The sequence below is a fragment of the Campylobacter sp. IFREMER_LSEM_CL2256 genome (genome assembly GCF_025771645.1).
GTDB lineage: Bacteria > Campylobacterota > Campylobacteria > Campylobacterales > Campylobacteraceae > Campylobacter_D.
In genome coordinates this window covers 57672-164864 of sequence record NZ_JAKMQQ010000002.1, presented here as the reverse complement: position 1 = coordinate 164864, position 107193 = coordinate 57672, and the positions used below count along the sequence as shown (strand labels likewise).

The following is a 107193-nucleotide window of genomic DNA, read 5'->3' as shown; positions in this document are numbered from 1 at the left end:
GATTTGAAGTTTATGAATTGTTCCAACAACACTTTTTTTAACATAAAAATAAATCACACTAATAATAATAAAAAGCACAATTGCAGAAATTGCAAATATAATAAATGCTAAAGAATCAGCAGGCTTTTCCACTGATTTTTTTGGTGCTATAGTTACAACACTCCAATGATCATTAGAGCCCTCCCAAAGATCAAAATTTACAAGCTGGGCTAAATTTTCTTCATTTGTAGAAGCAGGTATAAAAGTAAATAAACCATTAGTTTTGGTGCTTTGCATGTCTAGTATTGTTTTTGCACTAGGATGAGGATTAATTTCTGTGATGATTTTTCCAACATATTCTGCTTTTGGACTAGATATGATTAAACCATCACTTGAAATCAATAAACGTTGGTCATTTGCAAATAAACTCTTATTTGGATCATTTAATTCTTCTCTCAATAAATCAATGCGCACAAGCATGCCTATTGCACCAATTGTTTCGTTATTCTTTCCAAAAATTGGTAAAACAATGTTTACTAAGTATAATTTTTCTCCATTTATAGAATAATCTCTAGGTCTTCCAACGGCAGGTTGCTTGGTTTGTAAAGCTTTTATGAGAGAATTTTGTTGTAAGATTACTTCTTCAGCTTGGATGAATTTAATTGATCCTTTTTGTTGTGGATTTTCATCTTTTGCTAGTAATAAAAACTTTCCTGATGGAGTAAGATTTAAAGGATTATTGCCGTGGTATTGATTAAGATGAATATATGCAAAATAAGTCCAAGAATTTGAATCTAGCATACTGCTTATTAAAATTTTAAGATCTTCTATATCTAAGTTATTATCTTTATTTGCAAAATTTTTAATAACGCCTTGTGCTGTTTCTAGTGTTGAATATGCGTTTTGGGTAATTGCTTGAATCCCATTTGAGTATCTATTGGCGCTACTTAATAAAAGTTTATGAGCTTCATCATTAAGCATTTCTTGGCTTTTTGAGATTATCGTTACAGATAAAATTCCTATGCCAATAAATATTACAGAAGATAAAATTAAAATCATTTTTGTAGTTAAATTAAAATTTTTAAACATTAGTTACCTCTTTCATCTGATGTATTTGACAAAATGGTAACTTTTGTTTTTTAATATTTTTTTATTAGTTTGTTAATTTTTTCCCACAATCTTACCCCTAATTCTTTTGCATTATTTTTATCTAAACTTTTATATTTATGACTAGCAAGTTTTTCAAGCTCGCTTAGCTCTTTGGCTAGAATGTTAAGTTTATTTTGTGCTAGCTTGCTAAAGTCGTCAATTTTTGGATTTTGTTTAATTTCATTTATTTTAATAAGGATTTGTTCTCTATTTTCTTGTATGAGACGTTTAAATTTAGCAAATAAAGTGTCAAATTTATTTTCTAATAAATCTTTGAGTATGTCTTTTACGGGATTGTCAAGTTCTGATGATATTTTTTTAAGCATTTGAATAAATTCTTGTTCTATATCTATGAGTTCTTTTTCTTTGTTTTTTAAATCATATTCTAAAGCACTATATGCAAAGCTTGATTTAAATTTTTCAATCGCTAAAGAAATTCCTTCTTGTGTTCCATAAATACTTCCAATACATAAATCATAAGCAAAGGCTTGTGATTCATTAGCAAGTTCAAAAGCTGCATTTAAAACTACTTGGGAGATTTTTAAAATTCTTTCTTTTTCAAAACTTCCTTCACAAATTGCATTAAAGACTAAATTTTTAGCAATCTCACAAGAAGTAAGTTCTATATTTTCTCCTTTTTCTAAGGTTGTGATAAAAGCACTTTCAGCAGTTTCTTTTAAAAGACCTAGTATTTCTATATCATAAAGCATAGCATCATTAATGCTTATATTAAATTCATTTAAATTCAAATCCTTTAAGGTTTTTTCTAAGTCAAAAAAATTATCACAAATTTTATGCTTAATGGTGTTTTTTTGTTCTTCGATTTTTACTTTCAATTTGCCATATTCATTAATATAAGCAAAAAATGCTTTTTTATCCTCTTCCACTCTAGCTTTGATGATACCTTGGATTATTTTAGAAATATTTTCTTCATTTATAAGTTCAAGTTTTTCTAATACCTTAGAAAAGATGGTAAAAAGTTCTTCATTGCTAGTATTTTCAAAACTAATTTTTTTATAACTTAGACTAAAAACAAGCTCACTAATTAAGTTTGGAATTTCGTTTTTTTCACAAGCTAAGAGAGAATTTTCAAAAATAATGGCTAAATTTTTCATAGTTTTTCCTTTTTATAGTACAAATTTGGCTTTACTTTTTAATTGATTAAAAATATTTAAACGGTCACTTTTGCTATCTACATAAACACTTAAAAGATAGCTTTTGTATGTTCCTTGTTTGCTAGTATTTGAGACTTTGTATTTAAATTCTCTTTCGTTAAGTATTTGAGTAAAAATTTCTAAAGCATCAACCCCAGCTTCAAAAACAACTTTATAATCCCAAAAAGTAGGGTAATTTATAATAGGTTCTTTTTTAAGATCGCAGATATTTACCACTTTTTCCTCCTTCTTTACTTTCTAAAACTATATTAGTAATTTGCATACTCTTATCAATAGCCTTAACCATATCATAAATAGTTAAAAGCCCAATGCTAACAGCAGTTAAGCTTTCCATTTCAACTCCGGTTTTTCCTTCGCATTTTACGGTCACAAAAAGTTTAAAAGAATATTCTTCTTTGTTTTCTTCTATATGGGTTTGTACTTTTGAAATCATTAAAGGATGACACATTGGAATGAGATTTGAAGTTTGCTTAGCTCCCATGATGGCTGCTGTGATGGCAGTTTGCAAAACAGGTCCTTTTTTAGCTTTGTTTTCAATGATAGCTTCAAATGCTTCTTTACTCATATATATTTTACCGCTTGCGCAAGCTTCTCTTTGGGTGATATCTTTTTGACCTACATCTACCATTTTGGGATGATTTTTTTCATCTAAATGTGTTAAATTCATATTTTTCCTTAAGTAAAGTTTGAAAAATTATACCAAAATGTATATTTTTATATTAAAATACTACTAAAAAATTTTAAAGGATTTATAATGGCTTATGATGATGAAGAATTTGAAAATTACGATGATGAAATGTATGATGAAACAGATGATGATACTTATGTAAATAATCAAAGATCGTATAATTACGATGATGATGATTATGAATACGATGATGATTATAGTGATGATGATACTTATGAGATGGATTAAGAGTGAGTAAAAATCTTAGTAAAAAAGATATAAAAGTTTTAGGTCTTTCTTCTTTGGGAGGGACTTTAGAATTTTATGATTTTATCATTTTTGTATTTTTTGCAAGTTATATTTCTAAAAATTTCTTTCCTGAAAATTTAAGTCCATTTTGGCAAATGTTTAATACTTATGGAATTTTTGCTGCAGGATATTTAGCTAGACCGCTTGGCGGTATAGTTATGGCTCATTTTGGCGATAAATTTGGCCGTAAGAAAATGTTTATGCTTAGTATTTTGCTGATGGTTGTGCCAACTTTTATGCTTGCTTTTATACCTGCTTATGAAAGTATAGGGTATTTATGTATAGTATTTTTAGTGTTTGTAAGGATTTGTCAAGGTATAGCTATAGGTGGGGAATTACCTGGTGCTTGGGTTTTTGTATTTGAGCATGCTCCAAAGGGTCAAAAACGCACTTATCTTGGAATTTTAACAGCTTCTGTAGTAGGTGGAATTTTACTTGGTAGTTTTGTGTTTTTGGTGATGAATAAATTTTTTACACAAGAAGAGCTTTATGAGTGGGCATGGAGAATTCCATTTTTCTTGGGAGGAATTTTTGGGATCATTTCTGCTTATTTGCGTAAATTTTTAAGAGAAACTCCTGTTTTTGAGCAAATGAAAAAAGATAAAGCCTTAGAAAAATTCCCTTTAAAAGAAGTGTTTAAAAAGGCTAAGCTAGGCATAGCACTTTCTATGTTAATAACTTGGGTTTTAACTGCTTGCATTGTTGTGATGATTTTGATTATACCTTCTTTTATGGCAAAAATGTTAAATATTGATGCAAGCGTTCAAACTTATATGCAAATGCTTGGTATAGTTGTGCTTGTAACTGGCTGTATGTTAAGTGGAATTTTGGCTGATAAAATAGGTATAGTAAAAGCTTGCGCGATTTTTTCATCAGGATTTTTCTTAACTTGCTTGTTTTATTTTAATGCTCTTTATACTAAAACACCTGATTTTAATACAGTGAGTGTGTATTATTTGTCTGCTTGTTTTTTTGCTGGAGTGATGAATTTTTGCCCTTTAATGATGAGTGAAGTATTTGATGCTAAGATTAAATTTTCAGGACTTAGTTTTTCATATAATATAGCTTATGCATTAGCCGGTGGGTTTACCCCACAACTTGCTTTATTTTTACACACCATTGCTTTAGGAAATTTAGAAAATATTGCTCGTTTTTCTTTGGGATTTTATATGTTAGCTATGGCTATAATCTCACTTATTTGTGCTTTGATGTTTAAATATCTTAGTAATACCCAACGCACATACTCTCAGTGATTTTAATACGCTTTTCCAAAGGAGTGGGACTAAAAAAATGGCATTTTTCGATGTAAATATTATAATTATAATCTAGCTTTAAAAGATCGTAAAATGCCTTTAAATTTACGAATTTAACCCCACATACTTCTTTTATATCTAAGATTTTATAAATTTGAGAATTATTTTTTTCTACTAAATGAGATGGGGCTAAAGTGGTAAATGAGCAAAAAGCACTTGCTAACACATAGCCACTTAAATTTTCACATTTTTGTATAAGGTGTTGGTGTTTTTTTAAAATACTTTTTTTGTTTAAAAATACCACTCTTGTACCTTGATAGCGTGCTACTTGAACGTTTTTCCAAAATTTATAAGCGTTTTTAGAGATATTTGCTAATTGATGTAATTGTACATTTAAGACATAATCATCTAAGAATTGATTGGGTGGTAAAATAGTATAAGTCATAGTTTTTCTTTAGTTTTGTTTTTAAAATTATACTAAAAATTGACTTTTGTTTATATTTTTAATTTCTAAATTTAATACAATAAGTAAAAATTATTTTTAAGGAAAAGCATGAAATTTGAAACTATTAATCATGAGGGTATAAAAAAACTTATGGAAGTTTTTTATGCAAAAATTAGAGCGGATAAGGATTTAGGACCTATTTTTAATGAAAAAATCGGCACAGATGATGAGAGTTGGAAAAAACATAAAGAAAAAATAGCAAGTTTTTGGGCAGGGATGTTTTTAGCTGATCCAAGTTATAGTGGTTCACCTTTGAGAGCTCATCATGAATTACCTCCATTTCCAAGAGAATTTTTTGATATTTGGCTTAATTTATTTGACGAGAGTTTGCAAGAAGTTTTTGAAGATGAACCAAGAAATATCATTATAGAAAGAGCCAGAATGATAGCCCAAAGATTTCAAATGATTATTTATGATCATAGATTTGCTTAAGAGTTTAAAAACTCTTAGCGATAGTTAAATGTATGTAAGTTTTCACTATGTGAATATTTATAACTATATTTTCCATCAAGATATATTACCAAACGATAATACCCTTTATGTGAACCAAATACAACTTTTCTAACTTGTGCTGTATTAACTTGCAGTGTTTTGGTGTTAAAATTTTGTTTTTTAGCAAAATCTATAATAATTTTAGTAGGATCTCCTATAGAAAGATGTCTTAGTATTTTATCTTGGGTTTTGATATTGATTTTGTTATTATAAAAACCAAGAGAAATAAAATTATAAATATTTCCGCTAAAAAGTGGTGTTTCTATGTTTAAAGTAGTGTTGTTTTCTTCTGTTTTTGAGTTTTTATTTCCTTGTTTTTGTGGCACGGTTACAGATACATCAAGTATAGGCGTGGCATTTGGACTTTTAGTTTTTATAAATGAATAGGTATCATGCCAGTTAATACTTTTGTATATATCTAAGGTAGTTTGTTCTTCAGAACCATCAAGGTTGATATAAGTAATGGTAATATTTTTTAAAATTCTCGCATCAGAATTAAAGTTAAAATCTTGCCTTTGGAAAGGACTAAGTTTTGCAAATTCGGTATTTTTTTGTTCTATATTATTATCAAAAGGATTGTCTTTTGCATTTAAAAATACACAAGAAAGTAAAAACAATATAAAAAATTTAATTCTCATGCGAATTTTCTCCCTTAAGTCTTAAAAGTTGCAAATATTCTTTTTGAGCTTGAGCATTCTTAGCTTTTAAAGTCATTATATTTTTTTCTAAAATTTTTTGCTCTTCTTTAAGTGTTAGTAGTACATCTAGAGAAGATTTACCAAAAAACATATTACCAAAATACATAGCAACAATAATAGCTACAAATGATAATGCAATGGTTTTGATGAGTTGATGACGAGCTTCCTTTTTTTTAGAATGCTCATCATACTCTTTTAATAAATCGCTCAGAGTTTATCTCCTAAGTACTCATCATTATCAAGTTCAATTTCTAATAAGCGATTGTATTTAGCAGTTCTTTCGCCTCTTGCTAGAGCTCCTGTTTTGATTTGTCCTGTATTAAGCGCTACTGCAAAATCAGCTATAAAAGCATCTTCGCTTTCGCCACTTCTGTGACTCATAATACATCTGTAATTATTTCTATGAGCTAATCTTACTGTTTTCATAGTTTGAGTGATTGTTCCAATTTGATTAGGCTTAATCAATACAGCATTTGCCATATTTTTCATGATACCTTCTCTTAAAATATCTTCATTGGTTACAAATAAATCATCACCCACAAGTTGAATTTTATTACCAAGCTTTTGAGTAAGTTTAATCCAACCTTCATAATCATCTTCAGCTAAACCATCTTCAATACTAAAAATTGGATATTTTGCACATAATTCTTCATAACGCGCGATTAAGTCTTCACTTGAGAAAACTTTACCCTCTAAATGGTATTTACCATCTTTATAAAGTTCACTACTTGCTACATCTAGCGCTAGTTTGATTTTATTTTCATAGCCTGCCTTTTTAATACAAGTCATTAAAAGATCAAGAGGCTCTGTATTATTTGCTAAATTTGGTGCAAAACCGCCCTCATCGCCTAAGGCAGTAGAGTGACCTAAGTTGGCTAATTCTTTTTTCAATACTGCATAAATTTCACAAACTGATCTTAATCCTTCTTTAAAGCTTGAAAAACCAAAAGGCATAATCATAAATTCTTGAAAATCTACGCTATTGTTTGCATGTGCACCACCGTTGATGATATTACACATTGGCACGGGTAGTACGCTTGCATTTACTCCACCTAAATAGCGATATAAAGGTACACCTAGTGCATTAGCGGCAGCACGTGCTGTTGCCATAGAAATTCCTAAGGTTGCATTTGCTCCTAGGTTAGAGTAGTTTTTTGTCCCATCAAGCTCTAAAAGGGTGTTATCTAGTTGGGTTTGATTAAATGCATCAAGCCCTATAATGTTTTCTGCTATAATACCATTGATGTTTTCAATCGCTTTTAAAACACCTTTACCACCAAATCTTTCATCATTATCTCTTAGTTCTAAAGCTTCTTTTTTTCCCGTGCTTGCACCACTTGGAACGATAGCACTTCCCACACTGCCATCGCTTAGCATGATTTCGGCTTTAATGGTAGGGTTGCCTCTACTATCTAAAACTTCAAAAGCTCTTAAATCTTCAATAATCAACATTATTCCTCTCCTTCTTCATCGTCTTCTTTTGCACCCAAAATCATACTATCTATACCGATTGAGTTTTGTACAGCTTGAGTGATTTCATCTGCAATAGCTGGGTTTTCTTTTAAAAATGCTTTGGCATTTTCTCTACCTTGGCCAAGTTTAGAAGCCTTGTAAGAAAACCACGCACCGCTTTTATCAATAATATCAAGTTTTACACCATAGTCTATTAGCTCGCCCTCACGGCTTACACCCTCGCCAAACATCACATCAAATTCAGCCTGTTTAAATGGAGGAGCTACTTTATTTTTAGCCACTTTTACTTTAACACGGTTTCCAATAGGCTCATCATTTTGTTTTAAAGTAGCTGTTTTTCGTACATCTAAACGAACCGAAGCATAAAATTTTAAAGCATTTCCTCCGGTAGTTGTTTCAGGAGTGCCATAGCCCATCATGCCTATTTTCATACGAATTTGGTTGATGAAAATTACAGTAGTATTCATTTTATGAACGATACCGGTTAATTTTCTTAAAGCTTGGCTCATTAATCTTGCTTGAAGACCTACATGCTGATCTCCCATATCACCTTCGATTTCTGCTTTTGGAGTAAGTGCAGCAACGCTATCTACTACTATTAGATCAATAGCCCCGCTTCTTGCTATGGTTTCAACGATTTCTAAGGCTTGTTCTCCAAAATCTGGTTGAGAGATGTAAAGATTTTCTGTATCAACACCTAAATTTTTTGCATATCTTACATCAAGAGCATGCTCTGCATCGATAAACGCACAAACTCCACCTTTTTTTTGACATTCTGCTATGATGTGTAAGGTAAGTGTAGTTTTACCTGAACTTTCAGGTCCATAAATTTCTATAATTCTTCCTTTTGGAACCCCGCCAATTCCTAAAGCCAAATCAAGTCCAACCGAACCTGTAGGAATAGAATCAATTTTTTCAACTTCTTTATCGCCAAGTCTTAAAATAGTACCTTTTCCAAAGGTTTTATCAAGACTTTTTAAAGCTGCATCAAGTGATTTTCTTTTATTATCATCCATACTTGTTAATCCTTTTATAATATGTTTAAAATTGTATCAAAAAGAAATTTAATATAAGTTTTTATTTTGAATTTTGCTAAAATACTTTTTTAAATTTTTCAAGGAAAAAAATGAATAAAAAAATTAGCGTAGCACACTCTCCTGATGCTGATGATATTTTTATGTATATGGCGATTAAATTTGGTTGGGTTGGGAATGCTTATGAGTATGAAAATACAGCTTTAGATATACAAACTTTAAATGAACTTGCATTAGAAAATATATACGATGTTAGTGCGATATCTTTTGCGCTTTATCCTTTAATAGCTAGCGAATATGCTTTGTTAAAAACTGCTGTGAGTTTTGGTGAGGGTTATGGGCCAAAGCTTATTAAGAAAAAAGATAAAAAATTAAAGCCAAATTTTAAAGTTGCTTTAAGTGGAGCACACACTACTAATGCTTTAATCTTTCGCATAAAATACCCACAAGCTAGGATAGTTTATAAGAATTTTTTAGAGATTGAAAAGGCTGTTTTAGAAGATGAGGTTGATGCGGGAGTGCTTATACATGAGAGTATTTTAGAATTTGATTCTAGTTTGTGTGTTGAGGCTGAACTTTGGGATATTTGGCAAGAATTAGCCAAAGATGATTTGCCTTTACCTTTAGGTGGCATGGCACTTAGAAGATCTTTACCACTTAATGATGCAATAGCGGTTGAAAAAGATTTGATTAAAGCAGTAGAAGTAGCTGATCATAATAGAAAAATCTTAGCTTCTATGCTTTTAGAGCGTAATTTAATACGCGTAGATGCTCAAAAACTTGATGTGTATTTAAATTTATACGCAAATAAAAACTCTATAAATATGAATGATAAACAATACAATGCCATAGATAAGCTTTTTGAGCTTGGATTTAATCATGGATTTTATGAGAAATTAATAAAAAGCAAAGATTATCTTATCCCTAGTGAGTATGAAGAATTTAGAAATTCTTGATAGAATTTAAATTTTTAAGGAGAAAATATGGAAAGTACTTTAGTAGCCTTGGGTGTACAAACTTTTAAAATCACACTTATGCTTTCTTTACCTATGCTTTTAGCAGGGCTTATTGCAGGGCTTATTATAAGTATTTTTCAAGCTGTAACGCAAATTAATGAAGCTACGCTTTCTTTTGTGCCAAAAATTTTACTTGTTGTTGTGGTAATAGTATTTTTAATGCCTTGGATGATAAGTTCTATGATTGATTTTACAACGAATATTTTAAATCAAATTCCAAGCTTTATTAGATGATTATTGATTTTTCTAAGTATTCTTCTGTGCGTATAGGTGAGAGCTTTGAAGTGCAAATACTTGAAGAGCCTTGCGAATTTGATGGTTTTTTAGTAGGTGGGGCAAATAATCTTTTAATCTCTCCAAAACCTAAAAAACTAGGAATTTTAGGGAAAAGTTTTGATTATATTAAAATTTTAGAGCAAAATGAAAAAGGTATGTTTTTAGAGATAGGCTCTAGTGTGAAATCTTTCAAAATGTATCATTTTGCTAAAGAAAATAACCTAAAAGGCTTTGAGTTTTTAAGAAATATCCCAGGGACTTTAGGTGGTATTTTAAAAATGAATGCAGGATTAAAAGATGAGGATATTAGTAAAAACTTAATTAGTATTTGCACTTTTAATCAAGAAATTTTAAAACAAAACATCGCTTTTGCTTATAGGTTTAATCCTATTAAAGAAGTGATGTTTAGCGCGAAGTTTTTTTTAGAATATGGATTTGACCCAGTTAAAGATGAACTTTTAAAAAATGCAAGAAAAAATCAACCCAAAGGTGCTAGTTTTGGTTCTGTTTTTAAAAATCCCAAAAACGATCATGCAGGAAGATTGATAGAAGCAGTTAATCTTAAAGGTTTTAGTAAGAATGATGCGATGTTTAGTAATGAACATGCAAATTTTTTAATCAATAAAAAACATGCTAGTTTTGATGATGCTATGTTTTTGATAGAGCTTGCTAAGAAAAGAGTTTTTGAAGAATTTGGGATTGTTTTAGAAGAAGAAGTGGTGATTATATAGTATTTTTAATATCTTCATAAACAATTGTAGCTATTTCTTGGACTAATTCTTGATAAGATTTATTTTTATCATTTGTGCTAAATTGAGTATTGATAGTAAGGATTTTATGATCTTTTAGTTTTTTTGTTTTAGCATTAAAAAGTTTGTATTCTATGTCGGCTTTGACTTCAAAATTGGAAAAAAGCAAGAAATTTTGTTGGCTTGCTTGAATACTTTTTAAATCTAGCAAAATAATAAAATCAGCCTTTTTGAAACGATTAAATTCTAAAAACTCACTTGCACTGATGAAATTTTTATTTGTTTGCAAGATATTTTGGCTATTGATGTAAGTTTGATTTTCTTTTTGACTAAGTAAGGCAAAATTATTTTGCTCATTTAAAATAGCACTTAATGCTTTTAGTGTGTCTTTTGCCATGCTTTTAGCATCGATTTTTAAATTTGAAAAATAAAAATTATATTCTTTTTCATAGCTTGGCACTAAAGCTAAGGTGTTAATGTGTGAGAGTTTATCATAATTTATATTTTGTTCAAGATTGATGATACTAAAATCATCGTTATTTTGTAATTTGATGATTTTTTTATTTGCAAAAGAGTTAGCATAAATAGCACTTAAAAAACACAAAAACATTAAAAAAAATCTCACTAAAAACCTTTTAATTTAAATTCATTCTTAGCAAAAGCTATAAAACTTGGAAGTTTAAAATCAGGACTATTGTAATTTAGAGCTTTTTTATCAAAATCGTATAAAATTCCACCATTTTGTTTGACTAAAAAATCTCCCGCAGCTATATCCCAAGCTTTTGGACCACCAAAACGTGGGTAAATTCCAGCTTTTGCTTCAAGTAAATATACAAATTTCAAAGCAGATGAAACCTTAATGCCTTCAAGATGATTTTGAATGAAAAAATCTTCATTGTTATCATGGTTTTTAGAGTAAAGGGCTATATTTTTAACCTTTTCGTATTGCTCTAAGCTAAGATTTAAAATTTCATTATTTTTATAAACCTTAGTATGAGTATGTGCATAATAAAATGCATTATTTTCCACATCGCCTATGAGTGAAAGTATAGGGGTGTTTTTGTGGATTAATGCGATTAAAACACAATATTCTTTATCTTTTTTAGCATAAGATTTAGTGCCATCAAGAGGATCTATAAGCCAAAAATACTCTAAATTTTTTCTTTCTTCATAAGAAAGTATATTTTCTTCAGAGCATATAGCTATATCGCTTGAAGCCAAAATCTCACTAATAGCTTCATTAGACTTTATATCAGCTAAACCTACCGGAGAATCATCATCTTTAAGCCACAAGGTATTTTTGTCTTTATATTCAAGCAATACTTTTGAGGCTTCCTTGCTTGCTTTTAAGGCTAATTCTAAAAGTGTGTCTAAATTTTTCATAAAAAAAGTATAGCAATTTTATATAAATACTTAGTAGAATTATTTTCTACTAAGATTATTGATAAATTTAATTAAGCTAATGGCTAAAATTGCTTCAAGTAAAGCAGTAAGCACTAATCCTGAGTATATATCTTGAGTGATGATATTAGTTTGATAAGAAAGCGTAGCTACTGCAATGAGTAAGGTTAGTGGCATAGAATGGCTTAGGCCAAATAAAAAGGTGTTTTTTAAACCAAGTATTTTTACAAAAGTCATAGCACAAAGTATTCTTAGTCCTATCATAAAGGCAGTTAGCGAAAAAGCTATGAGCAAAACTTGAGGGTTTAAAAGCATTTGAAGCTTAAAGCTTGAGCCTATATAGATGAAAAATATAGGGATTAAAAAGCCATAACCAAAACTAGAGAGTTTATGCTCTAAGTCTTTTTTATGATCAAAAAAAGTAGCTATAAATGAACCTGCTATAAAAGCTCCAAGTGCAACTTCAAGTTTAAAATAAATCATAATCGCAACTATGGCTATGAAAATTGCCATGCAAAATCTTATATCTTTTTCGTTTTGATCTTGCCAAGGCATGAGTATGGTTTTAAGCTGTGGATACCACCAAAAAAGCACTTCTAAAAATTTAAATCCAAAAATACAAAGTGCTAAAAATCCCACTAAATATAATAAATTTTGAGTGAGTGAGAAAAGATCGGCTCCTTTTCCCAAAAATGCTGCAGCTATGGTAAGCAAAACTATGCTTACAACTTCAGCCAAAGTGGCTACCACCATAGATACATTAAGCCACTCACAGTTTTTGCCAAAGTCTCTATAAAGCGTTGAGAGCAAACCCACACTCATAACAGGTATAATAATGACAAAAATATAAGAAATATCTATACTTTCAACTGCTAAAACACTAAAAGCATATAAAAGTATAATGTAAATAAAAGCTTTATTAAGTAAGCTTCTTTCAGTGTTTAAAAAGGTTTTAAGATTAATCTCCATGCCCGCAATAAACATAAGATAATAAAACCCTGCATTAGCTAAAAGCTTAAAATTCTCACTTTCTCCTATAAAACCCAAAAATCCTATAAAAGAACCAAGCATGATTTCAGTGGCTGAAAGTGGGAGTTTTAAAAATTTAGCAATATAAGGTGAAGTTAGCAAACACCCTGCTACGACTAATAAAATTTTTAAATCCGTAGCAGCTTGAGCATCAATGGCATGAGCTAGCAAAGCTAAATCCCATTTGTTTTAGTTTTTGTATGTCTTTGCTAGGTTCTTCGCCTTTAGTTGTAAGATAATCACCCACTACTATAGCACTAGCTCCTGCGTCAAAAATTTCATATTGTCTTTCTTTTAGCACTACTTCTCTGCCACCTGCTACCATGATATGTGCATTTGGTAAGTCTTTTTTAGTGTCTTTGATGATATTTAACGCCTCATCAGGATCAAGTAAAGCTTGTTTGAGTTTTAAATTTTCATTTGGTATGAAAAAATTAATAGGCGAAGAAAAAGGATCAAGCTCTTTTAAACTTGCTCTAAAACTTTTTCTATCAGCTTCGCTTTCTCCAAGACCATAAATTCCACCACAGCAAAGCATTAAACCTGCTTCTTTAGCATAAAGATTAGTTTGAAATCTTTGCTCCCAAGTATGCGTAGAGCAAATGTTTGGGAAAAATTCTTTGGAAGTTTCTAGATTATGATTATAAGAAAAAATTCCTGCTTTTTTTAATTCTTTGAGTTGTTCTAAATTTGCTATGCCATTGCAAGCTATGAGTAAAAGTCCTTCTACTTCTTTTTGCACCGCATGAGCTACCTTGCACACATACTCAAGTTTTTCATCATCAAGCCCAGCTCCTGCTGTAACTAAACAAAAACCCAAAGCCTCATTTTTCTTAGCCATTTTAGCTTCTAAAACAATTTGATCTATATCTTTTCTTTTGTATTTGTTGATATTAGTTTTCACATGAGCACTTTGTGTGCAGTATTTGCAGTCCTCCCCGCACCCTCCACTTGCTATATTAGATATAGCACAAAGCATGATTTGCATTATATTTCCTTTTTGATTTTGCATTTTAAGCACTCTAAAAATGTGCCTTTTTTAAGCTCTTTGATGATCAAAGTTTCGCCACATTCGCTACATTTTTCTTCACTTGGTTTGTATTTGCTTATATAGTTGCATTTTGGATAAGCACTACAACCATAAAATTTACCACGCTTAGAAAAACGCTCCACAATCTCACCTTCTTGGCAACTTGGACATTTTATGCCTATGGTATTGAGCTTTTTCTCACTTTTTTCTTCATTTTGTGTTTCTTGTTTTAAATTTCTTGAGTATTTACATTTTGGAAAATTTAAACAAGCTATAAATTCTCCATATCTTCCTTTTCTTATAGCAAGCTCTCCACCACAATCAGGGCAGGTTTCATCTAATTTTGTAAAAGTTTTTTGACTTTTTATATTTTTTTTACCCTCATCGATTTTTCTCATAAAAGGAAAATAAAACTCTCTTAAAACTTCTTGCCAGTCCATTTTGCCCTCTGCTATGATGTCAAGTTTATCTTCCATTTTAGAAGTAAAATCACTATCTACTATATCGCTAAAGTTTTGCTCTAAAACTTCTGTTACAACAAAGGCTATTTCATTAGGTATGATTTGTTTTTTATCTATATGCACATATTCTCTTGCACTAAGTAAAGAGATGGTTGGAGCATAAGTTGAAGGGCGTCCTATACCAAGATTTTCTAACTTTTTAACAAGTCCAGCTTCAGAGTATCTTGAAGGTGGCTCGGTAAAGTGTGAGTTTAATTCTATATTTTGGATGTTTAATGTATCTTCTAGCTTTAAATTAGGTAAAATTTTATCTTTATCCATATCTCCATATACTTTATAATGCCCATCAAATAAAATTTTTCTACCACTTATTTTAAAACTTGCTTCATTTGATTTTGCATAGACATTTTGAGTTTGAGATATAGCAGGATTCATTTGTGAAGCTAGGAAACGATTGTATATTAAAGTATATAATCTTGCTTCATCTTTTTCTAAAAACTCACTTGCAAGTTTTGGAGTAAAACTAAGATTAGTCGGTCTTATAGCCTCATGTGCTTCTTGGGCACCTTTGCTTTTAGTGGTGTAAATATTTGCTTTGCTTGGCAAGTACTCTTTGCCAAAATCACTTTTAATGAGTTTTCTTACTTCTTCTAAGGCTTCTTTTGCGATGTTTAGGCTATCAGTTCTCATATAAGTGATCACACCCATAATGCCTTGATGAGTTTTTACGCCCTCATAAAGTTTTTGAGCTATCATCATGGTTTTTTTAGGGTTAAAACCTAGGCGATTGCTCGCACTTTGTTGCAAAGTTGAGGTCATAAAAGGTGCTTGTGGGGCTATTTTTCTATCTTTACTTTCTATATCTTTTATTTTAAAGTTAGCATTTTTACAAGCTTCCAAGATAAGCTTAGCTCTATCTTCATTAGTTAGACTTAGTTTTTCTATCTTTTGATTTTGAAACTCAACTAGTTCAGCTTGTAAGTCTTTTTCAAAAATCATATCTACACTAAAATATTTCAAAGGAACAAAAGCTTTGATTTCTCTTTCTCTATCGACGATGATTTTTAAAGCCGCACTTTGCACACGCCCTGCACTTAAGCCTTTTTGAATTTTTTGATTGAGTAAAGGACTTAGTTTATAACCTACTATGCGATCAAGTAAGCGTCTAGTTTGTTGAGCGTTGACGCTATTTATATTTAAAGATCTTGGGTTTTTTAAAGCATTTTCTATAGCGCTTTTAGTAATCTCATGAAAAACTATGCGTGGCAGAGAATTTTCATCTTTATTGATAGCCTTAGCTATATGATAAGCTATGGCTTCACCCTCGCGATCCTCATCGGTTGCAAGGTAGATGGTTTTTGCTTTTTTAGCCTTTTCTTTGAGTTCTTTTACTAAGCTTGAATGATCATTTGAAATTCTATATTCAGGTTTAAAATTTTCATCTTCTATTTTTATACCAAAGCTGGTTTTAGGTAGATCTCTAATGTGACCTTTAGAGGCTATTACTTCATAGTCTTTACCTAGAAAATTACCTATAGTTTTAGCTTTAGCAGGCGATTCTACTATGATTAAATTTTTCATTATTTTCCTTGTGAGGATTAAAATTAGTAAAAGTGTATAAAAAAAAGTTAAATTTTTTGCTTAGATGGGTTTTTAAATAAAATGCAATTAATGTTATAATTTTCTGTAATTTAATTTCATAGGATAGATAATGTTTTTGCAAAAAAATTTACAAGCTTTAGAATTTACTAACAAACCCTTGCAAGAAAAAATTTTATCTTTAAAAGAAGACTTTATTGACATCTTTCCAAGTCAAACACCCTTTGTGCCTTCAAAAGATGACTTAATAAAACCTAATATATTTTTTTGTGGTATAGGAGATGGGCTTTTTTTAAAAAAACTTATTAATAAACATATTTTTATTTTCGATAAAGCAGAATTTTTTGCTAATGTTTTAAGCAAGATGGATTTAAGCCAAGAACTTTCAAGCGGGAAAATATATCTTTGTGATATAGAAGAAAAACGCTTGGAAGAGCAACTTTGCATACTTTTTTCACAAAATGAATGCTATGAATATTTAGGGCTTTTTAAACTCTTGCCTTATAGTGAATTTTACGATCAAAGCCCCATGTATGAATTTGTTTATAAAATGTGCATAGATGTTGTTGCTAGAATTTCTAATGATATAGATAAAACTTTTTCTAAAAGTTTTAGAATGCAAAAACAATTTTTATTGAATTTACCAACAACATTGAAAAACCCACCTTTTGCTAGATTTATATATGAAAATAAAACAAAAAATAAAAGTGTTATAGTGGTTTGCGCTGGGCCCTCTTTGAATAAACAGTTAGGGCTTTTAAAAGCTTATCAAGATGATTATGTAATATTTGCTTTAGATGCTACATATAAGACTTTGCTTAGAAATGAAATATATCCTGATTTTGTATTTTCCTTAGACGAATCTGATAAATGTTTTTATTTCTATAAGGGATTGTCTTGTAAAAAAAATAATACTATTTTTATACTTGGGTCAAGCTTGCATAAAAAATTAGTAAATAATATGAACAAAGAGAAAAATAAAATTTTCATATTGTCCAATTTGGATTACAAGAAACAATTTGGTTTAAATGATTTTGGATATTTGGATTTTGGAACCAATGTCGCACATTTTACTTATAGTTTTGCTATTGCTTTGGGGTTTACCAATATAATTATCATAGGACAAGATTTAGCATTTGGAGATGATGGAAATTCGCATGCTGATATGAGTGTTTTTACTTTTAGAGATGAGAAAAAAATTCAACATAGCTTAAAAAAATTTTCGGTTTTAGCATATGGTAAAAAGGGTTTTATTGAAACAAATATAGGCTGGAATGATTTTAGAAAAAGATTAGAAGCATTGTTTGTTGCAAATCCTCAAATAAATTTTTATAATGCTACAGAAGGTGGAGCCTTTATTGATTACACTATAGAAATTTCCTTTAAAGAAATTTTAGAAAAATTAAAAACCGAAAAAAAATCATATGCTCTCCCAAAGTCATTAAGTATAAATAAACAAAAAAAATTATTAGTAAAAGTTTTGAATCAAATTCAAAAAGAATATGATGAACTTTCATTTTTATATGAAAAAGCACAAAATTTTATGCAAAATTTAAAAGAAGAAAATTTTACTCAAATAGATGAAAATATTTTATATTTTAATGAGTTGATAAGCAATTCTTATATTCTTAAAAGCATTATATATAAACCTTTATTTTATTATAAAGGATTTTTTAATGTGAAATTTTATCAAGAACCACAAAATGTTATTTTATATTTTAAAGATTTTCTAGAAATTTTTTTGACAATTTGTTCGAAGTCTTTAAAAAATTTAGATTTAGTTATAAATCAATATAAAAATATCTTAAAGCTATAAATTTTTTTTCTATATTTTCGATATAGTCTAAACAACGGCATGGAAGCGGTTGAATTTATTTAAAAGGATTTAAAATGGGATTTCGTATAAATACTAACGTAGCATCTTTAAATGCTCAAAACAATGCAAATTTAAACTCAAGAGCATTGGATAGCTCTTTGTCTAGACTTAGTTCAGGTCTTAGAATCAACTCTGCAGCAGATGATGCTTCTGGTATGGCTATTGCAGATAGTTTAAGATCTCAAGCTAATACTTTAGGTCAGGCTATTAACAATGGTAATGATGCTTTAGGTATTTTGCAAACAGCTGATAAAGCTATGGATGAGCAACTTAAAATCTTAGATACTATCAAAGTAAAAGCAACTCAAGCTGCTCAAGATGGACAAAGCACTAAAACAAGAAACATGCTTCAAGCTGATATTAACCGTTTGATGGAAGAGCTTGATAATATCGCAAATACTACAGCATTCAATGGTAAGCAACTTTTAAGTGGTGGTTTTACTAATCAAAGTTTCCAAATAGGTGCTCAATCAAATCAAACCATACAGGCTAGCATAGGTGCAACCCAATCAAGTAAAATAGGTGTTACTAGATTTGAAACAGGTTCTATGTCTCATACTAGTGGTGTAGCTCAACTTACTATTAAAAACTACAATGGTATAGATGATTTTAAATTCCAACCTGTAGTGATTTCATCTTCAGTAGGTACTGGTATGGGTGCTTTGGCTGAAGAGATTAACAGAGTATCTGATATAACTGGTGTTAGAGCAAATTTCTTAGTTCAAACTACTGGAGCTACTACTATAAAAGCAGATACCACAAGTGATGATTTTGCTATTAATGGTGTTAAGATAGGTAAAGTTGAGTATAAAGATGGTGATGAAAATGGAGCCTTAATTTCAGCTATTAACTCAGTAAAAGATACTACAGGTGTGGAAGCTTCTAAAGATGCTAATGGTAGATTGGTGCTTAACTCAAGAGATGGTAGAGGTATAGAAATCACTGGTAGCATGGGACCTGGAGCAGGTGTTTTAAGAGATGATTATACAAATTATGGTCGTTTATCATTAGTTAAAAATGATGGTAAAGATATCTTAATATCAGGAACTAATCTTTCTACTATAGGTATGGGGGCAACTGATATGATTTCTCAAGCTTCTATATCATTAAGAGAATCAAAAGGTAATATCGATACTCATATTGCCGATGCTATGGGCTTTAATGCTTACAAAGGTGGCGGAAAAATGGTAGTTACTTTTGGAGGTATGGAATCTTATATGAATGCTGCTGGTAGCGGTATGAGTGCTGGTTCAGGATATTCTGTGGGTAGTGGAAAAGATATGTCTGTATTATATGAAAGTAATTTGGCATTTGTTACTGCTTTCTCAGTTGCATTTGGTTTTAGTGCTAAAGGTGATGGATCTTCTCAATTTGCTGCATTCGATCCAGCAGCTGCAGCTGGTCAAATAGCTGCTAAAGATCAACAAGCAGGTGTTACTACACTTAAAGGTGCAATGGCTGTAATGGATATAGCTGAAACTGCTATTACCAATCTTGATCAAATCAGAGCTGACATCGGTGCGGTGCAAAATCAAATCACAGCTACACTTAATAACATCAGTGTAACTCAAGTAAATATTAAATCAGCTGAATCAAACATCAGAGATGTAGATTTTGCAGCAGAAAGTGCAAATTTTGCCAAGTATAACATCCTAGCTCAAAGTGGATCTTATGCTATGAGTCAGGCTAATGCTGTACAGCAAAATGTAATGAGATTATTACAATAGTTAAGAAACCCAAAACACCTTGAATATTCAAGGTGTTTTTCTCTCACTTTTTATTTTATTTCCCATTTGCTTTCTTATATTTGGAACACTTATTGCTTTATAAAAATCAAGCAATATTTTGAAAGGATTTAAAATGGGTTTTAGAATAAACACCAATATAGGCGCAATGAATGCACATGCAAATTCAACTATAACAGCAAGAGAATTAGACAAGTCTTTATCTAGACTTAGTTCAGGTTTAAGAATCAACTCTGCAGCAGATGATGCTTCTGGTATGGCTATTGCAGATAGTTTAAGATCTCAAGCTGCAACTTTAGGTCAAGCTATTAACAATGGTAATGATGCCATAGGTATTTTACAAACAGCTGATAAGGCTATGGATGAGCAACTTAAAATCTTAGATACTATCAAAGTAAAAGCAACTCAAGCTGCTCAAGATGGACAAAGCACTAAAACAAGAAACATGCTTCAAGCTGATATTAACCGTTTGATGGAAGAACTTGATAATATCGCAAATACTACAGCATTCAATGGTAAGCAACTTTTAAGTGGAAATTTTACTAATCAAGAATTTCAAATTGGTGCTCAATCAAATCAAACTGTAAAAGCTAGTATAGGACCAACCCAGTCAAGTAAAATAGGTGTTACTAGATTTGAAACAGGCTCTATGTCTCATAGTAGTGGTGTAACTCAACTTACTATTAAGAACTATAATGGTGTAGATGATTTTAAATTCCAACCTGTAGTAATTTCATCTTCAGTAGGTACTGGTATGGGTGCTTTAGCTGAGGAGATTAACAGAGTAGCTGATATAACTGGTGTTAGAGCAAATTTCTTAGTTCAAACTACTGGTGCAGGAGCTATTAAAGGTGGAGTTACTAGTGATGATTTTGCCATTAATGGGGTAAAAATAGGTAGGATAGAATATCAAGATAGTGATCAAAATGGAGCTTTGATTTCAGCTATTAACTCGGTAAAAGATAGCACAGGCGTGGAAGCTTCAAGAGATGCTAATGGTAGATTGGTGCTTAACTCAAGAGATGGTAGAGGTATAGAAATCACTGGTAGCATGGGACCTGGTTCTGGTGTTTTAAAAGATGATTATACAAATTATGGTCGTTTATCATTAGTTAAAAATGATGGTAAAGATATTTTAATATCAGGATCTAATCTTTCTGCTATAGGTATGGGATCAGCAGATATGATATCTCAAGCTTCTGTATCACTAAGAGAATCAAAAGGTAGAATAGATTCACAAGTAGCCGATGCTATGGGCTTTAATGCTTACAAAGGTGGCGGAAAAATGGTAGTTACTTTTGGAAGTATGGAATCTTATATGAATGCTGATGGTAGCGGTATGAGTGCTGGTTCAGGATATTCTGTGGGTAGTGGAAAAGATATGTCTGTATTATATGAAAGTAATTTGGCATTTGTTACTGCTTTCTCAGTTGCATTTGGTTTTAGTGCAGTAGGTGATGGTTCAAGTCAGTTTGCTGCGTTTGCAACTAATGCTAATATAGCAGCAAACGATCAAGCCCCAGGTGTTACTACACTTAAAGGTGCAATGGCTATGATGGATATAGTTGAAACTGCCACAGCAAATCTTGATGCTATTAGAGCTGACATTGGTGCAGTGCAAAATCAAATCACAGCTACACTTAATAACATCAGTGTAACTCAAGTAAATATTAAATCAGCTGAATCAAACATCAGAGATGTAGATTTTGCAGCAGAAAGTGCGAACTTTTCTAAGTATAACATCTTAGCTCAAAGTGGATCTTATGCTATGAGTCAGGCTAATGCTGTGCAGCAAAATGTTCTAAAACTTTTACAATAAATCCAAAGTGGGTTTTTTACCCACTTTATATTAAGTTTCTTTTTTCTAAGACATCTTGTAAAGGTATGATGGCTATTTTTAATGCTTTTTCTTGAATATTTACAAGTTCGCTTATGTCTTCTATCCAAGCTTTATGAGCTTCTATCCAAGCAACTAATTTGTTTTGTTTGTCACTTTCGTTATGTATAACATGAACATAAATTTTAGAAAATGTGCTTTCAAGATGAAATAATGAAGGAGTTATTGCTTCTTGCATAAATATAAATTTCTTGCTTTCTATTTGTCGTTTTAAGTCATCAATTTGAGCATTTAATTCATTAAGAGTATAGCGAATTTTACTTTTTTGATTCAAAGCCCTATGTAGTTTTTTACATTCTTTTAAAAATTTTTGACTATTTTTGATATGTTCTTTTATGCGTTTATAAGCTTGTAACATTAATTCTTCACGTTGTTCTCTTTTTAAAGGATGTAGTTTTGCAAAAGGTTTTTTTATATTTTTGGTGAGTAAATTTTCGCAAAGTTCTTTGAAAGGTTTTTCTATGGTTCCTTCTATCCTAGCCCCACCTTCTGTTGCATTATAAAACTTAACATTTTTTTCTTTGCTTATTAAATTTTCAAATATCTGCTTAAATAAAACCCAAATTTTAGAACTTTGAACTAGTCCTTTACCTCCATAAGCCAATACTTCGTTTTTGCCTTTATCTTTTTCGTATTCATTAAACTGATCTCCATAAACAAAACCTTCACTATGTGATTTTCCATCATCACTATATGCCAAGTCTTGTCCTATCATAATAATATTTTCATGACCTAATAAAATTGCTAATTCTGCATTCATATGTGCAACACTCATCCCGCATTGCATATAGCCAAATTCATGAAGTCCTAAAGAATAAGCAAAGGGATATGCTCTTGAAACTAAGATGTATTTTCTTTTATTTTTTTCTAAAAATTTAATAGCATCTTTATAAACTAATGATGCAAGAACAAAAGTAATATCTTTATCAAAATCCTTAAAGTCATTATCGAAACATTTTGTAACTGTATCGGTTCTTTCAAGCATGCAAACATAATCAGGCTTGATACCTTCTTTGGCAAGTACAGCATAAGCGCTATCTACACAAAATATAGTTGCTTTACTAGCATATTTTTTAAGCAAAGGAAGTTGTTTTTTTAAAGATGGTCCAGTGGCAACCAAAATAGCAGTTTTGCTTTTGTTTGATCTTTTTTTCTTTAATTCATTGAAGCTTGGATGATTTATCATTTTTGGCAGATTTAATACAAATTGTTCAATTCCTTGTAAAGCATCTATAGGATCGTTACCTTTTCTTAGGGCTATACTTCTAATAGCTTGGATGTTGAGTGTATTTATGTAGTTTATTTCTTTTTTTTGTTCTTCATAAAATTTTGAGTGAATGTGTAAACTGTATGTTTTTAAAAATAAATTTAAATACGAACATAAAAAATCTGCTTGTGTGTAATTCATTTCTTCGTTGTGAATTATAATAAACCTTCCGTTGTTAAGCTCATTGTAAAAATCTATCATATTTAAAGCCAAAAATATAAGCTCAATATCTCTTTCATAAACTATGATTTTTTTATGTTCTTTATTTGTTAATAGACTTTTATATAAAATTCCATTTCCAAGCCCATAAAAAAATAAAACTGGATATCTTGAATAGTTATTTTGGAAAAACTTTAAACTTTCTTGTAATTCTTGCAAGGGGTTTTCATATATTTTCTTTGAGCTTTGAAAAACTACATTGCAATTTAGTGGATCTTTATCAATAATATAAGTATAGCTTTTTAGTTCTTTTATTTTTTGAAGTTTTTTTCTTAAGCTCTCATATTGTTTGCCTTGTAAGGCTTTAAGATTTTTTTTAAAAATTTCAGTTTTCATCTATCACCTTTAGCTCTTATTTAAATTTTCACTAATAGTTTCATTGTATTTTTCTAAATACAAAATAATTTCTTTTAAAAAATCAATTTGACTTTGCAAAAAATAATTTTCATCTTTTTCTTTTTGAACTTTGTATTTTAAAACATCACATTCATTTTGAAAATATCTTGCTTGTAATATATCGGAAAAAAAATCACTTTTTGGAATTTTTATTCTAAGTTTTTCTAGTTTTTCTAAATTTTTTTCTTTAATAGCTTTCTTACATTCATTGATGAATATTTCACATTGCTTTATTTGTTTGATAAGTTTTTCTTTGCATTGTTTGATTTTTTTTTGAGGATTTTTTGGCTTTACTAAGGCGATGTTTTTGCTAATTTTTTCTTTTAGCATTTCTTCACAAACTTCTTTAAAAGGCTTTTCTATGGTTCCTTCTATCCTAGCCCCGCCCTCTGTGGCATTGTATGTTTTAATATTTAGGATATTTTTTGCAAGAGCAATATCTTTTTCAAAGCTTTTTAAAAACAAATACCAAGTAAGTTGCGTTTTTACTTTTCCATTGTCACCATAAGCAGTTATTTCTTTATAGACTATTTCCTTATCTCCTTGATCACCATATAGATGCTCTTTTGGGTGTGATTTGCCATCATCATTATAGGCTAAATCTTGTCCTATTAAAATAATATTTTCAAACCTTAAAGCTCCAGCTAATTCATAAGCCATATTAGCAACACTCATCCCACTTCCTAAAAAACCATATTCATTTAAACCAAGCTTGCTTTCAAAAAACAATGGTCTTAAAACAAGCATGTAATTTCTATTATTTTTTTCTATATATTGTATGGTATTTGGATGAGTTAAAGAAGCAATGATAAATAATATATCTTTATCAAAATCCCCAAAATCATTATTAAAAAATTCACTAGTCATTTCTTCTCTTTCCAATGAAAAAACATAATCAGGCTTAATTCCTTCTTTTGCTAAAATAGCATAAGAGCTATCAGCACTAAAAATCACAGCATTTTCTTGGTATTTTTTTAAAAGTGGTAGCTGTTTGATTAAAGATGGACCAGTTGAAACTATTATTGCATTTTTTGCCTTTGCTTTTCTGTCTTTTATTAGGTTTTTAAAAGGAATATGAGTGATGATTTTTTCTAGATTTATAACATTATGTTTTATTCCTATTAAAGCATCTTTTGGATCATTTCCTCGAGCGAGCATGAGTGTTTTGATTATGTTTAGTAAAGTTTGCATTATATTTTGGGCATTAGATGAGTAAAAATTGGTATAAAATTCATTGTAAAAGTGAAAGTTGAAAATTTTTAATGTATGTTTGATATTTGGATAATTAAATAAAATTTTCAATTGGGCGGTGTTGATATTAGGTGTAAAAAACAAAATAAGTTTTTCTTTTCTAAGAAGTGTGGTAAAATCAATCATATGAAAAGCTAGATATAAAATTTCTAATTCATCTTCAAAGATTATGATATGCTTTAAGTGTTGATTTTTTAAAAGTTCTATAAAAAATTTCCCATCACCAAAGCCATAAAAAAACAATACTGGATATAATTCAAATTTATTATAATCAAAAGAGTGATTTTCGTCTAAAAACATCTGATTGTGTGTATCAAAAATTTTATTTTCTATAAGTTGAAACTGTTGAGTGTTAGTTAATTTTCTTAGTTCATAAGCTAATATTTGATCAACTTCAAAAAGAGCTTGAGTGTTTTTTAAAAATAATTCTTTATTCATATTTATCCTGTGAAATTTTAATTTTATGGGATTTTGAAATTTGAATTTTTTGTATATATTTTTGCATATTCTTTTTTATTAGAATATTTTCAAATCTTGAAAAATTATTTTCTATGGTTTCTTTTAAAATTTTTATATGATTTTCAATAAGGATCAGCCACTCTAAATGTTCCTTTATCCATAATAATTTTTTATTATAAACATCTTCTTGGGTTTTTGGATGTAAGACATAAATTTTTGCCAAATTTAATTCAAATTGCATAAATAGAGGCCAAATAATTTCTTGTATGACTAAAATTTTACTTATGTGATCTTTGAAAGCATCAAATTGTTCTATGATTTTAGAAAAGTTATTCTCGTTGTCAATAAGTAAATGCACCTTATTGGCTAAAGATGAGCATTTGATGATTAACTCTTCGCAAATTTTTCTAGCTTGATGTAGCTTGTAAAAAGATTTTAATAGTAATTCTATTTTTTTATTTTCTTTGTTAATCCCGTTTATTTTTGCAAAATTTTTAACTGATTCTTTTTTCAACAATTCTTCGCAAAGTTCTTTAAAAGGTTTTTCTATGGTTCCTTCTATCCTAGCCCCACCTTCTGTGGCATTGTATGTTGTAATTTGAAAGGTGTTTTTTACAAAATTTATTTTTTTTTCTAATTCAACTCTAAACATATTCCATACTTCATGGGTTTTAATTTGTTCTTTTCCTCCATATGCTAGAGTATTTATATGAACTCTGCGATATGTATCGCAAGTGCTAGAATAATGGTAGTCTTTAGGATGAGAACTTCCATCTTTAGCATAGGCAAGATCTTGCCCTATAAAAATTATATTTTTGTATTCAAGAAGCACTGCTACAAAGTATGCCATATTTGCCACACTTGGACTATTTGAGAGTTTTCCAAAGTCTTTTAAGTTAAAATAATTATTAAAAGATAAATCCCTTTGCATAAGCATAAAATTTCTATGATTTTGTTTTAGATATTTTATGGTATTTGGATGAATAACACTAGATAGTATAAATAAAATATTTTTATCAAATTCTTTAAAATTATTATTGAAAAATTCGCTTGTTTTTTCTATTCTTTCTAATGAAAAAACATAATCAGGTTTAATGCCTTCTTTAGCTAGTATAGGGTATGAACCATCAGCACAAAATATACCAGCGTAATTTGCGTATTGTTTTAAAAGTGGAAGTTGCTTGGTTAAAGAAGGGCCAGTTGAGACTATAATGGCATTTTTGCACGCTTTTCTCCTTTTTAAAATCAACTCGTTAAAGCTTAAATTTGAAATTAAATCGGGTAAATTGTGAAGATAATTTTTTATACCTATTAAAGCATCTTTTGAGTTATTGCCACAACCTAGTATAGTTTGTTTTATATGTTTTTGTATATTTTCATTGGTGTGTAAAATTTCACTATGATATTTTTCATAATAACCACAATGGATATCTAAGAAATATACTCTTAAAAAATGAAAAAAAGGATCCTTATTGCATAAAATTTGAAAATCAAACATATTTAATTCATTGATGTCTAGTATAATCAAAGTATCTTTATCCAACTCTTTGCTAAAATCAACAAAATGAAAACTTAAATAGATAAATTCAAGCTCACATTCAAAAACAACAATTTTCTGATGATTTTGATTTTGCAAAAGAGCTTTGTATAAAATTCCATTGCCAAATCCAAAAAAATAAAGCACAGGATATAAAAAATATTTATCATTATATAAATTTAATTTTTCATTTAAATGCACTAAAGAATTTTCATAAAGTTTGCTTTTTGTGATTTTGCCATTACTTATAAAATTGATATCTAAAGGGTCAGTTCCTATGTTTACTTTAAATTTATTTGGTTTTAAATTTTTTAGTTTATTTTTTAAAATTTCATTCTTCAGGGAGTTAAGGTTTTTTTTGAATAATTTTTTATCCATAGTTTACTCCAAAAAATCTTCTTTTTTTAACGCTTGTCCAAATTCTATATCACAACTTGCTTTTTTACCAAGTATGATAGGTAAAAATTTAGGATGTAAGCCTAGGTTTGGTCTTATGCTTTTTATATTTTCTTGTGTAAAAATTTCACCTTTTTTTATATTTTTACTCGCATATAAGCTTCTTGCAAAATGACGATTTTTTAAAGTTTTTTCATCCATGCTAAATTCTTTGTTTCCTAAAGCTTGCTCGCTTAAACGCACCATAGAACACATTTTCTTAAACTCTTCATAATCAAGACTAAATTTAGCATCGGCACTATTTAAGCTTTTATCTAATATAAAATGTTTTTCTATGACTCTTGCTCCAAGAGCTACTGCTAAAGTAGGTGCTAAAAAACCCTCACTATGATCGCTTAAGCCTACTATGGTTTTAAATTTTTCTTGTAAAGTTTTGATGGCGTTTAAATTTAAATCACAAATTTGTGAAGGATAAGCCGAAGTGCATTTAAGCAAAATTAGATTTGGGTTGTTTTCTTCTTGGAAAATTTTAACAACCATTTCAAGCTCTTCTTCATAAGCTATACCCGTAGAAACCAAAGTAGGTTTGTTTTCTTTTGCCACATAACGCACAAAATCATAATCATTTACTTCAAAAGAAGCGATTTTATAAGCTGGGGGATTAAATTGTTTTAAAAAATTCACATCCTCTTTAGAGAAAGGACTAGAAAAGCAGATTAGCCCTTCATTTTTAGCACATTCAAAAAGTTTTTCATGCCACTCATAAGGCGTTTTAGCCTCTTCGTATAATTCGTATAGTTTACGTCCATGCCACAAACCACCTTCGATAATAAAATCTTTTTTGTTTGAATTTAGTGTTAGACTATCTGGGGTGTAGGTTTGAATTTTTATAGCATCAGCCCCTGCTTTTTTAGCTGCTTGTATGGTTTTTAAAGCCATTTCAAGACTGTTTGCATGGTTGGCTGAAAGCTCGGCAATGATAAAAACTTTTTCATCTAAATTAAAATTTTCTATAAACATTAAAAGCCTTTTAGCAAATCAAAATTATAGTATTTTATATTTTAATTATTAATTATGATTAAAGGTTTATTTAGTAAAATAAATTTATTATAAGTTTATTAAGGAAAAGCTATGACTAAAACACTTGAGTATTCAATTTATCATTTTTTTGAGCATATTTTAAAATTAAAAATTTCACAAAAAAGCGTGATTAGAGGCGAGCTTTATGGGGCTTCTATACCTTTGTATTTTAAAGATGAGGAATATAGTTTTTATTTGTTTTTTCAAAAACAAGCTTTAAATGAAATTGCACAATTTTTATTACATGAAGAATTAAAAGAAGATGGATTGGCAGATTTAGTTAAAGAAGTGGCTAATCAAATCATAGGCTATGCTAAAAAGCTACTTAATGATACTAATGGAAAAGATGAGTATCGTTTAGGTGTTCCTGAGTATTTAGGGCGTATTGATGGATTTTCAAAAATTAAACTCAAAGAAAAATTTACTTATGAAGTAAAAAATGCTTCCTTTAGAATAGGTTATAAAAAAATATGATAGAAGATCATTTAGGATTATTACAATCTTATGAAGATATTTTAGATATTAGTGTTGATTTTGTTAGTGAGCTTGGCACGACTAATATGAGTGTGAGAGAACTCTTAAAGCTAGAAGTTGGTTCTGTGATAGATCTTGAAAAGCCAGCAGGAGAAAGTGTGGAGCTTTACTTGAATAAAAGAATTTTTGGTAAAGGTGAGGTGATGGTGTATGAAAAAAACCTTGCCATAAGAATTAATGAGATTTTAGATTCTAAATCAGTATTGCAGTATTTTAAAAAAGAATTGCAATGAGATTTATTTGGATTTTACTACTTGCTTTGCCTCTTTTTGGGGCAAAAATTCTTGATTATAATATCTATCCTAGAGAAGATAGGGTGGATATTACTTTTTCATTTGATATTCCTTATAAAGAAGGCATTAGTCAAAAGAGAAAAGGCGATATTATTATCTTTACACTAAATGCTCAAAGTGTTAAAGAAGAAGATAAGACGTTAAATTCTAGCATAATTAAAAAAATAAAAATTTTTTCAGAAGGTAAAAAAACTTTTATAGCCTTAAGTGTTGGTGATAAGATACAAATTAATGCAGATACGATTGGTGAATATGGATTAAGACTACGCGCTCAAAAAGAAGGTATGAATTTAGCAACTAAAAATAGCTTAGAAGAAAAAAATGAGGAGATAAAAATGCAAGAGTATGATTTTACAAATTATATTTTAGTTGTAAGTGTTTTGATACTTTTGCTTGTTGGACTTTGGTTTTTAAAAATGTATTTAAGGCAAAAACATCCTTTAGATAGAAATTTTACTTTGATTTTTCAAAGACCACTTGATAGACATAACCAACTTGTGGTCTTTGAGTATGGCTTAAAACGCTATACTATGATCATAGGAAATTCTAATGTGGTATTAGAAACAAGTGAAGCTATGATGAAAAATGAGGAACAAAACAAAACATCCCAAAAACCAAAAGAAAAAGACTTTGATTCTTATTTTGAAGAAAATAAACAAAGATTGCAAAATTTACTTTTAAAACAAAATGCTTAATTAGATTGATTAAAGGCTAAAACAATAAGTTTTGGCTTTGAAATTTTTTTGATTTCTTCTCTTGAAAAATAAATTTGTTTTTTTGTTGAATAAATATATAAGGTATGATTTTTTAATGTAAAATCAAGATTTTCATCACTATCTTTAGCAAGTTTTTTTGCTAGTGCTAGAATAAAATTAAGCCAAGCTAATATATGGTTATTTGGTAATAATTCTTTAACATGTTCTATAGCAAGGGGATTTATTTTTTTACCATTGGCTTTTAAAAGAGTTGCAATAAGCAAAATTTCTTTGTGTGAAAAGCCAAAGTTTAAGCCACTCATTGCCATATAGGCGCTATGTTCATTAGCAAAATAAAAATTAATTTTTTCACCTATATGGGCTAATTTAGCAGCGCTTAAAAGATCTTTTTTAAAATCTGAACTTATTTTGTGAATAGGTGAAAGCACATCAAATAATTTACTTGCAAAATAAGCACTTTTATCTTTATAATCAACACCAAAGCGATCTTGTAAGGATTTTAAACTTGGGTTGAAATTTGGCGGAAATTTGGCATTAAATTGCGAAAAGTCATTAGTGTCGTTTTTTATTTTGGCGTATTTTTGAAAAAGATTAGATAAAAACACGCCTTCTCTGACACCTACTGCTGAAGTGATGATATTTTTAGCTTTGAGTTTTTTAGCTAAGGCTAAAAATATGACACAACCTTCTTTTATAGTATCAAAACGATCTTTTTTGATATCAAAATCTATTAAATTTTTTGCATTTTGAATTTTTTCTATATAATTTTTTTCTTTTTCAAAGCTGTAGCTGAAATTATGGATTATTTTTAAAGGATAGGAATTTTTTTTCATTATAGAATTTGATAATGCTCTTAAGCTTCCACCTATGGCAATAATATTTTCGCTTTGAAAATGTTTTGGAACTTGTATTAGAGCTTCTTGTATGAATTGATCTAGAGCGTTTAATCTTTTAGTATCATAAAAAATCTCTTTTAATCTTACAGTTCCTAGATCAAGTGAAATACAATCTATAATTTTACCTTCTTTAATCAAGCAAAGCTCGGTTGATCCTCCACCTATGTCTATGGTGGTGGCATTTTGAATATTTGATAGTAAATTTAACGCAGCAAGACCACCTAAAAATGATTCTGTTTTACCATTAATGCATTTTATATTTAAACCCACATTTTTTGATATTCTAGTAATAAATTCTTTTGCATTTGGTGCATCTCTTAGCGCAGAAGTTCCAACAGCAATAATTTTCCTGCATTTTTCTTTTACAGCTTTTTCTTTAAAATAAGCTAGTGCCTTCTCGGCCTTAAACATGGCTTCTTCTTGAAGGATTTTGTTGTTATTATAAGCATTTTCTCCAAGTCTTACTTTCTTTTTGTGTTCACTGCAAATAAAAAAACCATATCTTGAGGTTCTTTCAAAAACAACCATACGAACGGAGTTAGAGCCAAGATCAATTACTGCTGTTTTTTTAGCCATTAAATATCTTTATTTTTATGTTTTAAGCGAAGCTCATCAATACTTTCTACATTATCAGGATCAGGTATGATACAATCTACTGGACAGGCCACTATACAGGCTGGTTCTGAAAATTCATTCACACATTCAGTACATAAATCAGGATCTATGACATAGATTGGATCATTATCATAAATTGCTTCATCTGGGCATTCTTCTCTGCATGCATCACAGGATATACATTCTCTAGTGATTAAAAGTGACATACTTTTCCTTTTATTGATAATAAAGCAAACTTATACTATATAAAAACTTATAGCTAATTTAAAAAGAGATAAAAATATTTAATTTTTAGAATGATCAAATCATTCTAAAAATTTTTTAGTTAGTTTTTTTAGGAAAACAAAAGCGATATCCTCTGCGGCGCACAGTTTCTATAGTGGAAATATTAAGAGGTTTATCCATTTTTTGTCTTATTTGATTGATTGCAACTTCTATAACATTTGGAGTTACAAGTTCAGGTTCTTCCCAAATAGCATCTAAAAGTTGTTCTTTTGATACGATTTGATCAGAGTGTCTAGCAAGGTGAGTTAAAACTTCAAAAGGCTTTCCTTTTAACTCTATGTCTTTTCCTTGATAAGTGATTTTTTCTTCATCAGGATCAATCACTAAATCATCAATCTTAATCACATTTGTCCCGCCAAATCTAAGTCTAGCTTCGATTCTTGCCATTAAAATTTCAAAATCCAAAGGTTTTTTTATATAATCATCTGCTCCAGCTTTTAAAGCTTTGATTTCATTTTCTTTATCTGCTTTTGTACACATTGTTACTATAGCAGTTCTTGGAGATTTTTGTTTGATAGCATTGATCAAATCGCTTGCATCATTATTGCCTATAGTCCAATTTGATAATACTAAATCATAATGTCTAATACCTATAAAATACTCAGCGTCTTTAAAATTTTCTGAAGTGTCGCTTTGATAGCCAAACTCATTTAAAGTGTTTGATAAAGTTTTATTAAGCGATGCTTCATCTTCTACAACTAAAATACGCATTTTATTCCTTTGAAGATAGTTTTAGTGCAAAAGTATAACACAAATTAAGCAAATGTTCAAAATTCTTTAAAAAATTTTTAATATTTTTTGCTTAAACTAGCTCCAACGCACGCATTTTTGATGATATCGGGCTTATAACAAGTAATATTTATAAATTGAAGTTTTTTATGATGTTTTTTGATATCTTTGCATATATATTTTAAAGACTTTTCTATAGTCTTAAATTTTTTCTTTTTATAGATTTTTTCTATTCTAGTGCATAATTTTGCATAATCTAAAAATTTCTTACTTTTAGCTTCTAATTCTATTAGGACTTTTTGCTCTTGAATTCTTTCAAAATCCAAAAGCCCTATAATGCATTTAAATTCTAAGCTAACTTTTATATGACTTTGCATTCTTGTTTTCCAATAAGCCTTAAAATATTTGGTATGTGTTTATAAATTACTATAAAAGCGATGATAAATATCGGCGCATGGGTATTAATCACAGGCATATCATAATGAAATATAAAAGAAGTTGCAATTAAAACAATTAAAGCTCCAAGTGAAGCTAAGCTTGAAATTTTAAATACCTTACCTATAATAAACCAAGCCAAAAGTGCACATATAATCTCAAAAGGTAAAAATACTGCTAAAACCCCAGCTCCAGTAGCTACTCCTTTGCCACCTTCAAATTTTAAATAAGGAGAAAAACAATGGCCAAATACTGCTAAAACCGCCATAGTCCATAAGATATTTTCATCATAGCCTAAAATTTTTGCTACTAATATAGGTACAATTCCTTTAAGTGCATCTAAGACAATTGTTGCAACAGCAAGTGTTTTAGCAAGCTTAGGATCGTTTTCTTTTACTACTCTTAAAACATTGGTAGCACCTATGCTTTTACTGCCTGCATTTTTGATATTTGTTTTGGCAAAAATTTGAGCTAGTAAAAGACCAAAAGGTATAGCACCTATAAGATAAGCTAAAAGATAAATTATTAAATTTTCCATTTACTTTCTATCCTAATTCTATAAAGATTTATAATAATGATAGCAAAAAACTCTGAAATAAATATTTAAGAGATATTTTATCCTATAATAATTTTTATTTTTAAATAGAAATTTTTTATTTTATTTAAAGAAAATTATAGATATATTTTCAATAAGTTTATTTTAAATAGGCTTTATTTTATCTTATTTAGGAGTGAATAATGAAAAAAATTTCATTATTAGTTGCATCATCATTATTAGTTGCATCAACTGCTTTTGCTAACGATAAAGCTTTGCTTGATGAAGCAAAAGCAGCAGGTTTAGCACCTTTGCCAAAGGATCAAGCAGGCGTTGAAAAACTATTAAAAGAAATGGGTGTTAAAGCTAGTAAGTTTTCTAAAGAAAAAGCTAATCTTGGTAAAAAGCTGTATTTTGAACCAAGACTTTCTAAAAGTGGTTTGATTTCTTGTAATACCTGTCACAACTTAGGTATGGGTGGTGCTGATGGTATAGCAGCAGCTGTAGGACACAAATGGACTGCTAATCCTCATCATTTAAATTCGCCAACAGTTTATAACTCTGTTTTAAATTCAACTCAATTTTGGGATGGTAGAGCAGGTACTTTAGCAGATCAAGCAAAAGGACCAATCGAGGCAGAACCTGAAATGGCAACTCCTGCTAAATTAGCAGTAGAAAAAATTTCTTCTATGCCAGAATATGTTAAAGAATTTAAAAAAATATATGGTAATGATGGGGTAACTTTTGATAATATAGCAGATGCTATTGCTACATTTGAAAGAACACTTCTAACTCCATCTAAATTTGATAAATTCTTAGAAGGTGATACAAAAGCTTTAAGCAAAAAAGAAAAAGAAGGTTTAAAAACTTTCATCGATAAAGGCTGTACAGCTTGTCATACAGGAGTAAATTTAGGTGATAGCATGCAAGCTTTCCAAGTGGCAGCTAAATATAAATTTGCAAATGTAGGTGATTTTAAAGGTGATGCAAATGGTTTAGTTAAAACTCCAACTTTAAGAAATATTGCCGAAACAGCTCCATACTTCCATAATGGCGCTATTTGGTCTTTACAAGATGCGATTAAAGAAATGGGTAGTGTGCAACTTGGCATAGAAATTTCTGACAAAGAAGCAGCTTCTATAGAAACTTTCTTACATGCTCTAACAGGCAAAAAACCAAGCATTACTTATCCTCAACTTCCAAAAGCTACTGAAAAAACTCCAAAACCAGAGCTTTAATTAAAATTTTCCCTAAAGATATTTCTTTAGGGAATGTTGTTTTTTGTTTATTTTTTATATATAATACATTCTTAATTTTTAATTAGGAATTGGCTATGAAAAATAAAATTTTATTTAGTGTGATTGCATTAACAGCTATTTTATTTAGTGCGTGTGCTAATCATGCAAAAGTAAACAATGAATTAGAGCAAAAGTTAACCCAAAAGATATGTTCTGATGAATTTTTTACTCAAGAAATGACTAAGGTAGATAAAAAAGATGATCCAGTATATGTAGGATTAAATGCAGGTTTAATCGCAAAAAATTGTGGAGATTTTAATCTTAGTAATGAATTTTTTGATAAGGTTGAGGAATCTTATCAAGTTGATGTGGATTTAAGAAGTGGCGCTCAAAAAATTGCTAAAACAGCTGTAACTACATTAATAAATGATTCTATATTAGACTATGATGGCTCTTTATATGAAAGAATAATGGTAAATACATATAAGGGTTTAAATTTTATGAGTGAGGGTGATTATAATAATGCAAGAGTGGAGTTTAAAAGAGCTTTATTGCGTCAAGATAGAGCAAAAGATTATTTTAAAGCTCAAATTGCTAAAAATAAAGCAGAATTAGAAAAGGCCAAAAAAGAAGATCCAAATTTTAATAAAAATTTTAGTGAATCAACAAAACAAATAAATGCTCAATATGAAGCTTTGTTTGAAGAATTTTCAACAAGTAAAAATTTTACCAATCCTTATGCAACTTACTTAGCTTCGATTTTTTATTATATGAGTAAAGATTATACTTTAGCTAAAGATTTATTTAAAGAAATAAAGATTTTAAACCCAAAAAATAAAGAAATTAATAAAGAGTGGAAAGCAATTAGCAATGCTAAATCAAAAAATAAATATGTTTTTATTGTTTATGAGAATGGTTTTGGTGTGATAAAGGATGAGTTTAAATTAACTCTGCCTTTGATTTTAAATGACACTCTTACGACAACTTCTATTGCTCTACCTAAGCTAAAAAAAAGAAGCCAGTCTTTTGAGTATTTAAGTGTAAATGATACTAATACTACAAAATTAGTTGATTTGGATAATGTTGTAGCAAGCGAGTTTAAGTTCGAGCAACCATCAATAGTTACCAAAGCAATAGTTTCAGCTATCTTAAAAACTACTATCAATGCAGCAGTAGCTAACAATGACTCAATGGGAGGTTTTTTAAGCCTTGCTAGTGGTATCATGAATGCAGCAACTACTCAAGCTGATGTTAGATCTTGGAGAGGATTGCCACAAAGTATAGGAGTTGTTATGATTAAAAATACAGGTAAAATTATTATTAAAACTCCAAGTGATGATGTGTTATTTGAAAGACAGATTAATCCAAAGAAAAATGTATTGGTTGTAGTGCGTTCTTTTGCACCTAATATTGCTCCAAGTATAAATATCATAGAAAAATGAAAAAGTTAATTTTTTTATTATTATTAAATTGTATGTTATTGGTTTCACAAGATGCTCTTGATGTAAACTTTAAACATACAAATGTAAAAAGTATAAAAGAAAGAATAAATAATGCAGGATTATTAGAAGTGCAGATTATTTTTTATAGTTCTGCTGATAAAAAACTTTCTTATAAAATAGAATGGTTTGATAAAGATGGGTTTGTTATAAAAAATACTATTGATAAAAACTATAAAAATATAAGATTATTAGCTAAACAAGAGTATATTATACAAAATATAGCTAGTAATAAGGAAGCAAAAAAATATAAAATATATATTAAATAAAAAAGGATAAAAAATGCAAAAAATTAAAATTTTAACAAGTGTAGTGGCTATAGGTGTTTTATTTAGTGCGTGTATGCAACAACCTACTTATGTAGATGGAACTGCGGCAAAAGTAAAACAAGGCAATTCTTTAAGCATGGCTTTAACTGGTGAAGATTTTGACAATACAGCTAAAGAGATGTTAAATAGTTTGCTTAATTCAAGTTATGTTGTGAATAAAATAGGAAATTCAGGTAAGGCTATTGTGGCAGTTTATGATGTGGTAAATGATACGGCTTTAAGAATAGATACTAGAAATTTGACAGATTTGATGGTAGAAGAACTTATAAATTCAGGTAAATTTGCAGCTTCAGCTACTCAGGGCAATGATAGTGCTACTCAAAATAATATGGACGATGTAACGAGCGATAAAGATGATGATAGATATGATAAAGCTACAGTATCTAAAAATCATACGCAAATTAGCGCTTCTTTGACTTTACAGGGAAGAATTGGTCAGCAAAATATAAAATTAAGTAATGGTAAAACCCAAGTTGAATACTTTTTTGTTATGAAATTAGCAGAAAAAGTTAGTGGCTTAGTAGTATGGCAAAAAACCAATAGAATCAATAAACTAGGATCTAGTAAAACTGTAAGCTGGTAATATAAAACAACAAGGAAAGATATGATGAAAAAAAGATTTATTATTGGATCATTATTGGTAGCGAGTTTTCTTTATGCTCAAGCAACTCCACAAGTTGAAATTACTCAAGAAGATATTAAAATTCAAAATGAAATGTCAGATGCTAGCTCTAAAGATATTACTCCAAAATCTTTAGATGATTTTTTTGAAGAATTTGCAGATAATTTTGGTATAGAATATGGTATTACAAAAGATGGAAAAACCTTTTATACGGGTAGAAGTGTAGTTGCGCTAAGCGATAGCGATCCTCAATTTGCTCAAGCTTTGCAAAATGCTTACCAAAAAGCTATGCTTAATTTACAGTCTGATTTTATTGAAGATGCCTTTGGAAGAATGGCAGTGAGTAAAATTCAAAATTACGAAGCTGATAATTCTACTAATGCAAAAGAATTTGAAGAACTACCAAAAGGAAGTGTTGTAGGGCAAATTTTTGATAAACTGGTTCAATTAAGTGGTGCAAAATTAGATAAAGCTTTGGGAGATTTGGGCATTAATGTAGAAGGTTTAACAGAGGAAAGAAAAAAGATTTTATTAAAAGAAGAGTTTCTTAATAAAACAATTACTAGTGCAGTTGGTTCAATGAGCGGTTTAATTCCTGTGCAAACTATAGTTACGCAAAGAAGAGGGCAATATGATATTGGTGTAATTGCAGTTGTTTCTAAAAAAACTCGTCAACTTGCTAAAGATATGTCTTTAGCGCGTCAAAGTAACATCAAAGGTAAAGGAAAAAATATCAACGAGTATTTACCAAAAGACAATAAAGGCTTTCTTAATGAATATGGTATTCGCTTAGTTTATGATGAAAAAGGTTCACCGGTTATTTTAAGCTATGGAAATTGGGGTTATATTGCTGATGCAAATAATGCCAAGAAGACAAATATATTAGAAGATAGGGCTAAAGATACAGCTTCAACTATGGCTGATGCAGCTATAATTGAATTTATCAATACAAATTTAAGTTTAAAAGATGAAAAAACTACAGGTGAAAGTTATGAAGAAATCATCAAGCAAAGCTTAAATATCAATGACAACACTACTCAAGAACAAATTCAAGATTTCACAAATATTGTAGAAAAAATCAATACAAAAATAAAAGCAAGTGCTAGCGGAAAAATCAAAGGCATAGGAACACTTAAAAGATGGAATTATACAAGCGAAAATGGTATAGAACATGTAGGTGTTGTAAGATTTTATTCTTATGATAATGTGGCAAATATTAACGAAGCTTTAAAATCAAATTCAAATACTAGTGTCCCAAAAACTGAACCTAAAAAGTCTTCTAATATACAAAGAAGTTCTAATGTTGTAAATGATATAGATGATTTTTAGGAAAAATTTATGAAGATATTACAAATTTGTATTTTGATTTTATGTTTTCATTTGAGTTTATATGCCAAAATAATCACCACAAGCACTACCAATTCAAGTACAGGCGAGGGTATAGGAGCTAGCAGAGAAGAGGCAATAAATAATGCCATAATAGAAGCTATTGGTAAATTAAATGGTGTTAATATTGACTCAACCAAGCAGTCTTTTGTCGGGGTAAATTCAAATAATAAAAAGACTAATATAGAAGATAGCTATAAAGAGCAAATCATAAAAGCTACAAAAGGCAGAGTTGATGCATATGAAATTGATAGTGTGGTTCAAGAAAACGACAAATACATAGCAAATGTAACCATTTTTAAAACTACTACTCATAAAAAATATCAAATACCAGGTTATAAGCCAGATAGTAGAAGAAGTATTACGGTATTTAATACCTCTTCTAAACACCAAGAGCTTGGAAATATTTTACAGCAAAAAATTATCACAGATTTACTTCAAAGTAGGAAATTTAATGTTTTAGATAGAGATTCTAAAGGTTATTATGAAATGGAGAAAGCTTTGATAAATTCATCTAATACGCATAAAGATGAAATTTACAAACTTAAGAATGTTTTAGCTACTGATTATATTTTGTTATTTCATGTAGGTGGAGTAGATCTTAAAACCAAAGGAAATAAAAATAAAATAGATGTTGTGGTGGATTATCGCGTGCTTTTATTTGCCACCAGACAAATTAAATTTTCAAATACTTTAACCATGTCAGCCTTTGTTAAAGGTGATTCTTTAGTAGCTAGTGAAAAGCTAAGTGAAAAAATTGCAAAGAAAATTTCAGATGATATTTTAAATGCTATTTATCCTTTAAAAGTTGCACAAGTTAGTAATAATGAAGTAGTCTTCTCGCAAACTTTGAGTAATGATGAAATCTATGAGTGTTATTCTTTGGGTGAAGTGATAAAGGATGTTTATACTAAAGAAAATACAGCAAGAATAGAAACAAAAAGTGGAAAGGTTCAAATTATCCGCTCAACACCAAAACTATCATATGCTAAAATTCTTGAAGGAAGTGTTAAAAAAGATGATATTTGTAGACCTTTAGATGATAGCGGTGTTGGAATGGAAAAACAACATAGTGTAAATCCAAACGGTACAGTAAATTTAGGTTGGTAATTAACCTAAATTTAAAATTATTTTGAGTATAATCTTAAGTTTTAACCACTAAAGCTTTTTAAATTTATGTTTTATACATAATGCTTTATGGTGCTACCAAAATATTTTAAGAAAGGATAGCTGTATGTATGCTATTATAAAACACAGTGGAAAACAATACAGAGTAAGCCAAGGTGATGAGCTTAAACTAGATCGTTTTGAAGCTGAAGCAAAATCAAGCGTAGAAGTAAGTGAAGTTCTTGCTGTATGCGATAAAGAATTAAAGGTAGGTGCGCCGTTTGTTGCGGGTGCAAAAGTTGTTTTAGAAGTGATTGCTCATGGAAAAGACAAAAAAGTTGTGATTTATAAAAAAAGACGTAGAAAAGACTCAAAATTAAAACGTGGTTTTAGAAGACAATTTACTCGCGTTAGAGTAGTAGATATTAAAGCTTAAGGAGTAAAGAATGGCACACAAGAAAGGTCAAGGTTCAACTCAGAATAATCGTGATTCTATAGGTCGTCGTCTAGGTGTTAAAAAATTTGGTGGAGAATTTGTTCGCGCTGGTAACATCATCATTCGCCAAAGAGGAACAGCAACTCATGCAGGTAATAACGTAGGCATGGGAAAAGATCATACAATTTTTGCTTTAATTGATGGTTTTGTAAAATTTGAAAGAAAAGATAAAAATAGAAAAAAAGTTTCTGTTTATCCTGCATAATTTAAAGGCTACTTTGTAGCCTTTTTCTTCTTTTTAATCTTAATATATTAAAAAAAATATAATATCATTTTAAAAATTTATACTTTGGTGATTGTATGTTTATAGATAATGTGAAATTAGTTTTAAGTTCAGGCAATGGTGGTAAAGGTGCTGTGAGTTTTCGCCGTGAAAAACATGTTCCACTTGGTGGGCCTGATGGTGGTGATGGCGGAAATGGTGGTGATGTGTATTTTATATGTGATAATAATACTCATACCCTAGCGCACTTTAAAGGTAAAAAAGAACTTAAAGCACAAAATGGCCAGCCGGGTTTGGACCGTAACAAAAATGGCAAAAGAGGGGAAAGTTTAGAGTTGATTGTCCCTCAAGGCACCCAAGTAATTGATGCACAAAGTGGGGAAGTTTTACTTGATATGTTAGTAGAAGGTCAAAAAGAACTCTTTTTAAAAGGTGGTAAAGGTGGTCTTGGTAATACTCACTTTAAAAACTCTACCAATCAACGCCCAGATTATGCCCAACCAGGAGTGACAGGAAAAACCTTAAGTGTGCGCTTAGAGTTAAAACTCATAGCAGATGTTGGGCTTGTAGGCTTTCCAAATGTAGGAAAATCCACTCTTATAAGCGTAGTGTCTAATGCAAGACCTGAAATAGCTAATTATGAATTTACTACTTTAACTCCAAAACTTGGTATGGTTGAAGTAGATGATTATAATTCTTTTGTAATGGCAGACATTCCAGGTATTATAGAAGGTGCAAGCGATGGTAGGGGTTTGGGGCTTGAGTTTTTAAGACACATAGAAAGAACTTCTTTTTTACTTTTTGTACTTGATCCATTAAGAGATATGAGTTTAAAAGAACAATTTTGCATTTTAAGAAAAGAATTAGAAAAATTTTCAAGCAAGCTTTATGCAAGAAATTTTGGCTTAATGCTTTCAAAAAGTGATAGTGTAAATTTGGGTGAGGAATTTGCACAAAAAATGGAAGATGATTATAATGAGTTAAAAGCTTATTTACAAAGTCAAAATAATCCACAAAGTTTTTTTGTTAAAGTATCAAGCCTTGAAAAAACAGGTTTAAAAGAGCTTAAATTTATGCTTTTAGAAGAAGTTAAAAAAATTAGAAGTCAAAATAATCTTTGATGAGTGAAAAATTAACTATAGATTTTATCCAAGAATATATCAAGTCCAATTTTAAAGGTTTGGTATATAAATTTACCTATAAAGAACATAGCTTTTTTTATAATCCCGATAAGGTTTTAAAAAACGGAGTTTATTTTTGTACTATTAAAGAAAATGATGGCATAAATGATAAAGCTTCGAATTTAAATAGAGAAGGTGTGTTTCGTCTAAGTTGCTCTCTTTGTGATCAAGATTACCAAAATCTTTTTGGTCAAAAACCTAAAAAAGCTTTAAAGGGTGAGATTGTTAGTTTAAATTATGATTTTTCTATGCTTGATCTTATCATGCCTCATCCAATTTATGCTTATATGGGATATATTTGTATTAACAATCCTTCAAGAAAAAATTTTGAAATTTTTAAAGATTATCTTGAGCTTTCATATCAAAAAGCTATAAAAACTTATCAAAAAAAGGATAGTGGCACTATGAAAAATATTATTTTTATGGGAACTCCCTCTTATGCAACATGTATTTTAAAAGAGCTTGTCGATAAAGGATTTAATATCCAAGCTTTATTTACTCAACCTGATAAACCTGTGGGAAGAAAACAAATTTTAACTCCAAGTGATACTAAAAAATTTGTTTTGGAAAATAATTTAAATATAGAAATTTTCACTCCAAAAAGCTTAAAAGATGAAAACACAATTAATGGAATAAAAAGCCTAAAACCTGATTTTATAGTTGTTGCTGCTTATGGGAAGATTTTACCAAAAGAAATTTTAGATATTGCTCCCTGTATCAATTTACATGCTTCCTTACTTCCTAAATATCGTGGCGCTTCACCTATACAAAGCGCTATTTTAAATGGGGATAAAATAAGCGGGGTTTGCACTATGCTTATGGAAGAAGGGCTTGATAGTGGTGCTATTTTAGAAAACATAGAATGTGATATAGAAGGTAAAAATTCAGCTGAAGTTTTTATTATGCTTTCCAATTTAGCAGCTAAGCTTACTATTTCTACACTTTTGAATTTTGAAAAAATTGTCCCAAAAAAGCAAGATGAAAGTTTAGTTACACATTGTAAAAAAATCAAAAAAGAAGATGGCTTGATTGCTTTAGATAGTGCAAGTGAAATCTATCAAAAATTTCTAGCTTTTACACCTTGGCCTGGAATTTTTTTAGAAAATGGTATGAAATTTTTAGACATAGAATTAGTTGATAGTGAAAAGACTCAAAAATCAGGTGTGATTTTGCAAGTAGAAAAGGAAAGCTTTTTGCTTTCATGTACAAAAGGTATTTTAAGGATTAAAACTTTGCAAGAAAGTGGAAAAAAAGTTTTAGACGCTAAGGCTTATTTAAATGGAAAAAGGTTAAAACTTGGAGATAGTTTATTTTGATGAACTTGAATCAACTCAAGTTTATTTAAGTGAAAAAATTCGTAGCGGAGAAATTACTAACAATACAGCCATTTGTGCTTTTATCCAAAGTGCTGGTATAGGTAGTAGGGATAATACTTGGCAAAGCAAGCAAGGAAATTTACATGTATCTTTTTGCATAAAAACTCAAGAATTAGCACAAGATCTTCCTTTGGCTTCTGCTAGTATATATTTTGCATTTTTAATGAAAGAAGTATTGCAAAGAAAAAATTCAAAAGTATGGATTAAATGGCCTAATGATTTTTATATAGAAGATAAAAAAATAGGCGGATTGATGAGTTCTAAAATCAATGATTTTTTGGTTGTAGGAATGGGGATTAATCTTAAATATGCCCCATTTAATGCTGAAATTTTAGATATAGAAGTGGATATAGCAAAACTTTTAAATGAGTATTTTTCTTATGTAGATGAGAAAATTTTATGGAAGAATATTTTTAGCAAGTATATGCTAGAATTTGAAAAATCAAGAAATTTTTTTATACATAATGAAGGTAAGATTTTATCTTTAAAAGATGCTTTGTTGTATAAAGATGGTTCTATATTGTTAGATAATAAAAGGATATATAGTTTAAGATGAGTGAGATAATAACTATTGCAAATCAAAAAGGCGGGGTGGGTAAAACTACTACCGCTATTAATCTAGCGGCTTCTTTAGCAGTAGCTGAAAAAAAGGTTCTTTTGATAGATATTGACCCACAAGCTAATGCTACAACAGGACTTGGTTTTAATAGAAGTAATTATGAATATAATATTTACCATGTTTTTATAGGTAGGAAAAAACTTTCTGAAATCATTTTAAAAACTGAGCTTCCGCAATTATATTTAGCTCCATCAAATATTTCTTTGGTTGGAATTGAGCAAGAAGTAGTAAAAGAAAGCGGAGAATATAGAACAATTTTAAGGGAAAAAATCAAAGAAATTGCCAAAGATTATGATTTTATTATCATTGACTCACCTCCTGCGCTTGGAAGCATTACAGTGAATGCTTTTGCAGCAAGTGATAGTGTTATTATCCCTATACAATGTGAGTTTTATGCACTTGAGGGCGTTGCGATGGTTTTAAACACTATTAAGTTTGTGAAAAAAACTATCAATCCAAAACTAAAAATAAAAGGCTTTTTGCCAACTATGTATAGCTCACAAAATAATCTTTCAAAAGATACTGTGGAAGATTTAAAGCAAAATTTCAAACAAAAGCTATTTAGAACAGGTGATAATGAAGATGATTTCATCATCATACCAAGAAATGTAAAACTTGCTGAAAGTCCAAGCTATGGAAAGCCTATTATACTTTATGATATAAAATCTCCAGGTTCAGTGGCATATCAAAATTTAGCACATTCTATATTAGGATAAAAAATGGCAAAAAAAAGTGCATTAGGAAGAGGTTTAAGTAGTATTTTGGCTGATATTGATGAGGTTTATGAAAAAGAATTAGGCTCTAATGAAGGCAGAATAGAAGAAATTGATATAGATTTAATTAGTCCAAACCCTTATCAGCCAAGAAAAAATTTTGATACCCAAGCTCTAGAAGAACTTGCAGGTTCTATCAAAGAATATGGTTTGATTCAGCCTGTTGTGGTTTTTAAAAAAGATGAATTTGATTATATTTTAATAGCAGGTGAGAGAAGATTTAGAGCATGTAAGCTTTTAGAAAAAGAACAAATTAAAGCTGTAGTTTTAAATGTAGATGATATAAAATTACGTGAGCTTGCTTTAATAGAAAATATTCAAAGAGAAAATTTAAACCCTATAGAATTAGCACATTCTTATAAAGAGTTATTAGAAATTCATGATATCACTCAAGAAAAATTAGCCGATCTTATTCATAAATCAAGACCTCAAATTGCTAATACTTTAAGACTTTTAAATTTAAATGAGCAAACGCAAAATTTCATTATAGAAGGTAAAATTTCACAAGGTCATGCAAAAGTTTTAGTGGGACTTGAAAAAGAAGAAGAAAAAATGATAGTTGATACTATCATAGGGCAAAAACTTAATGTAAGAGATACCGAAAAGTTAATTAAAAATTTTAAAAACACAAACCAATTAGAAAAAAACGCAACTTCAAACAAACAATATCAATCTATAATAAATTTAAAAGAAAAAATTGAATCTTTAGGCTTAAAAGTAAATGCAAAAGATTTAAAAATTACTATAAATTTTGAAAATGAAGATGAGGTTAGGGAATTTCTAAAGATATTAAATTAAATATGTTTTTAGGTATGTTTTGCTATAATTTCGCGTTTTATTTAGATTTATTTAGGAGTATTAATGTTTAATGATGTACATTTTTCCATCATGATAGCCACCGGTGTCATTTTTTTGCTTATGATAGCGATTTTAAATTCTATGCTTTATAAACCTTTGATTAAATTTATGGATTCTAGAGATTTAACTATAAAAAATGATGAAGAAAAAATGAAAAAAAATTCTGATGATGTTTCAAATGTAGAAAGTGAATTAGAAAAAATTCATATCCAAACAAGAGATGAAATCAATCAAATCAAAGCAAAAGCAATAGAAGAAGCTAAAATAAAACAAGAAAAAGAATTATCAACAAGAAAAAGAGAATTAGAAGATCAAATGCTTGTTTTTCTTAAAAGTCTAAAAGAAAAAGAAAAAGAGTTAAAAGAAGAAATGCGTTTAAAAATGCCAGAATTTAAACAAAGCTTTAAAAATAGCTTGAGTAAAATTTAAGGAAGATAAATGTTGAAAAAAATTACATTATTATCAATACTTCCTTTTTATGCTTTTGCAGCAGGTAATGGAAGTGGTGAGTATGATATTATTCCAAGAGCGGTTAATTTTGTTTTATTTGCTGCTATTTTGTATTATTTCATAGCAACACCTTTGAAAAATTTCTACAATGGTAGAATTGCAAAGATTGCATCTAGAATGAATGAAATTCAAGAAAAACTTATTGCAAGTAAAAATCATAAATTAGAAATGATGAAAAAATTAGATTTAGCCAAACAAGAAGCTGTTAATGCAGTTGCTCTTGCAAAAAAAGAGGCAGAAATTATTACTGAAAAAATCGAGAATGAAACAAAAATGGAAATTAAAGCTCTAGAAAAAACTTACGAAGAGCACAAAGAATATGAAATAAGAAAAATGGAAAAAGAAGTTGTGCAAGCAGTTTTAGAAGAAATTTTTGAAGATCAAAATTTACAGCTGCAACAAAAAGAAATTTTAAATATCATGATGAAAAAGGTGTCTTGATGGAAAAAGTAATTGCTAAAACATATGCAAAGGCAATATTAGAAAGAAATGATTTTGAAAATTTTTATTCTAATTTGTTAGAGTTAAGCTCAGCTTTTGCATCTAGTAAATTTATAGATATTTTAAATTCATACGAAATAAAACAAGACAAAAAATTAGAGTTAATACTTTCATTATTGAATAATCCAAGTGATGCTTTTAAAAATTTTATAAATTTGATTGTGGATAATAAAAGAGAAATGCTAATTCCAGAAATCACTAAAGAATTAAGTGAACAAAAAGCATCAAAAGAAAATACATTTTTAGGACAGGTTTACTCAAAAGAAAAATTAAGCGAAGAAGAAATTAAAAATTTAGAGGAAAGACTTAGTCTTAAATTTAATGCAAAAATTAGATTAGATAGTAAAATAAGTGATAATGACAGTGTAAAAATTAGCTTAGATGGACTTGGATATGAAATTTCATTTTCAATGCAAAGCTTAAAAGCTAAGATGAATGAATATATATTAAAAGCAATTTAAGGAGATTTGATGAAATTTAAAGCAGATGAAATTAGTTCTATTATAAAAGAAAGAATTGAAAAATTTGACTTTAATCTTGAAATAGAAGAAACTGGTAAAATTATTTCAGTTGCCGATGGTGTTGCTAAGGTATATGGCCTTAAAAATGCTATGGCTGGAGAGATGGTTGAATTTGAAAATGGCGAAAAAGGAATGGTTCTTAACCTTGAAGAATCAAGTGTTGGTATTGTTATTTTAGGTAAAGGACTTGGACTTAAAGAAGGAAGTTCTGTAAAAAGATTAAAAAAACTTTTAAAAGTTCCAGTTGGAGATGCGTTAATAGGACGTGTTGTAAATGCTTTAGGAGAGCCAATTGATGCTAAAGGCGTAATTGAAGCGAGCGAATATCGTTTTGTAGAAGAAAAAGCAAAAGGTATTATGGCTAGAAAAAGCGTTCATGAACCATTACATACAGGTATTAAGGCGATTGATGCTTTAGTTCCAATCGGTAGAGGACAAAGAGAATTAATCATCGGTGATAGACAAACAGGTAAAACAACTGTAGCAATTGATACAATTATTAGTCAAAAAGGTAAGGATGTTATTTGTATTTATGTTGCAATTGGTCAAAAACAAAGTACTGTAGCTCAAGTAGTTAAAAAGCTTGAAGAATATGGTGCAATGGATTATACTATAGTGGTGAATGCGGGTGCATCAGATCCTGCTGCATTACAGTATCTTGCGCCATATGCTGGGGTAACTATGGGTGAATATTTTAGAGACAATTCAAGACATGCATTGATCGTTTATGATGATTTAAGTAAACATGCTGTTGCATATCGTGAAATGTCTTTGATTTTACGTCGTCCTCCAGGTCGTGAAGCTTATCCAGGTGATGTGTTCTATCTACATTCAAGATTGCTTGAAAGAGCAAGTAAATTAAGTGATGAGCTTGGCGCGGGAAGCTTGACTGCACTTCCTATTATTGAAACTCAAGCAGGTGATGTTTCAGCTTATATTCCAACCAATGTTATTTCAATTACAGATGGTCAAATTTTCTTAGAAACAGATTTATTTAATTCAGGTATTCGTCCTGCGATTAATGTTGGTTTATCTGTATCTCGTGTTGGTGGTGCTGCGCAAATTAAAGCAACAAAACAAGTTTCAGGTACATTAAGACTTGATTTAGCTCAGTATAGAGAATTGCAAGCTTTTGCACAATTTGCAAGTGATTTGGATGAAGCTAGTAGAAAACAACTTGAGCGTGGACAAAGAATGGTTGAAGTTTTAAAGCAACCTCCATATTCTCCACTTTCACCAGAAAATCAAGTTGTGATTATTTTTGCAGGCACTAAAGGTTATTTAGATGATGTTGCAGTTTCGAAAATTGGAGAATTTGAAGCAGCTTTATATCCATTTATTGAGGCTAAGTATCCAGAAATTTTTGAGCAAATTAGAACTAAAAAAGCTTTAGATAAAGATTTAGAAGAAAAACTAGCTAAAGCATTGAGTGAGTTTAAAGCAAACCATATATAAGGTTTTTAAATGTCTAATTTAAAAGAAATTAAAAGAAAAATAAAAAGTGTTCACAATACACAAAAGACAACCAATGCGATGAAGCTTGTCTCTACTGCTAAACTAAGAAAAGCAGAAGAGGCAGCTAAAAAATCAAAGGTTTTTGCTCAAAAAATCGATGAAGTTTTATCAGAAATTGCGTTCAAGATCAATCAATACGATGGGCTTGATGACAAACTTCCATTTTTTAGAAAAAAAGATAATATAGAAAAAATGGATATTATTTTTGTCACAGCCGATAAGGGTTTGTGTGGTGGATTTAATATTAAAACCATTAAAGCCGTAAATGAAATGCTTGAAGATTGCAAAACAAAAAAAATCAAGGTAAGATTAAGAGCTATTGGTAAAACAGGTATAGAATATTTTAATTTTCAAAATATAGAAATTTTGGAAAAATATTTAGATACAAGTTCAAGTCCAGATTATGATAAGGCTTGTGCTATTATCCAAAAAGCTGTTGATGATTTTGTAAATGGCGTGACAGATAAAATTGTAATCATTCACAATGGTTATAAAAATATGATTTCTCAAGAAATTCGTATTAATGAGTTGTTGCCAGTAGAAGCTATTGTTGGTAAAGAAGAACAAAAGTCTGAATCTTTAATGGACTTAGAACCAGAAGATGAAGAAATTTTAAACGATTTGTTAAAAACTTATTTTGAATATAACATGTATTTTTCTTTAGTTGATTCTTTGGCAGCTGAACATAGTGCTAGAATGCAAGCCATGGATAATGCAACCAATAATGCAAAAGCTAGAGTTAAGCAGCTTAATCTAGCTTATAATAAAGCAAGACAAGAATCTATTACCACCGAGTTGATAGAAATCATCAGCGGTGTTGAGTCAATGAAATAAATTTAGGAGTGATGATGCAAGGTTTTATTTCTCAAGTTTTAGGACCAGTGGTTGATGTTGAATTTAAAGACTATCTTCCACAAATTAATGAAGCTATTATTGTTAATTATGAATTAGAAGGAAAAGAATGCAAGCTAGTTCTTGAAGTAGCTGCACATTTAGGTGATAATAAAGTAAGAACCATCGCTATGGATATGACGGATGGTCTTGTTAGAGGTTTAACAGCTGTTGCAACTGGAAATCCAATTAGTGTTCCAGTAGGCGAAAAAGTTCTTGGAAGAATTTTTAATGTAACGGGTGATTTGATTGATGAGGGTGAAGAAATCAATTTTGATAAACACTGGTCAATTCATAGAGATCCGCCTCCATTTGAAGAGCAAAGTACAAAAAGTGAAATCTTTGAAACAGGTATAAAGGTTGTTGATTTGCTAGCTCCTTATGCTAAGGGTGGTAAAGTTGGTCTTTTTGGTGGTGCAGGTGTTGGTAAAACCGTTATTATTATGGAATTAATTCACAACGTTGCATTTAAACACAGCGGATATTCGGTTTTTGCAGGTGTTGGCGAAAGAACTCGTGAGGGTAATGACCTTTATAATGAAATGAAAGAAAGTAACGTATTGGATAAAGTTGCATTGTGCTATGGTCAAATGAATGAACCACCAGGAGCAAGAAATCGTATTGCGTTAACAGGTCTTACTATGGCTGAGTATTTTAGAGATGAAATGGGACTTGATGTTTTAATGTTTATTGATAATATTTTTAGATTTTCTCAATCAGGTTCAGAAATGTCAGCGCTTTTAGGAAGAATTCCTTCAGCTGTTGGTTATCAGCCAACCCTAGCTAGCGAAATGGGTAAGTTCCAAGAAAGAATTACTTCAACCAAAAAAGGATCTATTACTTCAGTTCAAGCAGTTTATGTACCAGCAGATGACTTAACAGACCCTGCACCAGCAACAGTTTTTGCACACTTGGATGCAACAACTGTTTTAAATAGATCAATTGCTGAAAAAGGTATTTATCCAGCTGTTGATCCACTTGATTCTACTTCAAGAATGCTTGATCCACAAATTATTGGTGAAGAGCACTATAAAGTAGCACGTGGAGTACAATCAGTATTACAAAAATATAAAGATTTGCAAGATATTATTGCTATTTTGGGTATGGATGAGTTAAGTGAAGAAGATAAATTGATTGTTGAAAGAGCAAGAAAAATTGAAAAATTCCTATCTCAACCATTCTTCGTTGCTGAAGTTTTCACAGGTAGCCCTGGAAAATATATCAGCTTAGAAGATACAATTGCAGGATTTAAAGGTATTTTAGAAGGTAAATATGATGATTTACCAGAAAATGCTTTTTATATGGTTGGTAATATAGATGAAGCTATAGCAAAAGCTGAAACACTTAAAGAAGTTAGCAGAAAAGACGTTTGTTTAGATAATTGTAAAGTGGATAAGGCTAAAAAAGGTTAATTTATGCAAGATTTAATATCTTTAGAAATCATTACACCCCTTGGTATGATTTATCAAGGGGATGCAAGATTGGTAGTTCTTCCTGGAAGCGAGGGTGAATTTGGTGTTTTAAAAGGACATGCATCTTTAATCTCTTCTTTAAAAGCAGGAATTATAGATATAGAAAAATCAGATTCAACTCATGAATTAGTTGCTATTGATTCAGGTCATGCAAAAGTTTCTGAAACTAAAGTGAGTGTTTTAGCAAAAGGCGCTGTATGGGTTGGAGGAAATAGTGATAGTGAAATAGCAAAAAGATTAGAAGAAGCAAAAGATTTAATTAAATCTATGAGCAGTGATAGTATTGCACTTGCTTCTACTTTTGCTAAAATGGATAATAATGTAAGGCAAAAATAGTGGATTTTCAAGCAATTTTTCATTTTTTTGAAAATACAAGCTTAATCACTTATATAGTATTAGCTTGGCTTTCGGTGTATTTTATACTTAGTTTTAGTATATTATTTTCAAGGTTGATGCTTATTAATAAATGGACTCAAAATGAAAGCCAGGCTTTAGAAGCTTTAATGAGAGGCGAAAAAGATTTAAGTCAAAGTGCATCAATTTTAAAAAAATGTGTTGAAGTTGATGAAACAAAGATGAATATTTATAAAAATTCTGTAGAAAAAAAAGCTACGGTAGGGTTAACTTGGCTTAGCATTATCGCTTCAACCTCTCCTTTTATAGGTCTTTTTGGTACGGTTATTTCTATACTTGAAACTTTTGGTGGCTTAGAGATGCAAAATTCTTTAAGCATTATAGCTCCTAAAATCAGTGAAGCTTTAGTGGCTACAGGTTGTGGAATTTTAGTAGCGATTCCTGCATACAGTTTTCATTTGATTATTAAACGTAAAGCCTATGAATTGATTAATATCTTAGATAGCGAGATCAAAGTATTGGTAAGCTCTACAAAGGTATAGTTAATGTTTTTAGAAGAAAAACCTGAACTCAATATTACACCTTTGGTAGATATTATGCTTGTGTTGCTTGCTATTTTAATGGTAACAGCACCAAGTATCACATATGAAGAAAAAGTTCAACTTCCTCAAGGTTCGCAAAAAACTTCAAGTGCGCCAAATATTAAAAGTTTGATTATAACAATTAATGCAAAAAAAGAAATTTTTATAGGAAAAGATAAATTTGATTTTATAAGTTTTGCGGATAATATGAATGCTTTAAAAGTTCAGTATAATACTCAAGAGACAGTTTTTATCAGAGCGGATAAGAATCTAAAATATGATGATGTAATGAGTGTTTTAAGAACAATGAAACATTTAGGTTTCCAAAAAGTTGCTTTGCAAACTGAGTAAAAAATGGAAGAAAATTCTACACATAATCTTAAAGCTTTTATTTATGCAACTTTAGTTTATTTTTTTGTTGTTTTTTTGGTATTTTTTAAGTTGGTTGAGTATAAACCAAAAGCCATTGAATATACTGATGATCCTAATAGTTTTATCAATATAGAACTTGGAGATAGCATAAATCAAAATCAAGTAAATATGATACAAGAATTACAAAAAGAAAATCTACAAAGTTTATTTGAAGAAAATCTTCTACAAAAATACACTACCAATAAAAGCGTTAACACCCAAAATATAGAACAACAAGCAAGTGTTTTTAATGAGTTGTTTGGTAAAATAGAAGACTATCAAGAAGAAAAAACGACTAAAGTGCAATCTTCTATGCCTTCAAAAAAACCTACTTTTGCCCAAAGAGAAAAAATCAATGATTTTTCTAAGCAACTCAATGAAAATTTAAAAATAAATCAAGAATTAGGTCAATCTGTCATGGAGCAAAAAGTAGGGGTTTATGATCAATTCTTAGGCGCTGTTAGAAAATATCTTGAAGATAGATGGAGGATTTATAATCCTAGTGGTAACTTAAGTATAGAAGTAGAATTTGTAATTGATAATAATGGTTATTTTTACCTGTTAAACACTACTAGTGCACATAGTGATAATTTTGATAAAAAAGCAGAAGAATTTTTACAAAATTTAGAAGGAAAATACATAACTTTACCTCCAAATGGTAAAATAAGAAAAATTAAAATGCAACTTAGTGATATAATTGAGTTTAAAACGGAGAAACAATGAAAAAAATACTAGTATTTTTATTTTTTTGTTCAGTATTATTTGGACAAGATGCAACAATATCTGTTGTTAATAAAGGTATGCAATTGCCAAAAATTTATATTAAAGATCAGTCTAAATTGAATGATTTAGATCTTAAAAAAAGTTTTTATAACATGCTTGTTAATGATATAAAAGTAAGTTCAAATTTTGAGATAACTCAAGATGAAAAACAAGGTGATTATATTTTTTCTTATATATTAAATAAAAACGGCAAACTTTTAGATATTGATGTTGAAATCTTAGCTGCAAATGAAACTAAAACAAGATTTTATGAACAAATTCTTTCCATCGAAGAGTATCCATTTTTAGCACATAGAAGTGTTGCTCAAATGAATAAAAAGTTAGGTTTTGCTCCGGTTGATTGGATGGATCATAAAATTTTAATAGCTAGAACACAAGGTAGTAAGCAAAGTGATATTTTATTAGCAGATTATACTTTAACTTACCAAAAAGTATTGATTTCAAAAGGTTTAAATTTGTTTCCTAAATGGGTAAATAAAGAACAAAATGCATTTTATTTTACTGCCTATGAAGATGAGATTCCAACTCTTTATAAATATAATATGAAAAATAAAAATATAACAAAAATTATTGCTAGCAAAGGTATGATGGTTGCTTCTGATGTGAGTGATGATGGTAAAAAAATTTTACTTACCATGGCTCCAAAAGATCAACCTGATGTATACTTGTATGATGTAGATTCAAAAAATCTGACACAAATTACAAACTATATGGGTATTGATGTAAATGGCAATTTTGTTGATGGTGATAAAAAAATTGTATTTGTGTCTGATCGCTTAGGCTATCCAAATATTTTTATGCAAAATTTAGATTCAAATTTAACAGAACAAGTTGTTTTTCATGGTAAAAATAATTCTTCGGTTTCTACTTATAAACACTACATGGTTTATTCTAGTAGAGAAGTAAATCAAAGCGGAGTTTTTAATCTTTATTTAATGTCAACCCAAAGCGATTACATAAGACAACTCACTGCAAATGGTAAAAATCTTTTTCCAAGATTTTCAAGTGATGGAGAAAGTGTTGTGTTTATTAAGTACTTAGGCTCTCAAAGTGCTTTAGGTGTTATTCGAATTAATGCAAATAAAGCTTTTCATTATGGCTTAAAAGTGGGTAAAATTCAATCAATTGATTGGTAAAATACTAAAATCATATTTTTTTTGTTATAATTAAATTATGATTTTTAAATAAACAAAAGGGGAAATCAATGAAAAAAATCATTTTTGCTTCAATTACTGCATTTGCTGTTATTGTAAGTGGTTGTGCTACTAAAAACACTAGCGTTAGTAGTTCAAGTAGTGTAGATGGCTCAAAAGGTAGCGGTGGATCTGATAGATTTGAAAATCTTGAATCTTTAAATTCTGTAGCAAATGTATATTTTGATTTTGATAAATTTAATGTTAGATCAGATATGCAAAAGGTTATTGCAAATAATGCTGAAATCTTTAATAAAGAAGCTGCTAATGCTGCAATAGTAGTTGAAGGAAACTGTGATGAGTGGGGGACTGATGAGTATAATCAAGCTTTAGGTTTAAAAAGAGCTAAAGCAGTAAAAGAATCTTTAGTAGCTCAAGGTGTTAGCGCAGATAGAATTAGCGTTAAAAGCTACGGAGAAACTAATCCTGTATGTACTGAAAGAACAAAAACTTGCGATGCTCAAAATCGCCGTGCAGAATTTAAATTATCAAAATAAGTTTTAAATAAATGAAATTAAAATTATTATCAGTAGCTCTTTTAGGAGCTACTTTTTTACACGCTGAAATTTCAGCTTTTGATGCAGGAAAAGTAGATACAAAAACACCTTATGGTTTAACTCAAAATGAAAAATTACAATATGAAAATCAAGAACGCCTAAGGGCATTGAATGAATATTATACAAATTTAACAAGTAAAATAAATACAGCAGTAGAGAATATAGAAGGATTGCAAAGTGTAACAGAGGGTTTGAATGCTCAATATTCAAAAGCTAACACAAAATTGCTTTCATTAGAAGAAACTTATCAAAATTTTGACGCAAACATAACTCAAGAAATTCAAAATTTAAGAGCTTATGTGGAGGAAAATAGGCAAATTCAAGAAAAAAATCATCAAGAAATTCAAAAAGTTTTAAGTGAAATTACAACTTTGATTAATAAAATCAATGATGATTATATTTCAAAAGAAGATATGAATAAAACCATAACCTTTTTTCAGTCTGAAATAGCTAGAGTGCAAAATCAAACAAAAATTACTTCGGTTGTTCCTGTTGTAAGTGATGATAATAAAACCGAAGAAATCATTCAAGATGTAAATGAAACTCAAGATGAAGTGATTGAAGTAAAAGATGATAGTTGGAAAAAATTACAATCTAGTGAAATTTTGAAAAAAGCGATAGAAGAAACTAATAAAAATCAATTTGAAGATGCAAAAGAAAAATTTGAACATCTAATAAGTATTCACTACAAACCTGCTAGATCTACTTTTTGGCTTGGAGAAATAAGATATAAACAGCAAGATTACGCAGGTGCTTTGGGATTTTATAAGAAAAGTTCTGCTATAAGCACTAAAGGCGATTATGTACCAAAATTGCTTTATCATACAGCTATTAGCTTAGATAAGGTTGGGGATCCAAAAAGTGCAAATAAATTTTATAAAGCTTTAAAGACGGCTTATCCTGATAGTCCTGAAGCAAAAGTTTCGCCAGATAGAAAATAACAAAGGAGATAAAATGGCTATAGAAAAAAATAGTGTAGTTTCAATGTTTTATGAATTAAAAGATGCAAATACTAATGAAGTTTTAGAATCAAATATTTATGCTGAACCTATTTCTTTTATTTTAGGTAAGGGTCAAATTTTAGAAGGATTAGAAGAAGAAATTCAAAAGCTTGATGCTCCTTGTAATGCTGATATTGTGATAAAAAAAGAAAATGCTTTGGGCGAATATGATGCAAATGCATTACAAACTTTACCAAAAGAGCAGTTTGCAGGGATTGATTTGCAAGTTGGTATGGAGCTTTTTGGCGAAGGTGAAGATGGTAACACGGTAAGAGTAATTGTTAGAGAAATCACCGAAAATGAAGTTACTATTGATTACAATCATGCTTATGCAGGAAAAGACCTGTTGTTTTCAATCAATATTGTAGATGTTAGAGCTGCAAGTGAAGATGAAATTTTAACAGGAATTATTGCAGGCAGTAGAAGCTGTGGATGTGGTGGTGGAGGACATCATCATGATCATCATCACGGACATGGCGGCGGTGGATGTTGTGGTGGCCACGGACATGGCGGCGGCGGTTGCTGCGGTGGTCATTAATGAATAGCGCATTTATTTTCCCAGGTCAAGGTTCTCAAAGTGTTGGCATGGGTTTGAGTTTTTATGATAATTCTAAAAAAGCGAAAGAATTATTAGATAATGCTAGTGATTTTTGTAAAATTGATTTTAAAAATTTGCTTTTTAAGGAAAATGAAAATTTAAATAAAAGCGAATTTACACAAATGGCCATAGTATTAAACTCACTAATGGCTTATGAAGCTTTGAAAGAGCAAGTTGATATAGAAGCTAAGTACAGCCTAGGTCATTCGCTAGGAGAATTCAGTGCTTTAGCAACCCAAGATGCATTTAGCTTTTTAGATGTTATAGCACTTGTTAATAAACGCGGTAAGTTTATGCAAGAAGATTGCTCTAAAATAGAAGCTGGTATGATGGTGATTTTAGGGCTTGAAGATAAAGTGGTAGAAGAACTTTGTCAAAAAGCATTGAGTGAGAAAAAAAACATTTTTGCGGCTAATTATAATTGTGATGGACAAATTGTAGTAGCAGGTTTAAAGGCTGATTTAGCTTCTTATGAGAGTGAGTTTAAAAATGCAGGAGCTAAAAGAGCTATGCTTTTGAACATGAGCGTTGCAAGTCATTGTCCATTATTAAAAAATGCATCTTTAAAACTTACAAAAGAATTAGAACCTATTTTAAAAGAGAGCTTTAAAAGCGTAGTGTCAAATGTTAATGCAAAAGTGTATAATGATAAAAATCAAGCCCTAATGCTTTTAAGCGAGCAACTCATCAAGCCTGTTCTTTATAAACAAAGTATTAAAGCAATAGATGAAGAAGTAGATTTTTATATAGAATTTGGTGCAAATGTGTTAAAGGGATTAAATAAAAAAATCACTCAAAAAGAAACTTATACTTTGAGTAAAATAGAAGACATTGATGAAATTTTAAAGGTAATTAAATGAAAATAGCTATTTTAGGAGCTATGCCTGAAGAGGTCACTCCTTTACTAGAAACATTAAAAGAGTATCAAACAATAGAATATGCAAATAATACTTATTATCTTGCAAAATATAAAAATCATGAATTAATTATTGCTTATTCTAAGATAGGGAAAGTCAATTCTGCCCTTAGTGCGACTATTATGATAGAAAAATTTAAAGCCGAGCTTTTACTCTTTACGGGTGTGGCTGGTGCTTTTAATCCTAGTTTAGAAATAGGGGATTTAATCTATGCTACAAAATTAGCTCAATATGATTTAGATATCACAGCTTTTGGGCATCCGCTTGGCTATGTTCCTGGTAATGAAATTTTTATAAAAACAGATGATAAGCTAAATAATCTTGCCATAGAAGTTGCTAAAGAACTTGGTATTAAATTACAATCAGGTGTTATCGCTACGGGTGATGAGTTTATTTGTGATGAGAATAAAAAAGCAAAAATTAGAGAAATTTTTAATGCAGATGCTTGTGAAATGGAAGGAGCTAGTGTGGCTTTGGTGTGTGATGCTTTAAAAATTCCATGTTTGATTTTAAGATCTATGAGTGATAAAGCAGGTGAGAAAGCTGAATTTGACTTTGATGAGTTTGTAGAAAAATCAGCCAAAATTTCAGCTAATTTTGTTTTAAAAATTTGTGAGAAATTATGATAAATCTTAGTAAAAAACTAATCAGAGAAGTAGCTAAAGCTAATGCTAAATTTTCTTTAATAGGAGACAATGATAAAGTTTTATTAGGGCTTAGCGGTGGAAAAGATTCGCTTGCCTTAGCACATCTTTTAAAGCGTATGCAAGCACATGCGCCTTTTAAATTTGAACTTAAAGCAGTAACTTTAAGCTATGGCATGGGTGAAGATTATACTAAACTTCATAATCACTGCAAAGAACATGATATTGATCATGAAGTGATTGATTCTAATATTTATGAAATTTCAGGTGATACGATTAGAAAAAATTCAAGTTTTTGTAGCTATTTTTCAAGAATGAGGCGTGGTGCTTTATATACTTATGCTTTGGAAAATGGTTTTAATAAATTAGCTATAGCTCACCATTTAGATGATGCGGTAGAGAGTTTTTTTATGAATTTTATTTATAATGGCTCTCTTAGGAGTCTAGCTCCCAAGTATAAAAGCAAAAGAGGTGTAGAGGTTATTCGTCCTTTGATTTTTGTAAGAGAAAGACAATTAAGAGAAAATGCTATTAATAATGAATTAGAAGTAATTGGTAATGAATTTTGTCCTGGCATGAAATTAAGTGAAAAAAATGTAAAATTTCCTCATGCAAGAGAAGAAGCTAAGCAGCTTTTAGCAAATTTAGAAAAAGAAAATCCAAAATTATTTACAAGTTTAAAAACTGCATTTGAAAATATCCACACGGATAGCTTTTTTATGGTCAAGGATAATGGCTAATCTTTTAGTTGTTGTTGATTATCAAAATGATTTTATCGATGGTAGCTTGGGTTTTGAAGAAGCTACCAAGATAAAAGATAATATTCTTGTTCTTTTAAAAAATCATCAAGGTGATATTGTTTTTACTTTTGATACGCATGATGAAAATTATTTAAAAACTCAAGAAGGAAAAAATTTACCTACTTATCATTGCATTAGAGATACTTTAGGTTGGCAAATGCCAGGTGATTTTGATGTGTATTTAAAAAATGCAAAAAAAATATTTTATAAGAATGCTTTTGGTAGCTTAGAATTAGCCAATTTTTTAAAACAAAATTATTATGAAAGTATAGAATTTTGTGGTCTTGTTTCACATATTTGTGTATTTAGTAATATTATTTTAGCTCAAAGCGCTAGCATTAACTCAAAAATTATATTACATAAAAATGCAACAGCGAGTTTTAGTAAGTCTTTGGAAAATAGTGCATATGAAATTTTGCAAGCTTATGGCATAGAACTTTTATAAAATGCAAGGGTATATTTTACACACTCAGAGTGTAAAAGATGAGGATTTAATCGTTTATCTTTTAAGTACTAAAAAAGTTATTAAAAGTTATAGATTTTATGGCATGCGTCATTCTAATATACTAAGTGGGTATAAGATTGATTTTGAGCTTGAAGAAAGTTCGAGATTTTTACCACGTTTAAAAGATGTTTTACATATTGGTTTTTCTTGGATTTTAGATAGAGAGAGAATGTTTTTTTGGCAGGAATTTATTAGACTTTTTTATTGGCATTTAAAAGATGTTGAGGAAATTGATAGTTTTTATTTTGAGCTTTTAGAAGATTGTGCTAAGCGTTTTGAAAAGCAAGATTGCAAACGTGTTATAGTGGATGCTTATTTAAAAATTTTAGATTTTGAAGGGCGTTTGCATAAAAGTTTTGTATGTTTTTATTGTGATGAGTATATTCAAAAAAATGTTGTACTAGTAAGAGCTTTTTTGCCCGCTCATAAAAAATGTGCTTTTGGTTATGAGTTTAATGCTAAAGATCTTGTAAAATTATATAGGAGTTTTAATTCATCGCATTTTAGCGATGAATATATTGATAATTTATATAAAATTATCAAAGAGGGTTTTTAAGGGTAATATCATACATCATAATGACTTCTTGTCTTAATCTTGCAATGATATTTGCACTATCTTTGTGTATATTTTTTGTGATAGTATCTTGACTATTTTTAATATTTTCAAGCAAATTTTCAAGTTCTTTTTGAGAATTTTGTAAACAAGTTTTTATACATTTTGGTTGGGTTTGTTGTAAAACTTGCTCGAAATTTAAACTTTGATTGTTAAGCTTTGAAGCATGTGCTGCTAAATTATTCGCACTTGTTCTAATGCCACCTAATGCTTTGTAAATCCCTTTTGAATTGATATGAGCTGCCATGAACCTTCCTTGTTTTATGGTATCTCTTCATTCATATTGCTTGATAATTTACAAGCAAAAATCATTCCTTATTGAAAAATTCTTGAATATATTTTCGCATAATTTCTGCATCATTAATGCGATTAACACAATCTCTAAAATTAGAAGCATCATCATAGCCCTTAGAATACTCATGTAAGTGTTTTCTAAAGATGCTTATACCTTGTTCTTTATAATGCTTTAACATTTCTTCAAAATGTGCAAAAATGATTTTATTTTTCATAGCCTTTTCGATTTTTTTACCAGTTTTTATTTCATAAAATATCCAAGGTTTTCCTACACTTGCACGCCCTATCATCAAAGCATCACAATTTGTTATTTTAAATACTTCTTTGGCATTATCTTCGCTAATATCACCATTTGCAACTAAAGGAATTTTGATATTTTCTTTGGCTAAAGCTATGGCTTCATAATCAGCATTTCCACTATACATTTGTTTTCTAGTGCGACCATGCATACTGATAAAATCTACTCCAGCATTTTCACACGCTTTAGCGATGGCGATGGGATCTTTTTTATCAAATCCTAATCTTACTTTGACACTAGTTAGTTTTTTGTTGCTTGTTTTTTTGATAAGTTCTAAAATTCTTTGTAATTTATCAAGATCTTGTAAAAGAGCACTACCTGCGCATTGTTTTATAACCTTATTTACAGGACAACCACAATTAAAATCAATCCCATCTATAAAATCAAAACGATTTAAAATTTCTACCGCTTTGCAAATTACGCTTTCATCTGAGCCTGCAATTTGAACTATGTAAGGATTTTCAAGTTCAGCTTTTTCTAGCATTTTAAGAGTTTTTGAGCTTTCATATACTAAGGCATTAGAACTTATCATTTCACTAATAGTTACATCAGCCCCAAATTGTTTAACTAAATTTCTCAAAGGCAAGTCTGAAAAACCTGCCATAGGGGCTAAAAATAAAGGCTTTTTATTAAAATCTATCATTGTATTAATTTTTCAAGTTCTATTTTTTTATTATGTTCTCTTAAAAAGAGCAAGAGTCTAAAGTCTTTATGCTCATTTTGATCATTTCCTAATTCATTAAGCAATTCATCATACATACCAAATTCTGCCAAAGTATAAAGATAAGCTCTTAAAGCTTGAGAATAATTATCTTTTAACTTTTTAAATAAAGCAATTAATACTTGAGGTTCTATTTTTTTACAAAGTATTTTAGCACAGCGTAAATATGACTTATCATCTAAAGTATTCATACTAAGTAAAACTTCGATTTCAGCGTGATTTAATTCTAAGTTTTCTTTTTCAAATCTATCCAAAAGCAATAAAATATCATCTTGGTTTTTTTGAACTTTTAGTGTTTTAATCTGACTATAAGGCGCATTTTCTAATACCATTTTATAAGCAAAAATTTCTAGCTCACTAGCTAAGGTATCTTTGTTTTTGATAAAAGAAAAAGCATAATTGCTATCATTTTGAAAGCGATTTTTTTCATTTAAAATGAAAATTTCATTATTTGAATCTAATTTATATTTTTTTAATTCCACAAATTCTTTTTTATCTAAGTGTTCAAAAATATCAATAATTTCATCTATTTTGGGATTTTGAATTTTTTCTTTAAAACAAAGAGCTTGTGTATCTTTTGCAATGTTTTGAAATTCTTGAGTTTTGAATTTAACCCTGCTTATTTTTTTTAAAAAAATATCAATAATAAAATTTTCATAATTTTTACTATCTTTAATTAGATTTTTATATTGTAAATGTTTTAAAAAGCCATAAAAACTCATATGTGCTAAAGCTAGTATCATCAAAAGTAAAGCAGGTAAAACAACCCATAAGCTAATAGGCAAATTTAATTCAAAAGTGGAAATTGTAAAAGTATAATTTCCTAAATTTAGATTATAAACTAAGGCTGCGATGATTAGAAGATAAACTAAACTTGCAAAGAAAAATAATCTAATTTTCATAGCTCTTTCCTTTTTTCTAAATTTTCACGACAATTTATGCAATATTTTGCGTGAGGTTTAACCTTAAGTCTTTCAGGATGAATATCATCTTCACAATATTCACAAATACCATAAGTATTGTTATCTATTTTGCTTAATGAATGTTTAATTTCTTCTAGCTCAGCTTTTAAATTTTCATTGATTTTAAAGTCGATATGAGAACTATTGTCAATTTGCTGTAAATCAACTTCATCTCTAGGTTCACTATCTTGTAGATTATGGATGTTGTCTATATTACCTTGAAGTTCTTGTAAAATTTCTTTTTGTCTTTGAAGTAATATATTTTTAAATTCTTCAAGATTTAATTCTTGCATAAACGCTCCTATTTGTGATATGGGTGATTTGTATTAATGCAAAATGCACGATAAATTTGCTCTAAAAGCATAGTTTTAGCAAATTTATGCACCAAGGTCATTTTGCTAAGAGCTATACTTGTATGCATTTGTGCAATAAATTCTTGCTCAAATCCATAAGCACCGCCTATAAAAAATGTAATTTCATTTTTATCTTGCAATAATTTTGCAAATTCTACACTTGTAAATTCTTTACCCTTTTCGTCTAATGCTATGCAAAAACCTTTTTTGTAAGGACTTAGTGCATTTGTATAAGATTTTTTTGCTTCTATGGCGTTAGTATTTTGTGCTTGATTAATTTTGTTATTAAAAACACATATATCATTAAAACTACAAAATTTCTTAATAAGCTTAGTATAATGCTCATCTATCTTGCTAAATTCATCATTATTATTTTTTTGAATGCTTAAAAGATTAATTTGCATTTTTAGTTTTTAGAAAAAAATCTTAAAAAGTCTGCTATAAATTTTTTATGTTCACTTCTTACTACAATCGCATCAATCAACCCATGTTCAAGTAAAAATTCAGCCTTTTGAAAGCCTTCTGGTAAATCAGCCCCTATGGTTTGTTTGATTACCCTAGCTCCTGCAAAGCCTACTAGGGCACCAGGTTCAGCCATGATGATATCTCCAAGCCAAGCAAAAGATGCGCTTACACCACCCATAGTTGGATCAGTTAAGACTGAAATATAAGGAAGTTTTTCTTCTGCTAATAGTTTTAACGCTGCACTTGTTTTGCTCATTTGCATTAAAGAATAAGTGCTTTCTTGCATTCTAGCTCCACCACTTGCACTCACTATAACAACAGGAGTTTTTTTCTCAATAGCTCTTTCAATAGCTCTAAGAATTTTTTCACCTTCTACTGAGCCTAAGCTTCCACCCATGAAAGAAAAATCAAAAACAACTAATTGAGTTTTTATCCCATCTATGGTGCATTCTCCGCTTATTATGGCGCTTTTTCTACCTGTTTTTTCTTCATTTTCTGCTAATCTTTTTTTATACGATTTGCTATCTACAAATTTAAGCGGATCGATTGCATGTAAGTCTTTATCCATTTCCACAAAAGAGCCTTCATCGCTGAGTAATTCAATGCGTTTTAGAGGGTTTAATCTCATATGAAAATTACATTTAGGACAAACATTATAACAAGTTTCTATTTCTTTATAATACATTAACGCATGACAAGAATTACATTTTACCCAGTGATTTGGAGCTTCGCTTGGAGCGGCTTGCTTGCGTCTTATACTAGAAAAAATATCTAAAAAATTCATTATCTCTACCTAAAATAAAATTTCAAAATTATAGCAAGATTTTATTGCTTTTAAAATCTTGCACCCAACATAAACTCAAATTTGCTCAAATCGTCTTTTGAGCTAGTATTAAATGGTTTAGCAAAAACTAAATTTAAAGCACCTAGTGGGGTTAACCACTCAAAGCCAACGCCTGTGCTCCATCTTTGAATTTGACTTAAAGAACTCTCTCCTATAGCGCCATAATCAAAAAATACACTACCTCTAAGTTTGATTCTATCAAAGATTGGAAAGCTAAGTTCTACAGAATTTGCAAAAGCCACTGTACCACCTGTTTCATCACCCCATTCATTTTTAGGACTCACACTTCTTCTATCAAAACCTCTAATAGTTCCTATACCACCAAGATATAATTTTTCATTGATAGGTAAATAACCTTGATCCCATACCTTATAAAAACTTGCTTTATAACGATAAATCAAATCCCAACCTATAAACTCTTCCAAGCCTTGATAATAATTAAATTTAGTAGTAGAGCTTATAAATTCTTGATCCCCACCTAAGCCTGCATATTCAAGCGAAGTTGAGGCGATAAAACCTGATCTTGGCAAATAATAATCATCTGTATTGTTAAACACTATCGAAGGAGTGATGGAACTTTTATAAGTTTTTCCAAGTTTATATCCTTGAGCGATTAAGCGATCACTTAAATGATAAATATCACTTTGTTCAAGATTATAAGTTAAATCTATGCTTGTATATCTTCCTAAAGTTTTACCAACGCTTATGTCAAAACCATAGTTTCTCTCATCATAGCTATCCCATTCTAAACGATCTGAATATAATGATCCTCCAAGAGAATAATCACTATCATTTACTCTAGGATTTCTTAAAGATACTCTACCAGAAAGTGTATCATCACCTTTGTCTATACTCACACTTCCTTTCATACCAGAGCCTAAGATATTTGCATCAGATAATGAAGCGCTAAGTAAAATTCCATCACTAGTTCCATAGCCAATACCACCTGAAATGGCTCCAGTTGAAGCTTCCTTGACTTCTACTATCAAATCAATATGCGTATCATCTACTCTTTGTTCTTTAATATCTACATTTTCAAAATACGCAGTTCTTCTTAAGGCATTTCTTGAGTCTATTGAATCAGTTCTATTGTAAAGATTACCTTCTGTTAGGTAAAGCTCTCTACGAATAACTCTATCAACTGTTTTGGTATTGCCTGAAATTTCAACATTTCTAACATATACTTTTTCATTAGGTATGACTTTAAAAATAATCATAGCTTCATGATTTTCTTTATCTTTTTGTATATCAGGTATAACTTGTACAAAAGCATAGCCCAAATCAGCTGTTTTAGTTTCTATAGTCTTTATATCTTCTCTTAGTTTTTCTATATTAACTATTTTTCCAACACTTAATTTTAAATCATTTGCCAAAGCTTCATTTTCTTCATCACTAAAAATTGGATTAAAAATTTTAATCCCTTTGACTTTATAAACCTCACCCTCGTTGATAAAATAAGTTAAATCAGCTTGATAAGTATCTGTGTAAGTATTTAAAAAAGCAGGAGATACGCTCACATCAAGATAACCTTCTTTTAAATATACATCTGAAATTCTTGAGCTATCATTTGCTAAATCAAAGATTTTAAGCTTACCATCATTAAAGCCCCACATCCAGCCTAGGGCTTCTCTTTGTTTATTTGCTACCGCAGGTTCAATATCTGAATAGCTTAAATTTTTTGCACCACTTAAATGCACTTTTTCTATGATGATATTTTCCCCACGATTTACAACAAAAGTAAGTTTTAATGAGCTTGAATTACTTAATTTTTCATCTTTGATTTCTACAACAGTATCATAAAAACCTTTGGCTTGATAAAAAAGTTTGATTTTTTCGGCTGCATCTTTGGCTGAATTTTCATCATATAAAATTCCAGGTTTTAAGCCAACAAGGCTTTCTATTTGTTTTCTATCATTACTTGCTATACCTTGAATATCTATTTTTCCAATGGAAGGTTTTTCTACTACTTTAAAAATCAGCACCCCATTTTTTTCTTCTACTACTATGTCTTTAAAATAATTTCTATCAAAAAGATTTTTAATCGCTGTATCTATACTAGCAGGATCAATTTTTTGTCCTATTTTTAATTTAGAAATCGCAATAGCGCTTTCTTTAGAAAGTTGCGATAAGCCTTCAAATTTTATATCTTTAATCGTAGCTGCACATAAAGAACTTGAGAGTGCAAAGAAAACAAACCATTTTTTCATCAAATCTACCTAAATTTTTATATACAAAATCGTTATAATACCAAAATATTTTTAACTAATGCTTTTTAAGGAAAAATTATGAAAGTAGGTATAATCGGACTTGGCTTAATAGGTGGATCTTTGGGTCTTAGCTTAAGAGAGAATAAATTAATAGATTTAGTTTGTGGATATGATATAAACAAAGAATTTGAGCAAATCGCACTAGAGCGAAAATTAATAGATAAAATTGTTTCTTTTGAAGAATTAAAAAAATGTGATGTGATTTTTTTAGCTATTCCTGTAAGAGCTATTGTAAAAATCTTAAAAGAATTTCAAGGCATTTCTAAAGATTGTACTATCATCGAGCTTGGAAGCACAAAAGAAGAAATTATTAAAAATTTACCTTCTTATTTGAAAAGTCAATTTATCGCAGCTCATCCTATGGCAGGAACTGAAAATAGTGGTCCAAATGCAGCTATAAAAGATTTATATAAAAGTGCAGTTTGTGTTTTGTGTGATGTGCAAAATGCTGATCATATCCATCAAAAAAGGGCTATAGAAATTTTTTCAGATTTAGGAATGAAGCTTGTATTTATGGATAGTATTGCGCATGATCATCATGCTTCTATCATTTCACACTTACCGCATGTGATTAGTTTTTCTTTGGCAAATTTTGTGATGAAAGAAGAAAATAAAAAAAATATAGCTCACCTAGGAGGCCCTTCTTTTAAAGATATGTGCAGGATTGCTAAGTCAAACCCTCAAATGTGGAGTGGTATTTTTGAACAAAACAAACAAAATTTATTAAATTCTATTGATTTATTTCAAAAAGAATTACAAGAATGTAAAAAAATGATAGAAAAATGTGATATAAATGAGCTTGAGACTTGGATTAAAAGTGCAAATAAATTAAGAGAAATTCTATAAAATTTTTTATAATTTACTCTTAATTTGCTAAAGAATAATATATTTTTAAAAAAATAGATTGAAAGTGAAAATATGGTTTTTGCGCGTAAAAGATCAAATAAAAAATGGATTTTTGTAGTTTTTTTAATACTTTTAGCCTTTGTGGTGTTTGTTTTAAATACAAAGTTGTTTGAAAAAAATCCTCCGTTAATTCAAACAAAATCAGATGTAATTTATAGTAATCTAACAGATCCTATATCTATAGAAATAAGCGATGAAAGTGCTTTAAAAGATGTTAAAGTCACACTATTTAAGGCAAATGAGTTAAATGGTGAAATACTTGTTAATGAACATGTTAAAGGCAATAAAAAAAGCATTCATTTTGACTTAAAATTACCAAAACCAGCTTATAAAGAAAAAGTCGATTCTTATAAACTTGTAATAGAAGCAATTGATAGTAGTTTTTGGAATTTCTTTTTAGGAAATCAAGCGCTTAAAGAAGTGAGAGTTATCATTGATACCAAAAAACCACTTGTAGAAATTTTAGACAATTCTTACCAAATCGAACAAGGTGGAGTAGGTAGTGTGGTATTTAAAGCAAGTGATGAGAATTTACAAGAAGTTTATATCACAACCGATAAAGATAAAATTTTTAAAGCAACTCCTTATGTGAAAGAAGGATATTATGCTGCTTTGATTCCTTGGGAGGCGACTGATGAGCACTTTAGAGCTTATGTAGTGGCAGTAGATAAAGCAGGTAATGTAAACAAACAAAGAATTAGATATTATTTTACTAATAAAAAATACCGTGTATCAAATATAAAAGTAAGTGATAGATTTTTAGATGGCAAGATTGAATTTTTAGCACAAAAATATGCTCCAAAAGATAGAGAATTAAGTAGGCTTGAAAAATTTAAATTTGTGAATGAAGATTTAAGAGCTTCTAATGAAGTTATCATTCATGATATTACAAGCAAAGTTCCTGATACTATGATTAATAATTTTAAAGTTAATCTTTTCAAGCCTTTAAAAAATGGCCAAAAAGTAGCTGATTATGCTGATCATAGATTTTATTCTTATAATAATCAAGCTTTTAGTAGCTCTTATCATATGGGGCTTGATTTAGCAAGCATAAAAGAAGCACCTATTATTAGTAATAACGATGGTGAAGTGGTATTTGTACAAGAAAATGGAATTTATGGATTAAATATTATCATCTATCATGGCTTTGGTATTTATACTCTTTATGGACACTGCACTAATGTGGATGTAAATGTAGGAGATAGAGTTAGAGCAGGTGATGTTATAGGTACTACAGGCACTACAGGTTTAGCACTTGGAGATCATGTGCATTTTGGTGTTTTAGTACAAGGAGTTGAAGTGCGTCCTGAGCAATGGCAAGATGCAAAATGGATAAAAGAAAATATCTATAATGTATTAGAGTCAAGCAAAAAAAGAATTTTGAGTGAATAAAAATGAATCAAACAACAATAGCAAAAGAAGTTAAAGGTGTTGGCATAGGTTTACACAAGGGTGAGCCTATTAGTATAAAATTAGAGCCATTAGAAGCTGGCAGTGGTATAGTGTTTTATAGAAGTGATTTGGGAATTTCTTATGAAGCAAAGCCTGAAAATGTCATCGATACGCAAATGGCTACTGTAATAGGTGATCATAGAGGTTATGTTTCTACTATAGAGCATTTAATGAGTGCAATTAATGCTTATGGTATTGACAATGTACGTATAGTTTTAGATGCTAATGAAGCTCCTGTAATGGATGGTAGTAGCATAGGCTTTTGTATGATGCTTGAAGAAGCAGGCATAAAAGAGCTTGACGTGGCTAAAAAAATTTTAGTGATTAAAAAAATTGTAGAAGTAAAAGAAGGTAATAAATTTGTGCGTTTAAGTCCTACGGATATGCCTATTATAAACTATACAATCGAATTTGATAATCCTATTATAGGTAAGCAAAATTATTGTTTTGAATTTAGCAAACAAAACTACATAGAGCAAATAGCAAGAGCAAGAACCTTTGGCTTTTTAAAGGATGTTCAAGCTTTAAGAGCTATGAATTTAGGTCTTGGTGGAAGCTTAGAAAATGCTGTTGTAATTGATGATAATCGTATTTTAAACCCTGAAGGTTTGCGTTTTAAAGATGAATTTGTGCGTCATAAAATTTTAGATGCCATAGGTGATTTAACCTTGCTTGGATGTAGAGTTTTTGGAGACTATACTTCTTATGCAGGTTCGCACAAACTTAATCATCTTCTAACCAAAGAACTTTTAAAAGATCCTAGTGCTTATGAAGTGGTAAGTTTAGAAAAAAGTGCATATAAAGTTTATGAAAAGGTTTTTGCATAAAAAAGGTTACTTTACTTTTAAATGCCATAGCAAAACCTTTAATGCTTGGTATTTATGAAAATGATGTATTGATAAAAACCATTGAGAATGATTTAAAAGTTAGTGAAGTTTTGCCAAAAATACTGCAAGATTTACTTTCACAATATGAGTTTGAAAAGCTTATTTATGTACATGGACCAGGCTCTTACATGGGTATAAAAATTTCTTATGTTTCTTTTAAAACCCTAGCTATAGTTAAAAATATACCTTTAAAAGCTATTAGTGCTTTTGAGCTAAATAATAACGCTCCTATAGCTGCAAATAAACATTTATGTTTTGTAAAAAAAGATGATGATGAGATTGTTTTAGAAAAGACACAAGCGGGAAGTTTTTTTATGCCTCAAAGTTTAAAAGGTTTAAATTTCAGTAAAGAAAATACACCTTTTTATGTTTTAGATGCGATTAATTAAGGTAAAAAATGAAGATTTTAGTTCCTGCTACAAGTGCAAATTTAGGTCCTGGTTTTGATTGTTTGGGTTTGAGTTTAAAATATTTTAATCAAACCATAGTTGAAAAATCTAAATTTTTTAGCATTAGCATACACGGAGAAGGTGAAAATAATATCTATCTTAAAAAAAACAATAGTTTTGTCAATATTTTTTATGAAATTTATCAAAGACTTAGTGGTAAAAAAGATAATTTCCGCTTTGTTTTCCAAAATAATATCCCTTTAGCTAGAGGCATGGGAAGTTCTTCTGCTGTGATAGTTGGGGCTATTGCTTGTGCTTATGAATTAAGTGGGTTTAAGGCGGATAAAAATACCATTTTAAATGAAGCTTTAAAATATGAAAACCATCCAGATAACATAGCTCCAGCAGCACTTGGGGGTTTTGTGTGTGCATTAACTCATAATGAAAAAGTTCTAGCTATAAAAAAAGAAGTGGATAAAGACCTACAAGCTGTTATAACCATACCAAATGTAGCGATGAATACTCAAAAATCAAGAGCGGTTTTAGCTAAAAAAATCAACCTAGAAGATAGCATTTTTAATCTTTGCCATGCTTCATTTTTAACTGCTTGCTTTTTAGAGAAAAAATATGATTTATTAAAATATGCAAGTTTGGATAAACTTCATCAAAATCAAAGAATGAAACTTTTGCCAGAACTTTTTGAAGTGCAAAAACTAGCTTTAGATAATAATGCTCTCATGAGTGCGCTTTCAGGATCAGGTTCGAGTTTTTTTACTCTAGCTTATAAAGATGATGCTAAACAAATCAAAGAAAAAATCAAAAATAAATTTGCTAAATTTAGAGTTGAGCTTTTAGAATTTGATGATGAGGGCTTTAAAATTTGCTAAAAATTCCAAAAAAAAGATATAATTTTGAAAAATCATATACCCATTAGAATGTGCATTGTTTGCAAAGGTCGTTATGAAAAGCAAGGTTTGCAACAATTTCAAATAAAAAATTCTCAAATTATCACTAAAGTGGAATTTGGTAGGAGTTTGTATATTTGTAATTCATGTTTTGATAAAGATGAAAAAACATTGCAAAGGGCTTTTATGAGAGCTTGCAAAGGCAATTTTCATGGTAATATAAATCAGCAGGATTTAAAGGAGATATTTTTTAATGGCAGATGTAAAGATTAGCGAGATCGCTCAAGAGTTAGGATATACAAGTAAAGAAATTATAGAAAAAGCCAATGAAATGGGCTTAGAAGATATCAAATCCCCTAACAAAAAAGTATCTTCTGAAATTGCAGAGGCGATTTATCAATACGTTCAATCTGGTGAAATACTGGATGTGGTAAAAAAAGTAGCCAAACCTAAAAAAGAAAGTGCAGCAAAAAAAACTACTAAAAAAGAAGAAAGCAAAAAAGAAGAGAAAAAAACTACTACTAAAAAAGAAGGTAAAAGCCCTACTAAAGCAGTAAGTGAAAAAAAAGATGAAATAAAAAAAGAAGAAAAACAACCTGAAAATCCTATAAAAAATGAAGCATTAGAAGAGAAAAAAGAAGAAATTAAACTCGATGAGAAGCTAGGTTCTAATTTAAATTTAGCCAAAAGAAGAGGCTTGGTCATCGTTAAAAAGAAAAAAGAAGAAAGCAAAGAAACTCAAATAAACAAAGAAGAAAAACTTAGTACACAAACTACTCAAGGTTTAAGCCTTAGTATGATTTTTTCAAATTCAGATGAGAATTTAAAAAGAAAGAAAAAAGAAAAGAAAAATCATCCTGTAGCAAGCAAAAAAGAAAGCACTACTAAAATGGATCTTTTAGGAGATAAAGACTTTGCTGATATCTCTTTAGAAGATGATGATATGGTAGTTTTACCTGATTTTAGTGTAAAAGAAAACAAACCAGCACAACCAGCAAATAAAAAACAACCAAATATCTTAAAACAATCTTTAAATAATTCTATCAATCCATTTGGCGAGGGTGGTATACAAAGAAGAAGTCGTAAAAAGCCACCTAAAAAGGTAGAGAAAAAAGAAAGCGAAGCGATCACAAGTGTAAGTATACCTAAAGAAATTCGTGTGTATGAATTTGCTGAAAAACTTGGTAAAAACACCGGAGAAGTTATCTCTAAACTTTTTATGCTTGGCATGATGACGACTAAAAATGACTTTTTAGATGAGGATGCTATAGAAATTCTTGCAGCTGAATTTGGCGTGGAGATTAATATCATTGATGAGGCTGATGAGTTTGATTATGTAAAAGATTATGATGAAAATCAAACAGAAGAGAATTTAAGCCAAAGAGCTCCGGTTATCACTATTATGGGGCATGTGGATCATGGTAAGACTTCTTTGCTTGATTATATAAGAAAATCACGCATTGCAAGTGGTGAAGCAGGCGGGATCACTCAGCATGTTGGTGCTTACATGGTGGAAAAAAATGGTAGAAAAATCACTTTTATCGATACTCCAGGCCATGAGGCATTTACTGCTATGCGTGCAAGGGGAGCTAGTATAACGGATATTGTTATTATCGTAGTAGCTGCAGATGATGGGGTAAAACCACAAACTAAAGAAGCGATCAATCATGCAAAAGCAGCTAATGTGCCTATCATCATCGCTATTAATAAAATGGATAAAGAAAACGCAAATCCTGACATGGTAAAAACCCAGCTAGCAGAAATGGACATCATGCCAGTAGAATGGGGTGGAAGCCATGAGTTTGTGCCAGTTTCAGCTAAAAAGGGTGATGGTATAGAGGATTTACTTGAAATTGTATTATTACAAGCTGATATTTTAGAGCTTAAAGCAAATCCAAAAGCCCATGCTAAAGCAAGTATTATAGAATCTTCAGTGCAAAAAGGTAGAGGTCCTGTGGCTACTATCATCGTGCAAAATGGTACTTTAAGAGTGGGAAATACTGTTGTAGCAGGGGAAGCTTATGGTAAAGTGCGTGCTATGAGCGATGATCAAGGCAAAGCTTTAAAAGAAATAGGCCCAGGTGAGTGTGGGGTGATCATAGGTCTTAGTGAAGTAGCTGACGCAGGAGAAACGCTAATAGCTGTAGATAACGATAAACAAGCAAGAGAATATGCTAATAAACGCCATGAATACAACCGCCAAAAAGAACTAAGCAAATCCACTAAAGTAAGTATAGATGAGCTTGGTGCAAAAATCAAAGAAGGCAATTTAAAAGCCCTTCCTGTGATCTTAAAAGCAGATGTGCAAGGTTCACTTGAAGCGATTAAGGCGAGTTTAGAAAAACTCAAAAACGATGAGATTAAGGTTAATATCATCCATAGTGGAGTAGGTGGGATTACTCAAAGCGATATAGAGCTTGCAAGTGCTAGTGAAAACTCTATCGTTTTAGGCTTTAATATACGCCCAACTGGTGAGATCAAAGAACGCGCTAAAGATAAAGGCGTAGAGATAAAAACTTATAATGTTATTTACAATTTGCTTGATGATGTAAAAGCCTTACTAGGTGGTATGATGAGTCCTATCATCTCTGAAGAACAACTTGGTCAAGCTGAAATTCGCCAAGTGATCAATGTACCAAAACTAGGCCAAATCGCAGGTTGTATGGTGACAGAAGGTACGATCAATCGTGGTGCGAAAATCAGGCTCATTAGAGATGGGGTTGTGGTATTTGAAGGTAATGTAAGCTCGCTCAAACGCTTTAAAGATGATGTAAGAGAAGTTGCAAAAGGCTATGAATGTGGTGTAGGCATAGAAGGTTGTAATGATATGAGAGTGGGGGATTATATAGAAAGCTACAAAGAAGTTGAGGAACAAGTAAGCCTATGAACCCAGCTGAAATCAAAAAACTACGCACAGAAAGCATTTTAAAAGAGCTTATACCAGAAGCCTTAGCAAATTTAGACAACGAGGTTTTAAAAAACTTGTGTGTGGTGGATGTAGAGTGTAAAAAAGGCAGATATGATGCTTTTGTGTATTTAGATAAAATGTTTTTTAATACCCAAGAGCAAGAAATCATACTCAACCAACTTAAAAAAGCTGCCCGTGCTTTGCAAAATTACTGCATGAGTGAGCAAGGGTGGTATAGATGTCCGAATTTTCACTTTAAATTTGATGATAGATTAGAGTATCAAAATCATATGGATGCTTTATTTGAAAAAATTAAAAAGGAACAAAATGAATCTTGAAGCACTTTGTAAAGAAGCAGGGCTTAGCTTTTATGATGATGAGCTAGTAAGTGAAAATGGTAGAAAGATTTATAGAATTTATGTGCAAAAAGAAGGTGGGGTAAATCTTGATGATTGTGCTAGATTTAGCGAAATTTTATCGCCTATTTTTGATGTAGAACCACCTGTGAGTGGAGAATATTTTTTAGAAGTATCAAGCTGTGGGCTTGAAAGAAAACTTAGCAAAATCGAGCATTTTGCAAAAAGCATTAACGAGCTTGTAAAAATCACAACTAATGAAAAAGAAAAAATCGAAGCAAAAATCATAGCCGTAGATGAAGAAAATATCACTTTAGAAAATTTAGAAACTCAAGAAAAAACTACTTTAAAATTCAGCGACATAAGAAAAGCTAAAACCTTCATACAATGGTAAAAATTTAGAAATCTAAATTTTTACTTATTTTTTGTATAATTAAAGTTTAATATAAAGTAATAATAGTATAGATTTATCTTATAATATTTAGATAATAATTTTAAATCTATCAAAAATAAAGGATAATTTATGATTGATTTTTTAAATGAAGAAAAAGAAAGATTTATAAACGCTATAGATGAATTGATAAAACAAGTAGATGATTGTATTTTAAGAGATAAAAAAACGCAACGAGGTGATATTAGCAATAAAGGCAGTTCTAGCCAAAATATTAAACAAAATTTAAGTTTTATTAGTGATAAATACAACTATTCTTTCAAAATAGCAATAGGAAATTCAAATGGTTTTTTAAGTAATGATTGTTGGATAATGTTTGTTAGAAAAGACTTATTGGAAGAAAATCTTATTAATGGTAAAAAAATTACCCCTACAAAAGGAGTTCATTTATTTATAGCATATTCTGGATATTTTCAAAATAATAAACATTTGGTATTAAAATTTGGTTTTCCTAAAAGAGATATTGAGAATTCAAGATGTATAGCAGTAAATAAAATGGAGAGTGAAGGATATTTACAAAGATTTGATTTTACTTATGGTTTAGATAATAAAGATAAATTAATAAAAGATTTTTCAGAAATGATGAATTATTTTAATTCTTTAAATAAAGATGATTTCAAATCGTATGAAAATAGTAAAAAACAAGAAGAACATTTAAAAATAAAATCTGAAAATTTAGATATAAAAAATTTAAATAAAAACAAAAATCCACCTTTAAATCAAATTCTTTATGGATCTCCAGGGACAGGAAAAACTTATCGCACTATAGATAAAGCTTTGGAAATCTTGGGTGAAAATTTAGCAAATAAAGATAGAGATGAGAAAAAAGCAAAATTTGATGAATATGTAAAAAATGGACAAATAGTTTTTACTACTTTTCATCAAAGTTATGGATATGAAGAATTTGTAGAAGGTATAAAACCTCGTATAGATAGCAAAGAAAATTCTAAGGAAGTAGAATACGAAATAAAAGATGGAATTTTTAAAGAACTTTGTAAAAAAGCTTTGGATAATTACAAAGTATCTTTATTAACACAAGAAGAATTTGTAAAGAGTGAAGATTTAGAAAACAAAATAGAAATTTTTTTAGATGAATTAGTAGATCAACAAAAATTTATAGAAAAAACTCAAAGTGGTGGATTTAAATTAGAAGAATATAATGAAAAATATAGAATTATTACAGATGATACTAATGCAAATTTGTATTTAAATTTAGAAATTTTTAAAATGCTTTTGGAAAATAAAGATAAGATTATAAACGGAAGAAGCATTAAGCAAATTTTAAATAATAAACATAGAAGACAAATCGATAGTTACTATTTTCAGCTAGTTAAATTGTTTAAAGAACGAGAGCAAGATTATAAAGTAGATAATAATCCTAGTGAGAAGCCAGAATTAAAACCTTACATAATCATCATAGATGAGATTAATCGTGGTAATGTAAGTAAGATTTTTGGTGAGCTTATCACTTTGATAGAGCCTAGCAAAAGAATAGGTGCTGATGAAGAGTTAAAAGTAACTTTGCCTTATAGTAAAGATGAATTTGGAGTACCTAAGAATGTTTATATCATAGGCACTATGAATACAGCTGATAGAAGTATAACTTCACTTGACACAGCTTTGCGAAGACGCTTTGAATTTGTAGAGATGATGCCTAAACCTAATGTTTTGTCTGATAATTGCGAAGGTGTAAATTTACAAAAATTATTAGAAGCTATAAATACTCGCATAGAATATTTGCTAGATAGAGAAAAGACTATAGGACACGCATTTTTTATAGGCATTGATAGTTTAGAGAAATTAAAAAATGTTTTTCAAAATAAAATTATCCCATTATTGCAAGAGTATTTTTATAATGATTATGCATTGATTGACGCGGTTTTAAACAAAAATGGTATGTTAGAAAAACAAGATATAAATAGTGATTATTTGAAAAATATGACAGATTTTATAGAAAGTGGTAATGTTGTTTATAAATTCAGTGACAGTGAAGATTGGGTTGAAAATACTTTTATAAAAATATATGAACAATGAAAACAATCAACACCTTTTCTATCATTGAACACCAAGCTTTTTCTAAAGAAGATTTAAAAGAAATTTTCAAAGAAAAAGCTGAAATATTTTATAAAGAGCTAGAAGACTTTGCAAAAAATAATGAAAGTCTTCTAGGTTTTAAAAATAAAAACGCCTTAAAGGCTAAAAATTATGTCGGCATTATACAGACTAAAAACGGTGTTTTAGAAATCTTGCCAAAATGTACGAATTTGGATAGCTATAAAAAAGAAGATAAATCCTCAAAATACGATAAAGAAAAATTAAAAAAATGTTATAAACTAGATAATATCTTTAAAAATGATGATTTTAGCGAAGATGATCTTAAAAATGATCCTAGAAATCTTTTAATCAACATGCTAAAAACCTTAAAAAATTCTCCCTTTAAAAAATCTCAAATTTCATCTTTGCAAATTGCCAAAATGCCTTTGTTTGAAGCATTTATAACGATGTTTTTAGATGAATTTGATAGTGTGTATAAAAAAGGTTTGATGAGATCTTATGTAAGTAGTGAGGAAAATAGAACTTTTTTAAAAGGAAAATTACTATTTAATGAGCATATAAAATCAAATTTAATACACAAAGAAAGATTTTTTACAAGTAGTGATGAATTTGTTTTAGACATAGCGCCAAATCGTTTGATAAAATCAACATTAAATTTTTTAAAATCCAAAACAAGCTTGAATAAATTTAAAATCATCAAAGCTATGCAAATGCTTGATGAGGTAGAATTTTCTAAAAATTATGAAAAAGATTTTAGCTTTAAAATTTCAAGACATTTTGATTATTATGAAAATATACTTTCTTGGTGTAAGGTATTTTTACAAAATCAAAGCTTTGCTCTATATAAAGGTAAAAACGAGGCCTTTGCTTTGCTTTTTCCTATGGAAAAACTTTTTGAAAACTATGTAGCTTATATGTTTAAACTTGCTAATCCTAGTGAAAATATAAAAACTCAAAGTAGTAGAAAGTATTTAATCTCAAAAAATGATGAAAAATGTTTTATGTTAAAGCCTGATTTATATATAGAAAATAAAATGATCTTAGATACCAAATGGAAAATTCCAGATGATAGTGAAGATGAGAAAAAACATGGTATATCGCAAAGTGATTTATATCAAATGTTTGCTTATGCAAATAAATACGAGATAAAAGAAATTTATCTCATTTATCCTCTATGTGAGAGAACTTTTGACTTAAGAGAGAAATTAAAAACTAAAGATATTAAGTTTTTAGCACAAGGTTTTTTAAAAGCTTGCGATGAACATGTAAAGCTTAAGGTATTTTTCGCACCTTTACCTTTTTAGGAAGTAACATGAATCACGAATTTTATATGAATTTAGCCATAGATGAAGCTTGGAAATATCAGCTTTTAACCTACCCCAATCCAGCCGTAGGTTGTGTGATTTTAGATAAAAATGGTAAAATTTTAAGCATAGAAGCACACAAAGAAGCAGGCAAGGCTCATGCAGAACTTGAGGCAGTGAGTAAAGCCTTAAAAGCACTTAATCCAAATTTAGATTTACCACATAATGCAAATGATTTGCATGAGTTTATTTGTCAAAATCATCAGGGGTTGTTAAAAGGCGCTAGTGCTTATGTGAGTTTAGAACCTTGTAATCATCAGGGTAAAACCCCACCTTGTGCGAAACTTTTTAGCACGCTTGGTTTTAGTGAAGTTTTTATTGCTACTAAAGATGAGCATAAGCTCGCAAGCGGTGGAGCAGAGTTTTTAAAAGATCAAGGTATAAAAGTTCACATGGGAATTTGCGAGCAAAGAGCTAAAGAGCTTTTAAAGCCTTTTTTAAAATGGCAAAAATCAAGCTTTAAATTTTTTAAACTAGCCCTTTCTTTAAATGGCTCTGCTTATGGTAAAATCGTAAGTTCTAAAGCAAGTAGAACTTACGCTCACACATTACGCTCAAAGCTTGATTTACTTGTAGTAGGTGGAGAAACTATAAGGCATGATAGGCCTATTTTAGATGCAAGGCTAGCTCAAGCTAAAGCGCCAAATTTATGCATACTAAGCCATCAAAATTTAGAAAGTTTTGATCCAAACATTCCTTTATTTAGTGTAGCTGAAAGAGAAATTTTTACAAGCATTCCTAGCAAAGCAAAGCTCATCATGTATGAGGGCGGGGAGAATTTTTTAAAAGCCTTTAAAGATGAGTTAGATATGCTTTTGATTTTTTCAAGCTCAAATTTAAATACCTTTGAAAATGTTAAGTTAGATTTAAAGCTAAAGCCTTTATATAAAGGCTTTTTAGAAAATGATACTTATGGATTTTATGAGATTATTAAATCTTAATAAATTTTTTGTGAGCTTACTTGTGTGAAAAATCGTGCTAAAGTGTTAGCAAAAAAGCCAGCACTTTGCTCTTCTAATCGTTTTAAAAACTTATCTATGGCATCTTCTTTTTGCCAGATAGGGTTTTGTACTTTAGCTAGTTTTTCTAGCTCTTTTTTGGCTTGCTCATAATTGCCTATTTTATCAATGAGTTTTAATTTTAAAGCCTCATTAGCTAAAAACACTTTTGCATCAGCCCATGAGTTTGTTTGATTTAAGTCTAATTTGCGATTTTTAGCGACAAATTGCGTGAAAAGTTCATAGCTTTGATTAGCTAAATTTTGTAAAAAGTCTTTTTCATCTTCACTCCATTTACGCATAAAAGTTCCTGCTTCTTTATAGCTTCCTGCTTTGATAGTTTGCTCATTTATACCAAGTTTTTGTGCAAGCTCACTTACTTCAAAGCCTTGCATGATTACCCCAATAGATCCTACAAAGCTAGCAGGATTAGCTATGATCATATCAGCTCCCACCGCGCTTAGGTAGCTTCCGCTTGCTATAGTTCCACCTGCATAGACTACCACAGGTTTTTTAGCTTTAAGATCTTGTATAGCTAAAGCTATTTCCATGCTTGGTGCAAAAGCTCCACCAGGACTATCTATAAAAAGCAAAACCCCTTTTATAGCTTTATCATCTTTGACTTTGTAAATTTGTTCTAAAAGATTGCTCGCATCGCTAATTTCACCTTTAAGATTAATTTGCGCTAAGTTTGCATTAGAAAGCTTGGCATTATCCCCGCTTGGAGTAAGGATCAAAAATACGATAAACAAAAACACAAAGGTTTTAAAATAAGTGTTGATATAAGAGATGATTTTTCCAATTCCTTTAAAAAATGATTTTATAATTTGCATTCTTTTCCTTCTATAAAAAGTTTTAACACTTCTTTGCTTTGTAAGATAAACTGCAAAGGAAGTTGTTTTAAATTTACACTATTTGGTAAAGCAAAAAGACTAAAATCAGCTATTTTGCCTTTTCGAATTTGCCCTAGGTTTAAATTTAAAGCTTTTGCGGCTTTGTTTGTTGCCATTAAAAGCAATATTTTAGCAAAATTTTCTAACTCTAAATCATCATGTATAAGTAAATTTGCTCTCATTTCATCAAGCATACTTAAAGAAGTATTTGAGCTTAAGCCATCGGTTCCTAGATGGATATTAACACCATTTTTTAAAGCAGATTTTAATTTAAAAGTGTTTTTACTCAAAAGTCTGTTTGAAAAAGCACAATGCGTGATCGAGTGTAAATTTTTATCTAGCAAATCCCATTCTTTAAAATACACACAATGAGTAAATAAAGTCCTTTGGTCTTTAAAAAGCTCTAAAAAGCTTTGTGGGGTGTAAAATGGCATAGGATTTTTGCTAAATTTAGCCAAGCTCTTTTTAAAACCACCTTTTTTAAACCTTAGCCAGTTGTTTTCATGATTACTTTCAAGAAAATGTGTGCTTAGTAAATGATTATTTTCTCTAGCAAGTTTTATAGCAAATTTGGCAAGTTCTGGGTGGGTTGAGTAGGGCGCATGCACTGAAATAGTAGGGATAAATTTAGAACTTTTAAAACTCATGCTTTTTTCATAACGGTTTAAAAATTCTTCTTTTTTAGCTTGGATAAAATTTTCATTTGAACCTAAAATTTCATTGAAAAATACCACTCTAGCTTGTGAATTGACACAAGGGCTTAAATCACTCCCAAAGCTTGAAATTTCTCCTATGGTAGCAGTGCCACTTTTTAGCATTTTATGAATATTTTGTGAGATTAATTTTTCTTTGGCTTTTTCGTTTAATTGCTCGCGGTTATTAAAAATGCTATCAAGCCATTTTAAAAAGTCCCCAAAGACTAAATTTCCATTATTTGCACTAAATTCTAAATGCGTGTGTGGATTGATAAAAGCAGGTAAAAGTAAGGTATCTTTTGGAGTTGGTATAAGCTTAGCTTGTGGATAGGATTTTTGTAAATTTTCTAAGCTATCAATTTCTAAAATATTATCATCAAAAAGAACTGCTTTGTCTTCTAAAAGATTAAAATCATCATCACAAGTTAAGATGATCTTGGGTGCTATTATAAACATTTTACCTCCTTTAAAAAGGGAAATTGTAGCTAAAATTTAGCTTTAAAATGCTATAATATAGTAAATTTTACTAAATAAAGGTTAGATTATGAAAGTTATGGTGATACAAGGACCAAACATCAATATGCTTGGTGTGAGAGAAACTCATATTTATGGCAATATGAAAATGGAAGATATCCATGAGCAAATGAAACAAGCTGCAAAACAAGCTAATGTAGAGATTGAGTTTTTTCAAAGCAATTTTGAAGGTGAGCTAGTTGATAAAATTCAAGAATGCTTAGGTAGTGTAGATGGAGTGATTATTAATGCAGCTGCTTATGCACACACTTCTATAGCAATCCGCGATGCGATTGCAGCGATTAATATGCCTGTGATTGAAGTGCATATTAGCAATACTTATAGAAGAGAAGAATTCAGACAAAAAAGCATGATAGCACCAGTTTGTGCAGGTAGCGTGGTAGGTTTTGGTCCTTTTGGTTATCATATGGCTTTAATGGGACTTTTCCAAATTTTTGATCAAATCAATGCATATAAAGCAGCTCAAGCAAAAGCACAACAAGCAAATCAATGAATTTTATCTTAAAAAACGAAAATGCACTTTTTTATGAGTGTGGCTATTCTTGTGATAATGCTTTGTTTTTAAAACTTGAAGATGAAGCTTTTTTCATCACTGATGCAAGATATAGCTTTGAAGCTAGCGAAATGATAAAAAATGCTAAGGTAGTTTTAGCACAAGATCTTTTTGCTAGTGTTAGAGAGCTTTTAGAAAAAGCAGAAATTGATAGGGTGTGTTTTGACCCAAAAGACTTTAGTTATTTTGATTTTAAAGAACTTAGTAAAAGTGCAAATATCGTTTTTGAAGAAAAATTAGACATGAGTAAAAATAAACGCATTATAAAAAATGCTAAAGAATTACAGCTTTTGCAAAAGGCTGTAAATTTTGGCAAAGAATGCTTTGAAGAATTTGCTAAATTTATCAGCCAAGAAGGTTATGGAAAAAGTGAAAAAGAATTACATTTTAAAGCATGTGAAATTTTTCAAAAAAAAGGTGCTTTAGGACTTTCTTTTTCACCTATTGTGGCTATTAATGAAAATGCGGCTAAAGCACATGCTTTACCTAGTGATAAATGTTTAGAATATGGAGATTTGTTATTAGTTGATGCGGGTGTAGTTTATCAAAGGTATTGTTCTGATCGCACAAGAACGGCTTGTTTTGATGAAAATGGCATAGTTTTTGATAAAAATAAGCCAAATTTTAAAGATAAAGAAATTATGCAAATTTATGAAGTGGTCAAGCAAGCTCAGCTTCAAGCTATAGAAAAAGCACGCGTTGGTATGAGATCAAGTGAGCTTGATTTTATCGCAAGAGAAGTGATTAAAAACGCAGGTTTTGAAAAAGAATTTATTCATAGTTTAGGACATGGAGTGGGGCTTGATATACATGAGCTGCCAAACATTAGCCCAAGAAGTGATTATGAGCTAAAAGAAGGTATGGTATTTACCATTGAACCTGGAATTTATATCAAAGATAAACTAGGCATTAGGATAGAAGATATGGTCTATCTTGATAAAGAAAAGGCAGTGGTGTTATAATTTGCTGATTAAAGGAGCTAGAAGGTTAGAAAAAATTCGTTTTTTTCCTTTTTATTCAAAAGCAGATAAAAAAGGAAAATACATAGCCATTATAGGACTTGGAAGCAATATAGAAGATGAAAAAAAACGCTTTCGGAGTTTATTTAGGCTTTTAATGCAAGATAAACGCTTGCAAGTATTGCAAACATCGCCATTTTTGATTAATAAAGCTTTTGGCTTTGAAGAGCAAAAAGACTTTACTAATGCAGTGATGGTTGTAAGTACAAGTTTGCATGCAAGAGCACTTTTAAAAGTTTTGTTTTTTTATGAGTTTAAATTCAAAAGAAAAAGAACTTTTAAAAATGCTCCTAGAACGCTTGATTTGGATTTGTTGTATTTTTCAAAAAAAGCGCGTAAAGATGAGTATTGCACAGTGCCTCATGTGGGGGTAAATGATAGAATTAGTGTAACTTTGCCTTTGGGCTTGTTAAGATAAGGAAAAATATGGGACAATTGATTCATACTTTTACAGTTGAAAGCACAGATGAGATTATACCTAAGGTTAAGCAAGATTATGGCGATAAGGCTTTGATAGTAACTAATAAGCAAATTCGTCCAAAAACTATCAATCAAAAACCTTTATACGAGGTTATAGTAGCGATTGAAGAAGCTGATTATGAAGAGCATTTAAAACAAAATAATTTACCTATGCCACCAAAGAAAAAACCAAACACAGCAAGTTTTCCTGAGGCTAAAATTCAAGCACCAAAACTTGAAGATGAAAAAAAAGAAGAAGATGTAGTGCTTGATTTTTCTTCAAAAGCTAAGCAAAAACCTATTAATCCTTATTTAAATACAAGCAAAAAAGATGATAATTTTTTAAATTTAAAAAACAAACTTTCTCAAGTTAGTTCAGAAATTAGCAAGGTTTCAAACTATCAAGATTTTTCTATGCCAAATCCAAATTATGATAAAAAAATTGAAGCCTTTGAAAAGCAAATGAATAAGCTTAATGATAAAATGAATTTGCTTGTGGATATGATGTGGGATGATAAGGCAGATTTACGCAAAGAATTAGCTATACCACCTGAGTTTGCAAGTATTTATAAGCAAGCTAAGGCAAGTGGCATGCAAGAAGCGCATTTAGAAGCGATTATGAAGGCGACTATTGAAAATATGCCAAGCACTATGAAAGCAAATCAAGAAGCAGTGCAAAGGTATTTTTACTCACTTTTGCGTAATATGCTTCCATGTCGTTTAGAAAGTGAAATTAAAAAGCAAAAAATCATGATGTTAGTAGGTCCAACAGGAGTAGGTAAAACTACTACTTTAGCAAAGCTTGCTTTTCGTTATGCTTATGGAGATAGACGCTATAAAACCGGTATTATAACTCTTGATACGTATAGAATAGGTGCGGTAGAGCAACTTTTTCAATATGCTAAGATGATGAAGCTTCCTATTATTGATAGTATAGAACCAAATGACTTAGATGATGCGATTAGAAGTTTAAATACTTGTGAGGTTATTTTAGTAGATACAACTGGAAATTCACAGTATGATAAGGCAAAACTTGAAAAAACAAAAGAATTTTTATCGCATTCTAATGCACAAATTGATGTGAATTTAGTGCTTTCAGCAAATACAAAATATGAAGATTTATTAGAAACTTACAATAATTTTTCATTTTTAAATATAGACACCTTAATCATTACAAAATTTGATGAAACAAAAGTATTTGGAAATGTGTTTTCTTTACTTTATGAAACTAGCACTCCGATGAGCTTTTTTTCCATAGGTCAAGAAGTGCCTGATGATATAGAAGTGGCTAATAGTGACTTTTTAGTGCGTTGTGTGTTAGAAGGTTTTAGAAGGGATGAAAATGAGTAATCAAGCAGAAAAATTAAAAGATCTAGTAAAAAATGAAAACTCAAATGTAAAACATACTCATTTTATCGCAGTTACTAGCGGTAAAGGTGGGGTTGGAAAAAGTACTTTTAGCGCAAATTTGGGCAACATCCTAGCTAAAAATGGTTATAAAGTAGGACTTTTTGATGCAGATATTGGGCTTGCAAATTTAGATGTGATTTTAAATGTGCGTGTGGAAAAAAACCTTTTACATGTTTTAAAGGGTGAATGCTCGCTAGAAGATATTTTAATAGAAGTAAAGCCAAATTTATGGCTTATCCCAGGTGAAAGTGGCGATGAAATTTTAAAATATAATGATAAAAATATTTACGAGAGATTTTTAAATCAAACAAGTATTTTAGATGATTTAGATTTTTTAATCATTGATACAGGAGCAGGTATAGGTGGTAATATAGGAAATTTCTTAGAGATGTCTGATGAGGTTATTGTCATCACTGTGCCTGACCCTGCTGCGATTACCGATGCTTATGCTACTATAAAAACCACTTCAAAAACTAAAGAGAATTTATTAATGGTGTTTAATGTAGTTAGGAATGAAAATGAGGCTTTGAGAATTTTTGATAATATTAAAAAAGTAGCAGATATTAACATTAAGCATAATTTAAATTTAGAATTTTTAGGATTTTTAGGTCAAAGTAAAGATATTAGTTCTAGTATTAAAAAAAGAACTTTATTTAGTGATGATGACACTAATGCAAGTGATGAGCTAAAAACCATAGCTTCTAAGCTTTTATATAGGTTGGAACAAAAAGTGCTTAATAATGTGGGAGATAAAAGCATTATGAGTTTTTTCAAAAAGCTTTTGGATCGTTTTTAGATTGAGGGAAAAAGATGAGACCAGAGAATTTTGTTGCTTTTTTTACTGTTTGTGGTTTTTTTATAGGATTAATGTTTACCATAGTTAATATAGAAGATGCAGTAGAGATAGTTGTATATACTTGTTTGATTACTTTTGTATTTTATGTTTTAATCCATATAGTAATTATGATTTTTGTAGATGTTAATAAAATTAGCGGTAGAAGCTTTAATAAAGAAAAATATGAAAATGAAAACAATAGTTTTATAGCAGAATTAGCCGCAAGAGAAAAGAAAATGGATTACTTGCTTGAAAAACTTCAAGAAGAGCGCGAAGACCTTAAAAAGCTTGAAAGCTCTTCAAAAAGAAAAGTAAAACATGCAGCCGCATAATGCCTATGCTTCTACGCTAAAAAAAGAACAAGATGATTTAGTCATCTCTTATATGCCAGCATTAAGAGCTATGGCTTTTAGGCTTAAAGAGCGTTTGCCTGCAAGTATTGATGTAAATGATTTAATCAGTATTGGTGTAGAGGAAATGATCAAACTCTCACGCCGTTATGATAAAGAACAAAATGATAATTTCTGGGGCTTTGCAAGAAAAAGAGTAAATGGAGCTATGCTTGATTATCTAAGAAGCCTTGATGTAATGAGTAGAAGCAATAGAAAAATTATCAAAGATATTGATGCTATTATAGATGAGTTTTATCAAGAAAATGAAAAAGAACCCGATGATGAATATTTAGCACAAAGACTAAATTTAGAAGTAGAAAAGGTAAAAGAAGCAAGAGCAGCTCATGCTATATCGCTTGTAATGCCTTTGGATGAACAGCTAAATTGCTTTAATGATAGCAATATCATAGAACAAATAGAAAAAGAAGAATTAATAGAAAAAATCAATGCAGTTTTAGAAGAATTTAAAGAAAGAGAAAAGCTTGTAATACAGCTTTATTATTATGAAGAATTAAATTTAAAAGAAATCGCAGAGATTTTAGAGATTAGCGAGTCAAGAATTTCACAAATTCATAAGCGTTTGCTTAAGAAGATTCGAGAAAGGCTAGTTTAATGGCTGAGATACTTTCCCAAGAAGAAATTGATGCTCTATTAGAAGTTGTTGATGATGATAGTGATGAAAGTGCAGCTTCTTCGAAATTAGAAGAGCTAGAAGATAAAAGAGATATAGTAGTATATGATTTTAAGCGTCCAAACAGGGTTTCTAAAGAACAACTTCGTTCTATTAAAGGGATTCATGATAAATTAGCAAGAAATCTTGCTTCGCAAATTTCATCTATGATGAGAAGTATAGTTGAGATTAAACTTCACTCGGTGGATCAAATGACTTATGGTGAGTTTTTAATGTCTTTGCCTTCGCCAACAAGCTTTAACGTTTTTTCAATTAAACCTTTAGATGGAAACTGCGTTTTAGAGATTAATCCAAGTATTGCTTTTCCTATGATAGATAGACTTTTAGGTGGTCAAGGAGAGAGTTTTGACACCTTAAGAGAACTTACAGAAATCGAGCTTAATTTGCTTGATTCTATTTTGCGTATTATTATGCAAAGGCTTAAAGAAAGTTGGATGAATGTTACTGAAATTTATCCAAGTGTTGAAGCAAAAGAATCAAGCCCAAATGTTGTGCAAATTGTTTCTCAAAATGAAATTGTTATCATGGTGGTAATGGAAATTATCATCGGAAATTCAAGTGGTATGGTTAATATTTGCTATCCGGTTGTGCATTTGGAAAGTATTTTGAGTCGTTTGGCAAATCGTGATATTATGATGGGTGAAACTTCAGCTAAAAAGTCAAGAAATAAAGAACTTAAAACCTTGATCGGTCGTGCTGAGGTAATTTATGAAGCTATGCTTGGTAAAACTTTTATCAATGTAAATGAATTTTTAGATTTAAAACAAGGAGATATTTTAAAGCTTGATAGAAGTGCAGATGATAAAGCTATAGTGGCTATTGATAAAAAAGAAGTATTTTTAGCTCAAGTGGGGCTTCATAGATTTAGAAAGTCAATTAAAATCTTAGAACTTATCAAAACTGATAAAGATGAGATTAAAGAAATGCTTGAAAAATATGAAGATGAAAGAAGAGCAAAAGCAAATTCGTATGATGATAATGAAGAACTAGAAGAGGAAGACGATGATCAATGATTTTTTAGGCATATTCGTCAATGAATGTGTAAGTACAATAGAAGGTTTAACAGGAAAAAGTGCTGAATTTAGTGAGTATTATGAGTATGATGTAAATTCTCAAGATTCTATGACTCCACCATTAGTTAGCGCTACTTTTAGTGTTAATAATGAAATGAAAATCAAAATCCTAGCCAGTGCAGTTTTAATGAGTGCAATTGGTGAGTGGATGATGGGAGAAGAAGAAATCTCCAAAAACAGTGAGCTAAATGAAGATGAAATGGATGCAGCCAAAGAAGCTATACAAAATATCATCTCAGCATTTTCTACAACCTTAGGCGCACAAAAAGAAATTCCAAAAATGGAGTTTAGTCTAGAAAATTGTGAATTTGTTGCAGATAGCTTAGAACTTGGTGGTTTTCATAAATTATATTTATATAATGTAAAAATAGCTGATTTAGAAGAAAAAATTTCTTTGGTTTTTGATGAAAAAATTTATAAGATTTTAACCAAAACTGACTTAGAAGAAATTGTAGCAACAAGTGAAGATCATACACAAGATCATAAAGCCTTGGCTAATGTAGAAGAGCTAAGAAATATCGGTTTGATCATGGATGTACGCTTACCTATAAGAGTGCGTATAGGTAGTAAAAAAATGCTTTTAAAAGATGTTTTAACCATGGATATAGGTTCGGTTATCGAGCTTGATCAATTAGCAAATGATCCTTTAGAAATTTTAATAGGGGATAAAAAAATCGCTTATGGGGAAGTGGTTATTGTAGATGGAAACTTTGGAGTGCAAATTACTGAGATAGGCTCTAAAAAAGAAAGATTAGAACAGCTAAGATGAAAGAATATGTCATTGAAGATATTGCCTATCTTAAAGAATTAGAAAAAATTCAAAAAGGCATAACTTTTTTTGGTTCTGCGCGTTTAAAAGAAGATAATGAGTATTGTATTTTGGCTTCAAAATTAGCCCAAAAGTTAGCAGATCTTGGTTATAGTATCATCAGTGGTGGTGGCGGTGGTATTATGCAAGCTGCAAATTATGGGGCTATGCAAAGTCAAGCTTCACACTTAAAATCTTTTGGATTTAATATACATTTACCATTTGAGCAAAAAGCAAATGACTTTTTAGAGTATAATATCACTTTTAAGAGCTTAGCCATTCGCAAAATGGCTCTTATTCAAAAGAGTCTAGCTTTTGTGATTTTCCCAGGCGGCTTTGGAACATTAGATGAATTTTTTGAAATTCTTACTCTTAAACAACTTAGTTTTAAAAAAGATGTTCCTATTATTTTAGTTGGGCAAAAATTTTGGCAACCTCTTGATGAATTTATCAAAACTTCTTTACTAGGACTTGGAACTATATCTAAAAATGATGAGTTAAAGTATAGTATAAGTGATGATTTAGATGAAATTATAAGAATGATAAAGGAAAAAGATGAAAATTCTTGTTGCAATGAGTGGGGGTGTAGATAGTACTGTAACTGCTTATAAATTAAAACAAGCAGGACATGAGATCATAGGTTGTTATATGAAGCTTCATGGAAAAGCTAATTATCATGAAGAAAATATACAAAAAGTTGAAAAAGTTGCTAAATTTTTAGACATTAAATACCATATTTTAGACTTACAAGAAGATTTTAAAAATCAAGTTTATATGCCTTTCGTTAATACCTACAAAGAAGGAAAGACGCCAAATCCTTGTGCTTTATGCAATCGCTTTATCAAGCTTGGCAAGCTTTTGGAATTTGCTAAGAGTTTGGGTTGTGAGAAATTAGCTACAGGTCATTATGCAAGGATAGAAAATGGTTTGATTAAGACTGCAGTTGATGAGAGTAAGGATCAAAGCTATTTTCTAGCAAATGCAGATAAAGAGGCTTTAGGGTATTTGATTTTTCCTCTTGGAGAGATGAAAAAAGAAGATGTGAAAAAATTTGCTTCTACAATCGATGTTTTAAAATCTTTTGCAACACAAAAGGAAAGTTCTGAGATTTGTTTCGTGGAAGATACTTATGTGCAAGTTTTAGATCAGTTTATGGATACTAAAATTCCAGGTATTGTAAGAGATAGTAGTGGCAAGGAAGTAGGAAAACACGAAGGTTATATGCACTATACCATAGGTAAAAGAAGAGGTTTTGAGGTACGCGGGGCTCATGAGCCACATTTTGTATTAAAAATTGATCCTAAAAAAAATGAAATCATAGTAGGTAAAAAAGAAGAACTTAAGATAAGTGAATTTAATCTTGATAATATTAATTTGTTTATCGATGCCAAAGAGTTAGATTGTGAAGTAAAAATACGCTATAGATCAAGATCGACCCCATGTAAAGTTTTAATTAATGAAGATAAAAGCGCAAAAATCATCTTACAAGAACCTGTTTATGGACTTGCTAGCGGACAAATGGCAGTATTTTACGATAAAGATTTAGTGCTTGCAAGTGGATTTATAAATTAACGCTAAAGGGTTGCAGTCCCTTTGGCATTGCGGTATTTATTCTAATAAATCTTTTAGTGGAATTTCTAAACTTTTAGAAATTTTATATAAGTGCTCTAAGTTAAAATGTTTACCATATCGATTACATTCGCAATTTGAATAAAACGCAACGGATTTTATACCTATATCTAATGCTAACTCAAGCTGAGAAATTCCTTTTTTCTCTCTAAAATTTCTTATATTTGATGATACTTTTTTATAAAAATTTAAAATTTCTTCTTCGCTAGAATTACTAAAGTCCTCTTCCATTTTTTATCCTATAGGATTAATATGAAATTAAACTTTACAAAGATATAATTTTTTTAAATATATCCTATAGGATAAATTAAAGAGGTAATAATATGGTAAAGAAAATTATCAGTAATGGTAGAAAGAGAATTTTTGACACGATCAATACAAAAGAAGTAAAGATAAAATATCTTGAAAATAATGAAATTTGTATTACACTAATAAATATAGAAGATAATAAGTTTAATAATTTTAGATTTAATTGTTTGGAAAATTTTAAAGATGATATTTATAAATTTCTTACAGAAGAAACACAAGAAAACTTAATGGAAATAAAAAATTCTATCGTTCAATTTAGTTATCAAGAAAATTTAATATTAGGAGTGAATCAATGAAGAAAACTATAATATTATGTGTTTTAGCAAGTATGAGTTTTGGTTATTATTTAATTAATAACCCTGATGATTGTTATGTTGAAGAGCAAAATTATGAAAGTGCAATAAAGGACTATGAATATTATCAAAATAATTACAATTACAAAGCAGCTCAAGAAGCAAAAAGAAAATTGGAAAGATGTTATAGAGAAAAACAACTTAAACACATGAGAGATGTAAAAAGAAAACTTGATCAAAATTGGTAAATTAATAAAATTAAAGTGATTTATTTAAAGAATAAATCACTTTATAGAATTAAAATATCTCCATAATACTTATATCAAACCATAAAAGATCAAATTTAAGTAAAATTCCATAAATCACAGCACTAAATAATCCTGCGAAAATTCCTGCTAAAACATCATCTAGCATTACACCTAAACCACCTTTGGTTTTTTTGTCGATTTTACCTATGATAGAAGGTTTTGTGATATCAAAAAATCTAAATAAAACAAAAGAAAGCAAAAAAGTAAAAACACTTTGTCCACAAATTGCCAAAGCTAAAAACACCCCAACAACTTCATCTATTACAATATGCTTATCATCATGTTTGCCTGTTTCTTGTTCGTATTGATCGATGATTTTTATAGAGATTAAAAAAAGCAAAATTGCAAGTAAGATCAAAGTTCCTATGCCCAAATACCTTAAAATAAAAAAAGCAGGGATTAGCGCTGCTATTGTGCCAAAAGTTCCTGGAGCTTTATTAACACTACCTGAATAAAAAAAAGTTAAAAATAATTTTTGCATGATTACACCATATATGACATTTGATGGAGTTTTATAAGTTGCTCATAAAATTCTTTATCGCCTCTATATTCTAAAATACCATGCGTAGGGAAAAGATTACTATAGATATTTTGTTTATTATGGAAACGATTTGGAAAAAGCTCTGATAAAATCAAAGCAGAAATTTCTCTTCTTATAAAAACTGCTGGCGGAATGATACCAAGTCTGAGTAAATTTTTTAAAGAATCGCCGTGATATTTCATATGATGATGAGCTCCATGTGGGCATGATTTGGTACTTACTATCATTTTACACTCATCACAAAAAACAAATTCAGGAAGTATGGTTACTTCTATATTGTAATCTTTTGCAAAATCATCAAGTACAGTAAAGGCTCTGTTTTGATTAAAATACATTCCAAGTCCTGCGTGATTTTGTCCTACAAAAAGTTTATTACAATCAAAACTTTTAGCCAAAGCACACTCAAGCACCGGATTTAAATGCGAGGCAAAAATTTTGATATTATGCAAAGGTATGAGTAAAACTCTAGAGGACGGTAAATAATTTTGCGCAAAAACATCAAAGCAACGCTTTTTAAGCTTTAAACTTAAACCATTACTTTCATAAGATTCTATAAGGAAAATAATTACTAGATCAGATTGCTCTATGGCCCATCTTAAAATTCTCTCATGTGCTCTATGAAAAGGATCAAAGCTTGAAACAATAGCAGTGATATTAGAAGGGTTTAATCTTTTTTTGATTTTTTCAAAATCTTCTTTTATAGCCTTGATACGATTGTGATAAATTTCAAATTCACCGCTAATGCAAATTTCTCCAAAATCATCAATCAAACATGTATTAGGTGTAAAAATATCATTAATGTTTTTATCGTTTTTAAATTTACTTTCTAAGATGATGTGACCTACTATTTGATCTTTACATACAAAATCTATTTTGTCTTTAACTTTGGCATTTTCTATGATTTTTTTGTTTTCATTGTGCGGAGCAAAAGTTAAGGCATAGGGAAATTTATATCCGTTTATCGCTTCATGTTTTAAAAATTCATCTCTTTCTTGTTCGTTCATCAATTTTGTAAAAGAACCAAAAATTCCTTCTTTAATGAAACATAAAACTTCGTATTCTTCTTCTGAGATTATAATGCTATTTTTTCTTTGTAATGCCATATTTTTTCCTTTTTTCCCATAAAGATTTTCTTGAAATTCCTAATTTTTTGGATAAATCCGTATCAGGAAAGATATTTTGATAACTAATGATAATATGCTTAACATAATCATCAATGGTTAAAATTCCATTACTTTCAAAACTTTTTTCATCTTCACCTAGCTCTAAAATTTGAAAATTGCTATGCTCAATATTCGTACTTGTATGTATAATAACAGCCTTTTTTAAAGCAAGGTTTAACACCTTTTCTTTTTCTAAAGGCTTTAGGGTTTGAAAATTAACCAAATAATACAAAGAATTGTCTTTGAAAATTTTATCTAAATTTTGCTGGTGTGAAAGATCTATATAAACATTTGCGATGTTGTGCTCGTTAGTATAATTAAATACAAAATGATCAGCAAAAATTTGATTATTAGTTTTTAAAATCAAAGGTAATTTGAATTTTTTATAATCAAAAGTTGGTAGTTTTGCTGTTTCAAATTTATGTTTTAAATATGCTTGATAGGTGCTATTTAGCATAGTGATTTTTTTAAATTCTTGAAAATGCTTAATCTTGCGCATTAATTCTTCTATCATGAAAGGTTTTTGTATGTAATCACTAGCACCAGATTTTAAAGGAGCTAAAACAGTATCTGAACTTATGTAAGATATGAGTAAAATAATGATTTTATGCTTAAAAATTTCTATAATATGTTCAAAATTAGCCATACTAGTAGAAAGCAAAATGATTTCATAATCATGATGAGTCAGCTCATTAACATTTGCGATAATATCACAATCATAACCTATAGAATTAAGCTTTGATCCTATGCTTTGGGCTAAATAAAATTCATTTTCTACTATTAAAACTTTCATAATTTCATCCAATCAAAATATTTTAAATTTACACTTGCTAAAACAGCAATCCCTTCTTTCCTTCCTACAAAACCTAGATGTTCTGTAGTGGTAGCTTTGATATTGATTTTATTTGGTGTGGTTTTTAATGTTTTAGCTATATTAAAAGCAATAGCTTCTTTAAAATCTTTCATTTTAGGTGTTTGGGCTATGATGGTAATATCAGCATTTACAAGCTCAAAACCATAATTTTGCACTAAAGTATAAGCGCTTTGTAATAAAAGCATAGAATCAGCGTTTTTATACTGCATATCATTATCTGGGAAAAGTTCGCCAATATCTCCAAGCCCTGCTGCGCCCAAAAGCGCATCAATTAGCGCATGAGCTAGTACATCTCCATCAGAATGAGCTTTTAAACCCATATTTTCATGCACTTTTACTCCACCTAAAAGCAAGGCTCTTTGCTCTCCAAATTCATGCACATCAAAGCCATTTCCATTAAAAATATCCCAAGATGGTTTTGGTAAATTTAAGCTTTTCAAATCTTCTTTAAAGGTAATTTTTTTAGCTAACTCATCACCTTGTACATACCAAATTTTACCACCAATAGCTTGTATAGCTGTACTATCATCGGTGAAGTTTGAGCTTTGTTCTAAAGCTTTTTTTAGCATACTTGTGCGCGAAAGTTGAGGGGTTTGTATGAGTTTGATTTTATCTCTATCAATAGCTTCTTGAGCATAAATTGTAGTATCGCTTACTTTTAAAATAGGTGTAATACAATCAGCTTTGTCATGATTTTCTATGATATTGTTAAAAAGATTTTTAGAAATCAAAACCCTTGCAACATCACTAACTAAAACATATTCACTCTCAACCATACTTAAAGCATTGAGTAAAGATTGTGCTCTAGTTGCACCACCTTGGACAAATTTATATTCAGGGGCAAATTTTTTCATATAAGAAATATTACCAGAAGTAACAACTATTTGTTTAAAAGGATAAAAAGAACTTAAATTTTTAGTAGCATAAAGCCATAAAGGTTGTTCACCTAGTCGTAAAAACTGCTTTTTTACCGGAGCATTAAATCTTGATGATTCTCCAGCAGATAGCATAATCAAGGAAATATCTAACATTTGTTACACCTTAATTTCTTATTAATGTTACGATATTATACACCATAAAAGCCAAAATTTATATTTATGTTAGTAGAATTAATCATTTTAAATAATAAGGAGAAAAATTGAAGGAAAAAATCGAAGAAAGACTAAAACAAGTTATATATCCAGGCTTTAAAAAAGATATAGTTAGTTTTGGTTTTGTAAAAAAAATTGAATCAAACGAAAATCAAGCTCATATAGTAGTTGAAATTGTTTCAGCTAATGCTCAAATCGCACAAGAGCTTAGACTAAACATCGCAAATGCTTTAAAAGATTTAAATTTAAGGCTTAATTTAGAAATCATTCAACCAAAAATTCCTGAAGAAAAAAGCAATTCAAGAAGTGGTAAAAATATCGCTCCACAAATTAAAAATTTCCTTATGATTTCAAGTGGTAAAGGTGGGGTAGGTAAAAGTACTACAACTTTAAATTTAGCGATTTCTTTAGCTAAAATGGGCAAAAGAGTAGGGCTTTTAGATGCGGATATTTATGGGCCAAATATACCAAGAATGTTAGGTGAGAGTAAAAGCAAGCCTGAAATTGTAGGTCAAAAAATTCGTCCTATTTTATCTCATGGGGTTTATATGATGAGTATGGGTGTGCTAATAGAAGAAGGTAAAGGTTTGATGTGGCGTGGTTCTATGATTATGAAAGCAATTGAGCAACTTTTAGCTGATGTGCTTTGGCCTGAACTTGATGTATTATTGCTTGATATGCCTCCAGGAACTGGTGATGCGCAAATTACCTTAGCTCAAAGTGTGCCAGTGAGTGCAGGTGTGTGTGTAAGTACTCCTCAAGTAGTGTCTTTAGATGATAGCAAAAGAGCGCTTGATATGTTTGAAAAATTACACATTCCTGTTGCAGGTATTATAGAAAATATGAGTGGCTTTTTATGCCCTGATAATGGCAAAGAATATGATATCTTTGGTAAAGGCACCACAGAAGAAATGGCAAAAGCTTATAAATGTGAAGTTTTAGCTCAAATTCCTATCGAAATGAGTGTAAGAGAAGGTGGAGATAGTGGTAAGCCTGTAAGTTTTTATATGCCTGAGAGTGTAAGTTCAAAAAGATATTTGCAAGCTGCTGAAAAAATTTGGGAATTTATAGAAAAGGTTAATCAAGAAGGTAAAGTAGATAATTCAGCTATTCAACCTGTAATGAATGGCAAAAGTGCGTGCTCGCAATAAGGAGAAAATATGCCAATAGAAAGTAAAGAAGAATTTTTAAATTTAATCAAGCAAATCGAACAAAGGATTAATTATAAAAAACCTAAAGCTTTTGCTATAGCAAGGCTTGATCTAAGTCAAGTTGATCCTAGTAAAAAACTTCAAGCCAATTTTGGTGTGATTAATTTTGAGCAAAATTATGCTGCTGCAGCTGTTATGTTTGAAGCTTTTTTTAGAAGAGGGGTTGATGTTGATTTTAATGAAAGTGAGTTTGTGGCTACTTTAATTAAAGAAGATTTGGATTTTGCACTTGAATGTTTTGCGCCATTTTTGCAAGAGCAAGGCCATAAAAATATAGAAGCAATCAAAGCAGCAAAGGAAAATTTTAGAGAAAATGCTTTTTCTTTTGTTTGTATTTTTGAAGATGAGGCACCAAAAAGTTTAGAAAGTGTGTATTTAAAACTTTATTTGCTTTCCAATAAAAAAGTACCTTTGAGAAGTTTAAATTTAACAGGCGCTTTTGGGATTTTACCAAATGTTGCATGGAGCGATAATAAGCCTATTGATTTGGACTTTTTAAGAGAAAATGAGATTGATTTAAAAATGAGTGGAAGGTATCCAAGGATTGATTATGTAGATAAATTTCCAAGATTTTTAGCTCATGTTATTCCTGAGGATAATACTAGAATTTTAGAAAGCTCTAAAGTGAGAATGGGGGCGGTTTTAGCTGCAGGTACTACTATAATGCCAGGGGCTGCTTATGTGAATTTTAATGCAGGTACAACTGGAGCTTGTATGGTAGAAGGACGTATTAGTTCTTCAGCTGTTGTTGGCGAAGGTAGTGATGTAGGAGGCGGTGCTTCTATACTTGGTGTTTTAAGTGGTACAAGTGGTAATGCTATTAGCATCGGTAAAGCTTGTCTTTTGGGTGCAAATTCGGTTACTGGAATTCCTTTAGGGGATAATTGTATCGTTGATGCGGGTATTGCTGTTTTAGAAGGGACTAAATTTGCTTTAAAAAATAAAGAAGAACTTCAAAAAATCAACCCTGATTTTAAATTTGATAAAGATATATACAAAGGTTTAGAATTAGCAGGATTAAATGGCTTACATTTTAGACAAGACTCTCAAAGTGGAGTGATGATAGCAGCTTTAAACAAAAAAGCCGTAAAACTTAATGAAGATTTACATTAATTCTTAGCCCTTATGGGTTAAGAATTTTAAATAATTCATGTAGTTTATAAATACACACGCTAGGATGATGTTTAATGCTTCCTGTGTGTAGTAAAATCTCCTTGCTACCTTTCTTATAAAGCTTTTGCACAAAATTAAAATTCCACCATTTGTAAGTTTTGAAATTTAAATTATGGGTGGTATTTATATGAAAATTTATATAAGAATGATTTTGAAAGTTTTGGTTTAAACCAGGTGCTTGAAAGGCATAGACTTCTTTTACCATACTAGGAAAGGTTCTTGCAAAAGCTTGAGCTAGATATCCTCCTAAAGAATGTCCTATAATGATGAGCTTTTTATCAATGGTGTATTTTTGTTTAAGTTGATTGTAAAAATACTGCATGGATTGAATTTGACCTTTTGGAGTTTTGTTAAGTAAAATCAAAAAATCACTATAAAGATCTTTAAAATCAAAACACAAAGGATTTAAATCACTCCCTGCAAAGGCTAAAATATAGTTTTTTCTTTTTTTATCATAAATAAAACTAGCCCTAAAACCCATTTTAGATTGAGGGTGTGTTTCGTTGATGTGTTCAAGTATTTCATAATTTTTTACAAATTTTAAAGCTAAAAATGCATTGTTTAAACCACCTACGGGGATTTTTTCTTTTTTATAAAAAGGATTAGTTAAAGCTTTTATAATGGCTTTGTGTTTTTGCAAACCTTCTTTTTTTAAGCTTTGATTTAAATATGCATTAGCACAATAAGCTACCAAACTATAATCATATAATTTTTGCAATAAATTGATATTTTTTTCAAAATGAGTACGAAGTTTTAATAAAAGTAGTTTTTCTTGGGAAGTTAAATTTGTTTTTTGACTTAAAGCAATAAAGCTTTGTAAGTCAAAAAACATTATAAATTCTTACATAGAGCAAGTATTTTGGATAGTTGAATTAAGCATCCAAAGAACTTTTTCATATTTTGCAATATTTTCTTGAGCAAATGCTGCTGTTGTAGTGTCACTTGCTTTTTCAGCTTCTTCATTTAGCTTTTTAAATTCAGCCAAAAGATACTTATAATCTTCTCTAATAAGCTCTAAAACTTCTACTGGAGTAAAGCAATCTTTTTGAGCCTTAGGTGTTTTTGCATTTTCTAGTAATGTTTTTGAACAAACGATAGCTTTTTCTCCTAGTTGTAAAGCTCTCTCAGCACAATCATCAAAAAGTTCTGCCATTTCTTCATAAGCTTTTTCTGTATATTCATGAATTGAGAAAAACTGTAAACCTTTTACATTCCAGTGATAATTATGAAATTTAATCCATAAACTATGAGCATCCGCTTGTAATTGTAATAATTGTTTTGTTACTGACATTTTATCTCCTTTTTTTATTTTTAAAATTATAACATAAAATTCTTAAATAAGAATAATTATTATCTAATAAATTTTAATGTTAATAATTATTATATTTTCATTATACTCTTTTTTTACAATAAAGCAAATTTATTTACTTAACATATTTTTGAGTATTAATTTTCCTACCTCTACGCCAGGTTGATCATAAGTATTAATTCCAAGCATAATGCCACATGCAGAAGTAAATAACTCATAATAATACATCAAATACCCACAATGATAAGCATCTAATTTTTCAAGTTCTATTACATCAACACTTAAATTTTCAGCAATTAGCGCATGCATGGTTGCATCACATTGCGCGTTTAAAAGATCATGTAAATTAACTTCATTAGTAAAATCACAATTTTGTAAATGATTAAAGCTTATATTTGGGATACTAGGAGATTTTTGACTATCTTTGATTTTTAAAAAAGTAACAGTTTTATCTTTAGGCCCATCCATGATAAGCTGCAAAAAGCTATGCTGATCTCTAGCGCCAATTAAAGCAATAGGAGTTAAACCTATACGTTTAAAGCCTTGTTTTTTACCTAGACTTTCAGCAATTAGTTGAATATACCATTCATTAAAACCTTTAAAAGCATCTCCATAAGAAAAAAGCACATTAATATGCGCACTTTTATGCGTGCAATAATGATAAGCCTTTTGCAAAATTTGATCACATTTTTTCTCAAAAAAATCCACATAACAAGCTTTTGCACCTTCTAATAAGGCTTTAGTATCATATCCACAAAAGCTCAAAGGAACAATACCAATAGCAGATAAAACACTAAATCTACCACCGACATTTTTAGGTATAAAAAAGCATTTTATGTTTAATTCTTCTCCTAGTTTGTGAAGTTTTGATTCAAAATCAGTAATAAACACAAAGTTTTCGTGTAAATTTTCATTTTTAAAATCAAAATGAGCAATGATGAGTTTAAATAAAGAAATCACCTCTATAGTTGTGCCTGATTTACTTGCTATAATGAAAAGTGTTTTTTGGGGATTTATTTTTTGCATAGTTTGGGTAAAAGTATGTGAGGAGGTATTGTCAATAATAAAAAGTTTTTTTTCTTCGATTTGATCAAATAAAAGCTCTTTTAAAGCTTTAACCCCACAACTTGATCCACCCATACCTACTAAAACAATATTTTCCATATGAGTTTTAGTAGCGATAAATTCTTTACTTTCTTTGATTAAATCAAAGCTTGTATCTACTAAGTGATAATACCCTATATCGCCACTTTCTAGTTCATCATTCATTCTATTTGCATAAGCGGTGATTTTTTTAAAATCTTGGGTTTTAAAAAATAAAGTATTATTTAGCATTTTTACTTTTCTCATAAAAATAATTTGTCGCTTCCACAAAGCCTTCTACGCTTCCACAATCAAACCTTTTTCCTTTAAATTTATAAGCTAAAACCATATTATTAGTTGCTTGTGAAAGTAAGGCATCAGTTAGTTGAATTTCTCCATTTTTACCTGCTTTGGTATTTTCTAAAATGCCAAAAATATCAGGCGTTAAAATGTATCTTCCTATGATGGCTAAGTTACTTGGAGCATCTTTTGGATCAGGTTTTTCTATCATAGAATTTACCATGATCAAATCCTCTTCCACAGCATTTCCAGCTATAACTCCATAGTTTGAGACTTGATCAGCTTCAACCTCCATCACAGCTATAACAGAGCAGCGGTATTTTTCATAAATTTTTACCATTTGAGCTAGGACATTTACCCCATCTTCATTTACGCATAAATCATCTGCTAAAATTACCCCAAAAGCTTCATCTTGCACTAAAGGTTTTGCTTTTAAAACCGCATCTCCTAAGCCTTTCATTTCATTTTGTCTTGTAAAAGTAAAGGTACAACGATCTATGAGTGTTCTTATTTCACTTAAAAGATATTCTTTTTTAGTGCCTGCAATTTGGTGTTCAAGTTCATAAGAAATATCAAAATAATCTTCCAAAGCTCTTTTTCCACGCCCTGTAACAAAGCCCATAGTTTCCATACCAGCTTCTAAAGCTTCATCCACACCATAGTGAATTAAAGGTTTTGTCAAAATTGGTAGCATTTCTTTAGGTAGGGTTTTTGTAGCAGGTAAAAATCTAGTACCATAACCTGCTGCAGGAAAAATACAAGTTTGAAGCATAGTTTATCCTTAAATTTTTATAAGTTGTTTTGATTATAATTTTATTTAAATATTATAGCTAAATTAAGGAAAATATGAAAACCATTGATCAAATTTATCAAGCAAAAATAGAAATCAAAAAATCAACTTTTTTGTCTTTTTTATGTCCTTTTGAAGATTTTCAAACTTTAATGCAAAAGCTAAGAAACGAGCATTTAAAAGCCGTGCATTTTGTATATGCTTATAGGTATTTAAATGAATTTGATCAAATCATAGAAGATAAAAGCGATGATGGTGAGCCAAAAGGAACTTCTGCCATGCCTTGTTTGAATGTCTTAAGAGGGGCTTTGCTTGTTAATTGTGCGGTGATTGTGGTGCGTTATTTTGGAGGGATTAAACTTGGTACAGGTGGTCTTGTAAGAGCTTATAGCGAAGCTACAAATGAAGCTATTTTAAATGCAACGCTTTTAGAATTTGAAGCTAAAAATATTTTAATTTTAAACATTCCTTTTCATCTTTATGCAAGATTTGAGCATTTTTTAAATAAAAATAACATTTCATTTGAAAAAAAATTTCAAGAAAATGTTGAACTGGTTTTAAGTGTTAATGTAAAAGAAGAAGAGGAATTTAAAAAATTTGCAAAAGAATTTGAATTTAGCGGACTTATTTGGAAGTAAGCGTTTGCTTACTTCATTTTTATAAAGAACTTAAAAGATCTTTTACCATATCTTTTTGCGGCTCTTGTTTTTCTTCTATATTAGCTTGCATAGGAGTTTCGTTTTGTCCTCTAAAACGATAATTATAAATATTTGACATATTTGAGCTAAAAATTCCTGTGCTAAATTGATCTTGACTCATAGCTTTTGAAAAAAGCTCATCAAGTTTTATACTTTGCTCGTTTAAATTTTCACTATTGTTTTGACTAAGTAAAGACATAAAGTCTTCATTAGCTCCTTGAGCGCTTTTATAAGCACTACTTTGACCATACCCATACTCTTTAACCGATAAATTATCATGGTTAACTTGCATGCTTTCTCCTTTCAAAATATTACAAGGAAAAAACAAGCAAAAATCATTCCTTAATCGCCATGAGTTGGGTAGTATTCAGCTTCTATTTCATTGTTTTTAATAAACTCTTCTCTAGCTTTATTGCAGCGTTCATCCCTTAGTTTTCTATAAGCATTTCTACTTTCTAATTCTTGAGAAGTTAAAGGGCGATCTTCTAAAAATGAAATGTGAAAATAAGTATCATCTTCTTTGCTGAATTTTTCATAAAATTCAACATAGTCAAAATAATCTTTTTCGCTTTGAAAATCAATACTTTCTTCTACATAAATAGTTGGGCCAAAGCCTCTGTGATTTTGAGTAAAATGTCCAAAACCAGCTGCATATTTTATCTTAAACGAATTCATTCTAAACCTCCTAAAAATTCGTCATAACTTCCTTTAAAGTCTGTTAATTTCCCATCTTCTAAAAACCATATACGATTAGCAAAAGCGCTAATTAGCTCTCTATCGTGGCTTATACATATCACACAACCTTTGAAATTATACAAGGCTTCACCTAATGCAATGATACTTTCAAGATCTAAATGATTATCCGGTTCATCTAAAAGCAAGAAATTTCCACGCTCTAACATTAATTTTGAAAGCATTAAGCGGTGTTTTTCACCTCCACTTAAACTAGAAGCCATTTTTTCTTGATCACTTCCACTAAAAAGCATTCTACCAAGACATTTGCGAATTTCATCCAAATCTTTGAATTTTTCACTCATTAGCCATTCATAAAGTTTCAAATCTTCATTAATTAAATTCGTTGTATCTTGTGAAAAATATCCCATTTCTATGGTGGCACCAAGGTGAATGTGGCCACTATCAGGTTCTAATTTTGATGCGATGATTTTAGCTAAAGTGCTTTTTCCGACACCATTTGCGCCAATTAAGGCTATTTTATCACCTTTTTCTAATTTTAATTCTAAATTTTCAAATAAAGTTTTATCATAAGCCTTGCTAATACCTTTTAATTCTAAAACTTCATTTCCTATTTCTCTATTTGTTCTAAAAACTATGCTAGGATCACGCCTGCTTGAAGTTTTAATCTCTTCAAGTTCAAGTTTTTCTAAAGCTTTAGCCCTGCTTGTAGCTTGTTTGGCTTTTGAAGCATTAGCGCTAAAACGACGTATGAAATTTTCTAATTCTTCTCTTTCTTTTAAAGTTTTATCGCGTTTGAGTTCAGCTTGTTTAGCAAGTAAGGTTGAAGCCATATACCAATCATCATAATTTCCAGCAAAATCACGTATTTGTTTAAAATCTACATCTAAAATTCTTGTACAAACTTTATTTAAAAAATGTCTATCATGGCTAATTACTACTAAAGTTCCCTCATGTCTTAAAAGCTCATTTTCAAGCCAAGAAATAGCTTCTAAATCAAGGTTGTTTGTAGGCTCATCTAAAAATAATACATCAGCACCTAAAAATAATACTTGAGCTAATAAAACTTTAAATTTATCCGCACTTTGTAAAGTGCTCATGAGAGCATTAAAATCTTTTATATTTAAAGAACTAAGAATTTTTTCACATCTAAGCTCACAATCATAGTTTGGATCTTCTTCTGCTGTTATGATTTCAAGCTCGCTTAATCTATCATTGATTTCATCGGTAAATTCTTCACTCATATAAAGCTTTTCTTTTTCTTTTAGTGCATCGTATAATCTTTTATTTGCACACATTACCGCATCTTTGATAGTGTAGTTTTCAAAAGCAAATTGATCTTGTCCTAAAACAGCAATTTTTAAATTTGGATCTATGCAAATTTCTCCACTACTTGATTCTATTTCGCCTGAGAGAATTTTTAAAAAGGTTGATTTTCCTGCGCCATTTGCGCCTATAAGTCCATATCTTTCACCACGGTTCAATTTTAAATTTACATCTTCAAATAAAAGTTGGTTTGCAAAACGCATAGTGAGATTTTTTACTTCTACCATTAATATCCTTAAAATATTTTTGCTATAATTTTAACAAAAAAAGGTTTATTGTTTTGGATTTTTCATATTTATTGTTAAAAACATTGCCTAGTATGACTTTGGTTTTTAATATCTTAGCTTTATTTTTAGCTTATTTTTTTAAGCAAAATAAGATTTTTTTCTTGCTTTTGTTGATTTTATGTGCTAGGGCTTTATCTTTAGTAGCAAGTGAGTATCAAGCGCATTTGTTTATCTCGGTATTTTTACCTTTTTCTTTTGTGCTTTTTGTATTTTTACAAGATAGTAAACTTGTTTTTGAAAGAATTAATCTCATTAAATTTGTGTATTTAGCCTTTATGGGTTTTGTAGCGTTAATACTTAGCACAAGTACTAATTTTAATGCAAGCATTACAAGTGAGATTTTTGGCCTTTCAACACAATTTTTTAAACCTATTAGTGAGTTAAGTTTTTGTGTGTTTTGGGCGGGAATGATATTTTTATTATTTTCATATTTTAAAAATAATGATTTTCATTTTTTGCTAGCTTATATGGGCTTGAATGTGCAGTTTTTATTTTACAATAGTGTTGATTTGGGTTATTATGAATTTGCTTCTTTGGTGTTGGTAGGATTTTTAGCGTATAAAGCTTATAAAATAGCCTTTTTTGACACTTTAACCAATTTGCCAAATTTAAAAGCCTTAAGAAGATATGCTCAAGGGCTTGAAAATTTTCATTTAGCCTTGATTGAAGTAAAAAATATCAATGAAATTTATCATCAAAAAGGCTCAAAAATGGGCGAGTTTATAATGCATGAATTTGCTAGGATTTTAAAAAAAGCTTTACACGCTAGGGTTTTTAAAGATGATAAGGATTATTTTATTGTTGTATTTGAAAATGAAAATATAGCCTTTGTGCAAAGCAAGCTTCAAATGCTTGAAAATTTTATGCAAAAATATAGTTTTGAATTGAAAGAGCAAAATGCAAAATTAGAAATTAGACTTTGTTTATCAAACAAAAATGAAAACATAGAAGAAAGTTTAAAACAAGCAAAATTAGAAATTAGAAAACAAAAGGATTAAAATGTTAGATTTGATTTTTAGAGAGTATGACATAAGAGGGCTTTACCCAAGTGAGTTAAATGAAAAAAGTGTAAAAGCCATAGGCTATGCCTTGGGTTTAGAAATGAAATCAAGAGGTTGTGAGAAAGTAAGTGTGGGCTATGATGCAAGATATAGTGCAAATGAACTTTTTAACTATTTAATCAGCGGTTTAAATAAAGCTAATATGCAAGTTTTCAATATAGGTTTAGCACCAACTCCTATGGGGTATTTTAGCTTGTTTTTTGATGATATTTTTGATGCAAATATCATGATAACAGGCTCGCATAATCCAAAAGAATACAATGGCTTTAAAATCACGATTAACAAAGAAAGTTTTTTTGGTGCTGATTTGAAAAAACTTTCTTTAAAAGTGCAAGAGTATTTAGAACTTGAAATCAATGATGATTTAAGATATGAAAATTATGATGTTAAAAGCTTATATATAGACTTTTTAGCTAAGCATTTTTCACATCTTAAGGGCTATAAAGAAAAAATCATTATTGATTGTGCAAATGGAGCTACTGGAGTGATTATAAAGCCTTTGGTGGAAAAATTAAATCTTAATGCACAAATTTTATTTGAAAATCCTGATGGAAATTTCCCAAACCACGCGCCAGATCCAACAGAACTTGAAAATTTACACACATTGCAAGTTACGCTAAAAGAAAATGAAAACGCAAAAATGGGCTTTGCTTTTGATGGAGATGGAGATCGTTTAGTAGTCGCAAGTAAAGACTATGTATTTAAGGGCGATGAACTTTGTTATTTATTTGCTAAAAATATAAAAAATCCTAGAGTTTTAGGTGAAGTAAAATGTTCTAAAAATCTTTTCGATGAGGTAGCCAAATTTGGTTTTATCATGATGGGTAAGACCGGGCATTCTAACATTAAAAAAATGATGAAAGAGCAAAATATCGACATAGCAGCAGAGCTTAGTGGGCATATTTTCTTTAAAGATAGATATTTTGGTTATGATGATGGAATTTATGCATTTTTAAGAACCTTAGAGCTTTTAGCAAATGGTTTTGATATAGAAAAATTAGTTAAAGAGTTACCAAAACTTTATGCAAGTGAAGAGATTAAGCTTAAGGTTAGTGAGGAAAATAAATTTCAAATTATAGAAAAATTTAAAGAAAAAGTAAAAGCAAGCGCTTTTGAAAATGTGCTTGATTGTAATGAAATTGACGGAGTTAGAATCACCTTTAAAGAAGGCTGGGCACTTTTGCGTGCTTCTAACACAAGTCCATATCTTATCATGCGCACTGAAGCTACAAGTGCTGAATTTAAAGACTTTTTAGAATCAAGAGTAAAAGAACTTTTTGAAGAAATATCAAAACATATTTAATATTTTAGGAGTTTAGTTATGTTGTTTAATTTATTTAACAAAAAAAAGAGATTTTGTGTTTCTGAAAATACCAATAATAGAATGGAATTTTGGACACATTTTTTAAAAGATAAAAACATAAACACTATGGCTGAAATAGGAGTTTGGAAAGGTGATTTTTCATCTCATATTTTAAAAAATATTAAGAATATAAAAACATACTATATGATAGATCCTTGGGGGGGGGTATCTAAAGAAATATGGAATAAACCATTTAATATTTCGCAAAAAAAATTTGATCTTGTTTATAATGAGGCGCTGTCAAAAACATCTTTTGCGAGGGATAAAATAAAAATATTGCGTCAAACTACAAGTAATGCCGTAGATAATATTGAAGATGAAGAGTTGGATTGTGTTTATATCGATGGAGATCATACTCTTAGAGGAATAACTATCGATTTAATTAAAATCTACCCTAAAATAAAATATGATGGGTATATTTGTGGAGATGATTTGAGTGAAAATTTGTTCCAACATGGAAGAGATTTTGAACCTACTATGGTTTTTCCTTATGTGATATATTTTGCAGAGGCAATGGATCTAGAAATCGATTTATTACCTTATAATCAATATGTTATTTATAAAAGAAAGAAAAACTCTTTTAAGCTTAATAATTACACAAATCAATATAAAAACATAAATTTGAAGGATAATTTGTTATTAAGATAAAAGAGCTTGCATAAGCTCTTTTACATCAATATTTTTTGTGTACAAATATGCTCTTAAGAGTTTAGGGATTTTTGCTTTTCTATAAATTTCTTTAAATTCTTTTGGCATTTTCTCACAACTTATAAAAGGAAAAATCAAAACTTTTTCTTGTATATAAACAATGCCTATTTTATGTGAAATCACTCCATCGCCTTTTAATACTTCTTGTCTTTGTTTAGCGCTTAAAAGCACTCCAAGCTTTTTAAAACATTTTGCGATTAAACTTTCATCTTTATGAGTAATGTAAATATTTTTAAATTCATAAATATTTTCTTCTTTTAAGTCTTTTTCTAAGTATTTAAAGCTCTTTTTTACTCCATTTGGATAAAGCTTTAAAAACTCATTAGCGAAATTCTTGCGTATAAAATTTCTAAAATATTTTTCATCATCATTACTCTCATCATGAAAATAAGTGATATTGTTTTCTTTTAGATAGTTTGAAATTTCTTCTTTTGGAATTTCAAGCAAGGGTCTTATGATGGTAAAATATTTTCTTTTTTCAATATCTTTAAAACCAAGTAATTCTCTAAGCCCTGCACCTTTGGAAAATTGCATTAAAAACCATTCTAGTTTATCATTTAAATGATGAGCTAGTAAAAGATTATCATAAGAGTGATTTTTGCAAAGCTCTTCAAAAAACTCATAACGCAAAGCTCTTGCATGGGCTTCGAAATTTTTTATTATCTTGGGTGCAGTTTTGATATAAATTTTTTTATGAAAACGCTTGGCTAATTCTTTGGCACTTTGTTCTTCTTTATCGCTATTTTTGCGAGTTTTGTAGTTTATAAAAGCAAGGTCAAAATCTACATTTTTTTCTAAAAGCATGAAAAATAAAGCACTAGAATCACTCCCGTGAGAAAACGCTAAAAGATTTTTCCCTTGCTTTAAATGATTTAAATATTTGCTATCAATCATCAAGCTTTCTTAAAGCTTTAGCAATGAGTTTTTTATCTAAGCTCTGTGTGATTTCACACTCATAAAGCTCACCCATTTCTAAATTTCCACAATCACTTTCATTGATGAGAATTTCTCCATCTATATTTCTATCCCAACGCAAATCTTTTGCGCCGATGAAAAATTCTCCTTCAGAGCTTTGACCTTCACAAAATGCTAAGGTTTTTTTGCCAACTTGTTGATTAAAGCTTTTTTCTATGCAATCATCGACGATTTTTTCTATCACTTTTAATCTTGCATTGATGATTTTACTAGGAATTTGCTCCATTTCAAAAGCTGCAGT

120 protein-coding genes and 2 pseudogenes (1 of these 122 cut by a window edge) are annotated in these 107193 nt (G+C 29.9%); 76 read left to right on the top strand and 46 right to left on the bottom strand.

Translation table 11 applies throughout. The features are described from left to right. The 4 genes from L8U00_RS01910 to moaC form a co-directional block, all read right to left on the bottom strand. Positions 1 to 1068: cache domain-containing protein (locus L8U00_RS01910; protein ID WP_263708335.1), on the bottom strand; the 1068-nt coding region annotated here is incomplete at its 3' end. 50 nt (positions 1069 to 1118) lie between these two features. Continuing rightward, positions 1119 to 2243, bottom strand: coding sequence for a hypothetical protein (locus L8U00_RS01905; RefSeq protein WP_263708334.1), 1125 nt, complete (start codon positions 2241 to 2243; stop codon positions 1119 to 1121). Between the two features lie 12 nt (positions 2244 to 2255). After that, positions 2256 to 2519, bottom strand: coding sequence for a DUF493 domain-containing protein (locus L8U00_RS01900; RefSeq protein WP_263708333.1), 264 nt, complete (start codon positions 2517 to 2519; stop codon positions 2256 to 2258). Continuing rightward, positions 2497 to 2970 (bottom strand): cyclic pyranopterin monophosphate synthase MoaC, encoded by a 474-nt coding sequence (moaC, locus tag L8U00_RS01895; protein ID WP_263708332.1) that lies wholly within the window; start codon positions 2968 to 2970, stop codon positions 2497 to 2499. The genes L8U00_RS01900 and moaC overlap by 23 nt, the downstream gene beginning before the upstream one ends. 87 nt (positions 2971 to 3057) lie before the next feature. Between moaC and L8U00_RS01890 the strand changes: the two genes are divergently transcribed. Both L8U00_RS01890 and L8U00_RS01885 read left to right on the top strand, forming a co-directional pair. Next, positions 3058 to 3219 carry a highly acidic protein gene (locus L8U00_RS01890; RefSeq protein ID WP_039667884.1) on the top strand — a complete coding sequence of 54 codons (162 nt, stop codon included), beginning with the start codon at positions 3058 to 3060 and terminating at the stop codon, positions 3217 to 3219. A 2-nt stretch (positions 3220 to 3221) separates the two neighbouring features. Further along, positions 3222 to 4532, top strand: coding sequence for an MFS transporter (locus L8U00_RS01885; RefSeq protein WP_263708331.1), 1311 nt, complete (start codon positions 3222 to 3224; stop codon positions 4530 to 4532). Here L8U00_RS01885 and L8U00_RS01880 read toward each other — a convergent pair. Next, positions 4501 to 4977: a cysteine permease gene (locus L8U00_RS01880; protein ID WP_263708330.1), complete on the bottom strand. Its 477-nt coding sequence runs from the start codon at positions 4975 to 4977 to the stop codon at positions 4501 to 4503. The two genes, L8U00_RS01885 and L8U00_RS01880, sit on opposite strands and share 32 nt — an antisense overlap. Before the next feature lie 108 nt (positions 4978 to 5085). On the opposite strand from L8U00_RS01880, the gene L8U00_RS01875 reads away from it, so the two are divergent. Continuing rightward, positions 5086 to 5469 (top strand): group III truncated hemoglobin, encoded by a 384-nt coding sequence (locus L8U00_RS01875; RefSeq protein WP_263708329.1) that lies wholly within the window; start codon positions 5086 to 5088, stop codon positions 5467 to 5469. A 14-nt stretch (positions 5470 to 5483) separates the two neighbouring features. On the opposite strand, the gene L8U00_RS01870 is transcribed toward L8U00_RS01875, so the two are convergent. The 4 genes from L8U00_RS01870 to recA all read right to left on the bottom strand — a co-directional run bounded on the left by L8U00_RS01870 (position 5484) and on the right by recA (position 8716). Next, entirely contained in the window at positions 5484 to 6167 is a 684-nt protein-coding gene (locus tag L8U00_RS01870; protein ID WP_039667888.1) for an AMIN domain-containing protein, read from the bottom strand. Then, complete coding sequence (locus tag L8U00_RS01865) at positions 6157 to 6318, bottom strand: hypothetical protein (RefSeq protein ID WP_163197158.1); 162 nt, start codon at positions 6316 to 6318, stop codon at positions 6157 to 6159. The genes L8U00_RS01870 and L8U00_RS01865 overlap by 11 nt, the downstream gene beginning before the upstream one ends. A 116-nt stretch (positions 6319 to 6434) precedes the next feature. Then, positions 6435 to 7679, bottom strand: coding sequence for a phosphopyruvate hydratase (gene eno, locus L8U00_RS01860; RefSeq protein ID WP_263708328.1), 1245 nt, complete (start codon positions 7677 to 7679; stop codon positions 6435 to 6437). After that, positions 7679 to 8716, bottom strand: a complete 1038-nt coding sequence (gene recA / locus L8U00_RS01855; RefSeq protein WP_263708327.1) for a recombinase RecA — start codon at positions 8714 to 8716, stop codon at positions 7679 to 7681. The genes eno and recA overlap by 1 nt, the downstream gene beginning before the upstream one ends. Before the next feature lie 110 nt (positions 8717 to 8826). On the opposite strand from recA, the gene L8U00_RS01850 reads away from it, so the two are divergent. From L8U00_RS01850 to L8U00_RS01840, 3 genes are read left to right on the top strand one after another with little or no spacing between them, the layout of a single operon-like run. After that, positions 8827 to 9690 (top strand): menaquinone biosynthesis family protein, encoded by an 864-nt coding sequence (locus L8U00_RS01850; protein ID WP_263683276.1) that lies wholly within the window; start codon positions 8827 to 8829, stop codon positions 9688 to 9690. A 27-nt stretch (positions 9691 to 9717) separates the two neighbouring features. Further along, entirely contained in the window at positions 9718 to 9984 is a 267-nt protein-coding gene (gene fliQ / locus L8U00_RS01845; RefSeq protein ID WP_012660903.1) for a flagellar biosynthesis protein FliQ, read from the top strand. Further along, complete coding sequence (locus L8U00_RS01840) at positions 9981 to 10757, top strand: UDP-N-acetylmuramate dehydrogenase (RefSeq protein WP_263708326.1); 777 nt, start codon at positions 9981 to 9983, stop codon at positions 10755 to 10757. The genes fliQ and L8U00_RS01840 overlap by 4 nt, the downstream gene beginning before the upstream one ends. On the opposite strand, the gene L8U00_RS01835 is transcribed toward L8U00_RS01840, so the two are convergent. The 5 genes from L8U00_RS01835 to topA are packed head-to-tail and all read right to left on the bottom strand — an operon-like array spanning position 10750 to position 16277. Beyond that, on the bottom strand, positions 10750 to 11400 hold the full coding sequence (locus L8U00_RS01835) for a hypothetical protein (protein ID WP_263708325.1): 651 nt from the start codon (positions 11398 to 11400) through the stop codon (positions 10750 to 10752). The genes L8U00_RS01840 and L8U00_RS01835 overlap by 8 nt on opposite strands. Then, a complete protein-coding gene (locus L8U00_RS01830) occupies positions 11400 to 12158 on the bottom strand; it encodes a 3'(2'),5'-bisphosphate nucleotidase CysQ (protein ID WP_263708324.1) in 759 nt (252 codons plus the stop codon). The genes L8U00_RS01835 and L8U00_RS01830 overlap by 1 nt, the downstream gene beginning before the upstream one ends. A 39-nt stretch (positions 12159 to 12197) precedes the next feature. Continuing rightward, the gene (locus tag L8U00_RS01825; RefSeq protein ID WP_087685281.1) at positions 12198 to 13376 is read right to left on the bottom strand and encodes a cation:proton antiporter; all 1179 of its coding nucleotides are present in this window, start codon (positions 13374 to 13376) and stop codon (positions 12198 to 12200) included. Continuing rightward, positions 13357 to 14193 carry a biotin synthase gene (locus L8U00_RS01820; RefSeq protein WP_070255492.1) on the bottom strand — a complete coding sequence of 279 codons (837 nt, stop codon included), beginning with the start codon at positions 14191 to 14193 and terminating at the stop codon, positions 13357 to 13359. The genes L8U00_RS01825 and L8U00_RS01820 overlap by 20 nt, the downstream gene beginning before the upstream one ends. After that, positions 14193 to 16277: a type I DNA topoisomerase gene (topA, locus tag L8U00_RS01815; protein ID WP_412175418.1), complete on the bottom strand. Its 2085-nt coding sequence runs from the start codon at positions 16275 to 16277 to the stop codon at positions 14193 to 14195. Before topA ends, L8U00_RS01820 begins: the two co-directional genes overlap by 1 nt. 130 nt (positions 16278 to 16407) lie before the next feature. On the opposite strand from topA, the gene L8U00_RS01810 reads away from it, so the two are divergent. From L8U00_RS01810 to L8U00_RS01800, 3 genes are all read left to right on the top strand, one after another. Continuing rightward, on the top strand, positions 16408 to 18111 hold the full coding sequence (locus tag L8U00_RS01810) for a motility associated factor glycosyltransferase family protein (RefSeq protein WP_263708323.1): 1704 nt from the start codon (positions 16408 to 16410) through the stop codon (positions 18109 to 18111). A gap of 74 nt (positions 18112 to 18185) precedes the next feature. After that, positions 18186 to 19898: a flagellin A gene (locus L8U00_RS01805; RefSeq protein WP_263708322.1), complete on the top strand. Its 1713-nt coding sequence runs from the start codon at positions 18186 to 18188 to the stop codon at positions 19896 to 19898. Positions 19899 to 20031: 133 nt separating this feature from the next. Next, a complete protein-coding gene (locus L8U00_RS01800; protein ID WP_263708321.1) occupies positions 20032 to 21735 on the top strand; it encodes a flagellin A in 1704 nt (567 codons plus the stop codon). A 25-nt stretch (positions 21736 to 21760) separates the two neighbouring features. Here L8U00_RS01800 and L8U00_RS01795 read toward each other — a convergent pair whose 3' ends face one another. Genes L8U00_RS01795 through pseI form a run of 4 tightly spaced genes read right to left on the bottom strand, consistent with a single transcriptional unit; the run spans position 21761 to position 28358 of the window. Continuing rightward, positions 21761 to 23635, bottom strand: coding sequence for a motility associated factor glycosyltransferase family protein (locus L8U00_RS01795; RefSeq protein WP_263708320.1), 1875 nt, complete (start codon positions 23633 to 23635; stop codon positions 21761 to 21763). 9 nt (positions 23636 to 23644) lie between these two features. Beyond that, on the bottom strand, positions 23645 to 25384 hold the full coding sequence (locus L8U00_RS01790) for a motility associated factor glycosyltransferase family protein (protein ID WP_263708319.1): 1740 nt from the start codon (positions 25382 to 25384) through the stop codon (positions 23645 to 23647). Further along, positions 25377 to 27320, bottom strand: coding sequence for a motility associated factor glycosyltransferase family protein (locus L8U00_RS01785; RefSeq protein WP_263708318.1), 1944 nt, complete (start codon positions 27318 to 27320; stop codon positions 25377 to 25379). Before L8U00_RS01785 ends, L8U00_RS01790 begins: the two co-directional genes overlap by 8 nt. 3 nt (positions 27321 to 27323) lie before the next feature. Then, positions 27324 to 28358 (bottom strand): pseudaminic acid synthase, encoded by a 1035-nt coding sequence (gene pseI, locus L8U00_RS01780; protein WP_263708317.1) that lies wholly within the window; start codon positions 28356 to 28358, stop codon positions 27324 to 27326. 111 nt (positions 28359 to 28469) lie between these two features. Here pseI and L8U00_RS01775 point away from each other — a divergent pair, with 111 nt between their 5' ends. From L8U00_RS01775 to L8U00_RS01765, 3 genes are read left to right on the top strand one after another with little or no spacing between them, the layout of a single operon-like run. Continuing rightward, the gene (locus L8U00_RS01775) at positions 28470 to 28892 is read left to right on the top strand and encodes a hypothetical protein (RefSeq protein WP_012660918.1); all 423 of its coding nucleotides are present in this window, start codon (positions 28470 to 28472) and stop codon (positions 28890 to 28892) included. Further along, the gene (gene fliN, locus L8U00_RS01770) at positions 28889 to 29185 is read left to right on the top strand and encodes a flagellar motor switch protein FliN (RefSeq protein ID WP_012660919.1); all 297 of its coding nucleotides are present in this window, start codon (positions 28889 to 28891) and stop codon (positions 29183 to 29185) included. Before L8U00_RS01775 ends, fliN begins: the two co-directional genes overlap by 4 nt. After that, positions 29182 to 29940 carry a hypothetical protein gene (locus tag L8U00_RS01765; protein ID WP_263708316.1) on the top strand — a complete coding sequence of 253 codons (759 nt, stop codon included), beginning with the start codon at positions 29182 to 29184 and terminating at the stop codon, positions 29938 to 29940. Before fliN ends, L8U00_RS01765 begins: the two co-directional genes overlap by 4 nt. Here L8U00_RS01765 and L8U00_RS01760 read toward each other — a convergent pair. The 5 genes from L8U00_RS01760 to plsY form a co-directional block, all read right to left on the bottom strand. Then, positions 29937 to 31433 (bottom strand): Ppx/GppA phosphatase family protein, encoded by a 1497-nt coding sequence (locus L8U00_RS01760; RefSeq protein ID WP_263708315.1) that lies wholly within the window; start codon positions 31431 to 31433, stop codon positions 29937 to 29939. The genes L8U00_RS01765 and L8U00_RS01760 overlap by 4 nt on opposite strands. Continuing rightward, positions 31433 to 31678 carry a YfhL family 4Fe-4S dicluster ferredoxin gene (locus L8U00_RS01755; RefSeq protein ID WP_012660922.1) on the bottom strand — a complete coding sequence of 82 codons (246 nt, stop codon included), beginning with the start codon at positions 31676 to 31678 and terminating at the stop codon, positions 31433 to 31435. The genes L8U00_RS01760 and L8U00_RS01755 overlap by 1 nt, the downstream gene beginning before the upstream one ends. Positions 31679 to 31793: 115 nt before the next feature. After that, positions 31794 to 32468: a homeostatic response regulator transcription factor HsrA gene (gene hsrA, locus L8U00_RS01750; protein ID WP_039667907.1), complete on the bottom strand. Its 675-nt coding sequence runs from the start codon at positions 32466 to 32468 to the stop codon at positions 31794 to 31796. A gap of 77 nt (positions 32469 to 32545) precedes the next feature. Next, positions 32546 to 32863, bottom strand: a complete 318-nt coding sequence (locus L8U00_RS01745; protein ID WP_173787072.1) for a dihydroneopterin aldolase — start codon at positions 32861 to 32863, stop codon at positions 32546 to 32548. Next, positions 32848 to 33459 (bottom strand): glycerol-3-phosphate 1-O-acyltransferase PlsY, encoded by a 612-nt coding sequence (gene plsY / locus L8U00_RS01740; protein WP_263708314.1) that lies wholly within the window; start codon positions 33457 to 33459, stop codon positions 32848 to 32850. The genes L8U00_RS01745 and plsY overlap by 16 nt, the downstream gene beginning before the upstream one ends. Positions 33460 to 33659: 200 nt before the next feature. On the opposite strand from plsY, the gene L8U00_RS01735 reads away from it, so the two are divergent. The 33 genes and pseudogenes from L8U00_RS01735 to recO all read left to right on the top strand — a co-directional run bounded on the left by L8U00_RS01735 (position 33660) and on the right by recO (position 59473). Continuing rightward, on the top strand, positions 33660 to 34694 hold the full coding sequence (locus L8U00_RS01735) for a cytochrome-c peroxidase (protein ID WP_263708313.1): 1035 nt from the start codon (positions 33660 to 33662) through the stop codon (positions 34692 to 34694). A 95-nt stretch (positions 34695 to 34789) separates the two neighbouring features. Beyond that, positions 34790 to 36136, top strand: a complete 1347-nt coding sequence (locus L8U00_RS01730) for a COG3014 family protein (RefSeq protein WP_263708312.1) — start codon at positions 34790 to 34792, stop codon at positions 36134 to 36136. Further along, the gene (locus tag L8U00_RS01725) at positions 36133 to 36462 is read left to right on the top strand and encodes a YcfL family protein (RefSeq protein ID WP_263708311.1); all 330 of its coding nucleotides are present in this window, start codon (positions 36133 to 36135) and stop codon (positions 36460 to 36462) included. The genes L8U00_RS01730 and L8U00_RS01725 overlap by 4 nt, the downstream gene beginning before the upstream one ends. Positions 36463 to 36475: 13 nt before the next feature. Beyond that, entirely contained in the window at positions 36476 to 37105 is a 630-nt protein-coding gene (lpoB, locus tag L8U00_RS01720; RefSeq protein WP_263708309.1) for a penicillin-binding protein activator LpoB, read from the top strand. A 24-nt stretch (positions 37106 to 37129) separates the two neighbouring features. Next, positions 37130 to 38473: a DUF6844 domain-containing protein gene (locus L8U00_RS01715; RefSeq protein WP_263708308.1), complete on the top strand. Its 1344-nt coding sequence runs from the start codon at positions 37130 to 37132 to the stop codon at positions 38471 to 38473. A 9-nt stretch (positions 38474 to 38482) separates the two neighbouring features. Next, positions 38483 to 39640: an LPP20 family lipoprotein gene (locus L8U00_RS01710; RefSeq protein ID WP_263708307.1), complete on the top strand. Its 1158-nt coding sequence runs from the start codon at positions 38483 to 38485 to the stop codon at positions 39638 to 39640. A gap of 124 nt (positions 39641 to 39764) precedes the next feature. Next, on the top strand, positions 39765 to 40073 hold the full coding sequence (gene rplU, locus L8U00_RS01705; RefSeq protein WP_039617324.1) for a 50S ribosomal protein L21: 309 nt from the start codon (positions 39765 to 39767) through the stop codon (positions 40071 to 40073). A gap of 10 nt (positions 40074 to 40083) precedes the next feature. Continuing rightward, positions 40084 to 40338, top strand: a complete 255-nt coding sequence (rpmA, locus tag L8U00_RS01700) for a 50S ribosomal protein L27 (RefSeq protein ID WP_002862355.1) — start codon at positions 40084 to 40086, stop codon at positions 40336 to 40338. A 95-nt stretch (positions 40339 to 40433) separates the two neighbouring features. Then, the gene (gene obgE / locus L8U00_RS01695) at positions 40434 to 41477 is read left to right on the top strand and encodes a GTPase ObgE (protein ID WP_263708306.1); all 1044 of its coding nucleotides are present in this window, start codon (positions 40434 to 40436) and stop codon (positions 41475 to 41477) included. Continuing rightward, positions 41477 to 41920 (top strand): annotated as a pseudogene (locus L8U00_RS01690) (DUF6194 family protein); the annotation flags it as partial. The gene obgE and the pseudogene L8U00_RS01690, both read left to right, overlap by 1 nt. A 21-nt stretch (positions 41921 to 41941) precedes the next feature. Beyond that, complete coding sequence (fmt, locus tag L8U00_RS01685) at positions 41942 to 42853, top strand: methionyl-tRNA formyltransferase (RefSeq protein WP_263708338.1); 912 nt, start codon at positions 41942 to 41944, stop codon at positions 42851 to 42853. After that, on the top strand, positions 42834 to 43469 hold the full coding sequence (locus tag L8U00_RS01680) for a biotin--[acetyl-CoA-carboxylase] ligase (protein ID WP_263708305.1): 636 nt from the start codon (positions 42834 to 42836) through the stop codon (positions 43467 to 43469). The genes fmt and L8U00_RS01680 overlap by 20 nt, the downstream gene beginning before the upstream one ends. Further along, the gene (locus L8U00_RS01675) at positions 43466 to 44248 is read left to right on the top strand and encodes a ParA family protein (protein ID WP_012660935.1); all 783 of its coding nucleotides are present in this window, start codon (positions 43466 to 43468) and stop codon (positions 44246 to 44248) included. The genes L8U00_RS01680 and L8U00_RS01675 overlap by 4 nt, the downstream gene beginning before the upstream one ends. Positions 44249 to 44251: 3 nt before the next feature. Beyond that, a complete protein-coding gene (locus L8U00_RS01670; RefSeq protein WP_263682549.1) occupies positions 44252 to 45103 on the top strand; it encodes a ParB/RepB/Spo0J family partition protein in 852 nt (283 codons plus the stop codon). A 63-nt stretch (positions 45104 to 45166) separates the two neighbouring features. Next, entirely contained in the window at positions 45167 to 45592 is a 426-nt protein-coding gene (locus L8U00_RS01665; RefSeq protein ID WP_263708304.1) for a FoF1 ATP synthase subunit B', read from the top strand. A 9-nt stretch (positions 45593 to 45601) separates the two neighbouring features. Further along, positions 45602 to 46114, top strand: coding sequence for a F0F1 ATP synthase subunit B (locus L8U00_RS01660; RefSeq protein ID WP_263663540.1), 513 nt, complete (start codon positions 45602 to 45604; stop codon positions 46112 to 46114). Next, positions 46114 to 46635 carry a F0F1 ATP synthase subunit delta gene (locus L8U00_RS01655; protein WP_263708303.1) on the top strand — a complete coding sequence of 174 codons (522 nt, stop codon included), beginning with the start codon at positions 46114 to 46116 and terminating at the stop codon, positions 46633 to 46635. Before L8U00_RS01660 ends, L8U00_RS01655 begins: the two co-directional genes overlap by 1 nt. Before the next feature lie 9 nt (positions 46636 to 46644). Beyond that, on the top strand, positions 46645 to 48150 hold the full coding sequence (gene atpA / locus L8U00_RS01650) for a F0F1 ATP synthase subunit alpha (protein WP_012660940.1): 1506 nt from the start codon (positions 46645 to 46647) through the stop codon (positions 48148 to 48150). A 9-nt stretch (positions 48151 to 48159) separates the two neighbouring features. Then, on the top strand, positions 48160 to 49044 hold the full coding sequence (gene atpG, locus L8U00_RS01645) for an ATP synthase F1 subunit gamma (RefSeq protein ID WP_263663543.1): 885 nt from the start codon (positions 48160 to 48162) through the stop codon (positions 49042 to 49044). Positions 49045 to 49058: 14 nt separating this feature from the next. Next, positions 49059 to 50513, top strand: coding sequence for a F0F1 ATP synthase subunit beta (gene atpD / locus L8U00_RS01640; RefSeq protein ID WP_039667925.1), 1455 nt, complete (start codon positions 49059 to 49061; stop codon positions 50511 to 50513). A gap of 3 nt (positions 50514 to 50516) precedes the next feature. Next, positions 50517 to 50909, top strand: coding sequence for an ATP synthase F1 subunit epsilon (gene atpC, locus L8U00_RS01635; RefSeq protein ID WP_012660943.1), 393 nt, complete (start codon positions 50517 to 50519; stop codon positions 50907 to 50909). Continuing rightward, positions 50909 to 51469, top strand: coding sequence for a MotA/TolQ/ExbB proton channel family protein (locus tag L8U00_RS01630; protein ID WP_173787088.1), 561 nt, complete (start codon positions 50909 to 50911; stop codon positions 51467 to 51469). Before atpC ends, L8U00_RS01630 begins: the two co-directional genes overlap by 1 nt. Before the next feature lie 3 nt (positions 51470 to 51472). Then, a complete protein-coding gene (locus tag L8U00_RS01625) occupies positions 51473 to 51859 on the top strand; it encodes an ExbD/TolR family protein (protein ID WP_012660945.1) in 387 nt (128 codons plus the stop codon). A 3-nt stretch (positions 51860 to 51862) separates the two neighbouring features. After that, entirely contained in the window at positions 51863 to 52642 is a 780-nt protein-coding gene (locus L8U00_RS01620) for a TonB C-terminal domain-containing protein (protein WP_263708302.1), read from the top strand. Beyond that, the gene (tolB, locus tag L8U00_RS01615) at positions 52639 to 53838 is read left to right on the top strand and encodes a Tol-Pal system protein TolB (protein ID WP_263708301.1); all 1200 of its coding nucleotides are present in this window, start codon (positions 52639 to 52641) and stop codon (positions 53836 to 53838) included. Before L8U00_RS01620 ends, tolB begins: the two co-directional genes overlap by 4 nt. A 68-nt stretch (positions 53839 to 53906) precedes the next feature. Further along, positions 53907 to 54392, top strand: coding sequence for a peptidoglycan-associated lipoprotein Pal (pal, locus tag L8U00_RS01610; RefSeq protein ID WP_263678394.1), 486 nt, complete (start codon positions 53907 to 53909; stop codon positions 54390 to 54392). 11 nt (positions 54393 to 54403) lie between these two features. Next, the gene (locus L8U00_RS01605) at positions 54404 to 55393 is read left to right on the top strand and encodes a tetratricopeptide repeat protein (RefSeq protein WP_263706448.1); all 990 of its coding nucleotides are present in this window, start codon (positions 54404 to 54406) and stop codon (positions 55391 to 55393) included. Positions 55394 to 55406: 13 nt separating this feature from the next. Then, positions 55407 to 55991 (top strand): FKBP-type peptidyl-prolyl cis-trans isomerase, encoded by a 585-nt coding sequence (locus L8U00_RS01600; RefSeq protein WP_263660726.1) that lies wholly within the window; start codon positions 55407 to 55409, stop codon positions 55989 to 55991. Beyond that, positions 55991 to 56911 carry an ACP S-malonyltransferase gene (gene fabD / locus L8U00_RS01595; protein WP_263708300.1) on the top strand — a complete coding sequence of 307 codons (921 nt, stop codon included), beginning with the start codon at positions 55991 to 55993 and terminating at the stop codon, positions 56909 to 56911. The genes L8U00_RS01600 and fabD overlap by 1 nt, the downstream gene beginning before the upstream one ends. Further along, positions 56908 to 57594: a 5'-methylthioadenosine/adenosylhomocysteine nucleosidase gene (locus L8U00_RS01590; RefSeq protein WP_263708299.1), complete on the top strand. Its 687-nt coding sequence runs from the start codon at positions 56908 to 56910 to the stop codon at positions 57592 to 57594. Before fabD ends, L8U00_RS01590 begins: the two co-directional genes overlap by 4 nt. Continuing rightward, a complete protein-coding gene (locus L8U00_RS01585; RefSeq protein WP_263678398.1) occupies positions 57591 to 58352 on the top strand; it encodes an ATP-binding protein in 762 nt (253 codons plus the stop codon). The genes L8U00_RS01590 and L8U00_RS01585 overlap by 4 nt, the downstream gene beginning before the upstream one ends. Next, entirely contained in the window at positions 58345 to 58857 is a 513-nt protein-coding gene (locus L8U00_RS01580; RefSeq protein WP_263708298.1) for a cysteine hydrolase family protein, read from the top strand. The genes L8U00_RS01585 and L8U00_RS01580 overlap by 8 nt, the downstream gene beginning before the upstream one ends. Before the next feature lies 1 nt (position 58858). Further along, positions 58859 to 59473 (top strand): recombination protein RecO, encoded by a 615-nt coding sequence (gene recO / locus L8U00_RS01575; protein ID WP_263678402.1) that lies wholly within the window; start codon positions 58859 to 58861, stop codon positions 59471 to 59473. Here the strand turns inward: recO and L8U00_RS01570 are convergent. From L8U00_RS01570 to bamA, 7 genes are all read right to left on the bottom strand, one after another. Further along, the gene (locus L8U00_RS01570; RefSeq protein WP_070256278.1) at positions 59457 to 59777 is read right to left on the bottom strand and encodes a hypothetical protein; all 321 of its coding nucleotides are present in this window, start codon (positions 59775 to 59777) and stop codon (positions 59457 to 59459) included. The genes recO and L8U00_RS01570 overlap by 17 nt on opposite strands. A 61-nt stretch (positions 59778 to 59838) precedes the next feature. Continuing rightward, positions 59839 to 60765: a tRNA dihydrouridine synthase gene (locus L8U00_RS01565; RefSeq protein WP_263708297.1), complete on the bottom strand. Its 927-nt coding sequence runs from the start codon at positions 60763 to 60765 to the stop codon at positions 59839 to 59841. Then, the gene (locus L8U00_RS01560; RefSeq protein ID WP_263708296.1) at positions 60762 to 61745 is read right to left on the bottom strand and encodes a hypothetical protein; all 984 of its coding nucleotides are present in this window, start codon (positions 61743 to 61745) and stop codon (positions 60762 to 60764) included. Before L8U00_RS01560 ends, L8U00_RS01565 begins: the two co-directional genes overlap by 4 nt. Beyond that, complete coding sequence (gene dksA / locus L8U00_RS01555; RefSeq protein ID WP_012660959.1) at positions 61742 to 62098, bottom strand: RNA polymerase-binding protein DksA; 357 nt, start codon at positions 62096 to 62098, stop codon at positions 61742 to 61744. Before dksA ends, L8U00_RS01560 begins: the two co-directional genes overlap by 4 nt. An 8-nt stretch (positions 62099 to 62106) precedes the next feature. Beyond that, positions 62107 to 62562, bottom strand: coding sequence for a 23S rRNA (pseudouridine(1915)-N(3))-methyltransferase RlmH (locus L8U00_RS01550; RefSeq protein ID WP_263678409.1), 456 nt, complete (start codon positions 62560 to 62562; stop codon positions 62107 to 62109). Between the two features lie 2 nt (positions 62563 to 62564). Beyond that, complete coding sequence (gene accD / locus L8U00_RS01545; RefSeq protein WP_263708295.1) at positions 62565 to 63407, bottom strand: acetyl-CoA carboxylase, carboxyltransferase subunit beta; 843 nt, start codon at positions 63405 to 63407, stop codon at positions 62565 to 62567. A 50-nt stretch (positions 63408 to 63457) separates the two neighbouring features. Further along, the gene (bamA, locus tag L8U00_RS01540) at positions 63458 to 65674 is read right to left on the bottom strand and encodes an outer membrane protein assembly factor BamA (protein WP_263708294.1); all 2217 of its coding nucleotides are present in this window, start codon (positions 65672 to 65674) and stop codon (positions 63458 to 63460) included. 78 nt (positions 65675 to 65752) lie between these two features. On the opposite strand from bamA, the gene L8U00_RS01535 reads away from it, so the two are divergent. The 12 genes and pseudogenes from L8U00_RS01535 to ribD all read left to right on the top strand — a co-directional run bounded on the left by L8U00_RS01535 (position 65753) and on the right by ribD (position 78348). Continuing rightward, positions 65753 to 66580 (top strand): prephenate dehydrogenase, encoded by an 828-nt coding sequence (locus L8U00_RS01535; RefSeq protein ID WP_263678412.1) that lies wholly within the window; start codon positions 65753 to 65755, stop codon positions 66578 to 66580. 72 nt (positions 66581 to 66652) lie between these two features. Further along, the gene (locus L8U00_RS01530; protein ID WP_263708293.1) at positions 66653 to 68032 is read left to right on the top strand and encodes a M23 family metallopeptidase; all 1380 of its coding nucleotides are present in this window, start codon (positions 66653 to 66655) and stop codon (positions 68030 to 68032) included. A 2-nt stretch (positions 68033 to 68034) separates the two neighbouring features. Then, positions 68035 to 68919: a UDP-3-O-acyl-N-acetylglucosamine deacetylase gene (lpxC, locus tag L8U00_RS01525; protein ID WP_263702708.1), complete on the top strand. Its 885-nt coding sequence runs from the start codon at positions 68035 to 68037 to the stop codon at positions 68917 to 68919. A 41-nt stretch (positions 68920 to 68960) separates the two neighbouring features. Further along, the gene (locus L8U00_RS01520; RefSeq protein ID WP_263678416.1) at positions 68961 to 69368 is read left to right on the top strand and encodes a tRNA threonylcarbamoyladenosine biosynthesis protein TsaB; all 408 of its coding nucleotides are present in this window, start codon (positions 68961 to 68963) and stop codon (positions 69366 to 69368) included. Between the two features lie 8 nt (positions 69369 to 69376). Continuing rightward, positions 69377 to 70255, top strand: a complete 879-nt coding sequence (gene thrB, locus L8U00_RS01515) for a homoserine kinase (RefSeq protein ID WP_263708292.1) — start codon at positions 69377 to 69379, stop codon at positions 70253 to 70255. A gap of 24 nt (positions 70256 to 70279) precedes the next feature. Continuing rightward, complete coding sequence (locus L8U00_RS01510) at positions 70280 to 70546, top strand: hypothetical protein (protein ID WP_263708291.1); 267 nt, start codon at positions 70280 to 70282, stop codon at positions 70544 to 70546. Further along, positions 70527 to 73160, top strand: a complete 2634-nt coding sequence (infB, locus tag L8U00_RS01505; RefSeq protein WP_263708290.1) for a translation initiation factor IF-2 — start codon at positions 70527 to 70529, stop codon at positions 73158 to 73160. The genes L8U00_RS01510 and infB overlap by 20 nt, the downstream gene beginning before the upstream one ends. After that, a complete protein-coding gene (rbfA, locus tag L8U00_RS01500; protein ID WP_149061987.1) occupies positions 73157 to 73519 on the top strand; it encodes a 30S ribosome-binding factor RbfA in 363 nt (120 codons plus the stop codon). Before infB ends, rbfA begins: the two co-directional genes overlap by 4 nt. After that, entirely contained in the window at positions 73509 to 73931 is a 423-nt protein-coding gene (gene rimP / locus L8U00_RS01495) for a ribosome maturation factor RimP (protein WP_263708289.1), read from the top strand. Before rbfA ends, rimP begins: the two co-directional genes overlap by 11 nt. A 129-nt stretch (positions 73932 to 74060) precedes the next feature. Then, on the top strand, positions 74061 to 76022 hold the full coding sequence (locus L8U00_RS01490) for an AAA family ATPase (RefSeq protein ID WP_263708288.1): 1962 nt from the start codon (positions 74061 to 74063) through the stop codon (positions 76020 to 76022). Continuing rightward, a pseudogene (locus tag L8U00_RS01485) lies at positions 76019 to 77249 on the top strand (McrC family protein); the annotation flags it as partial. The gene L8U00_RS01490 and the pseudogene L8U00_RS01485, both read left to right, overlap by 4 nt. Before the next feature lie 106 nt (positions 77250 to 77355). Beyond that, entirely contained in the window at positions 77356 to 78348 is a 993-nt protein-coding gene (gene ribD / locus L8U00_RS01480; protein WP_263708286.1) for a bifunctional diaminohydroxyphosphoribosylaminopyrimidine deaminase/5-amino-6-(5-phosphoribosylamino)uracil reductase RibD, read from the top strand. On the opposite strand, the gene sppA is transcribed toward ribD, so the two are convergent. Both sppA and L8U00_RS01470 read right to left on the bottom strand, forming a co-directional pair. Then, positions 78345 to 79238 carry a signal peptide peptidase SppA gene (sppA, locus tag L8U00_RS01475; protein WP_263708285.1) on the bottom strand — a complete coding sequence of 298 codons (894 nt, stop codon included), beginning with the start codon at positions 79236 to 79238 and terminating at the stop codon, positions 78345 to 78347. The two genes, ribD and sppA, sit on opposite strands and share 4 nt — an antisense overlap. Continuing rightward, on the bottom strand, positions 79226 to 80449 hold the full coding sequence (locus tag L8U00_RS01470; protein WP_263708284.1) for a metal-dependent hydrolase: 1224 nt from the start codon (positions 80447 to 80449) through the stop codon (positions 79226 to 79228). The genes sppA and L8U00_RS01470 overlap by 13 nt, the downstream gene beginning before the upstream one ends. Before the next feature lie 88 nt (positions 80450 to 80537). Here L8U00_RS01470 and aroQ point away from each other — a divergent pair, with 88 nt between their 5' ends. The 11 genes from aroQ to mnmA are packed head-to-tail and all read left to right on the top strand — an operon-like array spanning position 80538 to position 89339. Then, positions 80538 to 81020: a type II 3-dehydroquinate dehydratase gene (gene aroQ, locus L8U00_RS01465; protein WP_039625266.1), complete on the top strand. Its 483-nt coding sequence runs from the start codon at positions 80538 to 80540 to the stop codon at positions 81018 to 81020. Then, positions 81017 to 82042, top strand: coding sequence for a M24 family metallopeptidase (locus L8U00_RS01460; protein ID WP_263708283.1), 1026 nt, complete (start codon positions 81017 to 81019; stop codon positions 82040 to 82042). Before aroQ ends, L8U00_RS01460 begins: the two co-directional genes overlap by 4 nt. 1 nt (position 82043) lies before the next feature. Next, complete coding sequence (folK, locus tag L8U00_RS01455) at positions 82044 to 82517, top strand: 2-amino-4-hydroxy-6-hydroxymethyldihydropteridine diphosphokinase (RefSeq protein WP_039617423.1); 474 nt, start codon at positions 82044 to 82046, stop codon at positions 82515 to 82517. Between the two features lie 8 nt (positions 82518 to 82525). Further along, entirely contained in the window at positions 82526 to 83908 is a 1383-nt protein-coding gene (gene flhF / locus L8U00_RS01450) for a flagellar biosynthesis protein FlhF (RefSeq protein ID WP_039667960.1), read from the top strand. After that, positions 83901 to 84764 carry a P-loop NTPase gene (locus L8U00_RS01445; protein ID WP_214114936.1) on the top strand — a complete coding sequence of 288 codons (864 nt, stop codon included), beginning with the start codon at positions 83901 to 83903 and terminating at the stop codon, positions 84762 to 84764. The genes flhF and L8U00_RS01445 overlap by 8 nt, the downstream gene beginning before the upstream one ends. 14 nt (positions 84765 to 84778) lie before the next feature. Continuing rightward, positions 84779 to 85135 (top strand): hypothetical protein, encoded by a 357-nt coding sequence (locus L8U00_RS01440; RefSeq protein WP_039617428.1) that lies wholly within the window; start codon positions 84779 to 84781, stop codon positions 85133 to 85135. Next, positions 85122 to 85808: an RNA polymerase sigma factor FliA gene (locus tag L8U00_RS01435; RefSeq protein ID WP_039627867.1), complete on the top strand. Its 687-nt coding sequence runs from the start codon at positions 85122 to 85124 to the stop codon at positions 85806 to 85808. Before L8U00_RS01440 ends, L8U00_RS01435 begins: the two co-directional genes overlap by 14 nt. Then, positions 85808 to 86899 carry a flagellar motor switch protein FliM gene (fliM, locus tag L8U00_RS01430; protein ID WP_039667962.1) on the top strand — a complete coding sequence of 364 codons (1092 nt, stop codon included), beginning with the start codon at positions 85808 to 85810 and terminating at the stop codon, positions 86897 to 86899. Before L8U00_RS01435 ends, fliM begins: the two co-directional genes overlap by 1 nt. Further along, on the top strand, positions 86889 to 87728 hold the full coding sequence (fliY, locus tag L8U00_RS01425; RefSeq protein WP_263708282.1) for a flagellar motor switch protein FliY: 840 nt from the start codon (positions 86889 to 86891) through the stop codon (positions 87726 to 87728). The genes fliM and fliY overlap by 11 nt, the downstream gene beginning before the upstream one ends. Then, on the top strand, positions 87725 to 88360 hold the full coding sequence (locus L8U00_RS01420) for a TIGR00730 family Rossman fold protein (RefSeq protein ID WP_263682597.1): 636 nt from the start codon (positions 87725 to 87727) through the stop codon (positions 88358 to 88360). The genes fliY and L8U00_RS01420 overlap by 4 nt, the downstream gene beginning before the upstream one ends. After that, positions 88323 to 89339 (top strand): tRNA 2-thiouridine(34) synthase MnmA, encoded by a 1017-nt coding sequence (mnmA, locus tag L8U00_RS01415; RefSeq protein ID WP_263708281.1) that lies wholly within the window; start codon positions 88323 to 88325, stop codon positions 89337 to 89339. Before L8U00_RS01420 ends, mnmA begins: the two co-directional genes overlap by 38 nt. 36 nt (positions 89340 to 89375) lie before the next feature. On the opposite strand, the gene L8U00_RS01410 is transcribed toward mnmA, so the two are convergent. Continuing rightward, a complete protein-coding gene (locus L8U00_RS01410) occupies positions 89376 to 89627 on the bottom strand; it encodes a helix-turn-helix domain-containing protein (protein WP_039640720.1) in 252 nt (83 codons plus the stop codon). 92 nt (positions 89628 to 89719) lie between these two features. On the opposite strand from L8U00_RS01410, the gene L8U00_RS01405 reads away from it, so the two are divergent. After that, positions 89720 to 90001, top strand: coding sequence for a hypothetical protein (locus tag L8U00_RS01405; protein WP_240379440.1), 282 nt, complete (start codon positions 89720 to 89722; stop codon positions 89999 to 90001). Continuing rightward, positions 89998 to 90246: a hypothetical protein gene (locus L8U00_RS01400; protein WP_240379439.1), complete on the top strand. Its 249-nt coding sequence runs from the start codon at positions 89998 to 90000 to the stop codon at positions 90244 to 90246. The genes L8U00_RS01405 and L8U00_RS01400 overlap by 4 nt, the downstream gene beginning before the upstream one ends. A gap of 49 nt (positions 90247 to 90295) precedes the next feature. On the opposite strand, the gene L8U00_RS01395 is transcribed toward L8U00_RS01400, so the two are convergent. From L8U00_RS01395 to L8U00_RS01380, 4 genes are read right to left on the bottom strand one after another with little or no spacing between them, the layout of a single operon-like run. Then, on the bottom strand, positions 90296 to 90787 hold the full coding sequence (locus L8U00_RS01395; protein WP_012660989.1) for a phosphatidylglycerophosphatase A: 492 nt from the start codon (positions 90785 to 90787) through the stop codon (positions 90296 to 90298). Positions 90788 to 90789: 2 nt separating this feature from the next. Further along, positions 90790 to 91950 carry a sulfate adenylyltransferase gene (locus tag L8U00_RS01390; RefSeq protein ID WP_149062000.1) on the bottom strand — a complete coding sequence of 387 codons (1161 nt, stop codon included), beginning with the start codon at positions 91948 to 91950 and terminating at the stop codon, positions 90790 to 90792. Beyond that, entirely contained in the window at positions 91928 to 92803 is an 876-nt protein-coding gene (locus L8U00_RS01385) for a response regulator transcription factor (RefSeq protein ID WP_039667971.1), read from the bottom strand. The genes L8U00_RS01390 and L8U00_RS01385 overlap by 23 nt, the downstream gene beginning before the upstream one ends. Then, positions 92800 to 93915, bottom strand: coding sequence for a bifunctional 2-C-methyl-D-erythritol 4-phosphate cytidylyltransferase/2-C-methyl-D-erythritol 2,4-cyclodiphosphate synthase (locus tag L8U00_RS01380; protein ID WP_263708280.1), 1116 nt, complete (start codon positions 93913 to 93915; stop codon positions 92800 to 92802). The genes L8U00_RS01385 and L8U00_RS01380 overlap by 4 nt, the downstream gene beginning before the upstream one ends. Positions 93916 to 94022: 107 nt before the next feature. Between L8U00_RS01380 and L8U00_RS01375 the strand changes: the two genes are divergently transcribed. Together L8U00_RS01375 and L8U00_RS01370 are read left to right on the top strand one after the other, a co-directional pair. Further along, on the top strand, positions 94023 to 95126 hold the full coding sequence (locus L8U00_RS01375) for an Mrp/NBP35 family ATP-binding protein (protein ID WP_263708279.1): 1104 nt from the start codon (positions 94023 to 94025) through the stop codon (positions 95124 to 95126). 9 nt (positions 95127 to 95135) lie between these two features. Further along, on the top strand, positions 95136 to 96299 hold the full coding sequence (locus L8U00_RS01370) for a tetrahydrodipicolinate N-succinyltransferase N-terminal domain-containing protein (protein ID WP_114640023.1): 1164 nt from the start codon (positions 95136 to 95138) through the stop codon (positions 96297 to 96299). Positions 96300 to 96309: 10 nt separating this feature from the next. On the opposite strand, the gene L8U00_RS01365 is transcribed toward L8U00_RS01370, so the two are convergent. The 4 genes from L8U00_RS01365 to galU all read right to left on the bottom strand — a co-directional run bounded on the left by L8U00_RS01365 (position 96310) and on the right by galU (position 99823). Beyond that, on the bottom strand, positions 96310 to 97191 hold the full coding sequence (locus L8U00_RS01365) for an alpha/beta fold hydrolase (RefSeq protein WP_263708278.1): 882 nt from the start codon (positions 97189 to 97191) through the stop codon (positions 96310 to 96312). A gap of 9 nt (positions 97192 to 97200) precedes the next feature. Then, complete coding sequence (locus L8U00_RS01360; RefSeq protein ID WP_263708276.1) at positions 97201 to 97650, bottom strand: Dps family protein; 450 nt, start codon at positions 97648 to 97650, stop codon at positions 97201 to 97203. A gap of 129 nt (positions 97651 to 97779) precedes the next feature. Next, the gene (locus L8U00_RS01355) at positions 97780 to 99003 is read right to left on the bottom strand and encodes a glucose-6-phosphate isomerase (RefSeq protein ID WP_263663653.1); all 1224 of its coding nucleotides are present in this window, start codon (positions 99001 to 99003) and stop codon (positions 97780 to 97782) included. Further along, positions 98993 to 99823, bottom strand: coding sequence for a UTP--glucose-1-phosphate uridylyltransferase GalU (galU, locus tag L8U00_RS01350; RefSeq protein ID WP_263692516.1), 831 nt, complete (start codon positions 99821 to 99823; stop codon positions 98993 to 98995). The genes L8U00_RS01355 and galU overlap by 11 nt, the downstream gene beginning before the upstream one ends. Positions 99824 to 99897: 74 nt before the next feature. Here galU and L8U00_RS01345 point away from each other — a divergent pair, with 74 nt between their 5' ends. Next, on the top strand, positions 99898 to 100479 hold the full coding sequence (locus tag L8U00_RS01345; RefSeq protein WP_263708275.1) for an IMPACT family protein: 582 nt from the start codon (positions 99898 to 99900) through the stop codon (positions 100477 to 100479). Positions 100480 to 100498: 19 nt separating this feature from the next. Here L8U00_RS01345 and L8U00_RS01340 read toward each other — a convergent pair whose 3' ends face one another. The 3 genes from L8U00_RS01340 to L8U00_RS01330 are packed head-to-tail and all read right to left on the bottom strand — an operon-like array spanning position 100499 to position 102785. Beyond that, positions 100499 to 100831 carry a hypothetical protein gene (locus L8U00_RS01340; RefSeq protein WP_263708274.1) on the bottom strand — a complete coding sequence of 111 codons (333 nt, stop codon included), beginning with the start codon at positions 100829 to 100831 and terminating at the stop codon, positions 100499 to 100501. 50 nt (positions 100832 to 100881) lie between these two features. After that, complete coding sequence (locus tag L8U00_RS01335; RefSeq protein WP_039617462.1) at positions 100882 to 101214, bottom strand: hypothetical protein; 333 nt, start codon at positions 101212 to 101214, stop codon at positions 100882 to 100884. Continuing rightward, complete coding sequence (locus L8U00_RS01330) at positions 101211 to 102785, bottom strand: ABC-F family ATP-binding cassette domain-containing protein (RefSeq protein WP_047207957.1); 1575 nt, start codon at positions 102783 to 102785, stop codon at positions 101211 to 101213. The genes L8U00_RS01335 and L8U00_RS01330 overlap by 4 nt, the downstream gene beginning before the upstream one ends. 53 nt (positions 102786 to 102838) lie before the next feature. Between L8U00_RS01330 and L8U00_RS01325 the strand changes: the two genes are divergently transcribed. From L8U00_RS01325 to L8U00_RS01315, 3 genes are read left to right on the top strand one after another with little or no spacing between them, the layout of a single operon-like run. After that, on the top strand, positions 102839 to 103843 hold the full coding sequence (locus L8U00_RS01325; protein WP_263708273.1) for a GGDEF domain-containing protein: 1005 nt from the start codon (positions 102839 to 102841) through the stop codon (positions 103841 to 103843). Between the two features lies 1 nt (position 103844). Next, positions 103845 to 105209: a phosphomannomutase/phosphoglucomutase gene (locus L8U00_RS01320; protein WP_263708272.1), complete on the top strand. Its 1365-nt coding sequence runs from the start codon at positions 103845 to 103847 to the stop codon at positions 105207 to 105209. 21 nt (positions 105210 to 105230) lie between these two features. Beyond that, positions 105231 to 105917 (top strand): class I SAM-dependent methyltransferase, encoded by a 687-nt coding sequence (locus tag L8U00_RS01315; protein WP_263708271.1) that lies wholly within the window; start codon positions 105231 to 105233, stop codon positions 105915 to 105917. Here the strand turns inward: L8U00_RS01315 and tilS are convergent. Both tilS and rimO read right to left on the bottom strand, forming a co-directional pair. Next, entirely contained in the window at positions 105909 to 106874 is a 966-nt protein-coding gene (tilS, locus tag L8U00_RS01310) for a tRNA lysidine(34) synthetase TilS (RefSeq protein ID WP_263708270.1), read from the bottom strand. The genes L8U00_RS01315 and tilS overlap by 9 nt on opposite strands. Continuing rightward, positions 106864 to 107193, bottom strand: partial view of a 30S ribosomal protein S12 methylthiotransferase RimO gene (gene rimO, locus L8U00_RS01305; protein ID WP_263708269.1) — the 3' portion only. Its footprint extends 987 nt past the window's final position; the window shows 330 of its 1317 coding nt (coding positions 988–1317); the start codon falls outside the window, past its right edge — the gene reads right to left on this strand; it ends in the stop codon at positions 106864 to 106866. The genes tilS and rimO overlap by 11 nt, the downstream gene beginning before the upstream one ends.

What these genes read in the sequence shown, in the direction of transcription:
- L8U00_RS01905 (WP_263708334.1), bottom strand. Translation starts at nt 2,243, where the DNA reads ATGAAAAATTTAGCCATTATTTTTGAAAATTCTCTCTTAGCTTGTGAA.
- moaC (WP_263708332.1), bottom strand. Translation starts at nt 2,970, where the DNA reads ATGAATTTAACACATTTAGATGAAAAAAATCATCCCAAAATGGTAGAT.
- L8U00_RS01890 (WP_039667884.1), top strand. Translation starts at nt 3,058, where the DNA reads ATGGCTTATGATGATGAAGAATTTGAAAATTACGATGATGAAATGTAT.
- L8U00_RS01880 (WP_263708330.1), bottom strand. Translation starts at nt 4,977, where the DNA reads ATGACTTATACTATTTTACCACCCAATCAATTCTTAGATGATTATGTC.
- L8U00_RS01875 (WP_263708329.1), top strand. Translation starts at nt 5,086, where the DNA reads ATGAAATTTGAAACTATTAATCATGAGGGTATAAAAAAACTTATGGAA.
- L8U00_RS01870 (WP_039667888.1), bottom strand. Translation starts at nt 6,167, where the DNA reads ATGAGAATTAAATTTTTTATATTGTTTTTACTTTCTTGTGTATTTTTA.
- L8U00_RS01865 (WP_163197158.1), bottom strand. Translation starts at nt 6,318, where the DNA reads ATGTTTTTTGGTAAATCTTCTCTAGATGTACTACTAACACTTAAAGAA.
- eno (WP_263708328.1), bottom strand. Translation starts at nt 7,679, where the DNA reads ATGTTGATTATTGAAGATTTAAGAGCTTTTGAAGTTTTAGATAGTAGA.
- recA (WP_263708327.1), bottom strand. Translation starts at nt 8,716, where the DNA reads ATGGATGATAATAAAAGAAAATCACTTGATGCAGCTTTAAAAAGTCTT.
- L8U00_RS01850 (WP_263683276.1), top strand. Translation starts at nt 8,827, where the DNA reads ATGAATAAAAAAATTAGCGTAGCACACTCTCCTGATGCTGATGATATT.
- fliQ (WP_012660903.1), top strand. Translation starts at nt 9,718, where the DNA reads ATGGAAAGTACTTTAGTAGCCTTGGGTGTACAAACTTTTAAAATCACA.
- L8U00_RS01840 (WP_263708326.1), top strand. Translation starts at nt 9,981, where the DNA reads ATGATTATTGATTTTTCTAAGTATTCTTCTGTGCGTATAGGTGAGAGC.
- L8U00_RS01830 (WP_263708324.1), bottom strand. Translation starts at nt 12,158, where the DNA reads ATGAAAAATTTAGACACACTTTTAGAATTAGCCTTAAAAGCAAGCAAG.
- L8U00_RS01820 (WP_070255492.1), bottom strand. Translation starts at nt 14,193, where the DNA reads ATGCAAATCATGCTTTGTGCTATATCTAATATAGCAAGTGGAGGGTGC.
- topA (WP_412175418.1), bottom strand. Translation starts at nt 16,277, where the DNA reads ATGAAAAATTTAATCATAGTAGAATCGCCTGCTAAAGCTAAAACTATA.
- L8U00_RS01810 (WP_263708323.1), top strand. Translation starts at nt 16,408, where the DNA reads ATGTTTTTGCAAAAAAATTTACAAGCTTTAGAATTTACTAACAAACCC.
- L8U00_RS01805 (WP_263708322.1), top strand. Translation starts at nt 18,186, where the DNA reads ATGGGATTTCGTATAAATACTAACGTAGCATCTTTAAATGCTCAAAAC.
- L8U00_RS01800 (WP_263708321.1), top strand. Translation starts at nt 20,032, where the DNA reads ATGGGTTTTAGAATAAACACCAATATAGGCGCAATGAATGCACATGCA.
- L8U00_RS01795 (WP_263708320.1), bottom strand. Translation starts at nt 23,635, where the DNA reads ATGAAAACTGAAATTTTTAAAAAAAATCTTAAAGCCTTACAAGGCAAA.
- L8U00_RS01790 (WP_263708319.1), bottom strand. Translation starts at nt 25,384, where the DNA reads ATGAATAAAGAATTATTTTTAAAAAACACTCAAGCTCTTTTTGAAGTT.
- L8U00_RS01785 (WP_263708318.1), bottom strand. Translation starts at nt 27,320, where the DNA reads ATGGATAAAAAATTATTCAAAAAAAACCTTAACTCCCTGAAGAATGAA.
- pseI (WP_263708317.1), bottom strand. Translation starts at nt 28,358, where the DNA reads ATGTTTATAGAAAATTTTAATTTAGATGAAAAAGTTTTTATCATTGCC.
- L8U00_RS01775 (WP_012660918.1), top strand. Translation starts at nt 28,470, where the DNA reads ATGACTAAAACACTTGAGTATTCAATTTATCATTTTTTTGAGCATATT.
- fliN (WP_012660919.1), top strand. Translation starts at nt 28,889, where the DNA reads ATGATAGAAGATCATTTAGGATTATTACAATCTTATGAAGATATTTTA.
- L8U00_RS01765 (WP_263708316.1), top strand. Translation starts at nt 29,182, where the DNA reads ATGAGATTTATTTGGATTTTACTACTTGCTTTGCCTCTTTTTGGGGCA.
- L8U00_RS01760 (WP_263708315.1), bottom strand. Translation starts at nt 31,433, where the DNA reads ATGGCTAAAAAAACAGCAGTAATTGATCTTGGCTCTAACTCCGTTCGT.
- L8U00_RS01755 (WP_012660922.1), bottom strand. Translation starts at nt 31,678, where the DNA reads ATGTCACTTTTAATCACTAGAGAATGTATATCCTGTGATGCATGCAGA.
- hsrA (WP_039667907.1), bottom strand. Translation starts at nt 32,468, where the DNA reads ATGCGTATTTTAGTTGTAGAAGATGAAGCATCGCTTAATAAAACTTTA.
- L8U00_RS01745 (WP_173787072.1), bottom strand. Translation starts at nt 32,863, where the DNA reads ATGCAAAGTCATATAAAAGTTAGCTTAGAATTTAAATGCATTATAGGG.
- plsY (WP_263708314.1), bottom strand. Translation starts at nt 33,459, where the DNA reads ATGGAAAATTTAATAATTTATCTTTTAGCTTATCTTATAGGTGCTATA.
- L8U00_RS01735 (WP_263708313.1), top strand. Translation starts at nt 33,660, where the DNA reads ATGAAAAAAATTTCATTATTAGTTGCATCATCATTATTAGTTGCATCA.
- L8U00_RS01730 (WP_263708312.1), top strand. Translation starts at nt 34,790, where the DNA reads ATGAAAAATAAAATTTTATTTAGTGTGATTGCATTAACAGCTATTTTA.
- L8U00_RS01725 (WP_263708311.1), top strand. Translation starts at nt 36,133, where the DNA reads ATGAAAAAGTTAATTTTTTTATTATTATTAAATTGTATGTTATTGGTT.
- lpoB (WP_263708309.1), top strand. Translation starts at nt 36,476, where the DNA reads ATGCAAAAAATTAAAATTTTAACAAGTGTAGTGGCTATAGGTGTTTTA.
- L8U00_RS01715 (WP_263708308.1), top strand. Translation starts at nt 37,130, where the DNA reads ATGAAAAAAAGATTTATTATTGGATCATTATTGGTAGCGAGTTTTCTT.
- L8U00_RS01710 (WP_263708307.1), top strand. Translation starts at nt 38,483, where the DNA reads ATGAAGATATTACAAATTTGTATTTTGATTTTATGTTTTCATTTGAGT.
- rplU (WP_039617324.1), top strand. Translation starts at nt 39,765, where the DNA reads ATGTATGCTATTATAAAACACAGTGGAAAACAATACAGAGTAAGCCAA.
- rpmA (WP_002862355.1), top strand. Translation starts at nt 40,084, where the DNA reads ATGGCACACAAGAAAGGTCAAGGTTCAACTCAGAATAATCGTGATTCT.
- obgE (WP_263708306.1), top strand. Translation starts at nt 40,434, where the DNA reads ATGTTTATAGATAATGTGAAATTAGTTTTAAGTTCAGGCAATGGTGGT.
- fmt (WP_263708338.1), top strand. Translation starts at nt 41,942, where the DNA reads ATGAAAAATATTATTTTTATGGGAACTCCCTCTTATGCAACATGTATT.
- L8U00_RS01675 (WP_012660935.1), top strand. Translation starts at nt 43,466, where the DNA reads ATGAGTGAGATAATAACTATTGCAAATCAAAAAGGCGGGGTGGGTAAA.
- L8U00_RS01670 (WP_263682549.1), top strand. Translation starts at nt 44,252, where the DNA reads ATGGCAAAAAAAAGTGCATTAGGAAGAGGTTTAAGTAGTATTTTGGCT.
- L8U00_RS01665 (WP_263708304.1), top strand. Translation starts at nt 45,167, where the DNA reads ATGTTTAATGATGTACATTTTTCCATCATGATAGCCACCGGTGTCATT.
- L8U00_RS01660 (WP_263663540.1), top strand. Translation starts at nt 45,602, where the DNA reads ATGTTGAAAAAAATTACATTATTATCAATACTTCCTTTTTATGCTTTT.
- L8U00_RS01655 (WP_263708303.1), top strand. Translation starts at nt 46,114, where the DNA reads ATGGAAAAAGTAATTGCTAAAACATATGCAAAGGCAATATTAGAAAGA.
- atpA (WP_012660940.1), top strand. Translation starts at nt 46,645, where the DNA reads ATGAAATTTAAAGCAGATGAAATTAGTTCTATTATAAAAGAAAGAATT.
- atpG (WP_263663543.1), top strand. Translation starts at nt 48,160, where the DNA reads ATGTCTAATTTAAAAGAAATTAAAAGAAAAATAAAAAGTGTTCACAAT.
- atpD (WP_039667925.1), top strand. Translation starts at nt 49,059, where the DNA reads ATGCAAGGTTTTATTTCTCAAGTTTTAGGACCAGTGGTTGATGTTGAA.
- atpC (WP_012660943.1), top strand. Translation starts at nt 50,517, where the DNA reads ATGCAAGATTTAATATCTTTAGAAATCATTACACCCCTTGGTATGATT.
- L8U00_RS01625 (WP_012660945.1), top strand. Translation starts at nt 51,473, where the DNA reads ATGTTTTTAGAAGAAAAACCTGAACTCAATATTACACCTTTGGTAGAT.
- L8U00_RS01620 (WP_263708302.1), top strand. Translation starts at nt 51,863, where the DNA reads ATGGAAGAAAATTCTACACATAATCTTAAAGCTTTTATTTATGCAACT.
- tolB (WP_263708301.1), top strand. Translation starts at nt 52,639, where the DNA reads ATGAAAAAAATACTAGTATTTTTATTTTTTTGTTCAGTATTATTTGGA.
- pal (WP_263678394.1), top strand. Translation starts at nt 53,907, where the DNA reads ATGAAAAAAATCATTTTTGCTTCAATTACTGCATTTGCTGTTATTGTA.
- L8U00_RS01605 (WP_263706448.1), top strand. Translation starts at nt 54,404, where the DNA reads ATGAAATTAAAATTATTATCAGTAGCTCTTTTAGGAGCTACTTTTTTA.
- L8U00_RS01600 (WP_263660726.1), top strand. Translation starts at nt 55,407, where the DNA reads ATGGCTATAGAAAAAAATAGTGTAGTTTCAATGTTTTATGAATTAAAA.
- fabD (WP_263708300.1), top strand. Translation starts at nt 55,991, where the DNA reads ATGAATAGCGCATTTATTTTCCCAGGTCAAGGTTCTCAAAGTGTTGGC.
- L8U00_RS01590 (WP_263708299.1), top strand. Translation starts at nt 56,908, where the DNA reads ATGAAAATAGCTATTTTAGGAGCTATGCCTGAAGAGGTCACTCCTTTA.
- L8U00_RS01585 (WP_263678398.1), top strand. Translation starts at nt 57,591, where the DNA reads ATGATAAATCTTAGTAAAAAACTAATCAGAGAAGTAGCTAAAGCTAAT.
- L8U00_RS01580 (WP_263708298.1), top strand. Translation starts at nt 58,345, where the DNA reads ATGGCTAATCTTTTAGTTGTTGTTGATTATCAAAATGATTTTATCGAT.
- recO (WP_263678402.1), top strand. Translation starts at nt 58,859, where the DNA reads ATGCAAGGGTATATTTTACACACTCAGAGTGTAAAAGATGAGGATTTA.
- L8U00_RS01570 (WP_070256278.1), bottom strand. Translation starts at nt 59,777, where the DNA reads ATGGCAGCTCATATCAATTCAAAAGGGATTTACAAAGCATTAGGTGGC.
- L8U00_RS01565 (WP_263708297.1), bottom strand. Translation starts at nt 60,765, where the DNA reads ATGATAGATTTTAATAAAAAGCCTTTATTTTTAGCCCCTATGGCAGGT.
- L8U00_RS01560 (WP_263708296.1), bottom strand. Translation starts at nt 61,745, where the DNA reads ATGAAAATTAGATTATTTTTCTTTGCAAGTTTAGTTTATCTTCTAATC.
- dksA (WP_012660959.1), bottom strand. Translation starts at nt 62,098, where the DNA reads ATGCAAGAATTAAATCTTGAAGAATTTAAAAATATATTACTTCAAAGA.
- L8U00_RS01550 (WP_263678409.1), bottom strand. Translation starts at nt 62,562, where the DNA reads ATGCAAATTAATCTTTTAAGCATTCAAAAAAATAATAATGATGAATTT.
- accD (WP_263708295.1), bottom strand. Translation starts at nt 63,407, where the DNA reads ATGAATTTTTTAGATATTTTTTCTAGTATAAGACGCAAGCAAGCCGCT.
- bamA (WP_263708294.1), bottom strand. Translation starts at nt 65,674, where the DNA reads ATGAAAAAATGGTTTGTTTTCTTTGCACTCTCAAGTTCTTTATGTGCA.
- L8U00_RS01535 (WP_263678412.1), top strand. Translation starts at nt 65,753, where the DNA reads ATGAAAGTAGGTATAATCGGACTTGGCTTAATAGGTGGATCTTTGGGT.
- L8U00_RS01530 (WP_263708293.1), top strand. Translation starts at nt 66,653, where the DNA reads ATGGTTTTTGCGCGTAAAAGATCAAATAAAAAATGGATTTTTGTAGTT.
- lpxC (WP_263702708.1), top strand. Translation starts at nt 68,035, where the DNA reads ATGAATCAAACAACAATAGCAAAAGAAGTTAAAGGTGTTGGCATAGGT.
- L8U00_RS01520 (WP_263678416.1), top strand. Translation starts at nt 68,961, where the DNA reads ATGCTTGGTATTTATGAAAATGATGTATTGATAAAAACCATTGAGAAT.
- thrB (WP_263708292.1), top strand. Translation starts at nt 69,377, where the DNA reads ATGAAGATTTTAGTTCCTGCTACAAGTGCAAATTTAGGTCCTGGTTTT.
- infB (WP_263708290.1), top strand. Translation starts at nt 70,527, where the DNA reads ATGGCAGATGTAAAGATTAGCGAGATCGCTCAAGAGTTAGGATATACA.
- rbfA (WP_149061987.1), top strand. Translation starts at nt 73,157, where the DNA reads ATGAACCCAGCTGAAATCAAAAAACTACGCACAGAAAGCATTTTAAAA.
- rimP (WP_263708289.1), top strand. Translation starts at nt 73,509, where the DNA reads ATGAATCTTGAAGCACTTTGTAAAGAAGCAGGGCTTAGCTTTTATGAT.
- L8U00_RS01490 (WP_263708288.1), top strand. Translation starts at nt 74,061, where the DNA reads ATGATTGATTTTTTAAATGAAGAAAAAGAAAGATTTATAAACGCTATA.
- ribD (WP_263708286.1), top strand. Translation starts at nt 77,356, where the DNA reads ATGAATCACGAATTTTATATGAATTTAGCCATAGATGAAGCTTGGAAA.
- sppA (WP_263708285.1), bottom strand. Translation starts at nt 79,238, where the DNA reads ATGCAAATTATAAAATCATTTTTTAAAGGAATTGGAAAAATCATCTCT.
- L8U00_RS01470 (WP_263708284.1), bottom strand. Translation starts at nt 80,449, where the DNA reads ATGTTTATAATAGCACCCAAGATCATCTTAACTTGTGATGATGATTTT.
- aroQ (WP_039625266.1), top strand. Translation starts at nt 80,538, where the DNA reads ATGAAAGTTATGGTGATACAAGGACCAAACATCAATATGCTTGGTGTG.
- L8U00_RS01460 (WP_263708283.1), top strand. Translation starts at nt 81,017, where the DNA reads ATGAATTTTATCTTAAAAAACGAAAATGCACTTTTTTATGAGTGTGGC.
- flhF (WP_039667960.1), top strand. Translation starts at nt 82,526, where the DNA reads ATGGGACAATTGATTCATACTTTTACAGTTGAAAGCACAGATGAGATT.
- L8U00_RS01445 (WP_214114936.1), top strand. Translation starts at nt 83,901, where the DNA reads ATGAGTAATCAAGCAGAAAAATTAAAAGATCTAGTAAAAAATGAAAAC.
- L8U00_RS01440 (WP_039617428.1), top strand. Translation starts at nt 84,779, where the DNA reads ATGAGACCAGAGAATTTTGTTGCTTTTTTTACTGTTTGTGGTTTTTTT.
- L8U00_RS01435 (WP_039627867.1), top strand. Translation starts at nt 85,122, where the DNA reads ATGCAGCCGCATAATGCCTATGCTTCTACGCTAAAAAAAGAACAAGAT.
- fliM (WP_039667962.1), top strand. Translation starts at nt 85,808, where the DNA reads ATGGCTGAGATACTTTCCCAAGAAGAAATTGATGCTCTATTAGAAGTT.
- fliY (WP_263708282.1), top strand. Translation starts at nt 86,889, where the DNA reads ATGATCAATGATTTTTTAGGCATATTCGTCAATGAATGTGTAAGTACA.
- L8U00_RS01420 (WP_263682597.1), top strand. Translation starts at nt 87,725, where the DNA reads ATGAAAGAATATGTCATTGAAGATATTGCCTATCTTAAAGAATTAGAA.
- mnmA (WP_263708281.1), top strand. Translation starts at nt 88,323, where the DNA reads ATGAAAATTCTTGTTGCAATGAGTGGGGGTGTAGATAGTACTGTAACT.
- L8U00_RS01410 (WP_039640720.1), bottom strand. Translation starts at nt 89,627, where the DNA reads ATGGAAGAGGACTTTAGTAATTCTAGCGAAGAAGAAATTTTAAATTTT.
- L8U00_RS01405 (WP_240379440.1), top strand. Translation starts at nt 89,720, where the DNA reads ATGGTAAAGAAAATTATCAGTAATGGTAGAAAGAGAATTTTTGACACG.
- L8U00_RS01400 (WP_240379439.1), top strand. Translation starts at nt 89,998, where the DNA reads ATGAAGAAAACTATAATATTATGTGTTTTAGCAAGTATGAGTTTTGGT.
- L8U00_RS01395 (WP_012660989.1), bottom strand. Translation starts at nt 90,787, where the DNA reads ATGCAAAAATTATTTTTAACTTTTTTTTATTCAGGTAGTGTTAATAAA.
- L8U00_RS01390 (WP_149062000.1), bottom strand. Translation starts at nt 91,950, where the DNA reads ATGGCATTACAAAGAAAAAATAGCATTATAATCTCAGAAGAAGAATAC.
- L8U00_RS01385 (WP_039667971.1), bottom strand. Translation starts at nt 92,803, where the DNA reads ATGAAAGTTTTAATAGTAGAAAATGAATTTTATTTAGCCCAAAGCATA.
- L8U00_RS01380 (WP_263708280.1), bottom strand. Translation starts at nt 93,915, where the DNA reads ATGTTAGATATTTCCTTGATTATGCTATCTGCTGGAGAATCATCAAGA.
- L8U00_RS01370 (WP_114640023.1), top strand. Translation starts at nt 95,136, where the DNA reads ATGCCAATAGAAAGTAAAGAAGAATTTTTAAATTTAATCAAGCAAATC.
- L8U00_RS01365 (WP_263708278.1), bottom strand. Translation starts at nt 97,191, where the DNA reads ATGTTTTTTGACTTACAAAGCTTTATTGCTTTAAGTCAAAAAACAAAT.
- L8U00_RS01360 (WP_263708276.1), bottom strand. Translation starts at nt 97,650, where the DNA reads ATGTCAGTAACAAAACAATTATTACAATTACAAGCGGATGCTCATAGT.
- L8U00_RS01355 (WP_263663653.1), bottom strand. Translation starts at nt 99,003, where the DNA reads ATGCTAAATAATACTTTATTTTTTAAAACCCAAGATTTTAAAAAAATC.
- galU (WP_263692516.1), bottom strand. Translation starts at nt 99,823, where the DNA reads ATGCTTCAAACTTGTATTTTTCCTGCAGCAGGTTATGGTACTAGATTT.
- L8U00_RS01345 (WP_263708275.1), top strand. Translation starts at nt 99,898, where the DNA reads ATGAAAACCATTGATCAAATTTATCAAGCAAAAATAGAAATCAAAAAA.
- L8U00_RS01340 (WP_263708274.1), bottom strand. Translation starts at nt 100,831, where the DNA reads ATGCAAGTTAACCATGATAATTTATCGGTTAAAGAGTATGGGTATGGT.
- L8U00_RS01335 (WP_039617462.1), bottom strand. Translation starts at nt 101,214, where the DNA reads ATGAATTCGTTTAAGATAAAATATGCAGCTGGTTTTGGACATTTTACT.
- L8U00_RS01330 (WP_047207957.1), bottom strand. Translation starts at nt 102,785, where the DNA reads ATGGTAGAAGTAAAAAATCTCACTATGCGTTTTGCAAACCAACTTTTA.
- L8U00_RS01320 (WP_263708272.1), top strand. Translation starts at nt 103,845, where the DNA reads ATGTTAGATTTGATTTTTAGAGAGTATGACATAAGAGGGCTTTACCCA.